The organism is Acidovorax sp. GW101-3H11 (genome assembly GCF_001633105.1).
GTDB lineage: Bacteria > Pseudomonadota > Gammaproteobacteria > Burkholderiales > Burkholderiaceae_C > Acidovorax.
Map to the genome: position 1 here is coordinate 207,951 of NZ_LUKZ01000002.1, position 92,804 is coordinate 300,754.

The 92,804-nt window shown below is 65.7% G+C and carries 82 protein-coding genes, 3 pseudogenes and 1 CRISPR repeat array; of the genes and pseudogenes, 36 read left to right on the forward strand and 49 right to left on the reverse strand.

What is annotated here, in order from left to right; translation table 11 throughout:
• The 6 genes and pseudogenes from A1D30_RS03150 to A1D30_RS03170 form a co-directional block, all read left to right on the forward strand.
• The coding region (locus A1D30_RS03150; protein ID WP_063459335.1) for a copper-translocating P-type ATPase at nt 1-1,569 on the forward strand (1,569 nt) is incomplete at its 5' end.
• Nucleotides 1,570-1,629: 60 nt separating this feature from the next.
• A complete protein-coding gene (locus A1D30_RS03155; RefSeq protein WP_242421767.1) occupies nt 1,630-2,094 on the forward strand; it encodes a hypothetical protein in 465 nt (154 codons plus the stop codon).
• A gap of 75 nt (nt 2,095-2,169) precedes the next feature.
• Nucleotides 2,170-3,495 (forward strand): TolC family protein, encoded by a 1,326-nt coding sequence (locus tag A1D30_RS03160; RefSeq protein ID WP_063459336.1) that lies wholly within the window; start codon nt 2,170-2,172, stop codon nt 3,493-3,495.
• Nucleotides 3,496-3,507: 12 nt separating this feature from the next.
• Nucleotides 3,508-3,746: heavy metal-binding domain-containing protein (locus tag A1D30_RS26625; RefSeq protein ID WP_277922012.1), on the forward strand; the 239-nt coding region annotated here is incomplete at its 3' end.
• Between the two features lies 1 nt (nt 3,747).
• Nucleotides 3,748-5,175, forward strand: a pseudogene (locus A1D30_RS03165) (efflux RND transporter periplasmic adaptor subunit); the annotation flags it as partial.
• Nucleotides 5,172-8,321 (forward strand): efflux RND transporter permease subunit, encoded by a 3,150-nt coding sequence (locus A1D30_RS03170; RefSeq protein WP_063459337.1) that lies wholly within the window; start codon nt 5,172-5,174, stop codon nt 8,319-8,321. The pseudogene A1D30_RS03165 and the gene A1D30_RS03170, both read left to right, overlap by 4 nt.
• Before the next feature lie 176 nt (nt 8,322-8,497).
• Here the strand turns inward: A1D30_RS03170 and merR are convergent, their stop codons facing one another.
• Nucleotides 8,498-8,932: an Hg(II)-responsive transcriptional regulator gene (gene merR, locus A1D30_RS03175; protein WP_063459338.1), complete on the reverse strand. Its 435-nt coding sequence runs from the start codon at nt 8,930-8,932 to the stop codon at nt 8,498-8,500.
• 71 nt (nt 8,933-9,003) lie between these two features.
• Here merR and merT point away from each other — a divergent pair, with 71 nt between their 5' ends.
• From merT to A1D30_RS03205, 6 genes and pseudogenes are all read left to right on the forward strand, one after another.
• A complete protein-coding gene (gene merT / locus A1D30_RS03180; RefSeq protein ID WP_063459339.1) occupies nt 9,004-9,354 on the forward strand; it encodes a mercuric ion transporter MerT in 351 nt (116 codons plus the stop codon).
• A gap of 15 nt (nt 9,355-9,369) precedes the next feature.
• Entirely contained in the window at nt 9,370-9,645 is a 276-nt protein-coding gene (merP, locus tag A1D30_RS03185; RefSeq protein WP_063459340.1) for a mercury resistance system periplasmic binding protein MerP, read from the forward strand.
• A 71-nt stretch (nt 9,646-9,716) separates the two neighbouring features.
• On the forward strand, nt 9,717-11,402 hold the full coding sequence (gene merA / locus A1D30_RS03190; protein ID WP_063459341.1) for a mercury(II) reductase: 1,686 nt from the start codon (nt 9,717-9,719) through the stop codon (nt 11,400-11,402).
• Between the two features lie 19 nt (nt 11,403-11,421).
• Nucleotides 11,422-11,776, forward strand: a pseudogene (gene merD, locus A1D30_RS03195) (mercury resistance co-regulator MerD).
• A complete protein-coding gene (merE, locus tag A1D30_RS03200) occupies nt 11,773-12,009 on the forward strand; it encodes a broad-spectrum mercury transporter MerE (protein WP_063459342.1) in 237 nt (78 codons plus the stop codon). The pseudogene merD and the gene merE overlap by 4 nt, the downstream one beginning before the upstream one ends.
• Nucleotides 12,006-12,386 (forward strand): annotated as a pseudogene (locus A1D30_RS03205) (EAL domain-containing protein); the annotation flags it as partial. The gene merE and the pseudogene A1D30_RS03205, both read left to right, overlap by 4 nt.
• Before the next feature lie 274 nt (nt 12,387-12,660).
• Here the strand turns inward: A1D30_RS03205 and A1D30_RS03210 are convergent.
• From A1D30_RS03210 to A1D30_RS03225, 6 genes are all read right to left on the reverse strand, one after another.
• A complete protein-coding gene (locus A1D30_RS03210; protein ID WP_082836290.1) occupies nt 12,661-13,167 on the reverse strand; it encodes a hypothetical protein in 507 nt (168 codons plus the stop codon).
• A gap of 574 nt (nt 13,168-13,741) precedes the next feature.
• Nucleotides 13,742-14,194 carry a hotdog domain-containing protein gene (locus A1D30_RS03215; protein WP_063459343.1) on the reverse strand — a complete coding sequence of 151 codons (453 nt, stop codon included), beginning with the start codon at nt 14,192-14,194 and terminating at the stop codon, nt 13,742-13,744.
• Between the two features lie 165 nt (nt 14,195-14,359).
• A complete protein-coding gene (locus A1D30_RS26630) occupies nt 14,360-14,587 on the reverse strand; it encodes an HAD domain-containing protein (RefSeq protein WP_277922013.1) in 228 nt (75 codons plus the stop codon).
• On the reverse strand, nt 14,515-14,955 hold the full coding sequence (locus A1D30_RS24605) for an HAD domain-containing protein (RefSeq protein ID WP_347336229.1): 441 nt from the start codon (nt 14,953-14,955) through the stop codon (nt 14,515-14,517). The genes A1D30_RS26630 and A1D30_RS24605 overlap by 73 nt, the downstream gene beginning before the upstream one ends.
• An 87-nt stretch (nt 14,956-15,042) precedes the next feature.
• Nucleotides 15,043-15,291, reverse strand: coding sequence for an MbcA/ParS/Xre antitoxin family protein (locus A1D30_RS03220; protein ID WP_082836292.1), 249 nt, complete (start codon nt 15,289-15,291; stop codon nt 15,043-15,045).
• 368 nt (nt 15,292-15,659) lie between these two features.
• Entirely contained in the window at nt 15,660-16,097 is a 438-nt protein-coding gene (locus A1D30_RS03225) for a helix-turn-helix domain-containing protein (protein ID WP_063459344.1), read from the reverse strand.
• A 177-nt stretch (nt 16,098-16,274) separates the two neighbouring features.
• Here A1D30_RS03225 and A1D30_RS03230 point away from each other — a divergent pair, with 177 nt between their 5' ends.
• A complete protein-coding gene (locus tag A1D30_RS03230) occupies nt 16,275-16,715 on the forward strand; it encodes a hypothetical protein (protein ID WP_082836293.1) in 441 nt (146 codons plus the stop codon).
• Here A1D30_RS03230 and A1D30_RS03235 read toward each other — a convergent pair.
• Nucleotides 16,712-17,014 (reverse strand): helix-turn-helix transcriptional regulator, encoded by a 303-nt coding sequence (locus A1D30_RS03235; RefSeq protein ID WP_082836294.1) that lies wholly within the window; start codon nt 17,012-17,014, stop codon nt 16,712-16,714. The two genes, A1D30_RS03230 and A1D30_RS03235, sit on opposite strands and share 4 nt — an antisense overlap.
• Nucleotides 17,015-17,127: 113 nt before the next feature.
• On the opposite strand from A1D30_RS03235, the gene A1D30_RS03240 reads away from it, so the two are divergent.
• Both A1D30_RS03240 and A1D30_RS03245 read left to right on the forward strand, forming a co-directional pair.
• The gene (locus tag A1D30_RS03240; protein ID WP_063459346.1) at nt 17,128-17,580 is read left to right on the forward strand and encodes an HAD domain-containing protein; all 453 of its coding nucleotides are present in this window, start codon (nt 17,128-17,130) and stop codon (nt 17,578-17,580) included.
• Nucleotides 17,581-17,668: 88 nt separating this feature from the next.
• The gene (locus A1D30_RS03245; protein WP_063459347.1) at nt 17,669-17,992 is read left to right on the forward strand and encodes a hypothetical protein; all 324 of its coding nucleotides are present in this window, start codon (nt 17,669-17,671) and stop codon (nt 17,990-17,992) included.
• Between the two features lie 36 nt (nt 17,993-18,028).
• On the opposite strand, the gene A1D30_RS03250 is transcribed toward A1D30_RS03245, so the two are convergent.
• From A1D30_RS03250 to A1D30_RS03290, 9 genes are all read right to left on the reverse strand, one after another.
• A complete protein-coding gene (locus A1D30_RS03250) occupies nt 18,029-19,147 on the reverse strand; it encodes a tripartite tricarboxylate transporter substrate binding protein (RefSeq protein ID WP_082836295.1) in 1,119 nt (372 codons plus the stop codon).
• Nucleotides 19,148-19,430: 283 nt separating this feature from the next.
• Entirely contained in the window at nt 19,431-20,417 is a 987-nt protein-coding gene (locus A1D30_RS03255) for a tripartite tricarboxylate transporter substrate-binding protein (protein ID WP_063459348.1), read from the reverse strand.
• A gap of 349 nt (nt 20,418-20,766) precedes the next feature.
• Nucleotides 20,767-22,014: an AMP-binding protein gene (locus A1D30_RS03260; RefSeq protein ID WP_063459349.1), complete on the reverse strand. Its 1,248-nt coding sequence runs from the start codon at nt 22,012-22,014 to the stop codon at nt 20,767-20,769.
• Nucleotides 22,015-22,242: 228 nt separating this feature from the next.
• Entirely contained in the window at nt 22,243-23,052 is an 810-nt protein-coding gene (locus A1D30_RS03265) for an ABC transporter ATP-binding protein (RefSeq protein ID WP_063459423.1), read from the reverse strand.
• A gap of 223 nt (nt 23,053-23,275) precedes the next feature.
• Entirely contained in the window at nt 23,276-24,601 is a 1,326-nt protein-coding gene (locus A1D30_RS03270) for an ABC transporter substrate-binding protein (protein WP_063459350.1), read from the reverse strand.
• Nucleotides 24,602-24,737: 136 nt separating this feature from the next.
• Nucleotides 24,738-25,814 carry a branched-chain amino acid ABC transporter permease gene (locus tag A1D30_RS03275; protein ID WP_063459351.1) on the reverse strand — a complete coding sequence of 359 codons (1,077 nt, stop codon included), beginning with the start codon at nt 25,812-25,814 and terminating at the stop codon, nt 24,738-24,740.
• Between the two features lie 31 nt (nt 25,815-25,845).
• A complete protein-coding gene (locus A1D30_RS03280) occupies nt 25,846-26,775 on the reverse strand; it encodes a branched-chain amino acid ABC transporter permease (RefSeq protein WP_063459352.1) in 930 nt (309 codons plus the stop codon).
• 28 nt (nt 26,776-26,803) lie between these two features.
• Nucleotides 26,804-27,589: an ABC transporter ATP-binding protein gene (locus A1D30_RS03285; protein WP_063459424.1), complete on the reverse strand. Its 786-nt coding sequence runs from the start codon at nt 27,587-27,589 to the stop codon at nt 26,804-26,806.
• A gap of 118 nt (nt 27,590-27,707) precedes the next feature.
• Nucleotides 27,708-29,654, reverse strand: a complete 1,947-nt coding sequence (locus tag A1D30_RS03290; RefSeq protein WP_063459353.1) for an AMP-binding protein — start codon at nt 29,652-29,654, stop codon at nt 27,708-27,710.
• Nucleotides 29,655-29,835: 181 nt separating this feature from the next.
• On the opposite strand from A1D30_RS03290, the gene A1D30_RS03295 reads away from it, so the two are divergent.
• Nucleotides 29,836-31,626, forward strand: coding sequence for an AAA family ATPase (locus A1D30_RS03295; protein WP_063459354.1), 1,791 nt, complete (start codon nt 29,836-29,838; stop codon nt 31,624-31,626).
• 5 nt (nt 31,627-31,631) lie between these two features.
• Complete coding sequence (locus A1D30_RS03300) at nt 31,632-32,471, forward strand: general secretion pathway protein GspB (protein WP_063459355.1); 840 nt, start codon at nt 31,632-31,634, stop codon at nt 32,469-32,471.
• A gap of 134 nt (nt 32,472-32,605) precedes the next feature.
• Here the strand turns inward: A1D30_RS03300 and A1D30_RS03305 are convergent, their stop codons facing one another.
• Complete coding sequence (locus A1D30_RS03305; RefSeq protein ID WP_063459356.1) at nt 32,606-33,808, reverse strand: ABC transporter substrate-binding protein; 1,203 nt, start codon at nt 33,806-33,808, stop codon at nt 32,606-32,608.
• A 164-nt stretch (nt 33,809-33,972) separates the two neighbouring features.
• On the opposite strand from A1D30_RS03305, the gene A1D30_RS03310 reads away from it, so the two are divergent.
• A complete protein-coding gene (locus tag A1D30_RS03310) occupies nt 33,973-34,707 on the forward strand; it encodes a Crp/Fnr family transcriptional regulator (RefSeq protein ID WP_063459357.1) in 735 nt (244 codons plus the stop codon).
• A 33-nt stretch (nt 34,708-34,740) separates the two neighbouring features.
• Here the strand turns inward: A1D30_RS03310 and A1D30_RS03315 are convergent, their stop codons facing one another.
• The gene (locus tag A1D30_RS03315; protein ID WP_063459358.1) at nt 34,741-36,471 is read right to left on the reverse strand and encodes a methyl-accepting chemotaxis protein; all 1,731 of its coding nucleotides are present in this window, start codon (nt 36,469-36,471) and stop codon (nt 34,741-34,743) included.
• 419 nt (nt 36,472-36,890) lie between these two features.
• On the opposite strand from A1D30_RS03315, the gene A1D30_RS03320 reads away from it, so the two are divergent.
• The 6 genes from A1D30_RS03320 (at nt 36,891) to A1D30_RS03345 (ending at nt 44,328) form a co-directional block, all read left to right on the forward strand.
• A complete protein-coding gene (locus tag A1D30_RS03320) occupies nt 36,891-37,787 on the forward strand; it encodes a DUF4394 domain-containing protein (protein WP_063459359.1) in 897 nt (298 codons plus the stop codon).
• Nucleotides 37,784-38,434: a methylamine utilization protein gene (locus A1D30_RS03325; RefSeq protein ID WP_109790880.1), complete on the forward strand. Its 651-nt coding sequence runs from the start codon at nt 37,784-37,786 to the stop codon at nt 38,432-38,434. Before A1D30_RS03320 ends, A1D30_RS03325 begins: the two co-directional genes overlap by 4 nt.
• Nucleotides 38,431-40,794: an EAL domain-containing protein gene (locus tag A1D30_RS03330; protein WP_082836296.1), complete on the forward strand. Its 2,364-nt coding sequence runs from the start codon at nt 38,431-38,433 to the stop codon at nt 40,792-40,794. Before A1D30_RS03325 ends, A1D30_RS03330 begins: the two co-directional genes overlap by 4 nt.
• Before the next feature lie 96 nt (nt 40,795-40,890).
• Nucleotides 40,891-41,982: a pseudouridine synthase gene (locus A1D30_RS03335; RefSeq protein ID WP_242421768.1), complete on the forward strand. Its 1,092-nt coding sequence runs from the start codon at nt 40,891-40,893 to the stop codon at nt 41,980-41,982.
• Nucleotides 41,983-42,033: 51 nt separating this feature from the next.
• Complete coding sequence (locus A1D30_RS03340; protein ID WP_082836297.1) at nt 42,034-43,326, forward strand: permease; 1,293 nt, start codon at nt 42,034-42,036, stop codon at nt 43,324-43,326.
• Between the two features lie 66 nt (nt 43,327-43,392).
• Nucleotides 43,393-44,328: a hypothetical protein gene (locus tag A1D30_RS03345; RefSeq protein ID WP_063459360.1), complete on the forward strand. Its 936-nt coding sequence runs from the start codon at nt 43,393-43,395 to the stop codon at nt 44,326-44,328.
• 20 nt (nt 44,329-44,348) lie between these two features.
• Here the strand turns inward: A1D30_RS03345 and aqpZ are convergent, their stop codons facing one another.
• Nucleotides 44,349-45,044, reverse strand: coding sequence for an aquaporin Z (aqpZ, locus tag A1D30_RS03350; protein ID WP_063459429.1), 696 nt, complete (start codon nt 45,042-45,044; stop codon nt 44,349-44,351).
• A gap of 332 nt (nt 45,045-45,376) precedes the next feature.
• Here aqpZ and htpG point away from each other — a divergent pair, with 332 nt between their 5' ends.
• Nucleotides 45,377-47,353: a molecular chaperone HtpG gene (htpG, locus tag A1D30_RS03355; RefSeq protein ID WP_063459361.1), complete on the forward strand. Its 1,977-nt coding sequence runs from the start codon at nt 45,377-45,379 to the stop codon at nt 47,351-47,353.
• Between the two features lie 163 nt (nt 47,354-47,516).
• Here the strand turns inward: htpG and A1D30_RS03360 are convergent, their stop codons facing one another.
• The 11 genes from A1D30_RS03360 to A1D30_RS03410 form a co-directional block, all read right to left on the reverse strand.
• Entirely contained in the window at nt 47,517-47,825 is a 309-nt protein-coding gene (locus A1D30_RS03360) for a hypothetical protein (RefSeq protein WP_063459362.1), read from the reverse strand.
• A gap of 118 nt (nt 47,826-47,943) precedes the next feature.
• A complete protein-coding gene (locus tag A1D30_RS03365; RefSeq protein ID WP_082836298.1) occupies nt 47,944-48,726 on the reverse strand; it encodes a response regulator transcription factor in 783 nt (260 codons plus the stop codon).
• A 170-nt stretch (nt 48,727-48,896) separates the two neighbouring features.
• Nucleotides 48,897-49,955, reverse strand: a complete 1,059-nt coding sequence (locus A1D30_RS03370) for a serine/threonine protein kinase (RefSeq protein WP_063459363.1) — start codon at nt 49,953-49,955, stop codon at nt 48,897-48,899.
• A gap of 43 nt (nt 49,956-49,998) precedes the next feature.
• Nucleotides 49,999-51,093 carry a DUF2855 family protein gene (locus tag A1D30_RS03375; protein WP_063459364.1) on the reverse strand — a complete coding sequence of 365 codons (1,095 nt, stop codon included), beginning with the start codon at nt 51,091-51,093 and terminating at the stop codon, nt 49,999-50,001.
• A 366-nt stretch (nt 51,094-51,459) separates the two neighbouring features.
• Entirely contained in the window at nt 51,460-52,899 is a 1,440-nt protein-coding gene (locus tag A1D30_RS03380) for a bifunctional serine/threonine-protein kinase/universal stress protein (RefSeq protein WP_063459365.1), read from the reverse strand.
• Nucleotide 52,900: 1 nt separating this feature from the next.
• A complete protein-coding gene (locus tag A1D30_RS03385; RefSeq protein ID WP_063459366.1) occupies nt 52,901-53,659 on the reverse strand; it encodes a metallophosphoesterase in 759 nt (252 codons plus the stop codon).
• Between the two features lie 134 nt (nt 53,660-53,793).
• Nucleotides 53,794-54,180 (reverse strand): DUF1304 domain-containing protein, encoded by a 387-nt coding sequence (locus tag A1D30_RS03390; RefSeq protein WP_063459367.1) that lies wholly within the window; start codon nt 54,178-54,180, stop codon nt 53,794-53,796.
• A gap of 3 nt (nt 54,181-54,183) precedes the next feature.
• Nucleotides 54,184-54,600 carry an organic hydroperoxide resistance protein gene (locus tag A1D30_RS03395; protein ID WP_063459430.1) on the reverse strand — a complete coding sequence of 139 codons (417 nt, stop codon included), beginning with the start codon at nt 54,598-54,600 and terminating at the stop codon, nt 54,184-54,186.
• 72 nt (nt 54,601-54,672) lie between these two features.
• Nucleotides 54,673-55,137, reverse strand: coding sequence for a MarR family transcriptional regulator (locus A1D30_RS03400; protein WP_063459368.1), 465 nt, complete (start codon nt 55,135-55,137; stop codon nt 54,673-54,675).
• Between the two features lie 294 nt (nt 55,138-55,431).
• Entirely contained in the window at nt 55,432-56,250 is an 819-nt protein-coding gene (locus tag A1D30_RS03405; RefSeq protein ID WP_063459369.1) for a crotonase/enoyl-CoA hydratase family protein, read from the reverse strand.
• A gap of 193 nt (nt 56,251-56,443) precedes the next feature.
• Nucleotides 56,444-57,292, reverse strand: coding sequence for a 3-hydroxybutyryl-CoA dehydrogenase (locus tag A1D30_RS03410; RefSeq protein ID WP_063459370.1), 849 nt, complete (start codon nt 57,290-57,292; stop codon nt 56,444-56,446).
• 128 nt (nt 57,293-57,420) lie between these two features.
• Between A1D30_RS03410 and A1D30_RS03415 the strand changes: the two genes are divergently transcribed.
• Nucleotides 57,421-59,010, forward strand: a complete 1,590-nt coding sequence (locus tag A1D30_RS03415; protein WP_063459431.1) for a choline dehydrogenase — start codon at nt 57,421-57,423, stop codon at nt 59,008-59,010.
• Between the two features lie 190 nt (nt 59,011-59,200).
• Entirely contained in the window at nt 59,201-59,938 is a 738-nt protein-coding gene (locus A1D30_RS03420; protein ID WP_063459371.1) for a hypothetical protein, read from the forward strand.
• 27 nt (nt 59,939-59,965) lie between these two features.
• On the opposite strand, the gene A1D30_RS03425 is transcribed toward A1D30_RS03420, so the two are convergent.
• From A1D30_RS03425 to A1D30_RS03435, 3 genes are read right to left on the reverse strand one after another with little or no spacing between them, the layout of a single operon-like run.
• Nucleotides 59,966-61,318: a GAF domain-containing protein gene (locus tag A1D30_RS03425; RefSeq protein ID WP_063459432.1), complete on the reverse strand. Its 1,353-nt coding sequence runs from the start codon at nt 61,316-61,318 to the stop codon at nt 59,966-59,968.
• On the reverse strand, nt 61,315-61,830 hold the full coding sequence (locus A1D30_RS03430; RefSeq protein WP_063459372.1) for a hypothetical protein: 516 nt from the start codon (nt 61,828-61,830) through the stop codon (nt 61,315-61,317). The genes A1D30_RS03425 and A1D30_RS03430 overlap by 4 nt, the downstream gene beginning before the upstream one ends.
• Nucleotides 61,827-62,684, reverse strand: a complete 858-nt coding sequence (locus A1D30_RS03435; RefSeq protein ID WP_063459373.1) for an ABC transporter permease — start codon at nt 62,682-62,684, stop codon at nt 61,827-61,829. Before A1D30_RS03435 ends, A1D30_RS03430 begins: the two co-directional genes overlap by 4 nt.
• Before the next feature lie 127 nt (nt 62,685-62,811).
• On the opposite strand from A1D30_RS03435, the gene cynS reads away from it, so the two are divergent.
• Complete coding sequence (gene cynS / locus A1D30_RS03440; RefSeq protein WP_063459374.1) at nt 62,812-63,255, forward strand: cyanase; 444 nt, start codon at nt 62,812-62,814, stop codon at nt 63,253-63,255.
• Between the two features lie 37 nt (nt 63,256-63,292).
• Here cynS and A1D30_RS03445 read toward each other — a convergent pair whose 3' ends face one another.
• Nucleotides 63,293-63,865 (reverse strand): DUF3455 domain-containing protein, encoded by a 573-nt coding sequence (locus A1D30_RS03445; RefSeq protein WP_063459375.1) that lies wholly within the window; start codon nt 63,863-63,865, stop codon nt 63,293-63,295.
• A 250-nt stretch (nt 63,866-64,115) separates the two neighbouring features.
• On the opposite strand from A1D30_RS03445, the gene purT reads away from it, so the two are divergent.
• On the forward strand, nt 64,116-65,318 hold the full coding sequence (gene purT / locus A1D30_RS03450; RefSeq protein ID WP_063459376.1) for a formate-dependent phosphoribosylglycinamide formyltransferase: 1,203 nt from the start codon (nt 64,116-64,118) through the stop codon (nt 65,316-65,318).
• Between the two features lie 98 nt (nt 65,319-65,416).
• On the opposite strand, the gene A1D30_RS03455 is transcribed toward purT, so the two are convergent.
• The 4 genes from A1D30_RS03455 to A1D30_RS03470 all read right to left on the reverse strand — a co-directional run bounded on the left by A1D30_RS03455 (nt 65,417) and on the right by A1D30_RS03470 (nt 71,178).
• Nucleotides 65,417-66,358: an ATP-binding cassette domain-containing protein gene (locus A1D30_RS03455; RefSeq protein WP_063459377.1), complete on the reverse strand. Its 942-nt coding sequence runs from the start codon at nt 66,356-66,358 to the stop codon at nt 65,417-65,419.
• A gap of 29 nt (nt 66,359-66,387) precedes the next feature.
• Nucleotides 66,388-67,524 carry a GGDEF domain-containing protein gene (locus tag A1D30_RS03460; RefSeq protein WP_063459378.1) on the reverse strand — a complete coding sequence of 379 codons (1,137 nt, stop codon included), beginning with the start codon at nt 67,522-67,524 and terminating at the stop codon, nt 66,388-66,390.
• A 61-nt stretch (nt 67,525-67,585) separates the two neighbouring features.
• A complete protein-coding gene (locus A1D30_RS03465; RefSeq protein ID WP_063459379.1) occupies nt 67,586-69,067 on the reverse strand; it encodes an AMP nucleosidase in 1,482 nt (493 codons plus the stop codon).
• A 47-nt stretch (nt 69,068-69,114) separates the two neighbouring features.
• Entirely contained in the window at nt 69,115-71,178 is a 2,064-nt protein-coding gene (locus tag A1D30_RS03470) for a GGDEF and EAL domain-containing protein (protein ID WP_063459380.1), read from the reverse strand.
• 93 nt (nt 71,179-71,271) lie between these two features.
• Here A1D30_RS03470 and dbpA point away from each other — a divergent pair, with 93 nt between their 5' ends.
• Nucleotides 71,272-72,690, forward strand: coding sequence for an ATP-dependent RNA helicase DbpA (gene dbpA / locus A1D30_RS03475; protein WP_063459381.1), 1,419 nt, complete (start codon nt 71,272-71,274; stop codon nt 72,688-72,690).
• Nucleotides 72,691-72,923: 233 nt separating this feature from the next.
• On the opposite strand, the gene A1D30_RS03480 is transcribed toward dbpA, so the two are convergent.
• From A1D30_RS03480 to A1D30_RS03495, 4 genes are all read right to left on the reverse strand, one after another.
• Entirely contained in the window at nt 72,924-73,616 is a 693-nt protein-coding gene (locus A1D30_RS03480) for an ankyrin repeat domain-containing protein (protein ID WP_063459382.1), read from the reverse strand.
• Between the two features lie 43 nt (nt 73,617-73,659).
• Nucleotides 73,660-74,154: a heme-binding protein gene (locus A1D30_RS03485; protein WP_063459383.1), complete on the reverse strand. Its 495-nt coding sequence runs from the start codon at nt 74,152-74,154 to the stop codon at nt 73,660-73,662.
• A 265-nt stretch (nt 74,155-74,419) separates the two neighbouring features.
• The gene (locus tag A1D30_RS03490; RefSeq protein ID WP_063459384.1) at nt 74,420-75,049 is read right to left on the reverse strand and encodes a response regulator; all 630 of its coding nucleotides are present in this window, start codon (nt 75,047-75,049) and stop codon (nt 74,420-74,422) included.
• Nucleotides 75,046-76,599: an ATP-binding protein gene (locus A1D30_RS03495; RefSeq protein ID WP_063459385.1), complete on the reverse strand. Its 1,554-nt coding sequence runs from the start codon at nt 76,597-76,599 to the stop codon at nt 75,046-75,048. Before A1D30_RS03495 ends, A1D30_RS03490 begins: the two co-directional genes overlap by 4 nt.
• Before the next feature lie 135 nt (nt 76,600-76,734).
• Here A1D30_RS03495 and A1D30_RS03500 point away from each other — a divergent pair, with 135 nt between their 5' ends.
• Together A1D30_RS03500 and dtd are read left to right on the forward strand one after the other, a co-directional pair.
• Nucleotides 76,735-77,685 carry a cation diffusion facilitator family transporter gene (locus A1D30_RS03500; protein ID WP_063459386.1) on the forward strand — a complete coding sequence of 317 codons (951 nt, stop codon included), beginning with the start codon at nt 76,735-76,737 and terminating at the stop codon, nt 77,683-77,685.
• Nucleotides 77,682-78,134: a D-aminoacyl-tRNA deacylase gene (dtd, locus tag A1D30_RS03505; RefSeq protein WP_063459387.1), complete on the forward strand. Its 453-nt coding sequence runs from the start codon at nt 77,682-77,684 to the stop codon at nt 78,132-78,134. The genes A1D30_RS03500 and dtd overlap by 4 nt, the downstream gene beginning before the upstream one ends.
• Nucleotides 78,135-78,215: 81 nt before the next feature.
• Here dtd and A1D30_RS03510 read toward each other — a convergent pair whose 3' ends face one another.
• The 5 genes from A1D30_RS03510 to A1D30_RS03530 all read right to left on the reverse strand — a co-directional run bounded on the left by A1D30_RS03510 (nt 78,216) and on the right by A1D30_RS03530 (nt 84,697).
• Entirely contained in the window at nt 78,216-78,956 is a 741-nt protein-coding gene (locus A1D30_RS03510; RefSeq protein WP_063459388.1) for a sulfite exporter TauE/SafE family protein, read from the reverse strand.
• A 122-nt stretch (nt 78,957-79,078) separates the two neighbouring features.
• Nucleotides 79,079-80,809 carry a hypothetical protein gene (locus tag A1D30_RS03515; protein ID WP_082836299.1) on the reverse strand — a complete coding sequence of 577 codons (1,731 nt, stop codon included), beginning with the start codon at nt 80,807-80,809 and terminating at the stop codon, nt 79,079-79,081.
• A 65-nt stretch (nt 80,810-80,874) separates the two neighbouring features.
• Entirely contained in the window at nt 80,875-82,830 is a 1,956-nt protein-coding gene (locus A1D30_RS03520; RefSeq protein WP_063459390.1) for a hypothetical protein, read from the reverse strand.
• A gap of 385 nt (nt 82,831-83,215) precedes the next feature.
• Nucleotides 83,216-83,677 (reverse strand): rRNA maturation RNase YbeY, encoded by a 462-nt coding sequence (gene ybeY / locus A1D30_RS03525; RefSeq protein ID WP_063459391.1) that lies wholly within the window; start codon nt 83,675-83,677, stop codon nt 83,216-83,218.
• 63 nt (nt 83,678-83,740) lie between these two features.
• Nucleotides 83,741-84,697: a PhoH family protein gene (locus tag A1D30_RS03530; RefSeq protein WP_063459392.1), complete on the reverse strand. Its 957-nt coding sequence runs from the start codon at nt 84,695-84,697 to the stop codon at nt 83,741-83,743.
• 92 nt (nt 84,698-84,789) lie between these two features.
• Here A1D30_RS03530 and ruvA point away from each other — a divergent pair, with 92 nt between their 5' ends.
• From ruvA to A1D30_RS03550, 4 genes are all read left to right on the forward strand, one after another.
• Nucleotides 84,790-85,365, forward strand: a complete 576-nt coding sequence (gene ruvA, locus A1D30_RS03535; RefSeq protein WP_063459393.1) for a Holliday junction branch migration protein RuvA — start codon at nt 84,790-84,792, stop codon at nt 85,363-85,365.
• A gap of 75 nt (nt 85,366-85,440) precedes the next feature.
• Nucleotides 85,441-87,372: a trypsin-like peptidase domain-containing protein gene (locus A1D30_RS03540; RefSeq protein WP_063459394.1), complete on the forward strand. Its 1,932-nt coding sequence runs from the start codon at nt 85,441-85,443 to the stop codon at nt 87,370-87,372.
• 19 nt (nt 87,373-87,391) lie between these two features.
• Entirely contained in the window at nt 87,392-88,456 is a 1,065-nt protein-coding gene (gene ruvB, locus A1D30_RS03545; RefSeq protein ID WP_063459395.1) for a Holliday junction branch migration DNA helicase RuvB, read from the forward strand.
• A gap of 30 nt (nt 88,457-88,486) precedes the next feature.
• Nucleotides 88,487-89,350, forward strand: a complete 864-nt coding sequence (locus A1D30_RS03550; RefSeq protein ID WP_063459396.1) for a hypothetical protein — start codon at nt 88,487-88,489, stop codon at nt 89,348-89,350.
• A gap of 34 nt (nt 89,351-89,384) precedes the next feature.
• Here A1D30_RS03550 and A1D30_RS03555 read toward each other — a convergent pair whose 3' ends face one another.
• Nucleotides 89,385-91,175, reverse strand: a complete 1,791-nt coding sequence (locus A1D30_RS03555) for a lysoplasmalogenase family protein (protein ID WP_063459397.1) — start codon at nt 91,173-91,175, stop codon at nt 89,385-89,387.
• A gap of 286 nt (nt 91,176-91,461) precedes the next feature.
• A CRISPR array of direct repeats spans nt 91,462-92,624; the repeat unit is 28 nt; unit sequence TTTCTGAGCTGCCTATGCGGCAGTGAAC.
• Nucleotides 92,625-92,804: the final 180 nt, after the last annotated feature.

The following is a 92,804-nucleotide window of genomic DNA, read 5'->3' on the forward strand; positions in this document are numbered from 1 at the left end:
GCCGCCATCAAATCGCTGCTGGGCCTGGCCCCCAAGACCGCGCGGCGTATTGACACCAACGGTCAGGAGAGTGATGTTCCCTTGTCCCATGTCCATGTGGGAGACCTCTTGCGCGTGCGGCCTGGCGAGAAGGTTCCTGTGGATGGTGTGGTGGTCGAGGGGAGCAGCGCGGTGGACGAAGCCATGCTCACTGGCGAGCCGGTGCCCATCGTCAAGGGGCCTGGCGATGCCGTCATCGGTGCCACCCTCAATACCAACGGCGCTCTGGTGATCCGGTCCGAGCGGGTGGGTTCGGCCACCATGCTGTCGCAGATCGTTCAGATGGTTGCGCAGGCACAGCGCTCACGGGCCCCCATGCAGCGCATGGCTGACCAAGTGGCGGGGTACTTTGTCATGGCCGTGGTGGGTATCGCATTGCTCACGCTGTTCGCGTGGGGCCTGTTCGGTCCAGAGCCACGCTGGGTCTACGGCCTGGTCAATGCAGTTGCGGTGCTGATCATCGCGTGCCCTTGTGCGTTGGGCCTGGCAACGCCCATGTCCATCATGGTGGCCACAGGCCGGGGGGCGACCAGCGGCGTGCTGTTCAGAGACGCGGCTGCCATCGAGAACCTGCGCAAGGTGGACACGCTGATCGTTGACAAGACAGGCACGCTCACCGAGGGTAAGCCTTCCTTTGAATGTGTGGTGGCCATGCCTGGTCTGTCCGAGGACGAAGTGCTGCGCCTGGCAGCCAGTCTGGACCAAGGCAGCGAGCATCCGCTGGCCGATGCCATTGTGCAGGCGGCTCGTTCCAAGGGCCTGGTGCTGGACAAGCCCGAGGACTTCGAGTCCGGATCGGGCATCGGTGTGCGCGGACAGGTCGCTGGTCGCCAGCTCGCCCTGGGCAACACAGTCCTCATGGAGCAGGTCGGCGTTTCTGCCAATCCACTGCTTGCGCAGGCGGAGGCCTTGCGTGCCACAGGGGCCAGCGTGATGTATCTGGCTGCTGACGGGCAACTGCAAGGACTGTTGGCAGTCTCGGATGCCGTCAAGGCGAGCACGCCCGAAGCTCTGGCTACCTTGCACGCGGCGGGGCTTCGCATCGTCATGGCCACGGGTGACGGCATGACCACTGCCAAGGCGGTAGGTGCTAAGTTGGGGATTGATGAGGTCCATGGCGAGGTCAAGCCTGCGGACAAACTAGCCTTGGTGTCCCGACTACAAGCCGAAGGCCGTGTCGTTGCCATGGCAGGGGACGGGATCAACGACGCGCCCGCTCTGGCCAAAGCGGATGTGGGCATTGCGATGGGCACAGGCACCGATGTGGCGATGAACAGTGCCCAGGTCACCTTGGTCAAGGGCGATCTGCGGGGGATTTCCACAGCGCGGGAGCTGTCGGACGCAACGGTGGGCAACATGAAGCAGAACCTGATGTTCGCCTTCCTCTACAACGCGCTGGGCATACCGATTGCCGCAGGGCTGCTGTATCCCTTCACCGGCTGGCTGCTGTCGCCGATGATCGCTGCCTTGGCGATGAGCCTGAGTTCGGCGTCCGTGATCGCCAATGCCCTGCGGCTTCGCAAGGGCTGAGATGGCTCGGCAGGCCCGGATTTGATCTAGGTTAAGTCCGTGGCCACCGCTGGGGATACCATGCGCACCATGACCTTCGCTAGAAGCACCGTATCGCGCCAAGGACGCTGGATAGCCAGCGTTCTGATTGCGGCGTTGCTTCTGATGCAGTTCGCGTTGGCCGCCTATGCCTGTCCCAAGCTGGACTCCGCAGCCCATGCGGCGTTGATGCAAAAAGCGGGCATGGCGATGGAAGATGCCGTCGGCATGCCCTCCATGCCCGATTGCCACGCGATGGCGGGCACCATGGATGAGCAAGATCCCCAGCTGTGCCGAGCCCATTGTGATGGCGACAGCTTGTCTTCCCCCTCGCTCCAAGGTCTCGATCTGCAGGCGCTCGCTGCGCACGCCATCTGGGTCGCCTATGTGCTGCCTGCGATTCTGGACTCCGAGCGCCATGTTGACCCTCGGGCTGTCTACGCGGATCTGGACAGTCGAGCAGGCTCTCCCCCCATCTATCTCACCCATCAGGTCTTTCGGAATTGATCGTGCACGTCTTGCGCGCTGCCTTGCAGCGTTTGCGCAAGTCTGACTTCGTGCCCCTTCATTTCGAGGACCATCATGCCCATCGTCTCCTTTGGCGCTCCCTGCGAGCGCCCGTCTGCGCACCAGCGCATTCATCCCATCTCGCAGCGCATCCAGGTGCGCGAACTCTACCAACTGCGCCTTGGCGCTCTCGGGTTGCTGCTATCCGGCATCGTCTTGGCTGGCAACCAGGCCCACGCCCTGGGCTTCTCCGAGGCCTTGGATCTGGCAGAGCAGCACAGCCCCCGCATCGTGGCCCAGCGGCTGCAGGTTGATGCGGCCAGCAGCTCTCAGAAAGCGGCTGGAACCCTGCCGGATCCCAAGCTCTCAGTCGGGATCGAGAACTTTCCCATCAGCGGCATGGACCGCTTCAGCCTCACACGCGAGTCCATGACCATGCAGCGCCTGGCGCTGATGCAGGAGGTGCCGAACCGGGCCAAGCGCGATGCCCAGATCGCCAGTGCACAGGCCAAGGTGGAGCGTGAACGCGCCACCCTGGCGGTCCAGCGCCTGCAGATCCGCCAGGAGCTGAGCCAAGCGTGGATCATGACCCAGGCAATTGAACAGCGCGACCAGGTACTTGCCGGTTTACTGAGTGAGAACCAGCGCCTCCAAGACAGCCTGCCTGCCCGCATTGCGGGGGGGACGGCCCAGGCGGGAGACCTCCTGATGGCCAGGCAGGAGGCGCTTGCGTTGTCGGACCGCAGGGACGATCTGCAGCGGGAGCGGTCCAAGGCCAGGGCGATGTTGCGGCGCTGGGTTGGCGCCCGTGCCGACGAGGCACTGCAGGGCACTCCAGGGTCCTTGAGCCGCCCCTTGGACCAGCTGCGCTCGGAGGTACACCGCCATGCCGAACTGGCGCTGTACCCCGCCATGCAGGGCATGGCCTTGGCGGAGACGCGCGAAGCCCAGGCAGAAACCAAGGGTGATTGGTCCTGGGAAGTGGCCTACAGCCGCCGCGACCGGCGCTGGGGCGACATGGTGTCCTTCCAGGTGACCTTTGACCTTCCCTGGCAACAGGAGCGACGCCAGGCACCTCAGATCAAGGCCAAGCAGCTGGAGCTGCAGCGCCTGGAAGCAGAGCAGGAAGATGTGACCCGCAGGCACCTGCAGGAGCTGGAGGACAGCGCCTCAGAGCTGGCGGCACTGAACAGTCAGATCGAGCGGCTGCAATCGGCTGGCATGGGTCTGGCACAGGGGCGTGCTGAACTCGCGCTGGCCAATTACCAGTCTGCCAAAGGCGACTTGAGCGCCGTGCTGGCGGCTCGGGCCCAAGTGCGGGAGACGCACTGGCGGCTCATTGATCTGCAGGCACAGCGGGACACCGTGATTGCCCGCCTGAACAGCCTGATTGCCGACTGAAGGGAGAACCACATGACCAATACCGTTTTCAGAAAGACCGCTGTGGCCGTGGCACTGGTGGCTGCTGGCATCGCCCTCGGTTGGGGCGTCTCCCAATGGCGCACCGCGAACAGCCACGCAGTGGGAGCCAGTCCCGCATCGACAGAAGCAGCAAAAGCCGACCGCAAGGTGCTGTACTGGTACGACCCGATGTCGCCGACGCAGAAGTTCGACAAGCCAGGCAAGTCCCCCTACATGGACATGGCCTTGGTNACCGCGAACAGCCACGCAGTGGGAGCCAGTCCCGCATCGACAGAAGCAGCAAAAGCCGACCGCAAGGTGCTGTACTGGTACGACCCGATGTCGCCGACGCAGAAGTTCGACAAGCCAGGCAAGTCCCCCTACATGGACATGGCCTTGGTACCCAAGTATGCGGATGAGGACAATCAGGAAAGCTCCGGCCTGAGCGTCTCCGCCCAGGCGGTGCAAGCCCTCGGCCTACGCACGGCCGCCGTGGAGCAGCGCGACATTGGATCCGATGTGGACGTGCTGGGCACGGTCCAGCTCAATGACCGGGATGTGAGTATCGTCCAGGCGCGTTCTGCAGGATTTGTGGAGCGTGTCTATGCCCGGGCCCCGGGTGACGTGGTGGCCGCAGGCGCGCCATTGGCCGATTTACTGCTGCCTGAGTGGGTGGCTGCGCAGCGCGAGTTCCTCGCTGTCCGGGCGCTCAAGGAAGAGTCGCTGACGGCCGCTTCGCGTCATCGGTTGTCACTGCTGGGCATGCCTGCCTCGCTCGTGGCCCAGGTGGAGCGCACGGGCGAACCTCAGGGCCGCTACACGGTGACCTTCCCACAAGCAGGGATGGTGGCCGAACTGATGGTGCGCCAGGGCATGACGGTCTCTGCGGGTGCCAGTCTCGTACGCGTAAACGGTCTGGCCAGCGTCTGGATCGAAGCGGCCGTTCCTGAAGCGCAAAGCGGTCCCTTGCAACTGGGGCAGGACGCCCAGGTCCGCCTGGCCGCGTTTCCGGGCGAAACCCTCAAAGCCCGTGTCGTGAGCATCCTCCCAGAGGCCAACCGGGACACCCGCACGGTGCGCGTGCGCCTGGAGCTTCCCAACCCCACCCAGCGCCTGAAAGCAGGGATGTCCGGGCAGATTGTCCTGGCGGGACGCACACAGCCAGCGTTGCTGGTGCCCAGCGAAGCAGTGATCCGAACCGGTAAGCGGGCACTGGTTTACGTGGTGGACGGCCCCGGCAAGTACCACCCCGTCCAGGTACAACTTGGCGCGGAAATCGATGACCGACTCGTCATTCAAAGCGGACTCACCGCAGGGCAGCAGGTGGTCGCCTCGGCGCAGTTCCTGATCGACTCGGAAGCCAGCCTGCGAGGCATCATGCCCGCTCAACCTCCCGGCAGCAGCGCACAACCCATCGCTGAACAGGGTTCCTCGGCCTCTGCGGCTCCGGCGTCCAAGAGCTTTACGGTGCGAGGGGTGGTCGATGAGGTCACGCCAACCGAGCTGACCCTTACCCACGAGGCCGTGCCTGAACTGAAGTGGCCCGGCATGACCATGCCATTCAAGCTGGCAAACCCAGAGCTGGCCAAGGCCCTGAAACCGGAGCAGCAGGTCAAGTTCACCTTCCAGCAGCAAGGCAAGGACTTCGTGATCACTGCCGTGGAAAGGGTCAAGCCATGATCGCACGTCTGATCCGTTGGTCGGTGGCGAACCGATTCCTGGTTCTGCTGGCAACCGTGATGCTGAGCGCTTGGGGTGTGTGGGGCGTGCGCAGCACCCCCGTGGACGCTCTTCCCGATTTGTCGGATGTCCAGGTCATCATCCGCACCTCCTATCCCGGCCAGGCGCCGCAGATCGTGGAAAACCAGGTGACCTACCCACTGGCCACCACCATGCTGTCCGTCCCGGGCGCCAAGACAGTGCGCGGCTTCTCGTTCTTTGGCGACTCCTTCGTCTACATCCTGTTCGAGGATGGCACGGACCTGTACTGGGCGCGTTCTCGCGTGCTGGAGTACATGAACCAAGTGCAGGGACGACTACCCGCCACGGCCAAATCGTCGCTCGGCCCCGACGCCACCGGGGTCGGCTGGATCTACCAGTACGCGCTGGTGGACCGCACCGGAAAGAACGACCTGGCCCAGCTGCGGGCCCTGCAGGACTGGTTCCTGAAGTTCGAACTCAAGAGCCTACCCAATGTCGCGGAAGTGGCGTCGGTGGGCGGCATGGTCAAGCAGTACCAGGTGGTGCTTGATCCGATCAAACTCGCAGCCCAAGGGCTGACCCAGGGGCAGGTGCGTGAGGCCATCATGGGAGCGAACCAGGAAACGGGAGGATCGGTGCTGGAGTTGTCCGGGGCCGAGTACATGGTGCGCGCCAGCGGCTACCTCAAGACGCTGGACGACTTCCGGGCCATCCCGCTGGTGTCACGCGCCGGCATTCCCGTGCGCCTGGGCGATGTTGCAACACTCCAGATCGGACCGGAGATGCGGCGCGGTATCGCCGAACTCGACGGCGAGGGCGAGGTGGCCGGTGGCGTGGTGGTCCTGCGCTCGGGCAAGAATGCCCAGGAAACCATAAAAGCCGTCAAAGCCAAGCTCAGCGAACTGCAAAGCAGCCTGCCGCAGGGTGTGGAGATCGTCACCACCTACGACCGCAGCGCACTCATTGAGCGGGCGATCCAGAACCTCACCACCAAACTCGTGGAGGAGTTCATCGTGGTGGCTGTGGTCTGTGTCTTGTTCCTCTGGCACCTGCGTTCTGCGCTGGTCGCCATCATTTCTCTGCCGCTGGGGATCATGGCGGCGTTTCTGGTGATGCGCTACCAGGGCATCAACGCCAACATCATGTCCCTGGGCGGGATTGCGATTGCCGTGGGCGCCATGGTTGATGCGGCGGTGGTGATGATCGAGAACGCCCACAAGAAGCTGGAGGCCTGGCAGCACAAGCATCCCGACCGCCAACTTGTGGGGGAAGAGCGCTGGAAGGTAATCACCGAAGCCGCCGAGGAGGTGGGCCCCGCGCTGTTCTTCTCGCTGCTCATCATCACCTTGTCCTTCGTGCCCGTCTTCACGCTGGAAGCACAGGAAGGTCGCCTGTTCGGACCGCTGGCGTTCACCAAGACCTATGCGATGGCCGCAGCAGCGGCTCTCTCGGTCACGCTGATCCCCGTCCTCATGGGCTACTGGATCCGAGGGCGTATCCCTGACGAGCAGAAAAACCCGATCACGCGCGCGCTGATTGCCGTGTACCGGCCTTGCTTGGAATGGGTTCTGCACCGCCCCAAATCCACACTGGTCATCGCCGTGCTGGCGCTGACGACCACGATCTGGCCACTGTCGCGGCTTGGAGGCGAGTTCCTGCCCAGGCTGGACGAAGGCGATCTGCTGTACATGCCGTCGGCGCTCCCGGGTCTGTCGGCACAGCGGGCAACGGAGCTTCTGCAATTGAGCAACCGGATGATCAAGACGGTGCCCGAGGTCGAGCGCGTCTTCGGCAAGGCTGGCCGCGCGGAGACCGCCACCGATCCGGCACCACTGGAAATGTTCGAGACCACGGTGAAGCTCAAGCCCAGAGACCAATGGCGTCCAGGAATGACGCCCGAGGGTCTGATCGAGGAGTTGGACAAGGCCGTCAAGATCCCCGGCCTGTCCAACATCTGGATTCCGCCGATTCGCAACCGGATCGACATGCTCGCGACGGGCATCAAGAGTCCCATCGGGGTCAAGGTGACCGGCAACGACCTGAAGGTGATCGACGGGATCGCTGCCCAAGTCGAGCAGGTCGCCAAGGGCATTCCGGGAGTGACTTCGTCGTTGGCAGAGCGCCTGACGGGGGGGCGCTACGTCGATGTCCGCATCGACCGCACGGCCGCAGGGCGCTACGGGCTGAACGTAAGCGAAATCCAGGCCGTGGTCTCCGGGGCCATCGGTGGTGAAAACGTCTCGGAAACGGTCGAGGGCCTGGCCCGCTTCCCAATCAACCTGCGCTATCCGCGTGAATGGAGAGACTCCCCAGAACGCCTGGCCCAGTTGCCCATCTCCACCCCCATGGGTCAGCAGATCACGCTGGGTACGGTGGCCAGCATCTCCATCACCGATGGGCCGCCCATGCTCAAGAGCGAGAACGCCCGCCCATCGGGCTGGGTGTATGTCGATGTGCGGGGGCGCGATCTGGCATCGGTGGCCAATGACCTGCGCGATGCGGTGAGCCGCCAGATCAAGCTGGAGCCCGGGGTCAGCATCACGTACTCAGGCCAGTTCGAGTACCTGGAGCGGGCCAATGCCCGCCTGAAAGTAGTGGTGCCTGCCACCTTGCTGATCATCTTCGTGCTGTTGTACTTGACCTTCTCGCGCATGGGCGAGGCGGGACTGATCATGGCGACACTGCCATTTGCGCTCACTGGGGGCATCTGGTTCCTGTACCTGATGAACTACAACCTGTCCATCGCCACCGGTGTGGGCTTCATCGCTCTGGCGGGGGTCGCGGCAGAGTTCGGGGTGGTCATGCTCATCTACCTCAAGCAGGCACTCGCAGAGAGATGTCCAGACGGCAGGCAGCCCACGCTGGAAGAGCTGCTGGATGCGATCCGGGAAGGTGCTGTGCTGCGCGTGCGCCCCAAGGCCATGACCGTGGCTGTCATCCTAGCGGGCCTGGTGCCCATCGTGTGGAGCAGCGGGACAGGCTCGGAGGTCATGAGCCGCATCGCGGCCCCCATGCTGGGCGGTATGGTGACAGCGCCGCTGCTGTCCTTGTTTGTGATTCCTGCGGCCTATGTGCTGATGAGAAAGCCGAGAAAACGCGATCAGCCTGACACTGAGGCTTCGTGAGGCAGGCTTAGGGCGGCCCCCTTAGGGGCGTCGAGTTTGCTGATCGAGAGGCTGCGTGGCTGTCATTTTCAAAAGACAACAGCACGAAATATCAAAAGTCGGCCGCACGGTCTTTTCTGACGTTGAAGCACCTCAGAAAACGGAAAATAAAGCACGCTAAGGCGTAGCTCCCTCGGCTACACCGCGTTGGCACTGCGCGGTTCTTTCTCCCCTTGCAGCGCAGCAATCAGCGGACATGAAACGTTCCCTTGCCGCGCATGACAGGCGCACACCAGTTCAGACAGCACGCTTTCCATGCGAGCCAAGTCGGCCATCTTCTCGCGCACATCCTGAAGTTTGTGCTCGGCCAGGCTGCTGGCTTCCTCGCAGTGGGTGCCGTCATCCAGCCGTAGCAGCTCGGCGACCTCGTCCAAGCTGAAGCCCAGCCGCTGGGCTGATTTCACGAAGCGCACCCGCGTTACATCCGCCTCGCCATAGCGGCGGATGCTGCCATAGGGCTTGTCCGGCTCCAGCAACAAGCCCTTGCGCTGATAGAAGCGGATGGTCTCCACGTTGACCCCGGCCGCCTTGGCGAAAAGGCCGATGGTCAGATCCTTCAAATTGTTCTCCATATTGCTTGACTCCGTACATTGGTACGGAAGTAAGCTTAAGCTATCCAATTCAGATTCGAAAGGACAAGCGTATGCCTGAACCTCAAAACGGGCGCGGCGCCCTCTTCACTGGAGGGCTGGCCGCCATCCTCGCCTCGGCTTGCTGCCTCGGGCCGCTGGTTCTGATCGCCTTGGGGTTCAGCGGCGCTTGGATCGGCAACTTGACGGTGTTGGAACCCTATCGCCCCATCTTTATCGGCGTGGCGCTGGTGGCGCTTTTCTTCGCCTGGCGGCGCATCTACCGCCCGGCGCAAGCCTGCAAACTGGGTGAGGTCTGCGCGATTCCCCAAGTGCGCGCTACTTACAAGCTCATTTTCTGGGTCGTGGCCGCGCTGGTTCTGGTCGCGCTCGGATTTCCCTACGTCATGCCATTTTTCTATTAATCACAGGAGTTCACTATGAAAAAACTGTTTGCCTCCCTCGCCCTCGTTGCCGTTGTTGCCCCCGTGTGGGCCGCCACCCAGACCGTCACGCTGTCCGTACCGGGCATGACTTGCTCCGCTTGCCCGATCACCGTCAAGAAGGCGATTTCCAAGGTCGAAGGCGTCAGCAAAGTTGATGTGACCTTCGAGACGCGCGAAGCCGTCGTCACCTTCGATGATGCCAAGACCAGCGTGCAGAAGCTGACCAAGGCCACCGGGGACGCGGGCTATCCGTCCAGCGTCAAGCAGTGAGTCACTGAAAACGGCACCGCAGCACATTTGACGTCATTGCCTGGCGCCACAAACGATAAAGGATCTGTTGCATGACCCATCTAAAAATCACCGGCATGACCTGCGACTCGTGCGCGGCGCACGTCAAGGAAGCGCTGGAAAAAGTGCCCGGCGTGCAGTCGGCGCTGGTGTCCTATCCGAAGGGCACAGCGCAACTCGCCACCGAGGCGGGCACGTCACCGGATGCGCTGACTGCCGCCGTGGTCGGACTGGGCTACAAAGCAACGCTCGCCGATGCGCCACCGACGGACAACTGCACCGGGCTGCTCGACAAGGTGAGCGGCTGGATGGGGGCCGCTGATGAGCGCAGTGACGGTGAACACCAGTTGCAGATCGCGGTGATCGGCAGCGGTGGAGCCGCGATGGCCGCGGCGCTGAAGGCCGTCGAGCAAGGCGCGCACGTCACGCTGATCGAGCGCGGCACCATCGGCGGCACCTGCGTCAATATCGGTTGTGTGCCGTCCAAGATCATGATCCGCGCCGCTCACATCGCCCATTTACGCCGGGAAAGCCCATTCGACGGCGGTATCACCGCGACTGTGCCTGCGATTGATCGCAGCAAACTACTGGCCCAGCAGCAGGCCCTCGTCGATGAACTCCGCCATGCCAAGTACGAAGGCATCCTGGACAGCAATTCAGCCATCACCGTTCTGCATGGTGAAGCTCGTTTCAAGGACGACCAGAGCGTTGTCGTCCGTTTGAACGAGGGTGGTGAGCGCGTCGTGATGTTCGACCGCTGCCTGGTCGCCACGGGTGCCAGTCCGGCCGTGCCGCCGATTCCGGGCCTGAAAGAGTCACCGTACTGGACGTCGACCGAGGCGCTGGTCAGCGAGACCGTTCCCGAACGCCTGGCCGTGATCGGCTCGTCGGTGGTGGCGCTGGAACTGGCGCAAGCCTTTGCCCGGCTGGGCAGCCAGGTCACGATCCTGGCGCGCAGAACGCTGTTCTTCCGCGAAGACCCGGCCATCGGCGAGGCCGTTACCGACGCTTTCCGTGCCGAAGGGATCACGGTGTTGGAACACACGCAAGCCAGCCAGGTCGCGCATGTGAACCGCGAATTCGTGCTGACCACGGGGCACGGTGAAATACGCGCCGACAAGCTGCTGGTCGCTACCGGACGGACACCGAACACGCGCAGCCTGGCACTGGACGCGGCGGGGGTCACCGTCAATGCGCAAGGGGCCATCGTCATCGACAAGGGCATGCGCACCAGCACGCCGCACATTTATGCGGCTGGCGACTGCGCTGACCAGCCGCAGTTCGTCTATGTGGCGGCAGCGGCCGGCACCCGTGCCGCGATCAACATGACGGGCGGAGATGCGGCCCTCGACTTGACCGCGATGCCGGCCGTGGTGTTCACCGATCCGCAAGTGGCGACCGTGGGCTACAGCGAAGCGGAAGCGCATCACGACGGGATCGAGACCGACAGTCGCACCCTGACCTTGGACAACGTGCCGCGTGCGCTTGCCAATTTCGACACACGCGGCTTTATCAAGCTGGTCATTGAGGAAGGTAGCGGAAGGCTCATCGGTGTGCAGGCGGTGGCCCCGGAAGCAGGCGAACTGATCCAGACGGCTGTTCTCGCAATTCGCAACCGCATGACGGTGCAGGAACTGGCCGACCAGTTGTTCCCCTACCTGACGATGGTCGAGGGCTTGAAGCTCGCGGCGCAGACGTTCAGCAAGGACGTGAAGCAGCTTTCCTGCTGCGCCGGATGAGGGAAAAAGGAGGTGTTCAATGAACGCCTACACAGTGTCCCGGCTGGCCCTTGATGCCGGGGTGAGCGTGCATATCGTGCGCGACTACCTGCTGCGCGGACTGCTGCGGCCGGTGGCGTGCACCCCAGGCGTTCGATGACGCCGCCTTGCAACGCCTGTGCTTCGTGCGGGCCGCCTTCGAGGCGGGCATTAGCCTGGACGCACTGACGCGGCTGTATCGGGCGCTGGATGCTGCGGACGCCAACGAAGCGGCCACGCAGCTTGCCGTGCTGCGCCAGTTCGTCGAACGTCGGCGCGAAGCGCTGGCCGATCTGGAAGTGCAGTTGGCCACCCTGCCGACCGAGCCGGCCCAGCACGCGGAGAGTCTGCCATGAACAGCCCCGAGCGCTTGCCGACCGAGACACACAAGCCGTTCACCGGCTACCTGTGGGGCACGCTGGCCGTGCTCACCTGTCCCTGCCATTTGCCGATTCTCGCCATTGTGCTCGCGGGAACAACGGCCGGCGCGTTCATCGGGGAGTATTGGGGTATTGCAGCCCTCACGCTGACCGGTTTGTTTGTCCTGTCTGTGACGCGGCTGCTGCGGGCCTTCAGGGGGCGATCATGAGCGCTTCCCAACCCATTGAATGGACGGTGGCGCAACTGGCGCTGGCGCTGGCGCTGGCGGTTGCGGTTGCGGTTGCGGTTGCGGTTGCGGGCGGTCAGCTTGATCTGCACTACCAGCCGATTGTCGATTTGCGTAGTGACCAGATTGTCGGCGCGGAAGCCCTGTTGCGCTGGCGTCACCCGATGCTCGGACTGTTGCCGCCGGGCCAGTTCCTGCCCGTGACCGAATCGTCTGGCCTGATGCATGAAATCGGTGCTTGGGTGCTGGGCGCAGCCTGCCGTCAGATGCGCGACTGGCAGGCGCTGGCATGGCAACCGTTCCGGCTGGCCGTCAATGTTTCGGCGAGCCAGGTGGGGTCTGACTTCGACGGGTGGGTACCAGGTCAGCGGCGCCCCCCCTGTCGCTATCGCTGAAAACTGAAGATCCGATAAGAGCACCGTCGCCGCCATCAATGGCACCCAATTGAGCTATCGATCAAGCATGGATGCAAAGGAACCGAACACATTCCCACTTCTGAAATGCGTAGTGCTTGCGGGCGGCAGTAACGGGCTCAGGGGGAACGCGCCTTGCGCTGGTCGATTCAGGAAGGTGGTTTACAGAATCTCAATGAGATTTTGTGGCGAGCGCCCCTCAGGACGCTCGCGGGGGAGGCTACCTGGATGGCATGGCCGCCTGGCGGTCCACCATCATTTGCATCATTTGTTCCATCATGGCCATGCGGCGCTCCATTTGAGCGTGCATGCCCATCATGCCGCCTCCCATGCCCGAGTTTCCAGATGCTGCAGGTGCGGCAGGTTTGGCCTGCGCCCCTTGCTGCATCATCCCCATACCCATGCCACCAGAATTACCTGCACCCATCATGGTCATACCGGACTGCATGAGCTTCATGTGTTCATCCATCAGCGCAGAACGTTCGGCGGGAGTCTTGGCCGCCTGCATTTTTTTGTGCATTTCCTGCATCGCCGTCATCTGACGATCAAAGGCGTCCGGTGTCGGCGGGGTGGTAGCTGCCGGGGCAGACTGGGTGGTTACGCCACCGCTCTGCGCATCACCGGGGTGGTGGCCTGCGTGTTCGTCCGCAGGTTTTGGAGATTGCGCGACGGCACAGCCCGCCACGAAAAGGGTTGTCAACAGCCCAGCGACGATATTCAGACGCATGATGGTCTCCTTGTTGGTTCAACTGCAGCATGACGACGTACGGTTCGCAGCACCTTGATTCACATCAACAGAGGTTGTGGACCGAGACGAACAGCAGCAGCCACCGGTTGTTCGGCGCGATGAAGTCGCCACCACGGCGTCTGCTTTGTATCCGGCACGCTCAATTGCAGAGCGAACAAGCTCTACAGTGTCGTCTTCGGCTTGCCCAGGAACGCGGACCTGCCGCGCGGCCACATCGATTTCTACTTCGACGCCTGCTGGCAGTTGGGCCTGAGCTATTGCTCGACGAATACGCTGAGCACAACCGCCGCACGTCATATCAAGAACATTGAAATGGACCATGTGAGCCTCCTTTGGTTGATTCACGTTTTGACTATGAACCTTGCCACGGTGGGAAGGTCAAGGTCTCACGGAATTCAATCGCATAGAAGACCGGAAAGCAGCAAACGAACCCAGTGCTGGTGGTGTCTCTACGAGCTAGAACGCTCGCGCCTTGGGTGAACGATCGTCGAAAATCTCCATCTCAGCCGAGGGGAAGGACACCTTTGGCGCCTTGCGCCTTCACGCCGTGTGCCTAGCGCGCAGGCGCCACCATGGCGGTGGCAATTGCCAAATGCTGGGCTGGCCCTGTACCTGCCTGAGAGAGAAATCCCTCGGCGAACGAGAAGTTTTTAGCAGATCGAACCACATGCGCTTGGAATGCAAGCGACTCGTTGACAAGTGCAAGGGACAAAAATTTGACCGACAACTCCAGGGTGACGACGACCTTGGAATCGTAGTGACCCAGACCGGCAAGCACGAAGGCCGCATCAAAACCTGCGGCGATAACGCCGCCATTGATTGCGGAGGTTCCTCCACCTCCCTGAAGGCCAGATTCGATTTTGGTGAAATTGATGATCGCCAAGCCTGGCTCTTCGAACGCCCCCCTAAACCCAAACCAAGCAATTTCTTTCCTGGCGTTGAATTGAGCCAATTGCTCTTCGCGCTGAGTGGAGACTAGGCGAAACGGGATGGTCGGACTATGCATGGGAAAGCGGTGGTGCGTTTACCGTCCAAATGTACATTGAGGGCTCGTCAAAATGTACATTCAGGATGCGTCTAACCTTGCATCCAAGACACTTGCGGCGGGGGTTTTCTCGAATGAAGATTCGATAGTTGGACCGTTGTTAAGTCCACCGTACCCCGCGAGCTGCTATGGGGTTCTGGCCGACAAGGCCACATGACAGCTGCGCAATTTTTCCCTCAGTTCGTGTTGTACCTCGGGGTTGGACAAGCCCGTAGTTCCCTCGCATGCGACCAGGTTTTGCCGACAGGAGTCAGGCCAATCTTCCAGATCGTCATCGAGCGCTATCCACTGCTGGGGTTTTCTACGCTGAGCGTCTTCTTGAACTTGCACGCCCCGGGGCGTGGTGCGAAACATGGACAGATTAGATTCCACGGATCCACGCCATGGACACGCCTGTGGTACGTCCCACCAATAAACCGGGCACGCAATGAGGCCGGAAGGCGTTTGAGTGTCGCGCTGTATCCGGGACGGATGCACCAGGTGCTACTCAGTACCAGGGCGACTGCCGGGTGGGGTTGAAGCACTGACTCCAGGATTGGAACCCATTCGAACAGCGAATGTCCTGCAGCCTCATACGGGCTCATGTAGATGCCCCTGCGGGGATGCCAGAGCACTTTTTCATGGTGAACAACACCATCGAGATCGAGGTACAGGACGACGTCCGCGCTGCGTGGAGTGGACGCATGGAGATATGGGGAATTTTGGCCAGAGGACATAGCCATATGTTGGGATTGCGCTGGGTGGCGATTTAGCCAAGGACGACGGCAGGGCCAGGGCGGATTCAGAACTCGCCAACCACGTGCGTAGTCCTACGAGAACGCACCAGACTGGACACGCATGAGCAAGCTCCGCACCACCTCAAGGCCGCCGGGCTCTTTGAGTACATCGAGAGGCCTTCGATCGCCCAATGCCGGGACCGCCCCCACTAGCCAGTGATGAAGCCAGTCCTTTGCGTCGAAACCAGTTGGGTCGCCACACTCGTCAACCATGCGCTGCACAAGCATAGTGAGAATAGCGATGTGGTCTTCCAGGGCGATGAGGGCAGAATCTGCGGCCATGATTTACCGATCAGTCCCGCTAACAATGGCGTAGCGGCGTCGCCGGAGCGTCGGATTTTTGGTGGCATCGCCCAGGCGCGCCCATTCCCTTGCGGTGACGAAAGGAGGAGCGTGCTTCACCGTGATTGCGATGACGGGCTTCGCCTTCCGGGCCGCTTGAGCTGTGCAGTGCAATTCCACGGCGAGGGGATCTCTCAAGAGCTGTCGCGAGCTTCGGAGAGAGATTTCATCAAAGTACCTCTCAGAAAAACGTCGCCCCCGGGGGCATGCTTTCGCAGAGGTCGCACCGGGGGCTTGCTTTGCGCTGATGATAGCAACGATGTTCAAACTCATCGCAGGGTTGTATCGGGAGGAGAACCTGCGCTGACTCACCAAAGGCCCCGCTTACTCACTTTTACCAGTGCGCTGGTAAGGGCCATCAGCGTTTCTGCATCTGTCAGCGCCTCCGCCCCCATCAACGTGGACGGCAACGGAATTCCAGCGATCTCTTGAGTACGGTTGAGCACCTGCTCCACCAAACTGGTCCGGGGAACAAACATGTAGTGCACTTCACAGTCCAGGCCATGAGCCAAACGTGCAAGCGTATTCAGCGTGATAGTGCCGTTGGCCTCGGCCTGCTCCAGTTTGCGGACTCCCTGTGCCGTCATGCCCAAACGCTCACCTAGCGCTTTGGAGCTCATGCCCAAGGCCAATCTTACCGTCTTTGCCCAGCCACACCTGGGCGTGGCATTCCGCTGCAGCTTCGCGAAATCGCAAAACTGCCGGTCAAGTTCGGCCAAGCGGGTGAGATCCAGGCGGTTTTTCAAGGGGGCAAACGCATGAGGCAACAGACTGGTTGCCTCTTTAAGCAGATCTGGGCAACCGGTTTATTTCCATTGGGAGAGAGGCACACTTGGAAAACAAAAATGGCATTCCATTCAGCTATCTTCGCACGCCACGGTCTCGAACGGGACCAATTGGTCTCATATTAACTTGAATGAAGAATGATGCTGCGTTTGGAAAAAGCGACCCTAGGAAAATTTGGAGCACAGGACATGATGCGCCTGATCACGTCACGGGGTTGGGAAGCCATCCTGCCGGATGCGCTGGATGACAACCACCTTTTGTTGATGTCAGACCAGCTCCGAGACCTTCTGTCTGGCTCGGATTGGAGCGGGGATCACGATCCCGCTAGTGCAGCCTTACCGCTCGCCCTGTTGCTTCTGACCAAGGCGGGAGCGAAACGTTCAGGAGACAGCTTGGAAGTGGGGCTGGAAACTCTGCAGGAAGCACTGTGCTTACTCAGCACTGCCGTGGATCGGGAGATCGTCAATCGGATGCTGCAACGCCAAGATGCCACGCCCATTGGCGCCGGGCTTGTACAGGGACTTCAAATGCTTGTCCAGCAAGCCAAGGAACAGGTCGACTCGGAATGCCACGCCTAGTCTGAAATGACGCCCTTGAAGTCCGCTTTGACGGTCTTGAGGAGTTCATTGACCAAAGTTGTGTCCAGGTCCGGGCAGTACGCGGCAGCAATCAAGGTCAGAGGATGGATCTGCATCTGCTCGGCCAACACCTCAATGGTGCGGATGCTGGGAACTTGATGACCCTGCTCGATACGGCTGATGTGTCGGCGGCTCGTCGCCAGCAGCATGTCCTCCTGAACCAAGCCTTGTGCGGTGCGCAATTGCCGCAGCGCCCGACCAAAGTCGGCTTGGGGAGGGACACTCTTTCGGGAAGACATCCTCCCGATTTCCGCCTAATGAGACTAAAAAGACCACGACCAACTAGTCTCACTTGTTCGCTAACTCGGTAGAAATTTCATCCTTGTTGGAAATCTGTTTCTGAAGTAGCGCTGTGTCCATACTCTTTCTGGATTTTGATGGGGTCTTGCACCCGGAGCATTGCCACGCGTCCAAGCATTTTTGCTGCTTGCCGATCCTGGAAGATGCGCTACGGCATGTACCCGCGTGCCAAGTTGTGATCACCAGCACTTGGCGCCTGGAAAAATCCTTTGAGGATCTACTGCAGAGGTTCTCTCTGGACATTACCGCCTTGATCGATGGCGTCACTCCCAGATATTGCGAACTGGTGAACGTCCCGAATACGCTGGTGGGGTACGACCGGGAGGCGGAGTGTCATGCCTGGCTTTGGGCCAACAAACTCCCACATTGCAACTGGGTGGCCGTGGATGACCGATCGTGGCTCTATCGACCGTTTTGCAAGTCGCTGTTTTTGGTCGATGGCCGAACGGGGCTAACGCAGGCTACCGGTTCGCAACTTGCAGCGCGTCTTCAAAGCCTTTTTTGAAAAAAATCAGGAGGGTAGACAACATGAGCTTTGTAAACAAAGGGCTAGGGTTTACCCGGAACTCCTAACCGGGTGTTCTGCACCGAAAGTGAGATTACCCCTGCTGGCGACCTACGCCCCCGATGCCGAGCAGTACGTGCTGCACGGTGAGCGCCTGGCGCAAGGCCATGCGCAGATGCGCGAGCGGTTTCTGGCCCGGTTTGCCGAGCCCGACCTGCATGCGCGCCTGCTGTCGCGCACCGTGGTGGGTGCCATGGTGGTGGATTGCGAGCTGATCACCCGCAACTTCCCCGAGGGCCTGGGCACGGTGGAGATGTTGTGTGTTTACGAGGTGGTGGATGGGTGCATCCAGCGGGCATCGTTCGCCACTGGGGCAAGGCGCCTGGGGCCCTCTGTGCTGCCTGCAGGCTGATCGCGCACCCTGACGGGGCCGTGCCCCCTGTCTGTATCAGTCCACCTTGGCGCCCGAGGTCTTTACCACCTGCGCCCATTTCCGGTGTTCGTTGTCGATGTGTTTTGCAAAGTCGGCCGGGGTGTTGCCGCCGGGGATGGCGCCCTGGGCCAGCAGCCGTTCCTTCATGGCCGGTGTGGCCAGGGACTTGGCGACCTCCTGCTGGATGCGGTTCACGATGTCGGGCGGTGTGCCCGCCGGGGCCAGCAGGCCGAACCAGGAGCTGGCCTCATAACCCTTGAGCGTGGGGCCGCCAGCCTGCTCCACCGTGGGCACATCGGGCAGGGCGCTGGAGCGCTCGGAGCTGGTCACCGCCAGCGCCGTGAGCTTGCCCGCCTTGATCTGCGCCATGGACGAGGGCAGGTTGTCGAACATCACATCGGCATTGCCCGCCACCATGTCCAGCAGCGCCGGGCCCGAGCCCCGGTAGGGCAGGTGCAGCATGAAGGTGCCCGTCATGCTCTTGAACAGCTCGCCTGCCAGGTGGATGGAGGTGCCGTTGCCGCTCGATGCCATGTTCATCTTGCCGGGGCTGGCCTTGGCCACGCGGATGAAGTCCTGCACGTTGGTCACGCCCAGGGCCTTGGCCTTGTCAGTGTTCATCACCATCACGTTGGGCACGGCGGCCACCAGGGTGATGGGCACGAAGTCCTTGATGGGGTCGTAGGGAAGCTTGGCATACAGCGCGCGGTTGATGCCGTGCGTGCCCACCGTGCCCATGAGCAGGGTGTAGCCGTCGCCGGGTGACTTGGCCACCATTTCGGCGCCCACATTGCCGCCAGCACCTGCGCGGTTGTCCACGATGAACTGCTGGCCAAACGCCTTGGACAGCTCCGGCGCCATGGCGCGCGCCAGGATGTCGGTGGTGCCACCGGGGGCGAATGGCACGACGATGCGCACGGGCTTGGTGGGCCAGCCCGCACCCGCAGGGGCGGCCGCCTGGGCATGGGCCGTGCCCGGTGCGAGCAGCGCACCGGCGGCGGCCACGGCCAGTGCGCCCAGCGCGCTCAGGGTGAAGGCCAGGGCCACGGCCTTTCGGCGGCTGCGCGCATGGGCGCGGGCCTGGATCTGTGCGCTGGAGCGCGCCGGGGTGCGGAAGTCGTGTGCTTGTGCCATGGAAACCATTCCTCGTTGAAACCGGTGGAAGCCTGCGCCGCTGCCTGTGCTTGTTCGGCGTATCTGCCCTCTGTTCTACGCGGGTGCGCGCGGCCCGGGCAGATGGGATTACCCGAAGGTGTCGCGGCCTTGCAGGTTGCCGCGCGTGTCGCCGTGGTGGGCCAATCGGGGTGGCGCAATGGTGCGTCAAAAAAAGAAAGCCACCGGGCCATGTGGCGCGGTGGCTTGGGGGCGGGCGGTGGAGTGATGCCGCACCGCCCGGGTGGGCAGCGATGTTGCCGGGTCAGTCGGCGTAGGTGCCGGCAGCCTTGATCACGGCGCCCCATTTGTCGATTTCGGCGGCCACAAACTTCTTGTGCTCAGGGCCGTCCACGCGCTTGTCGGTCACGACCACGGCGCCCAGGGCTTCCTGCTTCTTGATGAACTCGGGGTCCTTCAGAGCGGTCTTGAGGGCTTCGTTGATCTTCTTCTGCACATCGGCAGGCGTGCCCTTGGGCGCGTACAGGCCGTGCCAGATGCTCACGTTGAAGTCCTTCAGGCCCGACTCCGCCAGCGTGGGCAGGTCCTTCAGCGCGGGCGTGGTCAGGCGCTTGGCGGTGGTCACGGCGTAGGCCTTGACCTTCTTGCCTTCGATCTGCGACGTGGTGTTGGTGGTCTGGTCGCACAGCAGGTCGATCTGGCCGCCGATCAGGTCGGTGATGGCGGGTGCGGTGCCCTTGTAGGGCACGGCGGTCATGTCCACCTGCATGGCGCTCTGGAACATCAGGCCGCACAGGTGCGACGCAGCGCCCAGGCCCGCATTACCCAGGTTGATCTTGCCCTTGTTCTGCTGGATCCAGGCCGTGAGTTCCTTGAAGTTGTTCGCGGGCATGGTGGGGCGCGCGATCAGCGTCATGGGCACTTCGTTGACCATGCCCAGGTATTCAAAGTCGTTGGGCACGCTGAACGAGAGCTTGCGGTACAGCGCAGGCATGGTGGACATGCCAATGTGGTTGAGCAGCAGCGTGTAGCCATCGGGGGTGGCGCGGGCCACGCGGGCGGCGCCGATGGAACTGCCTGCACCGGCGGTGTTGTCTACCACCACGGTGGCGCCCAGGGGCTTGCGCAGTGCTTCGGCCAGGTCACGGGCCACGCGGTCGGTCGGGCCACCGGCGGCAAAGGGCACCACGATGGTGACGGTCTTGTCCTTGGCGGGGAACTCTTGGGCACTGGCGCCAAAGGCAGCGGCTGCGGCGGCAGCAATCAGTGCGAGTTTCAGCATCTTTTTCATGGTCTCTCCTGTAAATGACGGGCCATGATAGCGAGGGGGATTTGCGGAAACATTGCGGATAGTACGTAGCACACTGGTGACATGGTTTTCAAGCGCAAGAGGCCTGTTGTGCCTTTCTGTATTGACTTGTTTGCTATCAATAAAATAGCGATTGTTAGGGTAAACACTGCGGTTCCCCGGCGCGCCAGATGGGCATGTCTTGCGCTGCCGCAAACCCGCTTCCCCCGGCGCCAAAACCCGCAGCGGGCCCTTGAAACCGGCACCCGCCAACGCCAGAGCCACCGTGGAACTGGCTTTGCCAGGCCGCGGGTGGTGTCCCCCAGGGGGACGGCGCCGCAAGCGGCCCAGGTTACCGATAACTCCGCGCGTCCTCGATCACCTTGCCGTCGTTGGGCAGCGTGCCCGGGGCCACCATCTGCACGTCGCCGCGCAGCTTGGTCACTTCGCGGATGGCGTCGCCCAGCTGGTGGGCCAGGCCCTCGGCGGTCTCGGTAGTTTCGACCTGCAGCACCATCTGGTCGTTGGCCATTTCGCCGCTGACCACCAGGCGCGCGCGCAGCACCTGCGGAAAGCGCCGCGCAATCGTGGCGATCTGCCCGGGGTGCACAAACATGCCGCGCACCTTGGTGGTCTGGTCGGCCCGGCCCATCCAGCCCTTGATGCGGGTGTTGGTGCGGCCGGTGGGGCAAGGGCCAGGCAGCACGGCCGAGAGGTCGCCGGTGCCAAAGCGGATCAGCGGGTAGTCGGGGTTGAGCGTGGTTACCACCAGTTCGCCCACCTCGCCCTCGGGCACGGGGTCGCCGGTCCCGGGGCGCACGATTTCGACGATCACGCCTTCGTCCAGCACCAGGCCCTCACGGGCCGAGGTTTCGTAGGCAATCAGGCCCAGGTCGGCGGTGGCGTAGCACTGGTAGCCCGCAATGCCCCGCTCGGCAAACCAGTCGCGCAGGCTGGGCGGAAAGGCTTCGCCCGACACCATGGCCTTGGTCACGCTGGGCAGCGCCACGCCCAGCTCGGCGGCCTTCTCGACAATGATTTTCAGAAAGCTCGGCGTGCCGATGTAGCCCGCAGGCTTGAGCTCCGCCATGGCCTGCACCTGCTGCTCGGTCTGGCCCGTGCCGCCCGGGAATACGGTGCAGCCCAGTGCATGGGCGCCGGTTTCCATCATCGAGCCTGCTGGCACGAAGTGGTAGCTGAAGCTGTTGTGGATCAACTCGCCGCCGCGAAAGCCTGCGGCGTGGATGGCCCGCGCCATGCGCCAGTAGTCGGGCCGCGTGCCCTCGGGCTCGTAGATGGTGCCGGGGCTGGCAAACACGCGCGTCATGCCGGGGCCAAAGCCCAGCGCGCTGAAGCCGCCAAACACATTGGTGGCGCGGCCGGCCTGCTGGCGCTCCAGCAGCTCGTACTTGCGCGTGACGGGCAGCCGCGCCAGCGCCGCGCGGCTGGTGACGGACGACGCGTCCACTCCGGCCAGGATGCTGGCAAACGCGGGGGATGCCTTCTGGGCATGTGCCACCTGGGCGGGCAGCGCGGCCAGCAAGGCGGCCTCGCGCTCGGACGGATTGCGGGTTTCCAGGGCGTCGTAAAACGTGCTCATGCCATGGGTTCCTATGCGGTGGTTATGAATGAAATAAGCCTTATGCGCCTGTCCATCAAGCGCGATTGGCTATCAAAATAGGAGTGACTTTGTATTTCTAGGTACCTGGGTAGCGCTATCGCCAAAACCGCCACAGCCGCCATCTCAGCGCACCCGTGGAACTGGCTCTGCCAGGCCACTGGGTGCGTCCCCCTGAGGGGGAAGGCGCGCCAGCGCCTCAGGGGCACCTTAAGCAAGCCAGCGCTTGCGCCGCTTGTAGCTCTTCACATCCTTGAAGCTCTTGCGCTCGCCGCCGCCCACGCCCAGGTAGAACTCCTTCACGTCCTCGTTGTTGGCCAGGTCGCTCGCGGCACCGTCCATCACCACACGGCCGCTTTCCATGATGTAGCCGTAGTCCGAATACTTCAGCGCCATGTTGGTGTTCTGCTCGGCCAGCAAGAAGGTGACCTTCTCCTTGGTGTTCAGGTCCTTCACGATGTTGAACACCTCCTCCACGATCTGCGGCGCAAGGCCCATCGAGGGCTCGTCGAGCAGCACCATGCTGGGGTTGGCCATCAACGCGCGGCCAATGGCGCACATTTGCTGCTCGCCGCCCGATGTGTACGCCGCCTGCGAGGTGCGGCGTGTCTTCAGGCGCGGGAAGTAGTTGTAGACCTTCTCCAGGTTGGCCGCGATCTCGGCCTTGCTGGTGCGGGTGTAGCTGCCCGTCATCAGGTTTTCTTCAATGGTCAGGTGGGCAAAACAGTGCCGCCCCTCCATCACCTGCACCACGCCGCGCTGCACCAGGTCGGCGGGCGAGAGGTTTTCGATGCGCTCGCCGCGCAGCTCGATGGAACCCTTGGTGACCGCGCCCCGCTCGCCCTGTAGCAGGTTCGAGATCGCGCGCAGCGTGGTCGTCTTGCCCGCGCCGTTGCCCCCCAGGATGGCCACGATGGAGCCCTGCGGCACCTGCAGTGACACGCCCTTGAGCACCAGGATCACGTGGTTGTAGATGACCTCGATGCCGTTGACGTTGAGAACAATGTTTTTTGAGTCCATGGTGTTGCCTTCGCTGTGCCAATCCAAAAAGCTGCTGCAAAGGCAACTCTTTGGATTGGCGGCTGCCCCACAAGGAGCAACCACAAATCACAGGCCGCAAACACTGTCGCAGCCCAATGCCAGTGCCACCGCGCAAGGGCCGCCCCGCCGCGCTGGTGGCGTCCCCCTTCCCGGCGAAGCCGAGAGAAGGGGGAAGGCGCGTTAGCGCCTCAGGGGGATGACCTCAAGACTGGCAGTCTTCCGGCGTACGCGGCGTCAGCTTCTTCTCGGCTGCGTACTTCGCCGCCGTCGCCTTCACCAGCGGCTTGATGATCTGCTCGTCAGCCTGCAGCCAGTCGGATGTGAACTTCCAGGCCTTGCCATCCCAGGTGTGGATGCGGGCCCAGGCGGCGCCCATGTGGTCGGTGCACGAGGTGCTGATGGGGCGCATCACGCCCGCAAAGCCCAGCGCATCCAGCTTGGGCTGGGTGAGGTTCAGGTTTTCCAGGCCCCAGCGCACTTGCTCGCCGCTCATGACCTTGCCCTTGCCGAAGCGGTCCTGGGCAGCGCGAATGCCTTCCACGCCCAGCATCGCGCTCATGGCGCCGCGCATGTACAGCACCTGGCCCACTTCGTCCTTGGGGCCTGTGCCCTGGCCCTTGTCGTGCAGCTGGGCCAGCACGTCCTTGACCAGCTTGGACTGGGGTTCGGCGCCGTGCTGCATGGTCACAGCGTTGTAGCCCTTGGCGCCGTCGGCCACGTCCTTCACGTCGGGCTCGGCACCGGCCCACCACACGCCGTACATCTTCTCGCGCGGGTAGCCGGTGGCCTGTGCTTCCTTGATGGCTGTGGAGTTCATCACGCCCCAGCCCCACAGTGCCACGTAGTCGGGACGGGCCTGGCGGATCTGCAGCCAGGTGGCCTTTTGCTCCACGCCGGGTGCCGTCACGGGCAGCAGCTGCAGGTCAAAGCCGTGCATCTTGGCGCGCTCTTGCATCAGCGGGATGGGCTCCTTGCCGTAGGGGCTGTCGTGGTAGACCAGAGCGATCTTCTTGCCCTTGAGCTTGTCCAGGCCGCCTTCCTTCTTGCCGATGGCCTGCAGGATGGCATCGGCCGCCACCCAGTAGGTGCCTGCAATCGGGAAGTTCCACTTGAACACGCTGCCGTCCGCGCTCTCCGAGCGGCCATAGCCAATGGTCACCACCGGAATCTTGTCGGCTGGGGCCTTCTCGGTGATGGCAAACGTGGCGCCCGTGGACAGGGGCTGCACGAACGACGCACCCTTGCCCTTGAGGCGTTCGTAGCACTCCACGCTGCGGGCCGTGTCGTAGCCGGTCTCACATTCTTCAAACGAGAGCTTCACGCCGTTGATGCCGCCCCGGGCATTCACCAGCTTGAGGTAATCCACGTAGCCATTGGCCCAGGGTGCGCCGTTCGGGCCGTAGGGGCCCGTGCGGTACGACAGCACCGGGATGAACTGTTCTTTGGCCTGCGCGAAGGCGCTGGTCGATACGACCGATGCACCGGCGGCCACAGCGGCCACGGCCAGAACCAGGGTACGAAGCTTCATGGTTGTCTCCTGTCAATAAAGTGGTTGAAGCACTGCGAAATCACATGGGCCTTCAGTCAAACAACAATCGCTGCAGAACGCATCGGTGTTATCGAGCAAGCCTCTTGGTGGATATGGAAAAAGTCGGGGCAGCCGCTCAATGCGGGAAGGGCCACAGGCGCAGCTTCTGCTTGCCCATCGACCACAGCTTGGCCAGGCCATGCGGCTCCACAATGAGGAACCACACGATCAGGCCGCCAAAGATCATCAGCTCGGCGTGCGAGACACCGGCGGTGGAGATGCTGATGCCGAACAGCCCCAGAAAAAGCGGCAGGAACTGGTTGAGCGCAATGGGCAGCACCACGATGAAGGCCGCGCCAAAGAAGCTGCCCATGATGGAGCCCATGCCGCCGATGATCACCATGAACAGCAGGCGGAACGACATGTCCACCGAGAACGCGCCGGGCTCCCAGGCGCCCAGGTACACAAAGGCCCACAGGCCACCGGCCACGCCGATGATGAAGGAGCTGACGGCAAATGCGCTGAGCTTGGCGTACATGGGGCGGATGCCGATCACCGAGGCGGCCACGTCCATGTCGCGGATGGCCATCCACTCGCGGCCAATGGCGCCGCGCACCAGGTTCTTGGCCATCAGTGCCATGACCACCAGGATCGCCAGGCAGAACAGGTACTTGGAGGTGGCGCTTTCGATCGGCATGCCGAACACCTGCAGGTTGGACACCGACACCGAGCCCGAGGGGGTGTCGAGCGTGAACCAGCGAATGCGCAGGAACATCCAGTCGCTGAAGAACTGCGCGGCCAGCGTGGCCACCGCCAGGTACAGCCCCTTCACCCGCAGGCTGGGCAGCCCGAACAGGATGCCGAAGAACGTGGCGCACAGGCCGCCCAGGATCAGTGCGGGGATCAGTGGCAGGCCGGGCAGCCGCACAAAGAAGTTGTAGGCACCGTAGGCCCCCACGGCCATGAAGGCACCCGAGCCCAGCGAGATCTGGCCGCAGTAGCCCACGAGGACGTTCACCCCCAGGGCCGCCAGCGACATGATCACGAACGGGATCAGGATGGCGCGGAAGAAGTAGTCGCTGGCGAGCATGGGCACCGCCACAAAGGCGACGGCCAGCAGCAGGGCGATGGCGATGCGGTCCTGTGCGATCGGGAAGATCTGCTGGTCGGCGCGGTAGCTGGTCTTGAACTGGCCGTTTTCGCGGTAGAGCATGTGAAATCTCCTGTGTTCTTGTTGTTATGGCTTACACGCGGTCAATGATCTTCTCGCCAAACAGCCCCTGAGGCCTGAAAAGCAGGAATACCAGAGCCAGTGCATACGCGAACCAGATCTCGATGCCCCCGCCCACGTAGGGGCCCAGGTACACCTCCGACAGCTTCTCGCCCACACCGATGATCAGCCCGCCGATGATGGCGCCGGGCACCGAGGTGAGGCCGCCCAGGATCACCACCGGCAGCGCGCGCAGCGCCACCGTGGCCAGCGAGAACTGCACGCCCAGCTTGCTGCCCCAGATCATCCCGGCCACCAGGGCCACCACGCCGGCCACGCACCACACGATCACCCAGATGCGGTTGAGCGGGATGCCGATGGACTGCGCGGCCTGGTGGTCGTCGGCCACGGCGCGCAGCGCACGGCCGGTGGAGGTTTTCTGGAAGAACAGCGACAGGGCCACCACCAGCGCGGCGGCAATCGCGGCGGCGATCACGTCTTCCTTGTTGATCAGGATGCCGCCCTGGAACATGCTCTCCAGCGCAAACATCGGGTCCTTGGGCATGCCGATGTCGATCTTGTAGATGTCGCCACCAAAGATGGTCTGGCCCAGGCCTTCCATGAAGTAGGCAATGCCCAGCGTGGCCATGAGCAGCGTGGCGCCTTCCTGGTTCACGAGGTGGCGCAGCACCAGGCGCTCGATCACCCAGGCCACCACAAACATCACGGCGCCTGCGAGCACAAAGGCGATCAGGTTGGCGGCGATCTGGTTGTCCAGGCCCGTCCACTTCGGAATCCATTCGGCAAAGCGTGCCATGGCCAGTGCCGCAAACAGCACCATCGCGCCCTGCGCAAAGTTGAACACGCCCGAGGCCTTGTAGATCAGCACAAAGCCCAGCGCCACCAGCGAATACAGCATGCCGGCCATGAGGCCGCCCAGCAGTGTTTCAAGAAAAAATCCCATGTTGTTGTCTCCTGCGCTTTCGGGGGCTTCAGTGCGATGTGCCCAGGTAGGCGCTGATCACGTCCTGGTTGTTGCGCACCTCGTCGGGCGTGCCGTCGCCGATCTTCTTGCCGTAGTCCAGTACCACCACGCGGTCGCTGATGTCCATCACCACGCCCATGTCGTGCTCGATGAGCACGATGGTGGTGCCGAACTCGTCGTTCACGTCCAGGATGAAGCGGCACATGTCCTGCTTTTCCTCCACGTTCATGCCCGCCATGGGTTCATCGAGCAGCAGCACCTGCGGCTCCATGGCGAGAGCCCGGCCCAGGTCCACGCGCTTTTGCAGGCCATAGGGCAGCTGGCCCACGGGCGTCTTGCGGAACGCCTGGATCTCCAGAAAGTCGATGATGTGCTCGACCTTCTCGCGGTGGGCCATCTCCTCGCGCTCGGCGGGGCCCAGGCGCAGCGCCTGCAGGAACAGGTTGCTTTTGATCTTGAGGTTGCGGCCGGTCATGATGTTGTCGATCACGCTCATGCCCTTGAACAGCGCCAGGTTCTGGAACGTGCGCGCCACGCCCATCTCGGCCACCTGGCGCGAGTTCATGTGCGAGAACGTCTTGCCCCGGAAGGTGATGGAGCCGTCCTGCGGCGTATACACGCCGTTGATGCAGTTGAGCATGGAGCTTTTGCCCGCGCCGTTCGGGCCGATGATGGCGCGGATCTCGTGCTCCTTCACGTTGAACGAGATGTCGGTGAGTGCCTTCACCCCGCCAAACCGGAGGCTGATGTTCTTGACGTCGAGGATGACGTCGCCGATCTTCTTGGTGGTCATGGTGGGGGGCTTCTCCAGCGGGTAGAGCGCGGGCTTCATGCGGCAGCCTTCACGGGCGCGTAGGTCTTAGTTCCGGCGTAACTTGCTGCGCAAGTGAGCCTCCTCTGAAACGATCCCATCATGCGGCCCTCCGCATGCTGGGATACGTTTTGGTATCCGACAGCTTCAGGGTGGCGCTCACGCTGCCCGTGCGGCCGTCTTCGAACTTGACCTGGGTTTCGATGTATTGCTCGGCGCGGCCCGCATACAGCGCGTCCACCAGCACCGCGTATTTCTCGGCAATGAAGCCACGGCGGACCTTGTTGGTGCGCGTGAGTTCGCCGTCGTCGGCGTCCAGCTCCTTGTGCAGCACCAGAAAGCGGCTCACCTGGCTGCCCGCCAGCAGGGCGTCGGTCGCGAGGTCTGCGTTCACCTTCTCGATGCACTCGCGGATCAGCTCGTACACGTCGGGCTTTTGCGCCAGGTCGGTGTAGCCCGCATAGGGCAGGTTGCGGCGCTCGGCCCAGTTGCCCACGGCGTCGAAGTCGATGTTGACCATCACGCACACCTTCTCGCGGCCGTCGCCCAGCGCGACCACCTCCTTGATGTGCGGGAAGAACTTGAGCTTGTTCTCCACATACTTGGGCGCAAACATCGCGCCGTCGTTGGCGCCGCCCTTGATGCGGCCCACGTCCTTGACGCGGTCGATGATCTTGAGGTGACCGTGCGCATCGAGGAAGCCCGCGTCGCTGGTGTGGTACCAGCCATCGGCGGTGAGCACCTCGGCCGTGGCCTTGGGGTTCTTGTAGTACTCCTTGAGCAGCCCGGCCGACTTGACCATGATCTCGCCGTTGTCGGCCACCTTGATCTCCACGCCCCGGATGGGCACACCCACCGTGTCGGCGCGTGCCTGGTTATCGGGCTGCAGGCAGACGAACACGGCGGTCTCGGTGGAGCCGTAGAGCTGCTTGAGGTTGATGCCGATGGAGCGGTAGAAGGTGAACAGGTCGGGGCCAATCGCCTCGCCCGCTGTGTAGGCCACGCGCACGCGGCTGAAGCCCAGGTTGTTGCGCAGTGGGCCGTAGACCAGCAGGTTGCCCAGCGCGTACTTGATGCGGTCCAGGGTGCCCACGGCTTCGCCGTCCATCAGCGCCGGGCCCACGCGCTTGGCCACGGCCATGCAGGCGTGGAACATCTTGCGCTTGATGGCGCCCGCGTCTTCCATGCGGATCATCACACTGGTGAGCAGGCCTTCAAAAATGCGCGGCGGCGCAAAGTAATACGTGGGGCCGACTTCCTTGAGGTCGATGGTCACGGTGCTGGCCGACTCGGGGCAGTTGACCACGTAGCCGCAGGCCAGCCACTGCGCGTAGCTGAAGATGTTCTGGCCGATCCAGGCCGGGGGCAGGTAGGCCAGCACCTCTTCGCTGCTGGTGAGCTTGTCGAACTCGGCGCCTGCGCTCGCGCGGTCCAGCAGGGTGCTGTGGGTGTGCACCACGCCCTTGGGGTTGCCTGTGGTGCCCGAGGTGAAAAACATCGCAGCCACATCGCCCGGCTGGGCCTTGGCCACCTCGCTCTTGAACCACTGCGGGTGCTTGGCGACATGGGCGGCACCGGCTTCGATCAGCGCATCGAGCGAGGCCAGGCCCGGCTCTGCGTAGTTGCGCAGGCCGCGCGGGTCGTCAAAGAAGATGTTGGAAATCTGCGGGCATTGCTCGCGGATTTCGAGCAGCTTGTCCACCTGCTCCTGGTCTTCGACCATGCAAAAGCGCACCTCGGCGTTGTTGAGCGGGAAGATGCACTCGGCGGCCACCGCATCCTGGTACAGCGGCACGGGGATGGCGCCCAGCGACTGGGCAGCCAGCATGGTGGCGTACAGGCGGGGGCGGTTGGCGCCGATCACCACCATGTGCTCGTGGCGCTGCAGGCCCGCCAGGTGCAGGCCGGCGGCCACCTGTTCCACCAGGCGCACCAGGTCGGCCCAGCTGTGGGTTTGCCAGATGCCATATTCTTTTTCGCGCAGGGCCGGGGCCGTGGGGCGCTCGGTGGCATGCTTGAGCAGCAGTTGCGGGAACGTGGTCAACATTGCAGGTTCCTGAAAGTGAGAAGGTGTCGGCCCGGTGACAGCCGGGAGCGCAGGCTTGTGTTTGCGCGATGGGGGAATGCTAGGACCCACTTTGACGCCATCTTGTCTTGCCGACGACAATTTAGGGGTAACTCCTTGGTGGGTAAAACCCTGCCTGCGGGTGGGCGGTATCCTCCAAGCCATGTACGCCCCGTTTTTCGGTCTCCAGCATCCCCCGTTTTCCATCGCCCCGGACCCGCGCTACCTGTTCATGAGCGAGCGCCACCGCGAGGCCCTCGCCCACCTGCTGTATGGGCTGGATGCCGGCGGCGGTTTTGTACTGCTGACCGGCGAAGTGGGCGCGGGCAAGACCACGGTATGCCGCTGTTTTCTGGAGCAGATCCCGGCGCACTGCAACGTGGCCTACATCTTCAACCCCAAGCTCACCGTGCGGGAGCTGCTGCGCTCCATCTGCGACGAGTTCGGCGTGCCGCACAAGCCCATGGTGCCGGGCGGTGTGGAGACGGTGAAGGACTACATCGACCCGCTCAACGCCTCGCTGCTGGCCGCGCACGCGGCGGGGCGCAACACCGTGCTCATCATCGACGAGGCGCAAAACCTCTCGGCCAACGTGCTGGAGCAGCTGCGCTTGCTCACCAACCTGGAGACCAGCGAGCGCAAGCTGCTGCAGATCATCCTGATCGGCCAGCCCGAGTTGCGCACCATGGTGGCCAGCCCCGCACTGGAGCAGCTCGCGCAGCGCGTGATTGCACGCTTTCACCTCGATGCGCTGAGCCCGCGCGAGACCCAGCAGTACATCGCCCACCGCCTGGCTGTGGCGGGCCTGCAGGGGCCCATGCCGTTCCGCCAGCGCGCCATCGCCCGTGTGCACACGCTGTCGCGCGGCGTGCCCCGGCGCATCAACCTGCTGTGCGACCGGGCCCTGCTGGGCGCCTACGCCGCCGGGGTGCGCGAGGTGAATGCCTCCACCGTGAACCGCGCTGCGCGCGAGGTGTTCGATGCCCCGGCCTCGGCCGCCGCCGCGCGCCAGGGCCAGCCCTTGCTGCCCCGCTGGGCCGTGGCGGGTCTGGGCGCCGTGGCGGGGGCTGCGCTGGTGGCGGCGGGTGGCTGGGCGCTGGGCGCCTGGCCCACACTGGCCCCGCGCGGTGCGGGCGCGCCGGTGGCGGCCACGGCGCCTGCATCGCCTGCCAGCGCGGCGGTGGCGGCGGGGGGGCGTGCACAGCCCCCGGCCACAGCCGCCAGTGCTGCCTTGGCGGTGGGTGCTGCTGCAGCGGCAACAACGGCAACAGCAGCAACAGCGGCCGCATCCACGCCGTCTGCGGCGCCGGGGGGGGGCGCGCCCTTGTCCGACCTGCAGCAGTTTCTGGCCGCACTGCCCGCCAGCGATGGCCCGGCCTGGCAGGCGCTGGCCACCCGCTGGAGCGCCAGCGTGCCCGAGGGCGCCGACGCCTGCGCCACGCTGCCGCGCGAGGGGCTGCGCTGCTACCGCAACCGCCGCGCGGGCCTGAACCTGGTGCGCCAGATCGACCGGCCGGTGCTGCTCACGCTGTTCCCCTCGGACGATGGCGACAGCGCCGTGTCCGCCGTGCTGCGCAGCCTGGACGGCGACACCGCCACGCTCGAAGGCGCGGGGCGCACGCTGCAGGTGCCCGTGGCCGAGCTGGCCCAGGTGTGGCGCGGTGACATTGCCACCCTGTGGCGCGCCCCGATCGGCATGCCCGACAAGGGCGACATTGCCGAGAGCACCGCCGGTGCCGCCTGGCTGGACAAACAACTGGCCACGCCCGCTGCGGGGGGTGCAGGAGCCAGTGCACGCGCGCGGGCCACCACCCCCGCCGCGCGTCAGGCGCGCATCCAGCGTTTTCAGCTGGCCCAGGGCGTCACGCCCGATGGGCGCGCCGGTCCGCTGACCCTCATGCTGCTCAACCGCGTCAATGGCGTGAGCGAACCCCGTCTGCGCACAGGAGCCTGAACCCCATGTCCTACATCCTTGATGCGCTGCGGCGCGCGGAAGCCGAACGGGGGCGGGGCGGCGTGCCCGGGCTGCATTCGCAGGCGGTGCCGGTGCCCGGTGCGGCGCCGGTGGCCGAGCGGACCGCCGCTTCGCCCTGGCTCATGGCCAGCGCCGGGGTGGCCGTGGCGGCCGTGGCCGTGGTGGGCACCTGGTGGGTGATGCAGCGCCCAGCCCCTGCGCCGGTGGTGGTGGCTGCGGCCCCCGCTCCCGCACCCGCACCCGCACCCGCAGCGGTGCCTGCAGCGCCCCAGCCTGCCCCGGTGGCCATCGCCCCCGCACCTGCGGTGGAGGCCCCTGCGCCCGAACCGCGCCCTGCCGAAAAACGCAGCGCGGCCCCACCGCCGCGCGAAAAAGCTGCGCCCCCCGCGCCCGCGTCCGCGCCCCCCGCGCCCGCGACCCGGGGCGCCGAGCCGCCTGCGCCGCCCGCCCGCTCCCGTGCCGAGCCCACCCGCGATCTTGCCCGCGACCCTGCCCGTGATGTGGCCCGCGATCCCGCGCGTGGGGTGGTTCCGCCCCGGGCGCCCGAGCCCGCCGCCGTGGCCGCTGCACCCGCGCCCACCACGGCCACCGGCACGGTGTTCGCCCAGGGCGACCTGCCCGAGGCCGTGCGCGCGCAGCTGCCCTCGCTCAAGATTTCGGGCGTCACCTACTCGGCCAATCCGGCGTACCGCATGGCCATCGTCAACGGCCAGGTGCTGCACGAGGGCGACCCGGTCGGCCCGGGGCTGTTGCTGGAGAAGATCGAGCCCGGGCGCACCATCTGGTCGTTCAAGGGCTACCGCTACGGGCTGGCGTCGCAGTAGCCTGTTGGGGTGTCAATGGGGCCGGATTTCTGAAGAAAAAACGGCCTCTGCGCGCGATGGATATACCTTTTAAGCTATATATTTAATAGCATTCATGCCTGCGCCATCGGGGCGCCGCGTCCGCGCCCGCCAGGTCAGCGGATAAAGCGCCCGTCGCGCCCCACCAGCGTCAGCTCCACAAAACGCGAGGCATTGCGCTCGGGCGCACTGGCGCTGATCTCGAAGCCGCCCAGGTCCCATTTCTTGAGGTTCCAGGTCGCGTCGATGAAGGCGGCGCGCGTGGGGTTGCGGCCTGCGCGCTGCAGGGCTTCGGCAAACACGCGGGCGTTGATGTAACCCTCCAGCGCCAGGTGCGAGGGCTCGGCCGTGGCGCCCGAGGCCTTCCAGGCCGCCTGGAACTCGCGCACCACGGGCATCACCACGTTGGAGGGCAGGGGCACCACCTGCGAGATCGCCATGCCCGTGGCGTCGGCGCCCAGGGCCTTGACGGTGGCGGGCGTGCCCATCACCGACAGCGCATACAGCGTCACGCCGCGCTTGAGCGCCCGGAACGCCTTCACAAACTCCAGCGTGGGCTTGCCCGCCAGGCCGATCACGATGGCCTCCAGGTTGCCGCCCGCCAGCTTGGCGGCGGCGCTGCCCGCGTCCGAGGCATTGCTCTCCACCGTTACGGTCAGGGCCTCGGGCAGCTTGAGCCGGTCCATGGACTGCTTGGCCGCGCTGAACACCTCTTTGCCGAACGCGTTGTTCTGGTAGACGATGCCGATGCGCTGGATGCCGATGGTGGACAGGTGCTGCACCAGCTTCTCGGCCTCGTCGGCATAGCTGGCGCGGATGTTGAACACACTGCGCGCCTTGGTGCGGCTGAGCTGCGCGCCGGTGAAGGGCGCAAAAAACGGGATGCCGCTCTCGACCACCTTGGGCAGCATCGCGTCGATCATGGGCGTGCCCATGCAGTTGAACAGTGCAAAGGTGGCCGGGTCGGCCAGGAACTGCTCCACATTGGCCAGCGCCTTGGGCACGTCGTAGGTGTCGTCCAGCGTGGTCAGTTCAATGGCCTTGCCATGCACGCCGCCGCGCGCATTGAGGGCCGCAAACGCTGCCTTGGCACCCTGGTGCATGGCCGAGCCCAGGTCGCCCAGCGGGCCGGTGAGGGCGGTGGACTGCGCAATCTTGATCGCGCCGTCCTGCGCCCGGGCGCGCCCGGGCATGCCCGCCAGCCCCACCCAGGGCAGGGCGGCCACGGCGGCCAGGGCCTGGCGCCGCCCCAGCCCACGGGGTTGTGCGGCATGGGCGTGCACGGCATCGTCCGGCGCGGTGGATCGGTGTTGGTTCATGGTGTTGTCTCCTCGGTAGCCCCGGCCTCGCGAAGACCTTGCACAGGTTCCAGGGCCGGGGGAGGCGCCATCATCCGGTGGAGATTGGCATTTTTTTGTCTTTCTGACGACAATTCAGATCAGGATTTCCCGTATCCCCCGACCCCACCGACCGGACCGCGCCCATGGACTCCCGCATCAACCAGGACCTGTCGCTGCACCAGCGCCGCCGCTCCCCCACCGCCGACGAACTGCGCGGCATCCCGTGGCTGGACCAGTTGCAGCCCGCCGAGCGCGAACGCGCCGTGGCCTCGCTGCTGGTGGGCGATGCCCAGCCGGGCGACTACGTGTGCCGGGTGGGGCGCCCCGTGACCTACTGGTTTGGGGTGGTGGAGGGCCTGCTCAAGATGAGCAGCGACGACGCGCAGGGCCAGACCATGACCTATGCCGGCCTGCCCCCGGGTGGCTGGTTTGGCGAGGGCACGACCATCAAGCGCGAGCCCTACCGCTACAACATCCAGGCGCTGCGCAAGAGCATCGTGGCGGGCCTGCCCATCGACACCTTCCACTGGCTGCTGGACCACTCCATCGGCTTCAACCGGTTTGTGATGAACCAGCTCAACGAGCGCCTGGGCCAGTTCATCGCCGCGCGCGAGATCGACCGGCTGAACAACCCCGATGTGCGCGTGGCGCGCAGCCTCGCGTCGCTGTTCAACCCGGTGCTGTACCCGGGCGTGGGCGAGGTGCTGCGCATCACGCAGCAGGAGCTGGCCTACCTGGTGGGGCTGTCGCGCCAGCGCGTGAACGAGGCACTGGCCGCGCTGGAAGCGCAGGGCGCGATCCGCATCGAATACGGCGGCCTCAGGGTGCTGGACCTGGCGGCGCTGCGGTCGAGCATCTTCCAGTTCAAGGGGGGCTAGGAGCCTGTTCTAGGCTGCTGCCCCCGGTGGCGCTCAGCGCGGCAGCGACGGCAGCTTGCCGCGCGGCTTCAGCGCCGGTGCGCGCGGGGGCGCGCTGCGAAAGGCCGGGGCGGGCACGGGGGTCGGGGCGGCCAGCGGGGCGGCCATGGGGTTGCCCGTGCCCCAGCTGTCATCGCTACCGCCATCGCTGCGCGACAGGCGGAAGGTGCCCACCATCTGCGTGAGGCGCCCGGCCTGGTCCTTGAGGCTGTCGGCGGCGGCGGCGCCTTCTTCCACCAGCGCGGCGTTCTGCTGCGTCATTTCTTCCAGCGCGCCCACCGACTGGCTCACATGGCCGATGCGCTGGCTCTGCTCCTGCGTGGCGGCGGTGATCTCGCCCATGATGTCGGACACACGGCGCACCGACAGCACCAGCTCCTCGATGGTCTTGCCCGCGTGGTTCACCAGGGTGCTGCCTTCCTGCACCTGATCCACGCTGGTGCCGATGAGCGCCTTGATCTCGCGCGCAGCGTTGGCCGAGCGGCCGGCCAGGTTGCGCACCTCGCCCGCCACCACCGCAAAGCCCCGGCCCTGCTCGCCCGCGCGGGCGGCTTCCACGGCGGCGTTCAGCGCCAGGATGTTGGTCTGGAACGCGATGCCGTCGATCACGCTGATGATGTCGGCGATCTTGCGCGAGCTGGCGCTGATGGTGTCCATGGTGCGCACCACCTGGCCCACCACCTCGCCGCCGCGTGTGGCGGCATCGGATGCGGTGGACGCGAGCTGGTTGGCCTGGCGGGCCGAGTCGGCGCTTTGCGACACGGTGCCGGTCAGCTCCACCAGCGAGCTGGCGGCGCTTTGCAGGTTGTGCGAGGTCTGTTCGGTGCGCTGGCTCAGGTCCAGGTTGCCCGAGGCCACCTCGGAGCTGGCCACCAGGATGGAGTCGGCCGTCTGGCCGATCTCGCCCACCAGGGTGCGCAGGCGCTCCTGCATGGCGGCAATGGCTTCGAGCAGGCGGCCGGTTTCGTCATGGATGCGTACTTCGACCTGCGAGGTGAGGTCGCCACGCGCAATGCGTTCGGCCACCACCACGGCGCGACCGATGGGCGCGGTGATGCTGGTGGTGATGCGCCACGCAATCAGCGCGCCCAGGCCAATGGCCAGCGCCACCAGCAGGCCGCCCACCAGGCGGGCGTTGCCCTGGGTCTGCGCGCTGGAGGCGGCGGCTTCGGCGTTCAGGCTGTTCTGCAGCGTGATCAGTTCGCGCAGCTTGGCGCGCCAGGCGGTTTCGCCCGGGGCCACGCGGGTCATCAGCGCCAGCGTGGCGCTCACGGTGTCGCCGTCGTCGGCGGCCTTGATGGCGTTGGCGAGCTCAGGGCGCGCCTTGCGGCCCAGCTCCTGCACCTCGGCCAGCAGCTTGATCTCGGCAGGGGTAGCACTGTCGGGCGTCAGCAGCGCGGCCAGGGCGGTTTCCTGGGTGGCGTATTCCTTGAGCGTCTTGTCCACGGCTTCGATCTGCCCGCGTGCCTGTTTGGGGTCGATGTCGTTGAGCATGGCGGCCGAGCGGCTCTGGATGCCGATGGCGCTCACGCTCTCCAGCATGCCGTTGACCAGTTTGGCCTTGTTGGCCCCGGTGCCGGTGATCTGTTGCATTTGCCCGTTGACCTGGCTCACCGACAGCTGGCCCAGGGCCGCCACCGCGATGATGAGCACCAGCATGCAGCCAAAGCCCAGGCTGAGCCGGCTGGAGATCGACAAGGATTTGAGAGAAGCGGCGGCAGGCATGGAAGTCCTTGTGTCTCGGTGGGCGTCAGGGGATCGGGGGGAATCAGGTCGGCACGAATCAACCCGTGCGCAGGGACCGAAGCAATATCGGTGCCCACAGTGACAGGCCGGGCCCTTGCACGTTCGACGCAGTGTAGGCAGAAATCTCAAAATGTGTCATGAGCGTTACGGATGGGGACATGCCCGAATTGCATGGCCGGGTTTGTTACAAATGAGTGGGCGCGTTGTGGCGACTCGGTCGCACCAAAGTGCAACAGGACGTGGGCGCAGAATTTGTATAAAAAATGCCGTTATCGCGCGATGGGTATGCCTTTGTTGCTATTATTTTTGATGTCACTCCAAAGCCCTTCGGGTTTGCCCCGGGGGGCGACGGCCGCAGGGCGATCAGGTATAAACCTGTAACAGTTGCGAGGTCTTTTATGCATCCCACTTTTTGTTCTTCGGCGCTGCGCGCCGTCCCAGCGGCCGTGGTGGTGGCGCTGCTCGCAGGGTGTGCGGCCACGCCCGCGCCCGACACCGGCCTGCGCGAGGCGGTGGTGGCGGTGACCAGTGCCCACGAGCTCATCACCTTCCATGCGGGCCAGCCTGGCCGCATCCTGGAGCGGCGCCCGGTCACCGGCCTGCCCGCAGGCGACCGGCTGGTGGGCATCGACTTCCGCGTGGCCAAGGGCGTGCTGTATGCGCTGTCGCAGGCCGGGCGCCTGTACACGCTCGACATCCCCACGGGGGCGCTGCGCCCGGTGGGGGCTGCGCCAGCGGCACTGCCCCACGTCGGCAGCGTGTTCGGCTTTGACTTCAACCCGGCGGCCGACCGCATCCGCGTGGTGTCCAACACCGGCCAGAACCTGCGCCTGCACCCCGACACCGGGGCTGCCGTGGACGGCGACCCGGCCGTGGAGGGCGTGCAGCCCGACCCCGCCCTGCGCTATGCCTGGGCCGACGTGAACGCCCGCCGCAAGCCCGACATCGCGGGCGCCGCCTACACCTACAACCCCAACGACAGCAAGATCACCACCAACTACGCCATCGACCGTGCGCTGGGCGTGCTGGTCACGCAGGGCTCGCGCGAGGGCACCACGCCCGTGGTCTCGCCCAACACCGGGCAGCTGCGCACCGTGGGGTCGCTGGGCCTGGGCTCGCTGACCGATGTGGCGTTTGACATTGCCGACGTGGGCAACACCGCCCTGATTGCGGTGCGCACGGCGGCCGACGGCCAGACCCGCCTGCACCAGGTGGACCTGGCCACCGGCGCCACCCGGCCCCTGGGCCTGGTGGGCGAGGGCACACCGCTGGTGGGCATGGCGATCGAGCCATGACCTCTGGCGGCGCCCGTCCTATCAGCTGCCTTGGCCGCACTGGCCGCGCGCTGCTGTGCGCGGGGGCGCTGGCGGGCGGGGGCTGGGCCGCCCAGGCGGGCCCTGTGCAGGTGGAGGTGGCCGATGCGGCGGGCAAGCCGCTGGCCGACGCCGTGGTGTTTCTCGATTCGGCCGATGCGCGCAAGCTGGCCCGGCCGCTGGCGGGTGTGGAAATGGCGCAGGAGAAGCGGCAGTTTGTGCCTGGGGTGCTGGTGGTGACCGCTGGCACCGAGGTGCTGTTCCCCAACCGCGACACGGTGCGGCACCATGTGTATTCGTTCTCGCCTGCCAAGAAGTTCGAACTCAAGCTCTACACCGGCACCCCCTCCAACCCGGTGCTGTTCGACAAGACCGGCGTGGTCGCGCTGGGCTGCAACATCCACGACCAGATGGTGGGCTGGATCCTGGTGCTCGACACCCCCTATTACGCACGCAGTGCGGCCGCCACCGGCCGGGTGCTGCTCGACAACGTGCCGCCCGGCACCTACACACTGCGCACCTGGCACACCCGGATGCCCGTGGGCGCCCCCGCGCAGGAGCAGGCGCTGACGGTGCCCGCCACCGGCACCGCCACGGCCTCGGTGCGCCTGACGGGGTTGCAGCCTTGACGCGGCTGCGCCTGGCCCGGCGCAGCCTGATCCTGCGGCTGGTGGGGTTGTCGCTGCTGCTGCTGCTCATCGTGCAGGCGGCTGGGTTTGCCGTGGTGCGGGCCTCCATCGACCGCAATGCACGCGCCCAGATCGCGCGCGCGCTGGACCTGGACGAAAACATCTGGCGCCGCCTGCTGGAGCAGAACGCCGAGCGCCTGCGCCAGGGCTCGGCGCTGCTGGCGGCCGACTACGGCTTCCGGTCAGCGGTCAACTCGGGGGACGAGGACACCATCCAGTCGGTGCTGGAGAACCACGGCAGCCGCATCGGCGCGGCCATGACGGCCCTGCTGGGCACCGACCTGGCCCTGCGCTCCGTCAGCCTGGCCGATGGCATGGAACAGTTTCCCGCCACGCTGGAGCAAGTGGTGCCCCGCCTCGCGCAGCAGCCGCAGGGCAGCCAGGTTGCGGTGATGGACGGCGTGCCTTACCAGTTTGTGATGGTGCCCATGCGCGCGCCGGTGGTCATCGGCTGGGTGCTGATGGGTTTTCGCATCGACCAGTCGCGTGCCGACGAAATGCGGCAGCTCCTGTCGGTGCATGTGGCCCTGATGGTCAAGGCCCCCGGGGGCGTGATGACCCTGCCGGTCAGCACCTTGCCTGCGGATGCGCAGGCCTTGCTGCTGGGCAGCGGTGGTGCGTCGGGCGAGCTACAGACCGCCGAAGGGACCTTGCTGGCACGCTCCACACCGCTCGACAGCGTGGGCGGCGAGGTGCATTCGCTGCTGCTGCGCTCGGTGGACGAGGTGGTGGCCCCCTACCGCCAGCTGCAGGTGCTGCTGGCCATCATCACCGTGGCGGGTGTGCTGCTGTTTGCGGTGGGCACCGGGCTGGTGGCGCAGCGGCTCACCACGCCCCTGCGTTCGCTGCTGGCGGCCACGCAGCGCCTGTCGCGCGGCGAATACGACGTGCCGCTGGAGCACACCGGCCGCATGGACGAGATCGGCAATCTGGCGCGCTCGTTTGACCACATGCGCGTGGACATCGCGGCGCAGCAAACCGAAATCCGCCGCCTGGCCTACTGGGACCGCCTGACCGGTCTGCCCAACCGGGAGCGTTTCCGCGAAGCCGTGGTGCGGGCCCTGGCGGGCCATCCCGAGCACCCGGGCCGTGCAGGGCATGCCAACACGCCCCAGCCGGTGGCGGTGCTCACCCTCGACCTGGACCGCTTCAAGCACGTGAACGACGTGCTGGGCTATGCCTTTGGCGACCGCCTGCTGCAGGCCGTGGCCGGGCGTCTGAGCCTGCAGGTGCGTTCGCCCGAGGACATGGTGGCGCGCCTGGGCGGCAACGAGTTCGCCATCCTGCTGCTGAATGCAGACGCCGCCGCCGCGCACGACATCGCCCAGCGCATCAACCAGTCGTTCGAAGAGCCGCTGGCGTTAGAGGACCAGACAGTGGACCTGAGCGCGGGCATCGGCTTTGCCTGCTGGCCGGGCGATGCAGACGATGCCGACACCCTGCTCAGCCGCTCGGAAATCGCCATGTATGCGGCCAAGCGCAAGCTCAGCGGGGCGCTGCAGTACGACGCCGCGTTCGACTCCACCAGCGCGCAGACCCTGTCGCTGCTGACTGAGCTGCGCCATGCGGTGGAGCACCACGAGCTGCGCCTGTACCTGCAGCCCAAGGTGCCGCTGCATGGCCAGGCGGGCATGGCGGCCGAGGCGCTGGTGCGCTGGCAGCACCCGCAGCGCGGGCTGGTGCCGCCCATGCAGTTCATCCCGTTTGCCGAGCAGACCGGGTTTGTGCGCCAGCTCACGCTGTGGATGTTTGAGGAGGTGGCGCGGCTGCTGGCCGACCCGCGCACGCGGGGCCTGCCGCTCAGAGTGTCGGTCAACCTCTCGACCCGCGACCTGCTCGACCCGGAGCTGAGCAACCGGCTGGCCGACATCCTGGCGCGCCACGGCGTGGCGGCCAGTGCGTTCTGCCTGGAGATCACAGAGAGCGCGATCATGGACGACCCGCAGCGCGCCGAAGCCATGCTCAACCGCTTGTCCGAGCAGGGCTTCAAGCTGTCGATTGACGACTTTGGCACCGGCTACTCGTCGCTGGCCTACCTAAAGCGCCTGCCGGTGGATGAACTCAAGATCGACAAGTCCTTTGTGATGGGCATGGAAACGGGCGAAGACGACGCGATGATCGTGCGCTCCACCATCGACCTGGCGCACAACCTGGGGCTCACGGTGGTGGCCGAAGGCGTGGAGACCGCCGCCATCCTGGAGCAGCTGCGCACCCTGGCCTGCGATGAGGCGCAGGGCTACCACATCACGCGGCCCCTGCCGGTCGAGGACTTCCTGGCCTGGCAGGCGCGCCAGGGGTAGGCTGCACCGGGTTTTGTGGGGGCGCCAAGGCGTTCGGATCAGGGGCCGCCGAAATTCATTTGGGCGCCGACCGGCCCGCAGGCGAAAATACGCGCAATGTCTTCTTCAGCTCCTCGCCCGCCTGCGGGCCCCGCCGCTCCGGCCGCCGATGCCGGTGGCCCTTCTTCGCCTGCCGCGCCGCGCGCCGTGCTGCGCCGCCCCACCCTGGCGGCCAAACCCGCGCCCGCGCGGCCTGCGCCGCCGCCCCGGGCCCCCCGGCCTGCCCGGGCGCCCGCACCGTCTACCTACCGCGTCGCGTCGGGCGCGTTTGTGGCGCCCGTGCGCCAGGTGCCTGCGCCCGCCACCACCACCGTGGGCGGCCTGACCACCTCGCGCCTGAACAAGCGCATGGCCGAGCTGGGCCTGTGTTCGCGCCGCGAGGCCGACGACTGGGTGGAGCAGGGCTGGGTCAAGGTCAACGGTGTGGTGGCCACCATGGGCCAGCAGGTCACGGCCGCCGACCGCATCGAGGTGGACAAGATCGCCCAGGGGTTCCAGGAGCAGCGCGTCACCATCCTGCTGAACAAGCCCATCGGCTATGTGAGCGGCCAGGCCGAGGACGGCCATACGCCCGCCGTGGCGCTGATCAACCCCCGCTCCCACTGGCGTGATGACCCCAGCCGCAACCGCTTCTCGCCGCCGCAGCTGCGGGGCCTGGCGCCCTGCGGGCGGCTCGATATCGACTCGGTGGGCCTTTTGGTGCTGACCCAGGACGGCCGCGTGGCCCGGCAGATCATTGGCGAGGACTCCGAGATGGAAAAGGAGTACCTGGTGCGCGTGGTCTACCAGGCACCGGGCCAGGCGGTGCCCCGCCACCCCGGCGAGCGCTCCGCACCGCTGCAGGAAATCGACGAGCGTGACCCTGTCAGCACCAATGTGCAGGCAGTGTTCCCCAAAGAGTTGCTGGAACGCCTGCGCCATGGCCTGAGCCTGGACGGCGAGCCACTCAAGCCCGCCAAGGTCGAGTGGCAGAACCCCGAGCAGCTGCGGTTTGTGCTCACCGAGGGCAAAAAGCGCCAGATCCGCCGCATGTGCGAGCTGGTGGGGCTCAAGGTGGTGGGCCTCAAACGCATCCGCATCGGCCGCGTGACCCTGGGCCATCTGCCCGTGGGGCAGTGGCGCTACCTGTCGCCCAACGAGCGCTTTTGAGCGTTGCCGGGCTCCGTACAACCCCCTTTTTTCTGGATCGGAGCCTTTCTCATGCCTTCTTCGCGGCCACCGCGCACGCCCAACAGCGTCCCGGCTTCTGGAACCAACCCGCTGCGGCAGCTGCGCGCCTCCGACCTGCGTGGCGTGGCCCGGCTGGCCACACAGGCCACCACCGGCATCAGCCGCGTGGCCGAGGGCGTGCACCAGTCGGTGCGCGGCACCCTGGGCCTGCCGGGTGGGGCTGAGCCGGGCCGTACCGGCGGGTTGACCGGTTTGGTTTACCAGAGCATCCGGGGGGTGACGCAGCTGGTGGATGCGGGCCTGCAGGCGGGGCTGGCGCGGCTGGAGCCCTTTTTCTCGTCCAGCACACCCGGCACCGAGGTGCTGTGGGAGCGCGAGGCGGTCATCGCCGCCCTCAATGGGGTGATGGGTGACCGCCTGCAGCAGGACAACAACCCGCTGTGCACCCGCATGGGCTGGTACCAGCGGGGCCTGCCACTCGATGTGCGCGCCCTGGGCGCTGCGGGCACGGCCACCGGCAAATTGCTGGTGCTGGTGCACGGGCTGTGCATGAACGATCTGCAGTGGCAACACGGCGGCCACGACCATGGCACCCACTTGGCCCAGGCGCTGGGCTACACGCCGGTGTACCTGCGCTACAACACCGGCCAGCACATCTCGACCAATGGTGCCGAGCTGTCAGCCTTGCTCGAATCGCTGGTGGCCAGTTGGCCCGTGCCCGTAACGGAGCTGGCCGTGCTGGCCCACAGCATGGGCGGGCTGGTGGTGCGCAGCGCCTGCCATCATGCGGCCACTCACGCGGCCACCCAGGCGGCGGCCCCCAGCGGCTGGCTGCCCCGTCTGCGCCAGGTGGTTTTTCTGGGCACGCCGCACCATGGTGCACCGCTGGAGCGGGCGGGCAACTGGGTGGATGTGCTGCTCGGCAGCACCCCCTATTCGCGGCCGTTTGCCCGGCTGGCGCAGCTGCGCAGCGCAGGCATCACCGATTTGCGCTACGGCCATGTGCTGGATGCCGACTGGCAGGGGCGCGACCGCTTTCGCACCCGGCCCGACCAGCGCACCCCCGTGCCCCTGCCCACCGGGGTGGCCTGCTACGCGGTGGCCGCCACGCTGGCTGCCCGGCGCAGCCCGGTGGCTGAGCGGCTGGTGGGGGATGGGTTGGTGCCCTTGCACAGCGCCCTGGGCATCCATGATGATGCGGTGCGGGGGCTCGGGTTTGCCAAGGACCGGCAGGCGGTGTTCTACCGCCAGGGCCATCTGGCGCTGCTGGGCGATGCCGGCGTGGCCCGGCAGCTGGAGCAGTGGATGGCGGCGCCCACATGACATTGGCCCGGCGCCGGGGTGCGGCTACGATGTGTTCAAGAAGCAATAGACAACAAGGAGAAACTTGTGAGTGATGTGAAATACCGCCTGGTGACCCGCAGCGACTTTGACGGCCTGGTCTGCGCCGTGCTGCTCAACGAGCTGGACCTGATTGACGAAATCACCTTTGTCCACCCCAAAGACATGCAGGATGGCAAAGTCGCCATCACCAGCCGCGACATCACCACCAACCTGCCCTATGTGCCCGGCGCGCACCTGGTGTTTGACCACCACGAGTCCGAAACGGTGCGCAACTCGGGCCGCCGGTCCGAGAACCACATCATCGAGGCGCATGCGCCCTCGGCCGCGCGTGTGGTCTACAACCACTATGGCGGCAAGGCCGCCTTTCCGCGCATCACCGACGACATGATGGCGGCGGTGGACCAGGCCGATTCGGCCCAGTATTCGCGCGAAGACATCCTCGACCCCCAGGGCTGGGTGCTGCTGAACTACATGATGGACTCACGCACCGGGCTGGGCCGCTTCCGGGAGTTCCGCATCAGCAACTACGCGCTGATGATGGACCTCATCCAGTATTGCCGCGACCACACCATTGACGACATCCTGGCCCTGCCCGACGTGCAGGAGCGGGTGCAGCTCTACCGTGAGCATGCGTCCAAGGCCAAGGAGCAGCTGCAGCGCTGCGCCATCCGCATCGGCAAGCTGGTGGTGCTGGACCTGCGCGAGGAAGAGACCATCTGGGCCACCAACCGCTTCATGATCTATGCGCTGTTCCCGGAGTGCAACATCTCCATCCACGTGATGTGGGGGCTGCAGAAGCAGAACACGGTGTTCGCCACGGGCAAGTCCATCCTGGACCGTGGCAGCCACGTGCACATCGGCAACCTCATGCTGGAGTTTGGTGGTGGTGGCCATGCGGCTGCAGGCACCTGCCAGGTGTCCAACGACAAGGCCGATACCATCCTGCAGACCCTGGTGCAGCGCATCACGCTCGAAAACTGAGCGGGCTCGTTCACACCCTCTCAGTCTTCGCCGAACAGCCCCCGGTAAATGGCGGCGCCCAGCAAGGCGCCCGCAATGGGCGCGGCCCAGAACACCCACAGCTCCGACAGCGCATAGCTGGGTCCAAACAGGGCGGGGCCGGTGCTGCGCGCCGGGTTGACCGAGGTGTTGGTCACCGGGATGGAGATCAGGTGGATCAGTGTGAGGCAGAGACCGATGGCCATGCCGCCCACGCCTTCCGCCGCGCGCCGCGAGGTCACGCCCAGGATCACGATCAGGAACACCGCCGTGAGCACGACCTCGGCCACCACGGCGGCCAGCAGTCCGTAGCCACCGGGCGAGTGTTCGCCGTAGCCGTTGGTGGCAAACCCGCCAATGTCTGCCCCGGGCTTGCCCGTGGCGATGAGGTAAAGCACCCCGGCGGCCACAATCGCGCCCAGCACCTGTGCCACCACGTAGCCAGGCAGCTCGGACACCTTGAACCGGCCGCCCAGTGCCAGGCCCACGGACACCGCCGGGTTGAAATGCCCGCCCGAAATGGGCCCCAGCGCGTAGGCCCCGGTCAGCACCGTCAGGCCAAAAGCCAGGGACACGCCCAGAAACCCGATGCCCAGCTGCGGAAACGCGGCCGCCAGCACCGCGCTGCCACAGCCACCAAAGGTGAGCCAGAACGTGCCGAGGAACTCGGCAGACCATTTTTGCAAAGAGGTGGGCATGGGTTTGTCCAAAAAAGCAGGGGGCAGCTGCTGGCGCAGGCCCGCAGCCAATGCGGCATCTTAGGAGGGCAAAATGGGCTGAACAAGCGTTAATTGCGCGCAAATTGTCAACAATGCTCTTTCGGGTGCTGGGAGAGCGTCTGGCGCGTCAAAGCCGTGCCAGATGGCGGGACTGCTGTCCATGCCCTCTTAGTCACCACTCACGCTCAGCCGGTCTTGAAATCGCGCCATCCGCCCCGAGGTGAACACGCGCGAACGTCTTTTACACCGCAGGTGCGCCCAAGACGTTTCTCAAGATCGCAAGAAGTAGCCCATTCCAAGACCAAGACACCATGAGCACCAAACAAACCCTGTCTTTCCAGGCCGAAGTGGCCCAGCTGCTGCACCTGGTCACCCACTCGCTGTACTCCAACCAGGAAATCTTCCTGCGCGAGCTGATCTCCAACGCGTCCGACGCCTGCGACAAGCTGCGTTTTGAGGGGCTGAACAACTCCGCCCTGTTCGAGGACGCCCCCAACCTCGAAGTGCGCGTGAGCTTCGACAAGGCCGCCAAGACGCTGACCATCACCGACAACGGCATCGGCATGAGCCAGCAAGAGGCCATCGACCACCTGGGCACCATCGCCAAGAGCGGCACCAAGGACTTCATGGGCAAGCTCTCGGGTGACCAGAAAGCCGACGCGCAGCTCATCGGCCAGTTCGGCGTGGGTTTCTACTCCGGCTTCATCGTGGCCGACAAGATCACCGTGGAATCGCGCCGTGCGGGCCTGAAGGCCGAAGAAGGCGTGCGCTGGATCAGCGGCGGCACGGGCGACTTTGAGGTCGAAACCATCACCCGTGCCCAGCGTGGCACCAGCATCATCCTGCACCTGCGCGACGATGCAGAGGAATACCTCAACGCCTGGAAGCTCAAGCAGGTCATCGCCAAGTATTCCGACCACATCAGCCTGCCCATCCTGATGGAAAAGGAAGAATGGAAAGACGGCGAGCTGATCAACCCCAATGACGAAAACGGTGGCCGCCAGCCCGGTGGCATGGTCAAGACCGGCGAGTGGGAAACCATCAACAAGGCCAGCGCCCTGTGGACGCGCCCCAAGAAGGACATCACCGAAGAGCAGTACGCCGAGTTCTACAAAACCATCAGCCACGACCACGAAGCCCCGCTGACCTGGGCGCACAACCGCGTGGAAGGCAACACCGAGTACACGCAACTGTTGTACATCCCCGCCAAGGCGCCGTTCGACCTGTGGAACCGCGACAAGAAGGCGGGTGTGAAGCTGTATGTGAAGCGCGTGTTCATCATGGACGACGCTGAGGCGCTGATGCCCACCTACCTGCGCTTCGTCAAGGGCGTGATCGACTCGGCCGACCTGCCGCTGAACGTGAGCCGCGAGCTGCTGCAGGAAAGCCGCGACGTGCGCGCCATCCGCGAAGGCTCGACCAAGCGCGTGCTCAGCATGCTCGAAGACCTGGCCAAACACGATAAGCACGACACCGCCGCGAATGCCGACGGCGTGACCGATGTGGTGGACGCCGACGACAAGGCCAAGGAAGGCAAGTACACCGCGTTCTACAGCGAGTTTGGCGCGGTGCTCAAGGAAGGCCTGGGCGAAGACTTTGGCAACCGCGAGCGCCTGGCCAAGCTGCTGCGCTTTGCGTCCACCACCAGCGACGCCGTGACGGTGGGCTTTGCCGACTACAAGGCGCGCATGAAGGAAGGCCAGGAGGCGATTTACTACATCACCGCCGACACGCTCGCCGCCGCCAAGAACAGCCCGCAGCTCGAAGTCTTCAAGAAGAAGGGCATCGAAGTGCTGCTGATGACCGACCGAGTGGACGAGTGGGCGCTGAACTACTTGCACGAGTTTGACGGCACCCCGCTGCAAAGCGTGGCCAAGGGTGCCGTGGACCTGGGCAAGCTGCAGGACGAGGCCGAGAAGAAGGCCGCTGAAGAAGCCGCCGAGGCCTTCAAGCCCGTGCTGGCCAAGCTGAAAGAAGCGCTCAAGGACAAGGCCGAAGATGTGCGCGTGACCACGCGCCTGGTCGATTCGCCCGCCTGCCTGGTGGTGCAGGACGACGGCATGAGCACGCAGCTGGCCCGCATGCTCAAGCAGGCTGGGCAGCAGGCGCCCGAGTCCAAGCCCGTGCTGGAGGTGAATGCCGAGCACGCGCTGGTGAAGAAGCTCGACGGCAGCGTGCACTTCCACGACCTGGCGCACATCCTGTTCGACCAGGCGCTGCTGGCCGAAGGCGGCCTGCCCGAAGACCCTGCCTCGTACGTCAAGCGCGTGAACGCGCTGCTGGCCTGAGGCCGGGCAGGTGGCTGGCGGGTGCGCCCATGGGGCGAAATCTGCCGTCACCGCGCGTGGATAGGCGCTGAGTTGCTATCAAAAAGTGAAACCCCGGGGCTGAATGGCTCCCGGGGTTTTTCTTTGGATGCGGCGAAAGTGGCGGGTTGGTGTGGGGCCTGGCTCACCCCTGCGGCTCTGCCTGCTCCAGCAGCCGCGCATAGACCTGGTTGCGCTCTTGGGGGTCTGCGTCCATCAAGGTCTTGAGGGCCTCATCAGGCAGCCGCATGCCCCGGCGCCGGTCGGTCGCCACCGGCAGGTTGCGCCAGCCAGAGAGCACCAGCCAGTCCCACAACTCCCCCGAAATCCGGTGCGTGACGGCCATCTTTAGCGCCCCCCGCTGAATGTCCGTGCCCACTGCAGGCACCTGCCCCACCGGCGCGGGGCGGCGTGCCTGGCGGATCGACAAAACGTTGCGTATCCAGTCCTTCATGGGTGGGCTGCGGGGGGTGAAGCTGGTGCAGCATAGCCCACGACCCCGGCGCAGCTCAAGCCTTGGTTTACCCGCCGTGTTGGGTGGCACCACCTTGGGCGGTGCCTAGGGCAAGTGCTCAGGAGGCTGCGAATGATGCGGTGAGGGGGCGCTGCGAAGAGGCCGGTGTGGCCGGTGTGGCCGGTGTGGCAGAGGTGCCCGGCGCACCGCTGGCTGCCGGCTGGCAGGGGTCCAGCCGGTACCCCATCCCATAAATCGCCGAGATCGTGTAGCCGTTGTCCTCGGTCAGCTCCAGCTTGGTGCGCAGGCGTGACATGTGGGTGTCGAGCGAGCGCGAGGGGGTTTCGGCGCCGTCGCCCCAGACGGCTTCGCGCAGGTGGGTGCGGGACAGCAGGCGGCCGGCGTTGCGGAACATGAACAGGGCGAGTTCGTACTCGCGGTTCTTGAGTTCGATGGGCTGGCCGTGCACGCTCAGGGAGCGCTTGTCGGCGTCGAAGCAGTACGCGCCGAAGGCCATGCGGGCGCCCATGCTCTCGGGGTAGGCGCGGCGCAGCAGGGCGGTGGTGCGGGCCACGAGTTCGCCCATGCGCAGGGGTTTGCTCATGAAGTCGTCGGCGCCGCGCGACAGGGCCTCGACCACGTCGCGTTCGTCATTGCGGCGGGTGATGAACAGGATGGGCAGCTGCATGCCGCCCATGTCGCGCACGGTCTGCACGACTTCGGTGCCTTCCATGTCGGGCAGAAGCCAGTCCACGATCAGCAGGTCGAAGGTGTCATGCCGCAGGGCCTTGAGCAGGCTGGTGCCGTCGGCAAAGGTATGGCACACATGGTGGTGGCATTCCAAGGTGCCCTTGATCTGCTCCAGGAGCAGAAGATCGTCGTCAAGGACTGCGATGCGCATGGTGGTGGGCTCGGGGCCGGGGGGCCGTGAAAATCAACTACAAAACACCCCCGTGGGAGGGAGTGCCTTGATGGTGCCCCACATCGGGCCGCTGTGCGCAGGGGTTGACAATCGTTTGCAATGGCCGGGCCTGCGCTGGCCGGGCCTGTCCCCGCCCCGCTCACCCCAGCTCAGGCCACCAGCGGCTCTTCCTGCATCGCCTCGTTCTGCTCGATCAGCATGTCCACCTGGCCGCGCCAGTAGTCGCTGCTGCCAAACCACGGAAAGTTGGCCGGGAAGATCGGGTCCTGCCAGCGGCGCGCGAGCCAGGCGCTGTAGTGGATGAGGCGCAGGGTGCGCAGCGGCTCGATGAGCGCCAGCTCGCGGCGGTCAAAGCTGCGGAACTGTTCGTAGCCCTCGATCAGCGCGCCGAGCTGGTGCGTGCGCTGGCGCCGGTCGCCCGAGAGCAGCATCCACAGGTCCTGCACGGCCGGGCCCATGCGCGCGTCGTCCAGGTCCACAAAGTGCGGGCCGCCCCGGCCCCATTCGTCCAGTGGCGTCCACAGGATGTTGCCGGGGTGGCAGTCGCCATGCAGACGGATGGGGGTGGCATCTTTCAAGGAAAAATGGCCGTCTCCGCGCTCCTGGTGGATGTTTTTTGCTATCAATTCAAGAGCGATATCGCACTGCGTCTTCCACGCGGCCACCACATCGAGCGGGATGATGTCGTTGCCCAGCAGCCAGTCGCGCGAGGCCTGGCCGAAGGTCTGCAGGTCCAGCACCGGCCGGTGCACAAACGGCCGGCCCGCGCCCACGGTGTGGATGCGGGCGAGAAAGCGGCCGATCCATTCCAGCACTTCAAAATCGTCCAGCTCGGGCTGGCGCCCGCCGCGCCAGGGGCTGACCGAAAACGCAAAACCATCGTGCTGGTGCAAGGTGGCGCCATTGAGCACCATCGGGCCCACGGCGGGCACCTCGGCCGCCATCAGCTCGGCGGCAAAGGCGTGTTCTTCGAGGATCTGCGCCTCAGACCAGCGGCCGGGGCGGTAGAACTTGGCCACCACGCGCTCGCCGTTTTCCAGCGTGGCCTGGTACACCCGGTTTTCGTAGGATGACAGGGCCATGAGGCGGCCGTCGCCATACAGGCCCACGCTGGCCAGCGCGTCCAGCACCTGGTCGGGGGTGAGGCGGGCGTAGGGGTGTTGGTCGTTCGAGGCGTTGGCAGCGGTGTCGGGGGGCAATGGGGTCATGCCCCATTGTCGCCGCCGCGCCCTGGACGGCGGTGCGTACGCGTCAGCTCGGGAGCATCGTGGCGATATGCCCGGCGCGCGGGTCGCCGCTGCCCGCCAGCACGCTCGCAAACAGCGCTTGGGTGGCCTGGGGCCCCGCATGCTGCTGCACTACCAGCCAGGGCTGCGGCCCGGCCGACACGGCGGTGCTGAACTGGTTCCAGGCCGCCACCAGGCGCTCGTTCAAGCCCTGGGCGCCCCAGTCGGTGTGGCGCTTCTTGACCTGGGCGGGAGCGAAGAACATCACTGGGCGCGGGCCGGGCAGCTGGCCTGCGCCGCCCAGATCGCCCACATGGCTCGCACCCACCGAGCAGCTGTAGGCCAGGCCCGTGAAGTGGGCATGGATGCGCTGGCGCAGGCCCACGCTGCCTGCAAAGTCGATGTACACGCTGGGCGTGGCGCCGTCGAGGGTGTCCAGTGCGTCGTAGGTGACCACGCGGTGGTAGCAGCCCAGGCTCTCGCAAAACGCCACATTGCCGGGCGAGGTGAGGCCGATGACCTCGATGCCCTCGCGCTGTGCGAGCTGGAATGCTGTGCCGTAGGCGGTTTTGCTCGACGCACTGGACAGCAGCATGCGCCGGGCGCCAAAGAACTGCTGGTCGGCCAGAAAGTCGTCGATGAGCCACGAGGTGATGAACAGCGGCCGCAGCAGCGCCTGCACGTCCTCGTTGTCGGCGCGGTACAGCCCGTCGGTGCGGGTGCGCAGGTAGTGGTTGTAGACCGCGTGCAGGCCTGCGCGGTGGGCGGCGCCGTCGCTGAAGCCCGTGGGGTTGACGCGCTGGGGCGAGAGTACGGCCTGTTCGGCCATGGGCCAGTAGCCATAGAGGCGCTCGCCCACGGCCACCTCGGGGTGCTGTGACTCGGTCACCGTGCCAAAGCCCCACACGGGCACGATGCCCCAGCCCGCCTCGCCGGTGGGGAAGAACTGCCAGTAGTTCAACATGTCGCCCAGCGCGGCGTAGGTGATGTTGTTGGCCGTGAGGGCGAAGGAATCGACCCGCACGCGGACCTGGCCGTCGGCCAGCGGGGTGTCGTCGGTGGTCAACAGGCGGGTGCTGGCCAGCTGGTCCTGGCGCACGAGGAGGGTGGTGGTGCTCATGCCGCGACGCTAAACGAAAGCGGGCTTGCGCTCAAGCGGGGTGCGCCGCCTGGGCGACAGGGGGCCGGGGATGGGCGCCTGATCCACGCCAACAGCACACAGCCGTTCACGCTGAGCTTGTCGAAGCGCTGCGCAGGGCTTCGACCCTTCGACGAAGCTCAGGACAGGCAAGCTCAGCCGAACGGGCTGTGATGGCGGAGCGTGAGCCGTATCAGTTGTCCATGGCGCTGATGAAACGGGCGCGGCCCGAGCCAGTGCCCCCGTGCAAGGGCCGCCCCGCCGCACCGGGGGCGTCCCCCACCCGCTTTGCACAGCAAGGCGAGAGAGGGGGAAGGCGCGAAGCGACTCAGGGGGTGTTTCACTTCATCAGCCCGGGAACGTCTGGCCCAGCTGCTCAAACGGCAGCGCCTGTTTGACCAGGATGACGGTGCAGGGCGCGTCGCGCGCCACGCGGATGGGCACGGTGTCGATGAAGCGCTGCATCTGCAGCCCGTGCGTGGCGGCGCCCACGATCATCATGCTCGCATGGTTGCTGGCTGCGTAGCGCACCAGGGCCTGGGCTACGTCGCTGGCTTCCAGCACGTGGTAGCTCACGGCATGGCCGGTCAGGTCCAGTCCTTGGGCCCATTGGCGCAGGCGGGCCATGTGCTGGCGGTGCAGCGTGGTTTCGCTGCGCTCGCTGTCGCTGGTGCTGCTGGCGCTGGGCGAGATCACCGTCACGCAGGCCAGCCGCGCGCCGGGGCGGATGCCCAGTGAGCGCGCCACGGCCTGGCGCAGTGAATACAGCGTGGCATCGCTCACATCGGCATGGGGCACGGCGACCATGAGGATGGGCGTGTCTTCGATCTGCGCCGACGGCAGCGGGCTGGGCTGGTAGTGCATGCCCGCCGCGCGCAGCCAGCGCTTGAAATGGGTGGAGAGGGGCGTGCGCTCGGTGCGCTCGCCGCGTTCGGTCATCAGCACCTGATCGGGGTGGGTCAGATCGAACGCCAGGTGCGCGGCCGAGGGGTAGCGGTGGGATGCCTCGGGCTCCAGACAGCGCAGGATGACCTCCTGCAGCCAGGGCGGGATGTCGGCGCGGTGCTTGCGCGGCGGAGCGGGCGTCATCCATAGGCGCTGGCGCATGCCACCGCTGGTGGTGGGCGCACCAAACGGCAGCTCGCCGGTGGCCAGCTCGTACAGCATCACGCCGATGGCAAAGATGTCGCTGCGCGGGTCGCCGCGCACGCCCACCACCTGCTCGGGCGCGATCCAGGCGGGCGAGCCCACGGCCTGGCGCATCTCCTCGGCCAGCAGGTCGGGGTAGTGGGCGTGGTACGAGAGGCCAAAGTCCAGCAGCACGGCGCTGCCATCGTCTTTGATGAGCACGTTGGCGGGCTTGAGGTCCAGGTGGCACACGTTCTGCTGGTGCAGGCTGTGCGCTGCGTGCGCCGTGGCCGCGCCCAGGCGGGCGATGGTTGCCGTGTCGCAGCGCCCCGGCGCTTCATCCAGCCAGTGCTGCAGCGTCTGGCCGGGGATGTACTCCATGACCAGGTACGGCAGCCGCACCAGGTCGCCCGCCGCCACAAAACGCGGCACATGCGGGCCGCTGAGCACGGGCAGGATCTGCAGCTCCACCTCGAAGCTCACGATGTTCTCGGCCCCGTCGCCCGCCGTCATACGCGGGATCTTCATCGCCATGGCAAAGCCGGGGCTGCGGCCTTCTTGCGCGTATTCCACGGCGTAGATGTGGGCCATGCCGCCCGCGTGGATGCAGTCCACCACGCGGAAGCCGTCGATCTCGGTGCCGGGCTCCAGCAGCTTCATGTCACTGGCCTTTTTCCAAGCGGTCGGCGTAGAAGCCCGGCAGGCAGGCGGCGCGGATGGCGGCGGCGGCGGCCAGGTGGTCATACGGCACGCGGTAGAAGGTGATCTGCTTGGCGGTGTCGTCAAACAGCGCGTACATGGCGCGCGCGTCGCCGTCGCGCGGCTGGCCCACCGAGCCCACGATGCCCAGCCACTGGCGGTGCGTTGGCACGGGCACCGGCACGCCGGGCTCGGGCGCAAAGCGCATCAGCTTGGCGGTGGGCGTGAGGAAGTACAGCACCTGCTCGTGCACATGGCCGCAGAACACGTAGCGGATGGCGGGGTCGATACCCTGCGCGGCCGTCATGCTGCGCTCGGCGGCGTTGGAGTCCTCGACATACCGCCACTGCGCGGGCATGTCGGCACTGGCGTGCACCAGCAGCGCGCTGCTGCCCAGGCGTGCGGTGAGCGGCAGGGACTGCAAAAAGGCAATGTGGCTGTTGCCCAACTGGTCGTGTGTCCACTGCGCGCCCAGCTCGCTGCGGTTGCGCGGGTTGGCGGGGGGCGTCAGGGCCATGGCGTCGTGGTTGCCCAGCACACACAGGGCGCCTTGCCGGGCCAGGTCACGCACTTGCTCCACCACGGCCACGGGCTCGCCACCGTAGCCCACCAGGTCGCCCAGCAGCGCAAATTGTTCGGCGCCCTGGGCGCGGGCGTGCTGCAGGCAGGCGTCCAGGGCCTGGCGGTTGGCGTGGATGTCGGACAGCAGGGCGATTTTCATGGGGTTGTCTCCAACCCCATCATCGCGCCCATGGCTGAATGCCAGCTTGCAGGTGGCAGTGCTGGCCTGGATTCAAAGCAAAAATAGCTGTTACCGCCCGTCTATAGGGCGGTAACAGCTATGGATTTGATAGCTCAGAGGCTGCGCTGTGCGGCGGGTTTTTTGTCCAGCGCCAGCACCAGGCCCAGCGCGATGATCGCGGGCAGCGCCTGGCTGAAGAAGATCTTGGGCGCTGCGGTGGCGGCACCAAACACCCCGGCCACGATCACGCAGGCCAGGAAGAAGATCTTGAACACCCGGTTGCCGGTGAACAGCCCCCAGAACAGGCCTGCCGCCAGAAAACCGTTGTACAGCCCCTGGTTGGCCGCCAGCGTGGTGGTGGCGTCCGCCAGCTCCTGGGTAAGGTTGAAGGTTTTCATGCCCAGGGGCTTGTTCCAGAAGAACATTTCGAGCACGAGGATGTACACATGCTCGATGGCCACCAGGGCCACCGCGATGCGGGGAAGCAACTGGCGGCCCATGGCTTACACCAGCGTGATGGTCACGTCGATGTTGCCGCGCGTGGCGTTGGAGTAGGGGCAGACCTGGTGGGCTGCGTCCACCAGCTTCTGGGCGGTTTCCTTGTCCAGGCCGGGCAGGCTGATGGCCAGGCGGGCGGCGATGCCGTAGGCGTTCGGGATAGGGCCCAGGTCCACTTCGGCGTCGATGGACACGTCCTGGGGCACGGGGATGCCGATCTTGCCGCCGACGGCCTTCATCGCGCCGATGAAGCAGGCGGCGTAGCCGGAGGCAAACAGCTGCTCGGGGTTGGTGCCGGTGCCGGAGGTGCCGGGCGAGGACAGCTTGACTTCCAGGCGGCCGTCATCGGTCTTGGCGGCGCCGTCGCGGCCGCCGGTCACGTGCGACTTGGCGGTGTACAGGACTTTTTCGAGTGTGGTCATGGTGTCTTCCTTGCGGTTGTTGCCCACTGGCGGGCGGTGGAGGGAATCGGTGTTTGCGTGGTCTGCAGGCCGTCAGCGTTGCTCGCTGAGCCGGGCCCTCAGCTGCTTGAGTTCGGTGGTCAGGGCGGTCAGCTCGGCAATCGAGCACTGGCTGCTTTGCAGCACGCATGGCGGGATGGCCTCGGCCTGGTCGCGCAGCGCGCGGCCCTCGGCCGTGAGGGTGATGCGCACGCGGCGCTCGTCCTGCACATCGCGCAGCCGGGCAATCTGGCCCTGCGCCTCCAGGCGCTTGAGCAGTGGCGTGAGCGTGCCGGAGTCGAGAAACAGGCGCTCGCCCAGCTCGGACACCGTCACGCCGTCCTGCTCCCACAGCACCAGCATCACGAGGTACTGCGGGTAGGTCAGGCCGATGCGGTCGAGCAGGGGCTTGTAGAGCTTGGTCATCGCCAGCGAGGCGGAATACAGCGCAAAGCAGACCTGGTTGTCCAGCCGCAGGATGGCGGGGCTGGGAGTGGAGGGGGTGCTGGGGCTGGGCATGGGGTGAATTGTGGCGGGTTATTTAATTGCGTGCAATTGAATTTTGTAAAACCTTGTTGCAGGCGAGGACGGGCTGGATGGAGAGTTGCGGAGACTCGGCCGATGGTAGACGCGCGCCTGTACAAGGCGTAGTTCGAGTCTGATTGCTATATTTTTAATAGCTAATTTGGCATATTGAACGGGCGGTAACGGCCATTTTTGCTTGAACTTTTGTGTGCTCCAGGCGCATGAAGGCCGCCGACCCGGCCAGGAGGGGCGTGGGGTGGCGGAGCCCGCAGCCGCCCCCGGCTCCGATCAGCGCCCGCTGAACTGCGCGGGCCGCCGCTCCACAAAAGCGCGCACGCCCTCGGCGGCGTCCTCGCTGTTGGCCAGCGCCTTCTGCACCGGGATGAACTCGGCCACGGCCGCCGCCTGCCCCTGCTCGATGGCCTTGAGCACATTGAGCCGCGTGGCCACCACGGCCAGCGGGGCCTGGGCCTCGATGCGCTGCGCGATGGCAATGGCTTCATCGAGGACCTGCGCGGCGGGCACCACCTTTTGCACAAAGTTCAGCCGGTAGGCTTCGCTGCTGCCGAACTCGTCGGCCGTGAGCAGGTGCAGCAGCGCGTTGCCCGTGCCCGCGCGCTCGGCCATGCGCAGCGTCGCGCCCCCCGTGGCCATGATGCCGCGCTGCACTTCCATCTGCGAAAAGCGGCAGTCATCCGCCGCGACCACGATGTCGGCGCCCAGCATCAGCTCGATGCCCACCGTGAAGCAGATGCCCTTGACGGCCGCCACCATGGGCTTGGTGCGGCGCCGGTAGCCGGGCAGGCCGTAGTCGTGCGGCTCCACCAGGCCTTCGGGGATGGCTTTTTCGCCGCGCTGCATGTAGGCGCTCACAGCGGGCAGATCGAGCCCGGCGGTGAAGTGGTCGCCAAACGCGTGCAGCACGCCCACGCGCAGGGCGGGGTCGTCATCGAGGTGGGTGTAGGCCTCGGCCAGCTGGCGGAACATGGGTGGGGTCCAGCCATTGCGCTTGGCGGGCCGGTTGATACCGATCAGCAGCACATGGCCGATGACCTGGGTGTCGATGTTGCCCTCGGGTGGGGGCGTGGTGGGGGTGATGTTTGTCATGGGCGCAGGTCTCCTGGCCCATGATTGAAAACGCTTAGCGTGCTGGGAGCCGTCTCAGCCGAGACAGTGCGACTGACCAACGTACGCGGCCTAAAAAACTGGCGCGGCCCATGCCAGCGCCCCCGCGCAAGGGCCGCCCCGCCGCGCTGGGGGCGTCCCCCTGGGGGGAAGGCGCGAAGCGCCTCAGGGGGAATCAATAGCTATACACGCCCTGGCCCGTCTTGCGACCCAGACGGCCCGCAGCCACCATTTCCTTGAGCAGCGGGCAGGGGCGGTACTTGCTGTCGCCAAACTCGGTCAGGTACACGTCCATCACGGCCAGGCACACATCCAGCCCGATCATGTCGGCCAGCGCCAGCGGGCCGATGGGCTGGTTGCAGCCCAGCTTCATGCCCGCGTCAATGTCCTCGGGCGTGGCCAGGCCTTCGGCCAGCACGAAGAAGGCCTCGTTGATCATGGGCACCAGGATGCGGTTGACCACAAAACCGGGCGCGTTCTTCACGGTGATGGGGCTCTTGCCCAGGGCTTCGGCCAGGGCCTTCACGGCGTCGTGGGTGGCGTCGCTGGTCTGCAGGCCGCGGATGATCTCCACCAGCGCCATCATGGGCACGGGGTTGAAGAAGTGCATGCCGATGAAACGGTCGGCACGGCTGGTGGCGGCGGCCAGCTTGGTGATGGAGATCGAAGAGGTGTTCGATGCGATCAGCACCTCGGGCGCCACGATGGCATCCACCTGCTTCAGGATCTTGAGCTTGAGTTCGTAGTTTTCGGTGGCGGCCTCGATCACCAATTGCGCGGCCTTGAGGTCGTCGTAGCGGGTGGAGGTTTGGATGCGTGCCAGGGCCGCCGCCTTGTCGGCTTCGCTGATCTTTTCTTTCTTGATCAGGCGGTCCAGGCTGCCGGCCACGGTGGCCAGGCCTTTTTGCACTGCAGCATCGGAGATATCGACCATCACCACGTTGATGCCCGACACCGCACAGGCCTGTGCAATGCCGTTGCCCATGGTGCCTGCGCCGATGATGCCTACGGTCTGAATCGTCATATAGAGAGCCCTCTTCAAAGTGAAACGGATGGACGGAATGGTAAGGCGAATCGCACGACCGTTCGGTTATCGTGCATTCACCCAGAACAAACAAACCGCCGCACAGCATGGCGGAGGAGACACACAACATGTTCGACTACATCGTCGTTGGCGGCGGCTCAGCAGGCTCGGTACTGGCCGGACGGCTCACCGAAGACCCCTCCGTGCGGGTCTGCCTGCTGGAGGCAGGGCCCGCCGACAACAGCGTGCTCATCCACTGCCCCGCCGGGCTGGCCGTGATGGCCAAGTTCGAGCTGAACGGCTGGGGCTTCAACACCACGCCGCAGGCCGCGCTGAATAACCGGCGCGGCTACCAGCCACGCGGCAAGGTGCTGGGGGGCTCCAGCTCCATCAACGCCATGGTCTACATCCGGGGCCAGCATGCCGACTACGACCACTGGGCTGCGCAGGGCAACCCGGGCTGGGGCTGGGAGGATGTGAAGCCGTACTTTCTGCGCGCCGAGCACAACGAGCGCGGCGCCGATGCCTGGCACGGCCAGGGCGGTCCTTTCAACGTGGCGGACCTGCGCTCCACCAACCGTTTCAGCCACCACTTCACCGAAGCGGGTGTGCAGGCCGGTTATCCGCACAACACCGACTTCAACGGGGCCACCCAAGAGGGCGTGGGCCTGTACCAGGTCACGCACAAGAACGGCGAGCGCCACAGCGCGGCCAAGGGCTACCTCACGCCCCACCTCGCGCGCTCCAACCTGCAGGTCATCACCGATGCGCATGCCACGCGCATCCTGTTCGACGGCACGCGCGCCGTGGGTGTGGAATACCGCCAGGGCGGCGCGCTCAAGCAGGTGCGCGCGGGGCGCGAGGTGCTGCTGAGCGCGGGCGCGCTGCTGTCACCGCAGCTGCTGATGCTGTCGGGCGTGGGGCCTGCCGCGCATTTGCAGCAACACGGTATCCCGGTGCTGCACGACCTGCCGGGCGTGGGCCAGCATCTGCATGACCACCCCGACGTGGTGCAGGTGCTGGACGCGCCGGAGCTCAAGGACCTGTTCGGCCTCTCGCTGTCGGGCATGGCGCAGACGCTGCGCGGCATTGTCGAATGGCGCAAGCACCGCACCGGCATGTTGACCACCAACTTCGCCGAGGCAGGGGGCTTCATCAAGAGCGACCCGTCGGAGGCCGCGCCCGATCTGCAGCTGCACTTCGTGATCGGCAAGCTGGTGGACCATGGGCGCAAGACGGTGTTCGGCCATGGCTACTCGGCCCACGTGTGCCTGCTGCAGCCCAAGAGCCGGGGTTCGGTCACGTTGGCCAGCCGTGACCCCATGGCCTTGCCCTTGGTGGACCCGAACTTCCTCGCGGATCCGGATGACATGCTGCGCATGGTGCGTGGCTTCCAGCGCACGCGCGAGATTCTGTCGCAGCCCGCGCTGGCGAAGTTCGGCGCCAAGGAGCTGGCGGCCTCGGCCAGTGCGCGCAGCGATGCAGAGATCGGGCAGTTCATCCGCCAGTACGCCGACACCATCTACCACCCCGTGGGCACCTGCCGCATGGGGCCTGGGCCGCTGGATGTGGTGGACGCCGAACTGCGTGTGCATGGCCTCGCGGGCCTGCGGGTGGTGGACGCATCCATCATGCCGCGCATCGTGAGCGGCAACACCAATGCGCCCACGGTGATGATTGCAGAAAAAGCGGTGGATCTGCTGCGAGCGCGGGTGTGAAGGAATTCACATTTGCGGCGCTGAACGCGGTTTTTAAGGTTTGCACAAGGTCTGCTTAAGGAGTTTTTAACAGGCAAAACGGCCGCGCGTTCCTAGACTTCTTTTCATGGAAGCGGGTACATGGTGCACCCGGCCCGGCACCCCCCAAAGCAGGGTGTTGAGAGGCCCCACGAGGCCATGAAAGAAGCAGATGAAGATTGATGCCCGCGAAATTGCCGCACTGACCCAAGCCCAGCCCGCCGCCCCCCGCATGGACATGTACGCCAGCATCCACAAGGCGCTGCGCGCCTTCATGGCCGACACGCTGCTGGGCCTGGGCCGCATGGATGTGGACGACGACCTGGAGTTTGCCCAGACCTGCGACCGCGTGATGCAGCTGCTGGACCTGTGCCGCGCGCACCTGCACCACGAGAACCAGTTTGTGCACGCCGCCATGGAGGCGCGCCAGCCTGGCTCCAGCCAGAGCATTGCCGGTGAACATGTGGAGCACGAACAGGCCATCACGGCCCTGGCAGACGGGGTGAACCACCTGATGGCCTGCGCCAAACCCGCACGGGCTGCGGCCACCCTGGCCCTGTACCGCCAGCTGGCGCTGTTTGTGGCCCACAACTTCGAGCACATGCACGAGGAAGAGACTGCGCACAACCGCGTGCTCTGGCAGTGCTACACCGACGCCGAACTGGCGGGCGTGCACGATGCGCTGGTGGCCTCGATCCCGCCGCACGAAATGATGGTGGTGGCCCGCTGGATGGTGCCCTACATGTCACCCGCCGAGCGCACGGCCATGCTGTCGGACATGAAGCAACATGCGCCTGCCCCTGTGCTGGCCGCAGTGCTGGCGCAAGTGCAGCCGCACCTCACGCAGCCGGAGTGGACCAAGCTGATGTGCAGCCTGGGCCTGCCGGTGGTGCCGGGTCTGGTGCACTGACTTTGAGAAATCAGTGGCGTGAAGGCGTCAGGCGTCTTCCAGCACCACGGGGCGCAGCACGCACAGCCGAAAGCGCCCGCGCCCTGTTTTCTCGATGTGGATGTGCGGGCAGTTCTCCTGCAGGCGGCGCTGCAGCAACAGCAGGCGGGCCTCCAGGTTGTCGGCCACATCGGGCAGGCGCAGGGCGGGGTCCAGCCGCAGCTCGCGGTTGGTGAAGTCCACGCGCCCGGTGTGCTGGTGGTCGCGCAGCAGCTTCCAGACAATGGCGCCCGCCACGCCCTTGATCAAATAGTCGTCGTTGATGAACACGCTGTCGTTGGCCGCAAAGTGGCGCACCCGCAGAGCGCTGCCGCTCACCGGCGGTGCCGCCGTCGGAGTAGGCAGCGGCTCGGGCGCATCGGGCGCGGCCTGCAGCAGGTCGATGGCGGCGGCCAGCTGGCCCGCAATGGCCACCAGCAGGTCTTCATCCTCGAAACCAAAGCGCATGTCTTCGGGGCTCTCGGCAAACAGCACGCCCAGCAGGCGTCCGGCCGACAGCAGCGGCACAGCCACCTGGCTGTGCGGCTCTGGCAGCCCGGGGTAGGGGATGTCCAGGCCGCGCAGCGGGGGCGCATCGGGTGTGGCATGCGCGTCCATGCTTTCGCGGATGGCATGGCTGTACAGGGCGGCGTGCGTCATGTGGCTGATGCGCACCGGCGTGCGCTCGCGCGCAGCCATGCCGATCACTCCCTGGCCCAGTCGGATTTCTGAACCCACGCCCGACGTGGCATAGCCGCAGCTGGCCACCGTGTAGAGCTGCTGGGCGCTGGCGTCCAGCATCAGCACCATGGCGTGCTGAATGCCCAGCTTGTCCTGCAGGCCCTGCAGCGCGCCTTGCAGCAACTCGTCCAGCCCCGAGCAGCGCGCGATGCTCTCGCTGCACAGGCGCAGCGTGTGCAGCAAGCCAGAACGTGGTGCCGGTGCCGGCAGGCCTTCGCCGGCCACCGATTCGATGCGCTCCACAGCGTAGATGTCGGCCCCTTTGAGCTCAAACACCTCGGCCATGCCCGCATGCGACGCGATGCCCGCCAGCTGCGCGCGCATGCTCTCGAACACCGGGCCACTGTCCTCGGTGCGTTCGTACAGCAGGTGCAGGCGGTAGAAATGGGTGGTGAGCGGGTCCAGCACCAACACCGACGCGCGCGGGTTGCGCAGGATGTTCTGGCGGGTCTTGTTGAAGAACTGGAACGACAGTGCCACATGCCCCGCATCCACATAGACCACCTGCGAGATGTAGGCCACGTTGGGGGTGCCGTCAGGGGCGCAGGTCGCCATGATGGCGGGAATCGCGCCCTCCAGGCAGGGGCGGATGCTGTGCAGGGACGGCGCTGCGGTGCTCATGGCTGCGGTACGGGTGGTGTGGGTGGTGCGGGCGGCGCACACAGCTCCGCGCCTGCGCGTGGGCCCGGTGTCTGGTCGAACGCGCTGGTGGGCGCGAAGCTCACGGCCACCACATCCTGCAGCGGCGCTGCCAGCATGGCGCCCACATACTGCGGCCCGTAGCCGACCCGGTCCACCTCCTGAACCATGGACTGCAGGTAGGCCTGCAACACAGGCAGGTCGCCGTCATGGGCCGGGCGCTGCGTGGCCCGGCGGGCTTTGAGCTGCAGCGTCTGGTGGGTGGACGGCACGCTGAACACCACGGCAATCTCTCCGGTGTGCGCAATGTCCTGCAGCAACTGTTCGGACTGGCTGCGCCGCAGGTACACCGTGACCTCCAGCCCATCGCCGCTGATATGGCTGCCCACGGCCCGCATGATGCTCGGCCGCAGGGCCGCGTCGCGTGACGCCACGATGGCCGACACGCCTTTGGCCACCATGGCGATATGGCTGGGGCCGAGCAGCGCGGTCATGCCTTGAAGCGCTTGCGGGTCAGGGCCAGGGCTACCCAGAAGGCCACCACGGTGGTCACCACCAGCACCAGGCCGTGGCGCAAGGGGTGGGCGGGCCACTGGTCCATGAACAGCGGGCGTACCAGCTCGACCGCGTTGGTCAGCGGCAGCCAGTCGGAGATGGTGCGCACGATGGGGGGCAACTGCTCGCGCGGGAAGAAAACGCCCGAGAGAAACATCATGGGCGTGAGCACCAGCGTGAAGTAGTAGGTAAAAAAGTCATACCCCTTGGCCAGCGCGTTGAAGATCAGCGCAATACTGGAGAACATGATGCCCACGAACAGCAGCACCGGCCAGGCCACCAGCAGCTTGGGGCTGTGGCTGATGCCTAAAGCGAGCATCACGCCCAGGATGGCCGTGACGGTGAACAGCGCCTTGAACGCCGCCCACAGCATTTCGGCCAGCACCACGTCGTCCAGGCTCACGGGCGCGTTCATGATGCCGTCCCAGGTCTTTTGCACATGCATGCGCGAGAAGGCCGAGTACAGCGCCTCAAAGCTCGCCGCGTTCATGGCGCTCATGCAGATGGAGCCGCTGGCCAGGAACAGGATGTAGGGCACCTTGGTGTCGCCGCCCGCGCCGCCTACGCTCACTTGCCCCACCAGCGCCCCCATGCCGTAGCCAAAGGCCACCAGCCACATCAGCGGCTCGGCAATGTTGCCCACCAGGCTGGGGATGGCCAGCTTGCGCCAGACCAGCAGGTTGCGCAGGAACACGGGCCACCAGCGCGCCGAGAGGCCAGGGGGGCGCCATGCGGAAGGCTGGCGGGGCGCGTCGGCCAGGGTCGGGGTGGTGGAGGTGGTGGCGGTCTGCATGCGCCTATTGTGCGATGCCGGATTCGGCGCCGCCAGCACTTGTGTGCCTCGGAGCGGGTTGGCAGGCACAGGCATTGCTTGGGGATAGGGTGTCCCTTGATGCCCTTTCAACCCCCGAGGAAGCCCCATGAACCGCACCGACGTCACCGAGAAAATCATCAGCACCAAGGTCGCCAAAGGCCTGCAGTGGCATGCCATCGCCAAGAAGCTCGGCCAGTCCAAGGAATGGACCACCGCGCTGTGCCTGGGGCAGATGACCGCGACGCCTGAGCAGGCCAAGGTGCTGGGCAAGATCTTCGGCCTCACGGCTGAGGAGCAGAAGTGGCTGCAGGTCGTGCCCTACAAGGGCTCGCTGCCCACGCCGGTGCCCACCGACCCGCTGATCTACCGCTGGTACGAGATCGTGAGCGTGTACGGCACGACCATCAAGGAACTGATCCACGAGGAATTCGGCGACGGCATCATGAGCGCCATCGACTTCAGCATGGACATCACGCGCGAAGCCGACCCCAAGGGCGACCGCGTGAACGTGGTGCTTTCGGGCAAGTTCCTGCCCTACAAGCAGTATTGAGCCGGAGCGGGCTGCGTCGCCCGCCCCGTGTGCCCCGTCAGGCCGCCTTCCAGAAGATGTAGTCGGCCTGGTACTTCACGATCTCGCGCGCACCCTTGTTGGCCATGGTGCATGCCGTGGCGGGTGCCACGCCGCCCTTCAGGGCCACGCGCTGGATGTAGGTCACGCCCACCATGGCGCCGCTGCCCATGGCCGGGTTGGCCTTGACCAGCTGGTAGGGCAGGTTGCCTGCGCCCGAGGGTGCCACGGCCAGCTGGGTGGCGGTGAGCTTGGAGCCATCGCTCGACTCCCAGGTGGCCGGGGGGCCGTAGTAGGTGCCCACTTGTTTGCCGCTGCGGTCGTTCAGCACCGCCTTGGGGCCCACAAACACCCATTCGGTCTGGCCGGGCATGTTGGCCTTGTCGCGGCATTCGTAGGTGATCTCGCCCACGCCCACGGTTTCCATGGCGACCTTGTGGCCTGCGGGTACCTTGATGGTGTCGGGCAGGCTGTCCTGCGAGTAGATGGGGCTGGATGCGGGCTTCATGGCGCCGCAGGCCGTCAGCATGGTGGCGGTGGCAAGCGCGAGGGTCCAGGGAGCCAGACGGGTGTGCAGGGGCTGGGTGTGCATGGTGGTTGCCTTTTCTTGAATGGGTTGGAGGGTGCAGCCGCCGCAGGAACGGTCTGCTGCAACAGGGGGTACGCACCCGGGCGCGGATTGGATGTGGCCAATGCAAAAATTTTTTTGCACCGCTCCTGTCTGGTGCGCTGGCGGGCCCGGTCGCACCGGGCCACCACCCATGCATTAAAGTCGCCGGATTGCTGCGGCAGGCCCCTGTCCTTCGTGGCGTTTGCGCCTTCTTTTTTCTGGAAAACCTCCCATGACCACCCTCGGAACCCCTCTGTCCCCCCACGCCACCAAAGTCATGCTGCTGGGCTCCGGCGAGCTGGGCAAGGAGGTGCTGATCGCGCTGCAGCGCCTGGGCGTGGAAACCATCGCCGTGGACCGCTACGACAACGCCCCCGGCCAGCAGGTGGCCCACCACGCGCGCACCATCACCATGAGCGACCCGGCCCAGCTCAAGGCGCTGATCGAAGCCGAACGGCCCCACCTGGTGGTGCCCGAGATCGAAGCGATTGCCACCCCCATGCTCGAAGAGCTGGAAGCCGCTGGCACCGTGCGCGTGATCCCCACGGCCCGCGCTGCCCGCCTGACCATGGACCGCGAAGGCATCCGCGTGCTGGCCGCCGAAACGCTGGGCCTGCCCACCAGCCCCTACAAGTTTTGCAACTCGCTCGAAGAACTGCAGGCTGCGATTGACGCAGGCATCGGCTACCCCTGCATCGTCAAGCCCGTGATGAGCAGCTCCGGCAAGGGCCAGAGCAAGATCGACGTCCCCGAGGACGTACAAAAGGCCTGGGACTACGCCATGGCCGGCGGCCGCGTGAGCCATGGCCGCGTGATCGTCGAGGGCTTCATCGACTTCGACTACGAGATCACGCAGCTCACCGTGCGTTCGGTGGGGGCCGAAGGCCAGATCGTCACCAGCTTCTGCGACCCCATCGGCCATGTGCAGGTGAGCGGTGACTACGTGGAAAGCTGGCAGCCCCACCCCATGCACCCGGCCGCGCTCGAAAAATCGCGCCAGATCGCCAAGGCCGTGACTGACAACCTGGGCGGCCAGGGATTGTTTGGCGTGGAGCTGTTCGTGAAGGGCGAGAACGTCTGGTTCAGCGAAGTGAGCCCGCGCCCGCACGACACGGGTCTGGTCACGCTGTGCACCCAGCACCAGAGCGAGTTCGAGCTGCACGCGCGCGCCATCCTGGGCCTGCCGGTGGACACCCGCCTGCGCAACCCCGGCGCCAGCGCCGTGATCTACGGCGGCGTGGAGGCCCAGGGCATTGTGTTCGACGGCGTGGAAGAAGCCCTGCGTGTGCCGGGCACCGACCTGCGCCTGTTCGGCAAGCCTGAGAGTTTTGTGAAGCGCCGCATGGGCGTGGCACTCGCGCGGGCCGAGGATGTGGACACTGCGCGCCACAACGCCAAGCTCGCGGCGGGCAAGGTCACGCCCCGGAAGGCATAAATTTCAAGAAAAAATGGCCGTTTGCGCGCGATGGATAAGCGCTTGTAGCTATTGTTTTTATAGTGAACATCGGCTGGCGCGCCAGCCGATGCCAACGCTCAACCATCCTGGCGGATCTGGCGGCCTGTGAGCTTGAGGAACAGATCCTCCAGATTGGCGGGCCGGTGCAAGGTGCGCAGATGCCCGTGCTGCCCCAGGGCCTGCAGCAGCGGCTGCGCGTTCTGGGTGTAGAAGAACACCGTCTCGCCGCTGACCTCCACCCGGGCCGCCAGCGCGCGCAGGGTGGCGTCTTGTGTGAGTGCCACCGCGCCCACTCCAAACACTTCCACCACGTCGGGCTCCAGGTGCTGGGCGATCAGCTCGCGCGGGCGGCCTTCGGCGATTTTTTTGCCATGGTCCAGCACCAGCAGGCGCGAGCACAGGCGCTCGGCCTCGTCCATGAAGTGGGTGGTCAGCAGGATGGACTTGCCCTGCTGCAGCAGCAACTGCAGCCGCTCCCACATCAGGTGGCGCGCCTGCGGGTCCAGGCCGGTGGTGGGCTCGTCGAGCAGCAGCAGGCGCGGGTTGTTGACGAGGGCACGCGCCAGCGACAGGCGCCGCTTCATGCCGCCCGAGAGTTCGCCGGGCTTGGCATCGGCCTTGTGGGACAGCGCTCCAAACTCCAGCAGCTGCGGCACGCGCTCGTCCATCACCGCGCCCTTGAGCCCGAAATAGCGGCCAAACACGCGCAGGTTTTCGGCGCAGGTGAAGTCTGGGTCCAGCGTGTCGAACTGCGTGACCACCCCCAACTGCGCCTTGATGGCCAGTGCGTCGCGCGGCATGTGCAGAGGCGCCGAGCCGGGCGTGGGCGTGAAATGCACGGCCCCGCCATCGGGCGCCGTGAGGCCCAGGCACATGCGGATGGTGGTGGTCTTGCCCGCGCCATTGGGGCCGATGACGCCCAGGCATTCGCCGGGGGCAATGGCAAACGACACGTCATCCACCACCGTGGTCTCGCCGTAGCGTTTGCGCAGGTGCAGGGCTTCAAAAAGTGCGGTCATGGTTGGATTGTGTGTGAGGCGCGGCGCGTTCAGCTGGCGGTCATCAGCCGCCCCCGGCCCGCCGTCTTGGCTTCGTACAGCGCGCGGTCGGCCCGCGCCATCAGCGCGGCCAGGTCGGTTTCGCCAGGCGCTGGTGTTGCCAGCCCGGCGCTGTAGTCCAGCGCAAAGCCCAGTTCGGTCACGCTCGCAGCGTGCAGCCGTCGCCGCAGGCGCCGGTCAAATGCCATGCCGGCCGGGGCGCTGTTGTGCAGCAGCAGCACACCAAACTCCTCGCCGCCCAGCCGCCCGGTCAGGTCGCCGCTGCGGCAGGTGTCGCCCAGCAGCCGCGCGAACAGCTGCAGTGCGCGGTCGCCCGCCTCGTTGCCCCGGGTGTCGTTGATCTGCTTGAAGTGGTCCACGTCCAGCATCAAGGCCGTCACGGGCAGCTGGTGGCGGGCAGCGTGGGCCAGCAGGCTGGCGCCCTGCAGCGCGAAGCTGCGCTGGTTGAGCAGGCCCGTGAGGCCATCGGTCATGGCCAGGGTGCGCAGTTTCTGTTCGGCCTCGGCACGCCAGGCCACCAGCAGGGCCACGGTGCCCAGCACCAGGCTCACATTGGTGGCCACGGCCGCAGCCAGGTTCACGGGGTGGGGCGTGCGAAAGCTGGGGTACTGGTCGGTAAAGGCGCCCAGCATGCCGCGCGCCAGCGTGAAGGCCGCTGAGGTCAGCAGGCAGCCCAGCAGCAGGCTGCGCCAGCGCAGGCTGGACTCGACCACGGGCGCCAGGGTGGCGCGCGCCACGATGCACAGGATGGCGGCCATCAAGAAATTGGCCCAGCCCACACGCCAGGCGTAATGGCCAAAGCCCAGCGTGTAGCCCAGCGGGGCGGCAATCACCAGCACCAGCAGCAGGCGGGGCAACGGGCGCGGGCCCAGCCATTCCTCCAGCGCGCGGTACAGCATCCACTGGGCCGCTGCGTTGCAGGCGATCGACAGGGTGGACAGGGTCTGGTCCCACAGCGAGGACGAGGCGATGATGGCCGCCCAGGCCACGGCCTGCAGCAGCAGGCTGGCCTGCACATGGCGCGCCGCACGGCTCACGCCCCGGCCCATGATCAGCGGCAGCGCGGCCGAGATCATGAACAGGTTGGTGGCCATGACGGCCATCAGGGTGAGGAAGTCCAGTGGCATGGGTCAGATCGGCCCTGCGTGCTTGGTGGTGCTTCTTTCTTTTCTTTTCTCTTCTGTACTTTTACTGGAACGCGACTTCGGCAAAGCTGCGCAGCTTGCGGCTGTGCAGCCGGTCCACGCCGCCGTTGCGCAGGATCTCGATGGCGCGCATGCCGATGCGCAGATGCTGGTCCACGCGCTCACGGTAGAAGTGGTTGGCCATGCCGGGCAGCTTGATTTCGCCGTGCAGGGGCTTGTCGCTCACACACAGCAGGGTGCCATAGGGCACGCGAAAGCGGAAGCCGTTGGCGGCGATGGTGGCGCTTTCCATGTCCAGCGCCACGGCGCGGCTCTGGCTGAAGCGGCGCTGGGGCGTGTTGTCGGGCAGCAGCTCCCAGTTGCGGTTGTCGGTGCTGGCCACGGTGCCGGTGCGCATCACACGCTTCAGGTCCGCGCCGCCGATCTGCGTGACATCGGCCACGGCCTGCTGCAGCGCGAGCTGGATTTCGGCCAGCGCCGGGATGGGCACCCACAGCGGCAGGTCTTCGTCGAGCACATGGTCCTCACGCACATAGGCATGGGCCAGCACGTAGTCGCCCAACTGCTGGCTGTTGCGCAGGCCCGCGCAGTGGCCCAGCATCATCCAGGCGTGCGGGCGCAGCACGGCGATGTGGTCGGTGATGGTCTTGGCATTGGCCGGGCCCACGCCGATGTTGACCATGCTGATGCCGCTCGCGTCCTTGCGCACCAGGTGGTAGGCGGGCATCTGCGGCAGGCGCGGCGGGGCTGCGCCCAGGTCGTCGCCCGCCTCGGCGCTCAGGCCCACGCGGCGCGTGACCACGTTGCCGGGTTCGATGAAGGCGATGTATTCGCTGTCGGGCTTGGCCATCTCGGCATGGCCCAGGCGCACGAATTCGTCAATATAGAACTGGTAGTTGGTGAACAGCACGAAGTTCTGGAACCACTCGGGCGCTGTGCCCGTGTAGTGGCGCAGGCGGTGCAGCGAGTAGTCCACACGCGGCGCGGTGAACAGCGACAGCGGCTGCGCCTCGCCCGGCGCGGCCTGCCAGGTGCCGTTGGCAATGCCGTCGTCCATGGCGGCCAGGTCGGGCAGGTCGAACACGTCGCGCATCAGCATGCGGCGCGCCGGTGTCAGCGTGCCCTCGATGTGGTCGTGCTCGGCAAACGAGAAATGGATCGGGATGGGGTGGGTGCTGGTGCCCACTTCCAGCTCCACGTTGTGGCTGGCGCGCAGCAGGCGGAACTGCTCGGCGTAGTAGTTGGCAAACAGGTCGGGCCGGGTCAGGGTGGTTTCATAGCGCCCGGGGCCTTCCACAAAGCCATAGGCCAGCTTGGTATCGGCCCGCGCCACGGTGGTGGTGTGCACCCGCACAAACGGGTAGAAGGCGCGCACCGGGCCCTCGGGCGTCTCGCCTGCCACAAAACGCTGCATGGCGTCGCGCAGGTGGCCGATCTGCTGCTGGTAGATGCGCTGCACCTGGGCCAGGGCGTCGGCGGGGTCGGTGTGGCGGGTGGGGGCGATGAAGTCGGGGATGAGGGGCATTCCCCTATTGTCCACAAGCCAGACGACAAAACGGGCGAAAACGGCGTTTACCGGCGCAACCAGCGCTCCGTGGCCTCGGCGTCCAGAGGGGCAGACACCACAAACCCCTGCATCAGGTCACACCCCAGCCCGGCCAGCAACTCAATCTGCGCTTGCGTCTCCACCCCTTCGGCCACGGTTTTGAGCTGCAGGCTGCGGCCCATCTGGATGATGGCGGTGACGATGGCCACGTCGTCGGAGTTGCCGGGGGTGTCGGCGACGAAGGAGCGGTCGATCTTGAGCTTGTCGATGGGGTAGCGCTTGAGGTAGGCCAGCGATGAATAGCCTGTGCCGAAGTCGTCGATGGAGATGCCCACGCCCAGGGCCTTGAGGGCGTTGAGGGTGCCCAGCACCTGGCCGGTCTGGTGCATGAGCACGGATTCCGTCAGCTCGATCTCCAGGTACTGGGGCGCGAGGCCGGTTTCGAGCAGGACGGCGGCGATTTCGGCGGCCACGTCGCGCTGGCGGAATTCCAGGGCCGAGAAATTCACGGCCATGGGCACCAGGGCCAGGCCCTGGTCCTGCCAGGCCTTGAGCTGGCGGCAGGCCTCGCGCATCACCCAGCGCCCGATGGGGGTGATGAGGCCGCGCGATTCCGAGAAGGTAATGAACTCGTCCGGGCCCACCAGCCCGCGCTCGGGGTGGCGCCAGCGCACCAGCGCCTCCAGGCCCTGCAGCGTACCGTCGGCCAGGCAGATCTGGGGCTGGTAGTGCAGAACAAAGTGGTTGTGGGCGATGGCCTCGCGCAGCTGGCGCTCTTGCTGCAGCACGTCCAAGGCGCTGGCGTCCATGCTGGAGACATAGAACTGGCGGTTGCCGCGCCCGCTTTCCTTGGCGTGGTGCATGGCCGCATCGGCGCAGCGCAGCAGCACATCGGCGCTGCCGCCATGGTCCGGGAACAGGCTGATGCCGATGGAGGGCGAGATGGTGAGCGGCAGCTGGTCCACCGTGAACACGCCGTGCATGGAGGCCAGCAGCTTGTCGGCCACCATGGCCACGTCGTCCTGGCTTTGCACGTCGGTCAGCACCACCACAAACTCGTCGCCGCCCAGCCGGGCCACCACGTCGGCATCGCGCACGCCCTGGCGCAGGCGCTCGGCCACGTTGCGCAGCAGCTGGTCGCCCGCGTGGTGGCCCAGCGAGTCGTTCACGGTCTTGAAATGGTCCAGGTTCACGAACAGCACGGCCGCGCGGCCGTGGCGCCGGCGCGCCAGCGACAGCACCTGCGACAGCTGCTCCATGAGGAAATGCCGGTTGGGCAGCTGTGTGAGGGTGTCGTGCAGCGCGATGAAGGCCTCGCGCTCCTGGGCCTGCTTGCGGGCGGTGATGTCGCGCACCACCACGATGCGGTAGTCGGCGTGGTGCAGGGGCATGGTCTTGCCCACCACCTCGACCGGGATGGCGAGGCCGTCCTTGTGGCAGATGGTGACCTCGTACGGGTCCTCCCGGCCGCTGCGGGTGTATTCGAGCGCCGTGGCGCGCCATTCGGGGCTGATGAAGTTGAAGATCGACAGGCCAGTGACTTCCTGCAGGCTGTAGCCCGTGAGCCGGGTGAGCGCCTCGTTGCCGTCGGTGATGAGGCCGTCGCGGTGGAACACGATGGCTTCGTCCGTGGCCTCGGTGAACTTGCGCATGCGCTCTTCGCTCTGGCGCACCTCGCGCTCGGCGCGCCAGCGCTCGGTGATGTCGGTGATGAGCACGAAGGAGCCCAGCTGCTGCCCCGCGTCGCCAAAATGCGGGATCAGGTTGACTTCGATCATCCGCACCTCGCCATTGGGCAGGGTCTGTTCGCGGGTGTATTTCACGCGCTCGCCCTGCGTGCAGCGCTCCACATGCGGCTCGATGGCCTGCCAGGCTTTGTCGCCAATGGCCTGCTGCACGGTGAGGCCCAGGATGGACTCGGTGCTGTGGCCGTTGTAGGCGGCGTAGCCCTGGTTGGCAAACTGGCAGCGCAGGCCGGGCAGGTCGAAATAGGCCATCAGCGCCGGCACCGAGTCGGCAATCAGGCGCAGCAGCGAGTCGCTGGAGCCTCCCTGGCCCGGGGGGTTGGCTGCGTTGGATGAATCTGGCATGTCCCACTCGGTGCGTGTCTGATGGTTATAGCCTATACCCCTGACGGGGGCGTAAGGTAGTTGCCCGGATACCCCGGGCCGGATAATCGGGCCATGACCTCCAAAGAAACCCCCGCCAGCACCGATTTCCGCACGCTGGCCCTGAGCCCCGCCACGCTGGCCAACCTGCAGCAGCTGGGCTACACCACCATGACCCCCATCCAGGCGGCCAGCCTGCCCCCCGCGCTGCTGGGTAAGGACCTGATCGCCCAGGCCAGCACCGGCAGCGGCAAGACGGCCGCGTTTGCGCTGGCGCTGCTGGCCAACCTCAACCCCCGCCGTTTTGCGGTGCAGGCCCTGGTGCTGTGCCCCACGCGCGAGCTGGCCGACCAGGTGACCACCGAAATCCGCCGCCTGGCCCGCGCCGAGGAAAACATCAAGGTCGTGACCCTGTGCGGCGGCGTGCCGCTGCGCGGGCAGATGCTGAGCCTGGAGCACGGCGCGCACATCGTGGTGGGCACGCCCGGCCGCGTGATGGACCACCTGGAGCGCCAGCACCTCACGCTCGAAGCGCTGAACACCCTGGTGCTGGACGAAGCCGACCGCATGCTCGACATGGGCTTTTTCGACGACATCGTCGTGGTGGCCAAGCAGTGCCCGAAGGAGCGCCAGACCCTGCTGTTCTCGGCCACCTACCCCGAAGGCATTGCCAAGCTCAGCGCCCAGTTCATGAAGTCGCCCGAGCAGATCACCGTGCAGGCGCAGCATGCCGAGGGAAAGATCGAACAGCGCTGGTACGAGGTGAAGAACAGCGAGCGGCTGCACACGGTGTCGCAGCTGCTCAACCACTTCCGGCCGGATTCGTCCATTGCGTTCTGCAACACCAAGCAGCAGTGCCGCGACCTGGTGGGCGTGCTGCAGGCCCAGGGCTTCAGCGCGCTGGCGCTGTATGGCGAGCTGGAGCAGCGCGAGCGCGACCAGGTGCTGGTGCAGTTTGCCAACCGCAGTTGCTCGGTGCTGGTGGCCACCGACGTGGCCGCGCGCGGGCTGGACATTGCCAACCTGGCCGCCGTGATCAATGTGGACGTGACACCCGACCCCGAAGTGCACATCCACCGCATCGGCCGCACCGGCCGGGGCGATGCCGACGGCCTGGCGCTGAACCTGGCCAGCATGGACGAGATGGGCTACGTGGGCAAGATCGAGCAGCTGCAGGGCCGCGAGTCGCGCTGGTTCCCGCTGGCGGACCTCACGCCCACGGGCAGCGGCCCGCTGGTGCCGCCCATGGTCACCCTCCAGATCATCGGCGGCCGCAAGGAGAAGATCCGCGCCGGCGATGTGCTGGGCGCGCTGACCGGCGACATGGGCTACACCCGCGAGCAGGTGGGCAAGATCAATGTGAACGACTTTTCCACCTACGTCGCGGTGGACCGCGCGATTGGCGCGCAGGCCGTGCAGCGGCTCAACAGCGGACGCGTCAAGGGCAAGAGCGTCAAGGCGCGCCTGGTGCTGGGCAACGAAAATTTCGAATGAAATTGGCCATTACCGCGCGTCCAGTAAGCCTGAGCAGCTATTGATTTGATACTGCTTTGGTGGGGTGGCTGCGGCGCAGCCCGGCCGTTCGCGGGTTGTGCGCAGGCCGTGCGCTCAGCGCCGTGTCGGGTTACGCCCTGCGGGCTCACTCGACCTGCGGGTATTTCGGGTGCACAGCTCGGGTTGGCGAAGCGCAATCCGGCAACCTCGCCACACCCACACACAACCACCCCTTACCGCGTCGCGCCCGCCGCCTGCAGCATCTGCACCATGGCGCCGTAGCCGCGTTGGCGTGCCAGCTGCAGGGGCGTGTTGCCCTGCCGGTCGGTCAGCGCGTGGCTGGCGCCCGCCTGCAGCAAGGCCTGCAGCGTGGCCTGGTGGCGCGGGCCGCCGTTGCCCAGCACTATGGACTCGATGAGCGCCGTCCAGTGCAGGTTGTTCACATGGTCCAGCGGCGCCCCGGCGGTTATCAGCTGGCGCACCACGCCGTCGTGCCCCAGGTGGGCGGCGGCGATCAGGGCCGTGCCGTCATAGCGGCTGGTCACTTGTTTGGCGCTGGCGCCCAGTTGCAGCAGCAGGCGCAGCGTGGCCTCGTCGTCGGCCACGGCGGCGATGGTCACGGCGTCGTAGCGGTCGTTCTCCAGCGCATTCAGGTCGGCCCCGGCCTGGGCAAGGGCGCGGATGGCATCGGCCTGCCGGGCAAAGGTCGCCACATGCAGTGGCGTGCGGCCGTAGCCATCGCGGGCATTCACGTCGGCCCGCGCCGCAATCAGCTTGGCAAGCGCGGGCATGTCGCCCCGCGCCGCAGCGGCATGCAGGCCCTGGTAGGCGGCGGTTTCGGCCGCCGTGGGAGGCACCTGGGCCTGGGCAGTGGTGGCACAGGCCAGTGCTGCGGCCAGTGCGAAAACAAGGTTCCAGGGCTTCATGGGGGCCTCCGTTGAATGCTCAGTTGCCTGTGGTTGGACTGGCTTACTTCAGCAAATCCTGCACCTTGGCGATGCCTGCCACGGCGCACTGCTCGTCCAGGTGGCCGCCAGGTGCGCCGCCCACGCCCACGGCGCCGATGACTTCGTTACCCACCTTCACGGGCACACCGCCGCCCAGCAGCAGGTAGCCGGGGATCTGGCCCAGGTTGGCGGCTGCGGGGTTCTTTTGCGCGCCTTCCATGATGGCCAGCGTGGTGTTCTTGGCCGATGCCGAGGTGTAGGCCTTCAGGCGGCTGGCTTCCAGCGTGTGCGGGCCGGCGTTGTCGGCACGGTGCACGGCGCGCACGGTGCCTGCACGGTCCACCACGGTGGCGGTGACGTTGTAGCCGTTGGCGGTGCAGGTGGCCACGGTTTGCGCGGCGATCTGCGTGGCCAGGTCCAGGGACATGTTCTTTTCGGTGCGCACGCCTTCGGCGCTGGCAGCGGTGGCGATCAGGGACAGGGTGAGGGCGGCGACGGTAGCGAGGCGGTTTTGCATGGTGTTCTCCGGTGTTTCTGGGTCGGTGCCACCCGTTGTGGCGCCGTGGGAGAACTGTAAAAATTACCGCTGTTTTCGGCCATTCGGGCGGCTACGCGCAATGCTCCGTAGAAATACGCAGTGAGAGGCGCATGCCTGTGTACGTTCCGAAGGCAAGAACCGTTCATGCTGAGCCTGTCGAAGCACTGCGCGGCGCTTCGACGGGCTCAGCGTGAACGGTCTGCGATATCAAGCCGATGCGTACATGGGGATGGGGATGGGGACATCACTGTGCATCCACCAGCGCTGCATACCGCCGAATCAGCTGCGCCAGCGACTCCGCCCCCAGCTTGGCGAACAGGTTGGCGCGGTGCGTCTCCACCGTGCGCGGCGACAGCTCCAGCGCCCGGCCGATTTCCTTGTTGGTGAGGCCCTCCACGATCAGCCCCAGCACCTCGCGCTCGCGGGCTGAGAGCTGGGCAAAACGCTCGCGTGCCTGCTGGTCGGCCTGGTGGCGTTCTCGGGATCGCACATGCTGGCGCACGGCGTTTTGCAGGGCTTCGATCAGCACCTCGTCGTCCACCGGCTTTTCCAGAAACTCGGCCGCGCCGGTCTTGAACGCGCGGCGGCACATCTCCACCGTGCCGTGGCCGGTGAGCAAAATCACGGGCTGGTCCACGCCCTGCGCCAGCAGCTGCTCCAGCACCGTCAGGCCGCTGATGCCGGGCATGCGCACATCCAGCACGATGGCGCCAATGCTGGCGCGGTCAAACCCCGCCATGAACGACTGCGGGTCGGCCCAGGCCTGCACGCGCAGGCCCACGGTGCTGATGAGCAGGCCGAGGCCCTCGCGCACGGCGGCGTCGTCGTCCACCAGGTGGATCAGGGGGGAGAGGGAGTGGGCGGCGTCGGTCATAGCACGGAGGAGGGCGAGGGCGTGTCAGGCGCCGCAGGCAGCACGAGCAGGAATTCCGCGCCCCGCACGGCAGGGTCGGCGGGCGCCAGGGCCAGGCTGGCGCCCATGGCCTGGGCCAGGCTTTCGCACAGCGTGAGGCCCAGGCCCAGCCCGCCCGTGCGCGTGGTGTAGAACGGCTCGAACAGGTGTGCGCGCGCCTCGGGCGGCACGCCGGGGCCGTGGTCGCGCACCGACAGCGCCGCATGCGCGGCGTCCGGCATCCACAGGCGCAGCACCAGCTGGCGCTCGGCCGGGGGCACCTGGTCCAGCGCCTGCAGCGCGTTCATCAGCAGGTTGTGCACGATCTGCTGCAGGGCCACGGGCTCGGCCAGCACGGCGGGCAGGTCGGGTGCGATGGACACCGTGGGTGCCACGCCGCGTTGCGCCATTTCGGGCTCCAGCAGGTGCAACACATCCTGCACGGCGGTGGCCAGCGCCAGCGGCTGGGCCTGGCCCGCCAGGTCGGGGCGCTCCACCAGGCGGCGCAGGCGGCCCACGACGGTGGATGCGCGGCGTGCCTGTTCCACGGCGCGGGCCATGGCGGTCTGCGCGGTGTCGAGATCGGGCGGGTCGTCGGCCAGCAGGCGCTGGGCGGCCTGCGTACTCGACAGCAGTGCGGTGAGCGGCTGGTTCAGCTCGTGCGCCATGCCTGCTGCGAGCTCGCCCAGCGTGTTCAGCCGCGCCACCTGGCCCAGGCGCAGCAGCTCCTCGGCCCGCTGGCGCGCAATGCGCTGGCGCCACCAGGCCAGGCCACCACCCCACAGCGCGGCGGTGAACATGCACCAGCCCAGCATGGCCAGCCAGGGCAGCTCGGCAATACCCACCGTGCGCCGCGCCACCACATCCAGCGGCTGGCTGGGCGCGGCCAGCAGTTTGTGGAAGGCATACGACCAGCCCAGCCCCTCGTCCGCGCGCCCCGGCTGCACCACAAAGGCGGCGCCACCCTGTTCCAGGGTGACCCGCACCGGGCTGGTGGCCATGTCCATGGGCCATTCGTCCTGCGGCACGGTGGCGCGCAGGTCGATCTGCAGCGCGTGGCTGGCCGGTGTGCTGGCCAGCACCAGGTGAAAGCGGCCGGCGGGCAGGTCCACCAGCGCCATCTCGGCATGCCCGGAGCGGCGCGAGGCGGCTTCGGCCGCCGAGAGCGGCGCCTGCAACGCGCCCGGCCAGCCTCTCTCGCTCCCCTCACCCGCGCCCCCGGGCCGCTGCAGCACCGACAGGATCTGTGGGTACACCGAGGGCAGGCGGGGCAAGGTGGCATCGGCGGCGCTGCCCTGGCGGGGGGCCGTGGGCTGCAGCAGGGCCAGTGTGGCGAGGATCGCGTCGTGTTGCACCACACGCTGGCTCAGCAGCCGGTGCACGATGCGCGCGTCGGTCTCGAACGCCGCGTGCAGTTGCTGCAGGCGGTTGAGCACCAGCCAGCTGCACCCCGCGCAAGCGACCAGCGCCCAGACCACCAGGCTGGGCAGGTGGGGTGTATGTCGCAACAGAGGGCGCCAAGCGGGGAGCATGCGCGGATTCTGGCACGGGGGCTGCGCATGCCATCACCCCCGGGGCTCGCGCATGGTTCTCTGGTTAAACAGCGCTTAAGGTGGCTCTGGTGTAATCCCCGGCACCCCTGTTTGCCGCTCCTTCGCACCCCCTCCATGTCCGCTGCTGCACCCGCATCCCACCCCTGGCTCTCGCCCCGCAACCTGCTGTGGGCGTCGGTGGGCGTGGCGGTGGTCACCATCGCGCTCAAGACCTTGGCCTGGGTGGTCACGGGCTCGGTGGGCTTGCTGTCGGACGCGATGGAGTCGTTCGTGAACCTGGCCAGCGCCATGTTTGCGCTGGCCATGGTGACGGTGGCCGCCCGGCCTGCGGATGACGACCACCCTTACGGCCACCACAAGGCCGAATACTTTTCCTCAGGGTTCGAGGGCATCCTCATCATGGGCGTGTCGGCGGGCATTCTGTGGGCAGCGGGGCACCGTCTGTTTGACCCACAACCCATCGAGCAGGTGGGCTGGGGCCTCGCGCTGTCGGTGCTCAGCTCGGCCCTCAACGGGCTGCTGGCCTGGGTGATGTTCCGCTCGGCGCGAGAGCACCGCTCCATCGCGCTGGAGGCCGATGCCCGCCACCTGGTCACCGATGTGTGGACCTCGGCCGGTGTGCTGGTGGGCATCGCGGGCGCGGCCCTGACCGGGTGGCTGTGGCTGGACGCCGTGGCGGCGATTGCCGTGGCCCTGAACATTCTGAAAGAGGGCGTGGAGCTGGTGTGGCGGTCCTCCCAGGGCCTGATGGATTCGGCCGTGGAGCCCGAGGTGCAGGCCACCATCGACGCCACGCTGCAGCAGTTTGTGGCGGCCCAGGCGCCGGGTGCCGTGCGGTTTGACCATGTCTCCACCCGCCGCGCGGGCCAGCGCCAGTTTGTGGACATGCACCTGCACATGCCCGCCGACTGGACCCTGCGCCATGCCGCCGAATTGCGTGGTCAGGTGGAGCGCGCGCTGATGACCGCCGTGCCCGGCCTGCGCGCCACCATCGAGCTGCTGCCCAGCGACGTGGAAGCGCATTTTGACGACCCCCGCGACGATGTGAAGGATGCCGTGAAGTGATCAGCGTATTGCAACGTGTGCGCGAAGCGCGCGTGGATGTGGACGGGCAGACCGTGGGCGCCATCGGCGCGGGCCTGCTGGTGCTGGTGTGCGCCGAACGCGGCGACACCGAGGCCGAGGCCAACAAACTGCTGGCCAAGCTCCTCAAGCTGCGCATCTTCTCGGACGACGCGGGCAAGATGAACAAAAGCGTGCAGGACATCGGCGGCGGCCTGTTGCTGGTGAGCCAGTTCACCCTGGCCGCCGACACCACCGGCGGCAACCGCCCCAGCTTCACCCAGGCCGCTGCGCCCGACGAGGGGCGGCGCCTGTACGACTACTTCGTAGCCCAGGCCCGCCAGGCCCACCCCGTGGTGGCCACGGGCCAGTTTGCGGCCGACATGCAGGTGCACCTGGTCAACGACGGGCCGGTGACCATACCGCTGCGCATCGCGCCTGCAGTGGCTTGATGGTTATCAAAATTGATAGCTTAAACCGCTTGATGGTCGCGCGGTAGCGGCCATTTTTGCTTATTTTTTAGCCAGGGCGGTTTATTGCCGCCAGAAGAACAGCCCCGCCATCACCAGCCCCGTCAGCACAATGCCGCCGCGCAGCCAGTCGGCCGGAATGCGCCGCGCCACACGCGCACCGCCATAGCCGCCTGCGGTGGCCGCCACCATCATCATCAGCGCCTGGGGCCACTGCACCACGCCGCCCGCCGCATAGATCGCCACGGCAATCGCGGTGAGCAGGGCCGACACCCAGTTCTTGAGGCCATTCATGGCGTTCAGGTTGGTTTGCCCCAGCAGGCCAAACAGCGCCAGCAGCAGGATGCCCAGCCCCCCGTTGAAGTAGCCGCCATAGGCCGCCACCGCCAGCACGCCCACGGTGGCCTTGGCGGTGGACGGCGTGCCGCCCGCCAGCATCCGGCGCAACTGCGGCCCGAACGCAAACAGCGCCGTGGCCGCCAGCAGCAACCAGGGCACGACGCGGCGGAAGGTGGCATCGGGCGTGACCAACAGCAGCGCCGCCCCCGCCGCGCCGCCGATGAGCGACAACACCACGAGCAGCCGCATCGACAGCCCCGGCGGCGGCGCGGTGTCCTCCCGGAACCCCCAGGCCCCCGCCATGTACCCCGGCAGCAGCGCCACCGTGCCCGTGGCATTGGCCACCACGGGCGGCACGCCGGTGAAGACGAGGGCCGGCAGGGTCAGAAAGCTGCCGCCCCCGGCGACGGCATTGAGGGCGCCTGCGACGAAGGCGGCGGTGAGTAGCAAAGGCGTGTCGAGCATGCACCGATGGTAGGGGGTGGCGCCACCGCCATTGGCGACGGCGCAGGTGCAACACTTTTTCCTTCCCTGGCGCCTGTCAGGTGCTGGGGCTGGTCAATATGAAAGGGCTACCGTCAGCGCAATCAGTACAGATAGGCTGCATTGGGCGCGGCGGGTGTTACGCCATCCGTAGCAGTGCTGGTGCCCACGGCCAGGGTGCTGGCATCCCCGGAAAGCGCCACGCCAGCGCCGAAGCGCGCAAGTGCGCGCGGTTGGGGCGCCTTGAGGTAGGCCCGGTGTGCCCAGGTGGTGCCGTCACGGCGGTAGATGTTGACGGCCCCGGCCGCGCTGGCGGCCTGGTTGTTGGCGTCGCCATTGATGCCGGGGGCGTTGCTGGCGTCACTCAAGTCACCCAGGGCGAGTGCGCGGCCATCCGAAGAAAGCGACAACATGACGCTTGTTGCACGCGATTGGCCATCAGCCTTCACCGACAGAGCAGGCTGCTGCGTCCAGGCGTCCCCCGTGCGTGTGAAGGTTTGCAGCTCAACGCTGGAGAATCCAGCACCGTCCAGGACGGCCAGCGTGCTTCCGTCCCCGGACAGCGCAAAGGGGTGCTCCCCATCCATTACGTCGGTGGTCTTGCTCCACACTTGCTTGGGGGAACTCCACGTACCACTGAGTTGTGTCAGGACAGACACGTCGTGCTGGCTGTTCGCTGCGAGGAGTGTGCCATCGCTGGACAGGGCTACTACCGCTCCGAAGCGGGCCACACGCCGGTCGGTGCTGCTGCGCGGCAGATGCGCCTGCTCCGCCCAGGCACCGTTGTTGCGGACAAAGGTGTGAATGGCGCCTAAGCCACCGCCAAAAATGGTATCGGATCCGATGGACATGCTGCCGACCGGGGTTCCCCCACTCCCCGGCGTGAAGTTTGCGCCTTCTTCAGGTGCTCCCACCGCCAGCAGGTTTCCGTCGGCTGACAGAGCCACGCTGAAGCCAAAGTGTTGGGGGGTGCACGGAAAAACAAACGTGCCCATGACGTCGAGGCGGCTGCAGGATTCGACTTTCTGCGGAGTGTTGCGTGCTTTGATGTAAGCCTGCTGGCTCCAGGTGCCGCTGCTGCGAGTGAGCAGATAGACCGCTCCTGCGCCATACGCATCGCGATTGGATGCATCACCATTGATGCCCCGCGCGTTGCTTCTTTCTTCCGGTGCGCCCACAGCCAGCGTATTACCGTCAGTAGACAAAGCCACGCTGGCGCCAAAGGCCATTTTGGCGGCGGAGTTGGTGCTTTCAATGCGCGCCTGCTGACTCCAGGTGCCGCCCACTGTATTGCGACTGAAGACATACACCGCGCCTGCCCCGGCCAACCCGCCTGAGCTGCCCTCGCTCGGAGATCCAACAACCATTGTTGCACCGTCCGCCGACAGGGCAATCACATTTGTATAGTTGCCAAATCGCGCGGCATTGCCGCCGGCGAGTTCGAGCTTGCCAATGGCCTGTGTGAGGTCGGGGGTGACGGTGGCCGTGAACGGGCCACAGCCGTTCGCATCGCAGGCACGCAGTCGGTAACTGGCGTTCACACGCTCGTGCAGTAGCTGAGGGGCGAGGCTATGGGCGTAAGAGGTGCTGCCCAGTGCGCCGCCGAGCTGTGTCTCGGGCAGGGGGCCTGTCGGTCCATCGGGGTCCTCAAACAGTTCATAGCGTGTGGCTCCGGCGCTGGCATTCCAGCTGAAGTTGTAGCCCTTGACCCCGTAGCCTACGGTGAGGCTGAAAGGTGTGGGGGAGGTCGAGCTTCCGGAGCCGCCGCCGCAGGCTGTCAGTACCAGCGGGATAGCGAGAAACAAGCCGTTCAGGGGTTGAAGAATGCGAGGCATGAAGGGTTTCCTCAGAGTGTTGGGTTTTGACGCGTGGAGTTGGAGGGCGTGCCCAGGATCAATGGTCAGTACAGATACACCGCCCCGACGCTGACGGGAAGGGGCATTGCAGGATAGGCGGGGCTGCCCGAGTTGTCCGCCTGGTTGCCTTGGATGTCTTTGGCCAGACTGTCTTCGCCCGTGGCGCCCACTGCCAGGGTGGTGCCGTCGCCTGACAAGGCGATGCTGGCGCCAAAGAGGTCCCCCGCATCGGTATTGCTGGCCTTCAGGTAGGCGCGTTGACTCCAGGTACTGCCACTTCGCTGGTAGACGTAGGCAGCGCCCGCGCCGCCCGCTGAATTGTCCGCCTGCTTGCCATTGATGCCCCTGGCGCTGCTGGCTTCAGCCATGGCGCCCACGGCCAGAGTATTGCCGTCGGCAGACAGTGCGAGGCTGGATCCATACCAATGGTCCTGGCCGGTGTTGCTGGCCTTCAGATAGGCCTGCTGGCTCCATGTGCCGCTGCTGCGGGTGAACAGATAGGCGGCGCCTGCACGTGCCAGGGTGCGAGCGCCCGGTGGGTTGTTGATGCTTGTTCCTGACGCGCTCTCATCCTGGGCTCCCACGGCCAGGGTGTTGCCATCTGCCGAAAGTGCGAGCTTGAGGCCAAACCGGTCGTTGGCGGCTGTATTGGATGCCTTGACATAGGCCTGCTGGCCCCAGCCGTTGTTGTCCTGGGTGAAGACGTAGACCGCACCGGAGCCGCTGGCCGATTGATCCTGCTGGTTGCCATTGACGCCGGTGGCGCTGCTGCTCTCCTGCGGAGCCCCCACAGCAAGCGTGCTCCCATCACTCGAGAGCACAACGGATTCGCCAAAGTGTTTCCAACGCAGGCTGTTGGTGTTGCTGGCTTTCAGGTAGGCCTGATGGGCCCAGATGCTTCCCCCTCCGGCGCCGCTGCTGCTGCGGGTGTAGGTGTACACCGCGCCTGAGCGGATGGCCGAGTTGTCGCTCTGATCGCCATTGATACCAGTGGCGTTGCTGCCTTCGCCGGGTGCGCCAACGGCCACCAGGTTGCCATCGGCAGACACCGCGACGCTGCTACCGAAGCTTTGGGGGTCGCGTACGTAGTAGCCCATGATGTCAACGCTGTAGTCGGCCTTGGGGCGTGTATTGCTTGCCTTGATGTAGGCCTCCTGCACCCACTGAATAGAAAGGCCGTGAGGCAGGGGGCTCCCGATGGCCTTGAAGACGTATGCGGCACCTGCACCCTGGGTCTGGGTATCGGATGCGTCGCCGTTCACCCCTTTGGCACTGCTGGTCTCGCCGGGGGCGCCTACAACCAGTGTGGACCCGTCGGCAGACAGTGCCAGGCTGGCGCCAAAGCGGGGGCCGTTGTCCAGGTAGCGTCCGTTGTCGTAGGCCCGGTTGTTGCCAGCCTTGAGATAGGACGCCAGTGTCCACAAGCCGTAGCTATTGTTGCGAGAGAAAACATAGACGGCGCCTGCGTTCGCGATGGAGTTGTCGGCTTGGTCGCAGGAGGTGGTTGTGGGGCAGGTCCCGTTGCCGCGTTCGCCGGTTGCGCTCACAGCCATTACCCTGCCATCGGCCGACAGGGCCACTGCACTCCCAAATGCGTCGAGAGCCTCGCCGTTGCTTGCTTTGAAGTAGCCAATGGCCTGGGTTACATCGGGGGTGATGGCGGCAGTGAATGCTCCGCAGCCAGTGCTGTCGCACGCGCGCAGGCGGTAGGTGGCATTCACTCGCTCATGCAGTTGCGCTGACTTTATCTCGTGGAAAAAGGCGGTAATGGTGTGGTCGTTGGCGCCGCCCACCATCATCTCCGGCTGCGGGCCAGTGGGGCCGTCGGGGTCTTCGAACAGCTCGTAGCGGGAGGCACCCGCGCTGGTGTTCCATTGGAATTTGTAACCTTTGGTTCCATAGCCCACGGCGAAACCCGATGGCGCCGCAATGCCGGTGGATGGGGCATCTGAGGCTGAGCCCCCGCCGCAGGCCGCCAGCATCACAGGGACGGCCATCATCAGTGCCCGTGCCAGGTGAGTCGGCCTCGGGGTGGTGGGTGTCTTGCGAGGTGTGGAGTGTCCGATCATGGGCAATGTCCTGTGGTCCTGAGGTGGGAAAGGAGGCGGTGCAAACGGAGGACGATGGGGGCGGGGGAGATGTCAGCTGTGTGCCCCCAAGTGCCGGAGCCAGGGCCGTGCAGCGTTACAAACGCTTATCCCGAACCTGATCCTTAGCCCTCCCTTGGGTCGAGCTTTTATACCATTCGGTAAAAAATAAATGGCAAGAGATACGATTTGTTTCCGGATCTCTGTAGGGGGCTTGGTGGGCAAGATGTGACCCGTGAGGCACGCGCAGCGCCAGGCCCTGGGCGCTCTATGCCTTTGCCGCTCTACTTGGGCGGCGCTATTCAGACGCGTACGGGTCCGCAAACCCCAGCTCTTGCAGGATAGCCGTCTCGTACGCCTCCATCTCCTCGGCATCGGCTTCGCTGGTCTCGTGATCCCACCCCTGGGCGTGCAGCGTGCCGTGCACCAGCATGTGGGCGTAGTGTTCTTCCAGGCCCTTGTTCTGCTCTTTCGCTTCGCGCTCGATCACGGGGGCGCAGAGCACCAGGTCGGCGGTCACCACGGGCTCCTGGGTGTAGTCAAACGTGAGCACGTTGGTGGCGTAGTCCTTGTGGCGGTACTCGCGGTTGAGCTGCTGGCCTTCGTCGGCGCCCACGATGCGCACGGTGATCTCGGCGTCGGTGGCCAGCGCATGGCGGATCCAGCGGGTGACCTTGTGGCGCGGCAGCACGGCGCGGTGTGCTGCTGCGTCGTCGAAGGCGCCAAATTGCAGCGACAAGGAGAGTTGGTTCAATGGCATTGTGAGATTTTTGGGCTGCTGTCGCCTGATAGGTAACGTTTGTTTGCTATAAAAATAATAGCTTTAATCGCGGCTGCGTGCGGTTGCCGCGCGGCGCGGGGCGTCGTAGGCGTCCACGATGCGGGCGACCAGCGGGTGGCGCACCACGTCGGCGCTGGTGAAATGGGTGACGGCGATGCCTTTGACGCGCTTCAGGACCCGCTCGGCGTCCACCAGGCCGCTCATGGCGCCCTTGGGCAGGTCGATCTGGCTCACGTCGCCCGTGACCACGGCGCGCGAGCCGAAGCCGATGCGGGTGAGGAACATCTTCATCTGCTCGGGCGTGGTGTTCTGGGCTTCGTCCAGGATCACAAAGGCGTTGTTCAGCGTGCGCCCGCGCATGAAGGCCAGCGGCGCGATCTCGATGGCGTTGCGCTCGAAGGCCTTTTGCACCTTGTCGTGCCCCATCAGTTCGTACAGCGCGTCGTACAGCGGGCGCAGGTAGGGATCCACCTTCTGGGCCAGGTCGCCGGGCAAAAAGCCCAGGCGTTCGCCCGCCTCGACGGCCGGGCGCGTCAGCACGATGCGCTGCACGGCGCTGCGCTCCAGTGCATCCACGGCGCAGGCCACGGCGAGGTAGGTCTTGCCCGTGCCGGCGGGGCCGATGCCGAAAGTGATGTCGTGCGTGGCGATGTTCTGCAGGTACAGGTTCTGCGTGGGCGTGCGCCCACGCAGGTCGGCCCGGCGCGTGTTGAGCACAATCGCGTCGTCCGGCGCTTCCAGCAGCTCGCTGTCGCCCGCCAGCATGAGCTGGATATGGTCTTCGGGGATGGGGCGCTCGGCGATCTCGTAGAGGGCCTGCAGCAGCTCCATGGCCTGCGTGGCCTTGGCCTTGGGGCCGTCCACCTTGAACTGCTCATGCCGATGCGCAATGCTGACCTGCAGCGCCTCTTCGATGGTGCGCAGGTGGGCGTCGGCCGGGCCACACAGGTGGGTGAGCCGGGTGTTGTTGTGGGGAGTGAAGGTGTGGCGCAGGATCACGCTGATAATTCCCGTCAGGCAATAGAAACGGCCACATGACGAGGCCACGCGGCGGTGCCGCGCGGCAGGCCAGCGTCGGCAAAAGGACATCAATGATAGGCAAATTGACCGGCACCCTGCTGGAGAAGAATCCCCCCGAGGTGCTGCTGGACTGCCACGGCGTGGGTTACGAGGTGAATGTGCCCATGAGCACCTTCTACAACCTGCCCGCCGTGGGCGAACGTGTGAGCCTGCTCACCCAGTTCATTGTGCGCGAGGATGCGCAGCTGTTGTATGGTTTTGGCACGGCGCAGGAGCGCCAGGCCTTCCGGGAGCTGATCAAGATCTCGGGCGTGGGTCCGCGCACCGCGCTGTCCATCCTGAGCGGCATGGGTGTGGGCGACCTGGCCCAGGCGATTTCGCTGCAGGAGGCGGGGCGCCTGGTCAAGGTGCCGGGCATCGGCAAGAAGACGGCCGAACGCCTGCTGCTGGAACTCAAGGGCAAGCTCGGGGCGGACATGGGGGCTGTGCGTGGCGCGGCCACCAGCGATGCGCAGGCCGACATCCTGCAGGCACTGTTGGCTTTGGGCTACAACGACAAGGAAGCGGCGGCGGCGCTCAAGGCGCTGCCGGCGGAGGTGGGGGTGAGTGAGGGGATCAAGATGGCGCTGAAGGCGTTGGCGAAGTGACCGCGCAGGCCTGTGCAATCAGATGGTTTCAGTGTTCAATGGTAGGTTAGCTCTTGAGTTTTTAGGGAGGATGTGATGAAAAGTAGTGTCGTGACGCGCTTGGGCGTGGTGGTTGCGGCTTCGGTCGCCTTGCTGGCCGGATGTGGTGGCAACGGAACTGAGGTCGGCACAACCTCGTTCAGTGCGGCGCCACTGGTGTTGCAGATGGATGGCAGGGTGCAACCCGCCAGTGCAGACCAGGGCGTCGCCAGCATCAAGTCGCGCAATGCCCTGGTTGCGCCGACCCCGGCACGGGTGTCCCTTGAAGCGCTGGCGTCCTCCAAAACCGAAGCCCTGGCAGGGGGCGTCGGGCCCCGCCAAGTGGGGGTGTCGCGGGACGTGATGGCCACCAAGGCTGCCGCGCAAACCCTGCAGCAGCTCAAATGGACGACAGCAGCCAACGGCGTGCGTGTGGCCGCGATCAGCTTTACGGCACAAGGTGCGCATGGCCTGCGTCTGGGCGTGGTGGCCAAGCAGTTGGCTCCCGGGACCTTGCTGCGTGCCTACAGCCAGACCAATCCGGGGAACGTGTTCCAGATTTATGGCCAGGAAGTTTTGCAGCGCATTCAACTGAATGCGCAGGCGGGTGATACGTCCCAGAATGGCCAGACATGGTGGACACCCGATCTGGGGTCTGACGAAGTCACGCTGGAAGTGGAACTGCCCCCTGGCGTTTCGGAAGAGGCGATGGACATTTCTGTCCCCCGCGTATCGCACATCTTCGAGAATCTGTCGGTTCCTACAGAAGACGAGCTGACGGCCAAGATCAACGAATCTGCATCTTGCCAGCTGGACGCTACCTGCTACGACGCCTATGCGAACCAGCGCAATGCAGTTGCCCGCATGATGTTCACGTCAGATGGCAATTCTTACGTGTGCACTGGAACTCTGCTCAACGACAGCCAGTCTTCGGGGATACCTTATTTCCTGACCGCCAACCACTGCATTTCGACGCAGGCCGAGGCAACGTCCTTGCAGACGGATTGGTTCTACCGGGCGCCCACATGCAACAGCCGCACCCTGTCGGATGCGACCACCCAACGTGTCAATGGCGCCGCGCTGCTTTACGCTTCGGCTAGCACCGACACTGCGTTGCTCAAGCTCAACGATACGCCACCAACAGGTGCCTACTTTGCAGGGTGGGATGCCACGGCCCAGAATCCGGGCGCATCGGTCGTCGGTCTGCACCACCCCCGCGGTGATCTGCTCAAGATCAGCATGGGCACTGTGACCAGCCTCACAGCGTGCACTCCAACGAGCGCAACGCAGTTTTCATGCAGTGGCACCACCGGTAACTACTACCGTGTGAATTGGAGCCAAGGCACAACGGAGGGGGGTAGCAGTGGCTCCGCGCTCTTCAAGGGTGGCTCGCAGGTTATTGGAACCTTGTATGGCGGCAGCTCCAGCTGTACAGCCACCACTTCGCCGGAGTTTTATGGTCGGTTTGATGTTGCCTTCAATGCGGCAATGAAGAATTGGCTATCGCCTTCGGTTGGCCAATCACCGGTGGTTTCTACCGGCAACCGTGTACCTGTGTACCGTTTCTACAACGGCACGGCGGGTGCTCATTTYTTCACGGCCAGCCCGGCCGAGCGCGACAACACCCTGAAGAACTTCCCCGTGTTTGCGTACGAGGGCGTCGCTTTCTACGCGCAAGCCGTAACGCTGACGGGCAACAGCCCGGTGTATCGCTTCTATGGAAGCAGGGGCGGCGCGCATTTCTACACGATCAGCGCCGCCGAGCGGGATGCCGTGGTGGCCAGCAATTCTGACTTCAAGTACGAAGGCGTAGCCTGGTTCGCGAGCACCAGCGCCGCCGCAGGGGGCACGCCGCTGTATCGCTTCTACCAGCCCGCCAAGGGCGTGCATTTCTACACGATCAGTGCGGCCGAGCGTGACTACATCATCGCCAACAGCCCCAGCTACCGGTACGAAGGCATTGGCTACTACGCGTGGACGGGCCTGTAATGTTCAGCAAGCTGGTGCAATGACCATCCAAACCGACGATTTCGCCCCCGCCCCCACCAAGCGCGTTGTCTCCGCAGCGCCCAGCTCCCCCCAAGAGGAGGCCATTGAGCGGGCCCTGCGGCCCAAGCTGCTGCAGGAGTATGTGGGCCAGGCCAAGGCGCGGGAGCAGCTCGAAATCTTCATCGGTGCGGCCAGGAAGCGCGAAGAGGCGCTGGACCATGTGCTGCTGTTTGGCCCGCCGGGGCTGGGCAAGACCACGCTCAGCCACATCATCGCGGCCGAGCTGGGGGTCAACCTGCGCCAGACCAGCGGCCCGGTGCTGGAAAAGCCCAAGGACCTGGCGGCGCTGCTGACCAACCTGGAGAAGAACGACGTCCTGTTCATCGACGAGATCCACCGCCTCTCGCCCGTGGTCGAGGAAATCCTCTACCCGGCGCTGGAGGACTACCAGATCGACATCATGATCGGCGAAGGGCCGGCAGCGCGCAGCATCAAGCTCGACCTGCAGCCCTTCACCCTGGTGGGCGCCACCACGCGTGCGGGCATGCTCACCAACCCGCTGCGCGACCGTTTTGGCATCGTGGCGCGGCTGGAGTTCTACACGGCCGAAGAGCTGGCGCGCATCGTCAAGCGCAGCGCGGGCCTGCTCAACGCGCCCATGGACGACGAAGGCGGCTTTGAGATTGCCCGCCGCTCGCGTGGCACGCCGCGCATCGCCAACCGGCTGCTGCGCCGCGTGCGCGACTACGCCGAGGTCAAGGGCGATGGCCGCATCACCAAACCCATTGCCGACAAGGCGCTGGCCATGCTCGACGTGGACCCGCAAGGCTTTGACGTGATGGACCGCAAGCTGCTCGAAGCCGTGATCCACCGCTTTGACGGCGGCCCCGTGGGGCTGGACAACATCGCCGCCAGCATCGGCGAAGAGGCGGGCACCATCGAGGACGTGATCGAGCCCTACCTGATCCAGCAGGGTTTTCTGCAGCGCACGCCGCGCGGGCGCATCGCCACGCTCGCGGCGTTCCGGCACCTGGGGCTGCAGCCCCCGGCGCAGCGCGGCAATCCTGATCTGTTCGGGGCCTGAGCGCCTGGCACGGGGCGGGCAGCGCAAGCGATGGCGCGGCAGAAGCGGCGTGGCCGCAAACACCTTCCTCCCCGCAAGAAGTCCGCCCCCCTGCTGGCAGACGAAGACTTTGCCGCCCGGATGGGCCTGAGCCCGTTCCAGTGGACGGTGCAGCAGCTGGCGCTGGTGTTGGCCTGCGCCAGCGTGTGCCTGCACGCCTTCATCACGCTGTGCTACGGCGTGGCCCCGGTGTTTGTGGGTGCACCCGTCAGCCTGATGGGCTTGCCTGCGCTGGTCTGGCTGGTGGCCGACGGTGTCTGGGCCTGGGCCCTGGTGTGCACGCTGCGCAGGCGCTGGGGCCCGCCGCGCGATTTGCCCGTGGACCCGCGCTCCGCCTGGCGCTACGGTGGCGGGTTCTGCCTGGCGGCTGTGGCCGTGGGTCTGGCGGTGGCGGGCGCGTGGCAGCCCCTGTGGCGCGGGCTGGCGGGTGCGGGGGCTTCCTGGCCGTTGTGGCCGGTGCAGGTGGCATTGCCAGTGTGCTTGCCGCTGGCGCGGGAGCCTTGGGCGGGTTGGGCCATCGCCGTGGCGTTTGGTGCGCTGGTGGTCAGCGTGGTGGCGCTCAAATGGCTGGCGCAGGCCCGTGTGTTTCTGGTGTTGATGGCCGTGAGCCTGGCGGCGTTTGCGGCGTGGGTCTGGGGCGAAGCCTGCGTGCGGTTCGCGGGCGCCCGGGGGCTGGCGGGTGTGGCCTTGCCCGCCATCCAGGCCGAAGCCCTGGCGGCACCCGCCGACTTCAATGCCTGGGTCTGGGCCCTGTGGTGGACGGGCGTGTTGCTGTGGCTGGCAGCGGCCTCGGCTGCGGCGGGCGTCTTCCACCTGCCGCGCGTGGCCCTGGAGGCCATGCGGCAACGGGCTTGACGCAGGGCGGGGCCGCCGCAGCGGCGGGGCGGCCTCAGGCCGTGATGGCTGCCGTGGGGGCCGCTGGGTGCGAACGGCCTGGAGCGCTGCCGCCCGCCTGCTGCCCCCGCAGCCAGCCCCCGACGATGAGTGCCTGCGCCGCGTAGTACGTGGACAAGACCCACACCTGCGACCAGGGCAGGGGTTGCACAAAACGGTTGGTGGCCAGCAGCGAATCGCTCAGCATGAAGAACCCTGCGCCGAGAGCGACCAGCAGCGCAGGCCCATCGCGCAGCACGGTGGCACGCCCGATGGCCTGGGCTGCCATTAGCGCAATCACCAGCACATAGGCCGCCACAGGTGCGCGCAGCGCGGGCGGCAGGCCACCCGCCCACAAAAACGCATACATCGCCACGCCAATGCCCAGCGTGGCCAGCAGCGCGCCCCGGTGCGGAAACCAGCGCTGCCCGCTTTTGAACAGCGCCACATAAAACAGGTGCGCCACCAGAAAACTCACCAGCCCCGGGATGAAGAAACCCGAAACCATCAAAAACACATCGCCCGCCAGCGACCCGGCCAGCGCCGCCGCCATCAGCCACCAGCTTTTGGAGTCAAAAAGGCCTTTTGCGCGCAATGGATAAGCGCTTATTGCTATCAAAATAATAGCTATCACCATCGTCAGGGGCTTGAAGACCCAGTGCCACTCGGTCAGCCCCAGCGCACTGGTGGCCGTGGCCAGGGCGGCGCTTTGCACCATCAGCGCCATCCACATGCCGATGCGCCCCTGCATCACGGCGCCCAGCGCCCACTGGCTGACCAGCAGCACCGCAAACCAGATCGCGTTGTGCGTCAGCGGCGCCGCGTCGGCCTGCCACAGAAACGCTGCCACCCCGGCCAACAACATGCCAAACTGCACCAGCGCAAACCCCTGCACGGCCTGTGACATGGGCGGGTGGTAGAGCTGCATCTGCGCCATGCTGAATGCGGGCTTGGGAAAGCGCTCCGCCACATCCGCAGGCCGCCAGCCCGGCGGCTTGATCCAGACCTTGAGCTTGTCGAGCCAGCTGCGTGCGTGCCAGCTGTCGTGCGCCAACCCCGCATACACCTGAGCGTTGGCCCACAGCGGGTCCCAGCTGTTCAGCAAGCCGCGCGTGCCGTACACGCACCGCTCCTGATCGTCCTCGTCCTTGAAGGTGCCGAACATCCGGTCCCACACGATCAGCACGCCGCCGTAGTTCTTGTCCAGGTACGGGTCATTCACGGCATGGTGCACGCGGTGGTTGCTGGGGCTGCAGAACCAGCGGTCAAACCAGCCCAGGCGGCCCACCTGCTCGGTGTGCACCCAGAACTGGTAGAGCAGGTCGATGAGTGCCACCACTGCAAACACCAGCGGCGGCACACCGGCCAGCGCCATGGGTACATAAAAGACCCAGCCCAGCAGCGCGCCCGAGCTGGTCTGGCGCAGCGCGGTGCTGAGGTTGTAGTCCTGGCTCTGGTGGTGCACCGCGTGCGCGGCCCACAGCACGGCCGACTCGTGCCCCATGCGGTGCAGCCAGTAGTAGCAGAAGTCGTAGAACACCAGCGCCAGCAGCCAGCCGGGCAGGCTGGTCCAGAACACATCGTTGCGCCACAGCGCCAGATGCTCGAACAGCGCGGTGTAGATGCCGATGCGCAGCAGCCGCGTGAACACGGCGCTGGTCTGGCTCAGCATGCCCAGACTGATGCTGCTCACGGCATCGGCCAGTCGGTAGGTGTTGCGCTGGCGCTTGTAGCCAATGGCCAGCTCGATGGCGATCAGCAGGAAGAAGACCGGGGTGGCGAGGACAATGATCTGGCTGGGGCTCATGGGAGGACACCAAAAAATGTCTGCCGATTTTGGCCACAATCAGGTGAGCCCGCCTCTGGCATCAACCCTCATTCTGTGGGCCGAAGAGAGCAGCTGAGGTGGTGATGTCGTCGCATTCACGAGCAGGTTTTTTACACTTTCGCCACATAAGCTTTGTGATTTGATCAGGGCAATCCGTACCGTATCACTCCGGATTCGATAGGTTTGATGTGCTTGATGGACAGATAGCCAGTAATGCATGTGCGGTAGTGAACTGCGAAGGTCACTGCATTGGTGGTCATGGTGATTTTTGAGCCGCCTATGCGGCAGTGGACGGGAGATTTATTGCAGCCATGAGGCCCTGAAACTTTCTGAGCTGCCTATGCATTGATGAAGCCAACTCCAGCCTGGTGGCCCGTTTCTGAGCTGCCTATGCTGCAGCGAACCAGGTCACCGCACCGTTGCGTGCGTCCTCAATTTTCTGAGCTGCCTATGCGGCAGTGAACGATCCAGCCCCGCGCCAATGGCCGCAGCCTCTTTTCTGAGCTGCCTATGCGGCAGTGAACTTCAAAGACGTGATCGACGCCACCGACTGTCTTTTCTGAGCTGCCTATGCGGCAGTGAACAGCCAGTGCAGGGGCCTCCGCCACCACAGCAGTTTCTGAGCTGCCTATGCGGCAGTGAACTACGCGGCCAAGATGGACGTTTGCCGAGCAAATTTCTGAGCTGCCTATGCGGCAGTGAACATCTGGAACCAGCATCAACTGGGCGAGGCTCTTTTCTGAGCTGCCTATGCGGCAGTGAACCATGTGGGGGCACATCGACTACCAGACGGGCGTGTTTCTGAGCTGCCTATGCGGCAGTGAACTCGACGCCGCTGCGCGGGGCCCTGAGCTGGACTTTCTGAGCTGCCTATGCGGCAGTGAACCTGTATTGGCGCTTGCGCTGCGCGGTGCCAGTTTTCTGAGCTGCCTATGCGGCAGTGAACCGCAGCCTCTTGTGCAACTGGTCGTGTCTTGTTTTCTGAGCTGCCTATGCGGCAGTGAACGAAGACCACAGCGGCGAAGATGCAGCACCGTTATTTCTGAGCTGCCTATGCGGCAGTGAACGACACCGCAGACGGCCAGAAGGCCATCGATGATTTCTGAGCTGCCTATGCGGCAGTGAACACGGAACCGGTGGAAGCGATGGCGAGCTTACGTTTCTGAGCTGCCTATGCGGCAGTGAACGCCGTAACGGCAGGCACCTTGCTGCCCACATATTTCTGAGCTGCCTATGCGGCAGTGAACGCAACCGCGTGGGCTTCTACGGCTACAACAACTTTCTGAGCTGCCTATGCGGCAGTGAACATCGTGGTGACGCTGAACGGCCCGACGCCTGTTTTTCTGAGCTGCCTATGCGGCAGTGAACGCCAACAGCAAGCCCGGCGATCTGGTCTACATTTTCTGAGCTGCCTATGCGGCAGTGAACATCGCGCACCCACGCTGTCCAGAACTCGGTTTTGAATCGCCCCGGGTTTTGAGGAGGCTCTTTTCTCTGAGAGGATTGAGCCATGAAGAAGTCAAACAAGTTCTCGCCTGAGGTGCGTGAGCGTGCGGTGAGATTGGTGCAGGAGCACCGGGGGGAGTACCCATCCCTTTGGGCAGCCAT

Excerpts from the sequence above, each read along its gene's own strand:
- htpG (WP_063459361.1), top strand. The coding sequence starts at position 45,377 with ATGAGCACCAAACAAACCCTGTCTTTCCAGGCCGAAGTGGCCCAGCTG.
- A1D30_RS03395 (WP_063459430.1), bottom strand. The coding sequence starts at position 54,600 with ATGACCACACTCGAAAAAGTCCTGTACACCGCCAAGTCGCACGTGACC.
- A1D30_RS03260 (WP_063459349.1), bottom strand. The coding sequence starts at position 22,014 with ATGAGCACGTTTTACGACGCCCTGGAAACCCGCAATCCGTCCGAGCGC.
- A1D30_RS03305 (WP_063459356.1), bottom strand. The coding sequence starts at position 33,808 with ATGAACCAACACCGATCCACCGCGCCGGACGATGCCGTGCACGCCCAT.
- A1D30_RS03155 (WP_242421767.1), top strand. The coding sequence starts at position 1,630 with ATGCGCACCATGACCTTCGCTAGAAGCACCGTATCGCGCCAAGGACGC.
- A1D30_RS03380 (WP_063459365.1), bottom strand. The coding sequence starts at position 52,899 with ATGAAGCTGCTGGAGCCCGGCACCGAGATCGACGGCTTCCGCGTGGTG.
- A1D30_RS03445 (WP_063459375.1), bottom strand. The coding sequence starts at position 63,865 with ATGCACACCCAGCCCCTGCACACCCGTCTGGCTCCCTGGACCCTCGCG.
- A1D30_RS03300 (WP_063459355.1), top strand. The coding sequence starts at position 31,632 with ATGTCCTACATCCTTGATGCGCTGCGGCGCGCGGAAGCCGAACGGGGG.
- merT (WP_063459339.1), top strand. The coding sequence starts at position 9,004 with ATGCCTGAACCTCAAAACGGGCGCGGCGCCCTCTTCACTGGAGGGCTG.
- A1D30_RS03415 (WP_063459431.1), top strand. The coding sequence starts at position 57,421 with ATGTTCGACTACATCGTCGTTGGCGGCGGCTCAGCAGGCTCGGTACTG.
- ybeY (WP_063459391.1), bottom strand. The coding sequence starts at position 83,677 with ATGCCATTGAACCAACTCTCCTTGTCGCTGCAATTTGGCGCCTTCGAC.
- A1D30_RS03160 (WP_063459336.1), top strand. The coding sequence starts at position 2,170 with ATGCCCATCGTCTCCTTTGGCGCTCCCTGCGAGCGCCCGTCTGCGCAC.
- ruvB (WP_063459395.1), top strand. The coding sequence starts at position 87,392 with ATGACCATCCAAACCGACGATTTCGCCCCCGCCCCCACCAAGCGCGTT.
- A1D30_RS03235 (WP_082836294.1), bottom strand. The coding sequence starts at position 17,014 with ATGTCTTCCCGAAAGAGTGTCCCTCCCCAAGCCGACTTTGGTCGGGCG.
- merA (WP_063459341.1), top strand. The coding sequence starts at position 9,717 with ATGACCCATCTAAAAATCACCGGCATGACCTGCGACTCGTGCGCGGCG.
- dbpA (WP_063459381.1), top strand. The coding sequence starts at position 71,272 with ATGACCTCCAAAGAAACCCCCGCCAGCACCGATTTCCGCACGCTGGCC.
- merP (WP_063459340.1), top strand. The coding sequence starts at position 9,370 with ATGAAAAAACTGTTTGCCTCCCTCGCCCTCGTTGCCGTTGTTGCCCCC.
- A1D30_RS03510 (WP_063459388.1), bottom strand. The coding sequence starts at position 78,956 with ATGCTCGACACGCCTTTGCTACTCACCGCCGCCTTCGTCGCAGGCGCC.
- A1D30_RS03485 (WP_063459383.1), bottom strand. The coding sequence starts at position 74,154 with ATGCAAAACCGCCTCGCTACCGTCGCCGCCCTCACCCTGTCCCTGATC.
- A1D30_RS03265 (WP_063459423.1), bottom strand. The coding sequence starts at position 23,052 with ATGGACTCAAAAAACATTGTTCTCAACGTCAACGGCATCGAGGTCATC.
- A1D30_RS03310 (WP_063459357.1), top strand. The coding sequence starts at position 33,973 with ATGGACTCCCGCATCAACCAGGACCTGTCGCTGCACCAGCGCCGCCGC.
- A1D30_RS03420 (WP_063459371.1), top strand. The coding sequence starts at position 59,201 with ATGAAGATTGATGCCCGCGAAATTGCCGCACTGACCCAAGCCCAGCCC.
- A1D30_RS03490 (WP_063459384.1), bottom strand. The coding sequence starts at position 75,049 with ATGACCGACGCCGCCCACTCCCTCTCCCCCCTGATCCACCTGGTGGAC.
- A1D30_RS03270 (WP_063459350.1), bottom strand. The coding sequence starts at position 24,601 with ATGAAGCTTCGTACCCTGGTTCTGGCCGTGGCCGCTGTGGCCGCCGGT.
- A1D30_RS03495 (WP_063459385.1), bottom strand. The coding sequence starts at position 76,599 with ATGCTCCCCGCTTGGCGCCCTCTGTTGCGACATACACCCCACCTGCCC.
- merR (WP_063459338.1), bottom strand. The coding sequence starts at position 8,932 with ATGGAGAACAATTTGAAGGATCTGACCATCGGCCTTTTCGCCAAGGCG.
- A1D30_RS03375 (WP_063459364.1), bottom strand. The coding sequence starts at position 51,093 with ATGAGCACCACCACCCTCCTCGTGCGCCAGGACCAGCTGGCCAGCACC.
- A1D30_RS03295 (WP_063459354.1), top strand. The coding sequence starts at position 29,836 with ATGTACGCCCCGTTTTTCGGTCTCCAGCATCCCCCGTTTTCCATCGCC.
- ruvA (WP_063459393.1), top strand. The coding sequence starts at position 84,790 with ATGATAGGCAAATTGACCGGCACCCTGCTGGAGAAGAATCCCCCCGAG.
- A1D30_RS24605 (WP_347336229.1), bottom strand. The coding sequence starts at position 14,955 with ATGGCTATGTCCTCTGGCCAAAATTCCCCATATCTCCATGCGTCCACT.
- A1D30_RS03470 (WP_063459380.1), bottom strand. The coding sequence starts at position 71,178 with ATGCCAGATTCATCCAACGCAGCCAACCCCCCGGGCCAGGGAGGCTCC.
- A1D30_RS03365 (WP_082836298.1), bottom strand. The coding sequence starts at position 48,726 with ATGCGCATCGCAGTCCTTGACGACGATCTTCTGCTCCTGGAGCAGATC.
- A1D30_RS03215 (WP_063459343.1), bottom strand. The coding sequence starts at position 14,194 with ATGCATAGTCCGACCATCCCGTTTCGCCTAGTCTCCACTCAGCGCGAA.
- A1D30_RS03480 (WP_063459382.1), bottom strand. The coding sequence starts at position 73,616 with ATGAAGCCCTGGAACCTTGTTTTCGCACTGGCCGCAGCACTGGCCTGT.
- A1D30_RS03220 (WP_082836292.1), bottom strand. The coding sequence starts at position 15,291 with ATGGCCGCAGATTCTGCCCTCATCGCCCTGGAAGACCACATCGCTATT.
- A1D30_RS03500 (WP_063459386.1), top strand. The coding sequence starts at position 76,735 with ATGTCCGCTGCTGCACCCGCATCCCACCCCTGGCTCTCGCCCCGCAAC.
- A1D30_RS03315 (WP_063459358.1), bottom strand. The coding sequence starts at position 36,471 with ATGCCTGCCGCCGCTTCTCTCAAATCCTTGTCGATCTCCAGCCGGCTC.
- A1D30_RS03435 (WP_063459373.1), bottom strand. The coding sequence starts at position 62,684 with ATGCAGACCGCCACCACCTCCACCACCCCGACCCTGGCCGACGCGCCC.
- A1D30_RS03320 (WP_063459359.1), top strand. The coding sequence starts at position 36,891 with ATGCATCCCACTTTTTGTTCTTCGGCGCTGCGCGCCGTCCCAGCGGCC.
- A1D30_RS03340 (WP_082836297.1), top strand. The coding sequence starts at position 42,034 with ATGCCTTCTTCGCGGCCACCGCGCACGCCCAACAGCGTCCCGGCTTCT.
- A1D30_RS03430 (WP_063459372.1), bottom strand. The coding sequence starts at position 61,830 with ATGACCGCGCTGCTCGGCCCCAGCCATATCGCCATGGTGGCCAAAGGC.
- A1D30_RS03230 (WP_082836293.1), top strand. The coding sequence starts at position 16,275 with ATGATGCTGCGTTTGGAAAAAGCGACCCTAGGAAAATTTGGAGCACAG.
- A1D30_RS03520 (WP_063459390.1), bottom strand. The coding sequence starts at position 82,830 with ATGATGGCCGTCCCTGTGATGCTGGCGGCCTGCGGCGGGGGCTCAGCC.
- A1D30_RS03280 (WP_063459352.1), bottom strand. The coding sequence starts at position 26,775 with ATGGGATTTTTTCTTGAAACACTGCTGGGCGGCCTCATGGCCGGCATG.
- A1D30_RS03405 (WP_063459369.1), bottom strand. The coding sequence starts at position 56,250 with ATGACAAACATCACCCCCACCACGCCCCCACCCGAGGGCAACATCGAC.
- cynS (WP_063459374.1), top strand. The coding sequence starts at position 62,812 with ATGAACCGCACCGACGTCACCGAGAAAATCATCAGCACCAAGGTCGCC.
- A1D30_RS03400 (WP_063459368.1), bottom strand. The coding sequence starts at position 55,137 with ATGCCCAGCCCCAGCACCCCCTCCACTCCCAGCCCCGCCATCCTGCGG.
- A1D30_RS03455 (WP_063459377.1), bottom strand. The coding sequence starts at position 66,358 with ATGACCGCACTTTTTGAAGCCCTGCACCTGCGCAAACGCTACGGCGAG.
- A1D30_RS26630 (WP_277922013.1), bottom strand. The coding sequence starts at position 14,587 with ATGTTTCGCACCACGCCCCGGGGCGTGCAAGTTCAAGAAGACGCTCAG.
- A1D30_RS03410 (WP_063459370.1), bottom strand. The coding sequence starts at position 57,292 with ATGACGATTCAGACCGTAGGCATCATCGGCGCAGGCACCATGGGCAAC.
- A1D30_RS03460 (WP_063459378.1), bottom strand. The coding sequence starts at position 67,524 with ATGCCACTGGACTTCCTCACCCTGATGGCCGTCATGGCCACCAACCTG.
- A1D30_RS03370 (WP_063459363.1), bottom strand. The coding sequence starts at position 49,955 with ATGACCCCATTGCCCCCCGACACCGCTGCCAACGCCTCGAACGACCAA.
- A1D30_RS03555 (WP_063459397.1), bottom strand. The coding sequence starts at position 91,175 with ATGAGCCCCAGCCAGATCATTGTCCTCGCCACCCCGGTCTTCTTCCTG.
- A1D30_RS03515 (WP_082836299.1), bottom strand. The coding sequence starts at position 80,809 with ATGCCTCGCATTCTTCAACCCCTGAACGGCTTGTTTCTCGCTATCCCG.
- purT (WP_063459376.1), top strand. The coding sequence starts at position 64,116 with ATGACCACCCTCGGAACCCCTCTGTCCCCCCACGCCACCAAAGTCATG.
- A1D30_RS03290 (WP_063459353.1), bottom strand. The coding sequence starts at position 29,654 with ATGTTGACCACGTTCCCGCAACTGCTGCTCAAGCATGCCACCGAGCGC.
- A1D30_RS03335 (WP_242421768.1), top strand. The coding sequence starts at position 40,891 with ATGTCTTCTTCAGCTCCTCGCCCGCCTGCGGGCCCCGCCGCTCCGGCC.
- A1D30_RS03285 (WP_063459424.1), bottom strand. The coding sequence starts at position 27,589 with ATGACCACCAAGAAGATCGGCGACGTCATCCTCGACGTCAAGAACATC.
- A1D30_RS03465 (WP_063459379.1), bottom strand. The coding sequence starts at position 69,067 with ATGCCCCTCATCCCCGACTTCATCGCCCCCACCCGCCACACCGACCCC.
- A1D30_RS03550 (WP_063459396.1), top strand. The coding sequence starts at position 88,487 with ATGGCGCGGCAGAAGCGGCGTGGCCGCAAACACCTTCCTCCCCGCAAG.
- A1D30_RS03275 (WP_063459351.1), bottom strand. The coding sequence starts at position 25,814 with ATGCTCTACCGCGAAAACGGCCAGTTCAAGACCAGCTACCGCGCCGAC.
- A1D30_RS03250 (WP_082836295.1), bottom strand. The coding sequence starts at position 19,147 with ATGGCACAAGCACACGACTTCCGCACCCCGGCGCGCTCCAGCGCACAG.
- A1D30_RS03255 (WP_063459348.1), bottom strand. The coding sequence starts at position 20,417 with ATGAAAAAGATGCTGAAACTCGCACTGATTGCTGCCGCCGCAGCCGCT.
- A1D30_RS03325 (WP_109790880.1), top strand. The coding sequence starts at position 37,784 with ATGACCTCTGGCGGCGCCCGTCCTATCAGCTGCCTTGGCCGCACTGGC.
- A1D30_RS03170 (WP_063459337.1), top strand. The coding sequence starts at position 5,172 with ATGATCGCACGTCTGATCCGTTGGTCGGTGGCGAACCGATTCCTGGTT.
- A1D30_RS03360 (WP_063459362.1), bottom strand. The coding sequence starts at position 47,825 with ATGAAGGACTGGATACGCAACGTTTTGTCGATCCGCCAGGCACGCCGC.
- A1D30_RS03210 (WP_082836290.1), bottom strand. The coding sequence starts at position 13,167 with ATGCGTCTGAATATCGTCGCTGGGCTGTTGACAACCCTTTTCGTGGCG.
- A1D30_RS03390 (WP_063459367.1), bottom strand. The coding sequence starts at position 54,180 with ATGGGCCGCCAGTTGCTTCCCCGCATCGCGGTGGCCCTGGTGGCCATC.
- A1D30_RS03385 (WP_063459366.1), bottom strand. The coding sequence starts at position 53,659 with ATGAAAATCGCCCTGCTGTCCGACATCCACGCCAACCGCCAGGCCCTG.
- A1D30_RS03425 (WP_063459432.1), bottom strand. The coding sequence starts at position 61,318 with ATGAGCACCGCAGCGCCGTCCCTGCACAGCATCCGCCCCTGCCTGGAG.
- merE (WP_063459342.1), top strand. The coding sequence starts at position 11,773 with ATGAACAGCCCCGAGCGCTTGCCGACCGAGACACACAAGCCGTTCACC.
- aqpZ (WP_063459429.1), bottom strand. The coding sequence starts at position 45,044 with ATGCCCACCTCTTTGCAAAAATGGTCTGCCGAGTTCCTCGGCACGTTC.